This window comes from Halomonas denitrificans (assembly GCF_003056305.1).
GTDB lineage: Bacteria > Pseudomonadota > Gammaproteobacteria > Pseudomonadales > Halomonadaceae > Halomonas > Halomonas denitrificans.
In genome coordinates this window covers 1,234,290-1,347,115 of the sequence record NZ_PYVX01000001.1, presented here as the reverse complement: position 1 = coordinate 1,347,115, position 112,826 = coordinate 1,234,290, and the positions used below count along the sequence as shown (strand labels likewise).

Annotated in this window: 96 protein-coding genes and 3 tRNA genes (2 of these 99 cut by a window edge); 70 read left to right on the top strand and 29 right to left on the bottom strand. The window is 70.0% G+C overall.

Translation table 11 applies throughout. The features are described from left to right. From lpxD to tilS, 8 genes are all read left to right on the top strand, one after another. Nucleotides 1-716 carry the 3' portion of a UDP-3-O-(3-hydroxymyristoyl)glucosamine N-acyltransferase gene (gene lpxD, locus C9F13_RS06050; RefSeq protein WP_108445273.1) on the top strand. 322 nt of this gene lie to the left of the window's left edge, so 716 of the gene's 1,038 nt are visible here — the last part of the coding sequence; its start codon lies off the left edge, out of view; it ends in the stop codon at nt 714-716. 106 nt (nt 717-822) lie between these two features. Further along, nucleotides 823-1,266, top strand: coding sequence for a 3-hydroxyacyl-ACP dehydratase FabZ (gene fabZ / locus C9F13_RS06045; RefSeq protein ID WP_108445272.1), 444 nt, complete (start codon nt 823-825; stop codon nt 1,264-1,266). Beyond that, on the top strand, nt 1,263-2,030 hold the full coding sequence (gene lpxA, locus C9F13_RS06040; protein WP_108445271.1) for an acyl-ACP--UDP-N-acetylglucosamine O-acyltransferase: 768 nt from the start codon (nt 1,263-1,265) through the stop codon (nt 2,028-2,030). The genes fabZ and lpxA overlap by 4 nt, the downstream gene beginning before the upstream one ends. 13 nt (nt 2,031-2,043) lie before the next feature. Next, a complete protein-coding gene (lpxB, locus tag C9F13_RS06035) occupies nt 2,044-3,261 on the top strand; it encodes a lipid-A-disaccharide synthase (protein WP_108445365.1) in 1,218 nt (405 codons plus the stop codon). Next, nucleotides 3,258-3,896, top strand: coding sequence for a ribonuclease HII (gene rnhB / locus C9F13_RS06030; RefSeq protein ID WP_108445270.1), 639 nt, complete (start codon nt 3,258-3,260; stop codon nt 3,894-3,896). Before lpxB ends, rnhB begins: the two co-directional genes overlap by 4 nt. Nucleotides 3,897-4,105: 209 nt before the next feature. Continuing rightward, nucleotides 4,106-7,612 (top strand): DNA polymerase III subunit alpha, encoded by a 3,507-nt coding sequence (gene dnaE / locus C9F13_RS06025; RefSeq protein ID WP_108445269.1) that lies wholly within the window; start codon nt 4,106-4,108, stop codon nt 7,610-7,612. A 303-nt stretch (nt 7,613-7,915) separates the two neighbouring features. Beyond that, on the top strand, nt 7,916-8,869 hold the full coding sequence (gene accA / locus C9F13_RS06020; RefSeq protein ID WP_108445268.1) for an acetyl-CoA carboxylase carboxyl transferase subunit alpha: 954 nt from the start codon (nt 7,916-7,918) through the stop codon (nt 8,867-8,869). A gap of 7 nt (nt 8,870-8,876) precedes the next feature. Next, a complete protein-coding gene (tilS, locus tag C9F13_RS06015; protein WP_108445267.1) occupies nt 8,877-10,172 on the top strand; it encodes a tRNA lysidine(34) synthetase TilS in 1,296 nt (431 codons plus the stop codon). Here tilS and ppx read toward each other — a convergent pair. Continuing rightward, a complete protein-coding gene (ppx, locus tag C9F13_RS06010; RefSeq protein WP_108445266.1) occupies nt 10,161-11,699 on the bottom strand; it encodes an exopolyphosphatase in 1,539 nt (512 codons plus the stop codon). The genes tilS and ppx overlap by 12 nt on opposite strands. Nucleotides 11,700-12,152: 453 nt before the next feature. On the opposite strand from ppx, the gene rho reads away from it, so the two are divergent. The 9 genes from rho (at nt 12,153) to C9F13_RS05970 (ending at nt 21,044) form a co-directional block, all read left to right on the top strand. Next, nucleotides 12,153-13,412: a transcription termination factor Rho gene (rho, locus tag C9F13_RS06005; RefSeq protein ID WP_108445265.1), complete on the top strand. Its 1,260-nt coding sequence runs from the start codon at nt 12,153-12,155 to the stop codon at nt 13,410-13,412. 86 nt (nt 13,413-13,498) lie between these two features. After that, nucleotides 13,499-14,995, top strand: a complete 1,497-nt coding sequence (gene ubiD, locus C9F13_RS06000; RefSeq protein WP_108445264.1) for a 4-hydroxy-3-polyprenylbenzoate decarboxylase — start codon at nt 13,499-13,501, stop codon at nt 14,993-14,995. Beyond that, nucleotides 14,992-15,771 (top strand): NAD(P)H-flavin reductase, encoded by a 780-nt coding sequence (locus C9F13_RS05995; protein WP_108445263.1) that lies wholly within the window; start codon nt 14,992-14,994, stop codon nt 15,769-15,771. The genes ubiD and C9F13_RS05995 overlap by 4 nt, the downstream gene beginning before the upstream one ends. Next, the gene (gene folM / locus C9F13_RS05990) at nt 15,768-16,481 is read left to right on the top strand and encodes a dihydromonapterin reductase (protein WP_108445262.1); all 714 of its coding nucleotides are present in this window, start codon (nt 15,768-15,770) and stop codon (nt 16,479-16,481) included. The genes C9F13_RS05995 and folM overlap by 4 nt, the downstream gene beginning before the upstream one ends. Before the next feature lie 43 nt (nt 16,482-16,524). Beyond that, on the top strand, nt 16,525-16,653 hold the full coding sequence (locus tag C9F13_RS17770) for a hypothetical protein (RefSeq protein WP_263591145.1): 129 nt from the start codon (nt 16,525-16,527) through the stop codon (nt 16,651-16,653). Nucleotides 16,654-16,716: 63 nt separating this feature from the next. Continuing rightward, nucleotides 16,717-16,866, top strand: coding sequence for a hypothetical protein (locus tag C9F13_RS05985; protein WP_157955172.1), 150 nt, complete (start codon nt 16,717-16,719; stop codon nt 16,864-16,866). A 298-nt stretch (nt 16,867-17,164) separates the two neighbouring features. Further along, the gene (locus tag C9F13_RS05980; RefSeq protein WP_108445260.1) at nt 17,165-18,226 is read left to right on the top strand and encodes a 3-deoxy-7-phosphoheptulonate synthase; all 1,062 of its coding nucleotides are present in this window, start codon (nt 17,165-17,167) and stop codon (nt 18,224-18,226) included. Between the two features lie 82 nt (nt 18,227-18,308). Next, nucleotides 18,309-18,821 carry a DUF3087 family protein gene (locus tag C9F13_RS05975; protein ID WP_108445259.1) on the top strand — a complete coding sequence of 171 codons (513 nt, stop codon included), beginning with the start codon at nt 18,309-18,311 and terminating at the stop codon, nt 18,819-18,821. 99 nt (nt 18,822-18,920) lie between these two features. Then, on the top strand, nt 18,921-21,044 hold the full coding sequence (locus tag C9F13_RS05970; protein WP_108445258.1) for a PhoX family protein: 2,124 nt from the start codon (nt 18,921-18,923) through the stop codon (nt 21,042-21,044). A 73-nt stretch (nt 21,045-21,117) separates the two neighbouring features. On the opposite strand, the gene ppk1 is transcribed toward C9F13_RS05970, so the two are convergent. After that, a complete protein-coding gene (gene ppk1 / locus C9F13_RS05965) occupies nt 21,118-23,322 on the bottom strand; it encodes a polyphosphate kinase 1 (RefSeq protein ID WP_108445257.1) in 2,205 nt (734 codons plus the stop codon). Nucleotides 23,323-23,368: 46 nt separating this feature from the next. Continuing rightward, complete coding sequence (gene hemB, locus C9F13_RS05960) at nt 23,369-24,376, bottom strand: porphobilinogen synthase (protein WP_108445256.1); 1,008 nt, start codon at nt 24,374-24,376, stop codon at nt 23,369-23,371. A gap of 216 nt (nt 24,377-24,592) precedes the next feature. Between hemB and elbB the strand changes: the two genes are divergently transcribed. Further along, complete coding sequence (gene elbB, locus C9F13_RS05955; RefSeq protein ID WP_108445255.1) at nt 24,593-25,255, top strand: isoprenoid biosynthesis glyoxalase ElbB; 663 nt, start codon at nt 24,593-24,595, stop codon at nt 25,253-25,255. Between the two features lie 139 nt (nt 25,256-25,394). On the opposite strand, the gene tatC is transcribed toward elbB, so the two are convergent. The 13 genes from tatC to C9F13_RS05890 all read right to left on the bottom strand — a co-directional run bounded on the left by tatC (nt 25,395) and on the right by C9F13_RS05890 (nt 37,832). Continuing rightward, nucleotides 25,395-26,174 carry a twin-arginine translocase subunit TatC gene (gene tatC / locus C9F13_RS05950; protein WP_108445254.1) on the bottom strand — a complete coding sequence of 260 codons (780 nt, stop codon included), beginning with the start codon at nt 26,172-26,174 and terminating at the stop codon, nt 25,395-25,397. Continuing rightward, nucleotides 26,171-26,590 carry a Sec-independent protein translocase protein TatB gene (gene tatB, locus C9F13_RS05945; RefSeq protein ID WP_108445253.1) on the bottom strand — a complete coding sequence of 140 codons (420 nt, stop codon included), beginning with the start codon at nt 26,588-26,590 and terminating at the stop codon, nt 26,171-26,173. The genes tatC and tatB overlap by 4 nt, the downstream gene beginning before the upstream one ends. Nucleotides 26,591-26,596: 6 nt before the next feature. Further along, nucleotides 26,597-26,869 carry a Sec-independent protein translocase subunit TatA gene (gene tatA, locus C9F13_RS05940; RefSeq protein WP_108445252.1) on the bottom strand — a complete coding sequence of 91 codons (273 nt, stop codon included), beginning with the start codon at nt 26,867-26,869 and terminating at the stop codon, nt 26,597-26,599. Between the two features lie 52 nt (nt 26,870-26,921). After that, complete coding sequence (locus C9F13_RS05935) at nt 26,922-27,257, bottom strand: phosphoribosyl-ATP diphosphatase (protein WP_108445251.1); 336 nt, start codon at nt 27,255-27,257, stop codon at nt 26,922-26,924. 24 nt (nt 27,258-27,281) lie between these two features. Beyond that, on the bottom strand, nt 27,282-28,904 hold the full coding sequence (ubiB, locus tag C9F13_RS05930) for a ubiquinone biosynthesis regulatory protein kinase UbiB (RefSeq protein WP_108445250.1): 1,623 nt from the start codon (nt 28,902-28,904) through the stop codon (nt 27,282-27,284). Then, nucleotides 28,901-29,557, bottom strand: a complete 657-nt coding sequence (locus C9F13_RS05925) for a ubiquinone biosynthesis accessory factor UbiJ (protein WP_108445249.1) — start codon at nt 29,555-29,557, stop codon at nt 28,901-28,903. Before C9F13_RS05925 ends, ubiB begins: the two co-directional genes overlap by 4 nt. 7 nt (nt 29,558-29,564) lie before the next feature. Next, nucleotides 29,565-30,320, bottom strand: a complete 756-nt coding sequence (gene ubiE / locus C9F13_RS05920; RefSeq protein ID WP_108445364.1) for a bifunctional demethylmenaquinone methyltransferase/2-methoxy-6-polyprenyl-1,4-benzoquinol methylase UbiE — start codon at nt 30,318-30,320, stop codon at nt 29,565-29,567. Nucleotides 30,321-30,533: 213 nt separating this feature from the next. Next, nucleotides 30,534-30,917, bottom strand: coding sequence for a gamma-butyrobetaine hydroxylase family protein (locus C9F13_RS05915; protein ID WP_108445248.1), 384 nt, complete (start codon nt 30,915-30,917; stop codon nt 30,534-30,536). Nucleotides 30,918-31,089: 172 nt separating this feature from the next. Beyond that, nucleotides 31,090-32,412 (bottom strand): ATP-dependent protease ATPase subunit HslU, encoded by a 1,323-nt coding sequence (hslU, locus tag C9F13_RS05910; protein ID WP_108445247.1) that lies wholly within the window; start codon nt 32,410-32,412, stop codon nt 31,090-31,092. Between the two features lie 2 nt (nt 32,413-32,414). Next, on the bottom strand, nt 32,415-32,933 hold the full coding sequence (hslV, locus tag C9F13_RS05905) for an ATP-dependent protease subunit HslV (protein ID WP_108445246.1): 519 nt from the start codon (nt 32,931-32,933) through the stop codon (nt 32,415-32,417). Between the two features lie 140 nt (nt 32,934-33,073). After that, nucleotides 33,074-33,796 (bottom strand): SPOR domain-containing protein, encoded by a 723-nt coding sequence (locus C9F13_RS05900; protein WP_108445245.1) that lies wholly within the window; start codon nt 33,794-33,796, stop codon nt 33,074-33,076. Nucleotides 33,797-33,799: 3 nt separating this feature from the next. After that, a complete protein-coding gene (argS, locus tag C9F13_RS05895) occupies nt 33,800-35,485 on the bottom strand; it encodes an arginine--tRNA ligase (protein ID WP_108445244.1) in 1,686 nt (561 codons plus the stop codon). A 103-nt stretch (nt 35,486-35,588) separates the two neighbouring features. After that, complete coding sequence (locus C9F13_RS05890) at nt 35,589-37,832, bottom strand: primosomal protein N' (RefSeq protein WP_245888707.1); 2,244 nt, start codon at nt 37,830-37,832, stop codon at nt 35,589-35,591. Between the two features lie 147 nt (nt 37,833-37,979). Here C9F13_RS05890 and rpmE point away from each other — a divergent pair, with 147 nt between their 5' ends. Continuing rightward, the gene (gene rpmE, locus C9F13_RS05885) at nt 37,980-38,192 is read left to right on the top strand and encodes a 50S ribosomal protein L31 (RefSeq protein WP_108445243.1); all 213 of its coding nucleotides are present in this window, start codon (nt 37,980-37,982) and stop codon (nt 38,190-38,192) included. Nucleotides 38,193-38,456: 264 nt separating this feature from the next. After that, nucleotides 38,457-39,728: a malic enzyme-like NAD(P)-binding protein gene (locus C9F13_RS05880; RefSeq protein WP_108445242.1), complete on the top strand. Its 1,272-nt coding sequence runs from the start codon at nt 38,457-38,459 to the stop codon at nt 39,726-39,728. Nucleotides 39,729-39,815: 87 nt separating this feature from the next. On the opposite strand, the gene C9F13_RS05875 is transcribed toward C9F13_RS05880, so the two are convergent. Next, entirely contained in the window at nt 39,816-40,580 is a 765-nt protein-coding gene (locus tag C9F13_RS05875; RefSeq protein WP_108445241.1) for a DUF481 domain-containing protein, read from the bottom strand. A 101-nt stretch (nt 40,581-40,681) separates the two neighbouring features. After that, complete coding sequence (locus C9F13_RS05870) at nt 40,682-43,216, bottom strand: penicillin-binding protein 1A (RefSeq protein WP_108445240.1); 2,535 nt, start codon at nt 43,214-43,216, stop codon at nt 40,682-40,684. Nucleotides 43,217-43,481: 265 nt separating this feature from the next. Here C9F13_RS05870 and pilM point away from each other — a divergent pair, with 265 nt between their 5' ends. The 12 genes from pilM (at nt 43,482) to eno (ending at nt 60,550) form a co-directional block, all read left to right on the top strand. Continuing rightward, nucleotides 43,482-44,543, top strand: coding sequence for a type IV pilus assembly protein PilM (gene pilM, locus C9F13_RS05865; RefSeq protein WP_108445239.1), 1,062 nt, complete (start codon nt 43,482-43,484; stop codon nt 44,541-44,543). Beyond that, nucleotides 44,540-45,121: a PilN domain-containing protein gene (locus C9F13_RS05860; protein WP_108445238.1), complete on the top strand. Its 582-nt coding sequence runs from the start codon at nt 44,540-44,542 to the stop codon at nt 45,119-45,121. The genes pilM and C9F13_RS05860 overlap by 4 nt, the downstream gene beginning before the upstream one ends. Continuing rightward, nucleotides 45,118-45,750, top strand: coding sequence for a type IV pilus inner membrane component PilO (locus C9F13_RS05855; RefSeq protein WP_108445237.1), 633 nt, complete (start codon nt 45,118-45,120; stop codon nt 45,748-45,750). The genes C9F13_RS05860 and C9F13_RS05855 overlap by 4 nt, the downstream gene beginning before the upstream one ends. Further along, nucleotides 45,747-46,280, top strand: a complete 534-nt coding sequence (locus C9F13_RS05850; RefSeq protein ID WP_108445236.1) for a pilus assembly protein PilP — start codon at nt 45,747-45,749, stop codon at nt 46,278-46,280. Before C9F13_RS05855 ends, C9F13_RS05850 begins: the two co-directional genes overlap by 4 nt. Before the next feature lie 61 nt (nt 46,281-46,341). Further along, complete coding sequence (locus tag C9F13_RS05845) at nt 46,342-48,399, top strand: type IV pilus secretin PilQ (protein WP_108445235.1); 2,058 nt, start codon at nt 46,342-46,344, stop codon at nt 48,397-48,399. Beyond that, nucleotides 48,399-48,941 (top strand): shikimate kinase AroK, encoded by a 543-nt coding sequence (aroK, locus tag C9F13_RS05840; protein WP_108445234.1) that lies wholly within the window; start codon nt 48,399-48,401, stop codon nt 48,939-48,941. The genes C9F13_RS05845 and aroK overlap by 1 nt, the downstream gene beginning before the upstream one ends. Nucleotides 48,942-48,946: 5 nt before the next feature. Further along, on the top strand, nt 48,947-50,053 hold the full coding sequence (gene aroB / locus C9F13_RS05835) for a 3-dehydroquinate synthase (protein WP_108445233.1): 1,107 nt from the start codon (nt 48,947-48,949) through the stop codon (nt 50,051-50,053). A 472-nt stretch (nt 50,054-50,525) separates the two neighbouring features. Beyond that, nucleotides 50,526-54,974 (top strand): glutamate synthase large subunit, encoded by a 4,449-nt coding sequence (gene gltB / locus C9F13_RS05830; protein ID WP_108445232.1) that lies wholly within the window; start codon nt 50,526-50,528, stop codon nt 54,972-54,974. A 24-nt stretch (nt 54,975-54,998) separates the two neighbouring features. Then, a complete protein-coding gene (locus C9F13_RS05825) occupies nt 54,999-56,417 on the top strand; it encodes an FAD-dependent oxidoreductase (RefSeq protein WP_108445231.1) in 1,419 nt (472 codons plus the stop codon). Nucleotides 56,418-56,695: 278 nt separating this feature from the next. Further along, nucleotides 56,696-58,351 (top strand): CTP synthase, encoded by a 1,656-nt coding sequence (locus C9F13_RS05820; protein ID WP_108445230.1) that lies wholly within the window; start codon nt 56,696-56,698, stop codon nt 58,349-58,351. Between the two features lie 5 nt (nt 58,352-58,356). After that, entirely contained in the window at nt 58,357-59,223 is an 867-nt protein-coding gene (gene kdsA / locus C9F13_RS05815; protein WP_108445229.1) for a 3-deoxy-8-phosphooctulonate synthase, read from the top strand. A gap of 34 nt (nt 59,224-59,257) precedes the next feature. Continuing rightward, on the top strand, nt 59,258-60,550 hold the full coding sequence (gene eno, locus C9F13_RS05810; RefSeq protein ID WP_108445228.1) for a phosphopyruvate hydratase: 1,293 nt from the start codon (nt 59,258-59,260) through the stop codon (nt 60,548-60,550). A gap of 535 nt (nt 60,551-61,085) precedes the next feature. On the opposite strand, the gene fdxA is transcribed toward eno, so the two are convergent. Beyond that, nucleotides 61,086-61,409, bottom strand: a complete 324-nt coding sequence (fdxA, locus tag C9F13_RS05805; protein ID WP_108445227.1) for a ferredoxin FdxA — start codon at nt 61,407-61,409, stop codon at nt 61,086-61,088. 158 nt (nt 61,410-61,567) lie between these two features. After that, a complete protein-coding gene (gene mutS, locus C9F13_RS05800) occupies nt 61,568-64,156 on the bottom strand; it encodes a DNA mismatch repair protein MutS (protein WP_108445226.1) in 2,589 nt (862 codons plus the stop codon). A 154-nt stretch (nt 64,157-64,310) separates the two neighbouring features. Here mutS and C9F13_RS05795 point away from each other — a divergent pair, with 154 nt between their 5' ends. The 9 genes from C9F13_RS05795 (at nt 64,311) to C9F13_RS05755 (ending at nt 71,473) form a co-directional block, all read left to right on the top strand. Then, on the top strand, nt 64,311-64,823 hold the full coding sequence (locus C9F13_RS05795) for a CinA family protein (RefSeq protein ID WP_108445225.1): 513 nt from the start codon (nt 64,311-64,313) through the stop codon (nt 64,821-64,823). 117 nt (nt 64,824-64,940) lie between these two features. Further along, nucleotides 64,941-66,005 carry a recombinase RecA gene (gene recA / locus C9F13_RS05790; protein WP_108445224.1) on the top strand — a complete coding sequence of 355 codons (1,065 nt, stop codon included), beginning with the start codon at nt 64,941-64,943 and terminating at the stop codon, nt 66,003-66,005. A 3-nt stretch (nt 66,006-66,008) separates the two neighbouring features. Continuing rightward, nucleotides 66,009-66,494: a regulatory protein RecX gene (locus tag C9F13_RS05785; protein WP_108445223.1), complete on the top strand. Its 486-nt coding sequence runs from the start codon at nt 66,009-66,011 to the stop codon at nt 66,492-66,494. A gap of 167 nt (nt 66,495-66,661) precedes the next feature. Next, nucleotides 66,662-69,271 (top strand): alanine--tRNA ligase, encoded by a 2,610-nt coding sequence (gene alaS, locus C9F13_RS05780; protein ID WP_108445222.1) that lies wholly within the window; start codon nt 66,662-66,664, stop codon nt 69,269-69,271. A gap of 105 nt (nt 69,272-69,376) precedes the next feature. Continuing rightward, the gene (locus tag C9F13_RS05775) at nt 69,377-70,627 is read left to right on the top strand and encodes an aspartate kinase (protein ID WP_108445221.1); all 1,251 of its coding nucleotides are present in this window, start codon (nt 69,377-69,379) and stop codon (nt 70,625-70,627) included. Nucleotides 70,628-70,828: 201 nt separating this feature from the next. Next, the gene (gene csrA, locus C9F13_RS05770; protein ID WP_108445220.1) at nt 70,829-71,035 is read left to right on the top strand and encodes a carbon storage regulator CsrA; all 207 of its coding nucleotides are present in this window, start codon (nt 70,829-70,831) and stop codon (nt 71,033-71,035) included. 98 nt (nt 71,036-71,133) lie between these two features. After that, a tRNA-Ser gene (locus C9F13_RS05765) sits at nt 71,134-71,226 on the top strand. Between the two features lie 21 nt (nt 71,227-71,247). Next, nucleotides 71,248-71,324 (top strand) — tRNA-Arg (locus tag C9F13_RS05760). Between the two features lie 72 nt (nt 71,325-71,396). Beyond that, nucleotides 71,397-71,473: transfer RNA gene (locus tag C9F13_RS05755), tRNA-Arg, on the top strand. A gap of 241 nt (nt 71,474-71,714) precedes the next feature. Here C9F13_RS05755 and C9F13_RS05750 read toward each other — a convergent pair. Then, on the bottom strand, nt 71,715-72,623 hold the full coding sequence (locus C9F13_RS05750; protein ID WP_170121126.1) for a LysR substrate-binding domain-containing protein: 909 nt from the start codon (nt 72,621-72,623) through the stop codon (nt 71,715-71,717). Nucleotides 72,624-72,779: 156 nt separating this feature from the next. On the opposite strand from C9F13_RS05750, the gene putP reads away from it, so the two are divergent. Genes putP through C9F13_RS05725 form a run of 5 tightly spaced genes read left to right on the top strand, consistent with a single transcriptional unit; the run spans nt 72,780 to nt 77,634 of the window. Next, on the top strand, nt 72,780-74,285 hold the full coding sequence (gene putP / locus C9F13_RS05745; RefSeq protein ID WP_108445218.1) for a sodium/proline symporter PutP: 1,506 nt from the start codon (nt 72,780-72,782) through the stop codon (nt 74,283-74,285). Nucleotides 74,286-74,295: 10 nt separating this feature from the next. Next, nucleotides 74,296-75,168, top strand: a complete 873-nt coding sequence (locus C9F13_RS05740; RefSeq protein ID WP_108445217.1) for an urea carboxylase-associated family protein — start codon at nt 74,296-74,298, stop codon at nt 75,166-75,168. A 53-nt stretch (nt 75,169-75,221) separates the two neighbouring features. Next, nucleotides 75,222-75,977 (top strand): 5-oxoprolinase subunit PxpA, encoded by a 756-nt coding sequence (locus C9F13_RS05735; RefSeq protein WP_108445216.1) that lies wholly within the window; start codon nt 75,222-75,224, stop codon nt 75,975-75,977. Then, nucleotides 75,977-76,696, top strand: coding sequence for a 5-oxoprolinase subunit B family protein (locus tag C9F13_RS05730; RefSeq protein WP_108445363.1), 720 nt, complete (start codon nt 75,977-75,979; stop codon nt 76,694-76,696). The genes C9F13_RS05735 and C9F13_RS05730 overlap by 1 nt, the downstream gene beginning before the upstream one ends. After that, nucleotides 76,693-77,634, top strand: a complete 942-nt coding sequence (locus tag C9F13_RS05725) for a 5-oxoprolinase subunit C family protein (protein ID WP_108445215.1) — start codon at nt 76,693-76,695, stop codon at nt 77,632-77,634. Before C9F13_RS05730 ends, C9F13_RS05725 begins: the two co-directional genes overlap by 4 nt. Here the strand turns inward: C9F13_RS05725 and C9F13_RS05720 are convergent. Further along, nucleotides 77,631-78,611 carry a tRNA dihydrouridine synthase gene (locus C9F13_RS05720; protein WP_108445214.1) on the bottom strand — a complete coding sequence of 327 codons (981 nt, stop codon included), beginning with the start codon at nt 78,609-78,611 and terminating at the stop codon, nt 77,631-77,633. The two genes, C9F13_RS05725 and C9F13_RS05720, sit on opposite strands and share 4 nt — an antisense overlap. Before the next feature lie 171 nt (nt 78,612-78,782). On the opposite strand from C9F13_RS05720, the gene C9F13_RS05715 reads away from it, so the two are divergent. The 3 genes from C9F13_RS05715 to C9F13_RS05705 are packed head-to-tail and all read left to right on the top strand — an operon-like array spanning nt 78,783 to nt 82,239. Then, on the top strand, nt 78,783-79,031 hold the full coding sequence (locus tag C9F13_RS05715) for an OadG family protein (protein ID WP_108445213.1): 249 nt from the start codon (nt 78,783-78,785) through the stop codon (nt 79,029-79,031). A 51-nt stretch (nt 79,032-79,082) separates the two neighbouring features. Next, a complete protein-coding gene (gene oadA / locus C9F13_RS05710; RefSeq protein WP_108445212.1) occupies nt 79,083-80,903 on the top strand; it encodes a sodium-extruding oxaloacetate decarboxylase subunit alpha in 1,821 nt (606 codons plus the stop codon). Nucleotides 80,904-80,913: 10 nt separating this feature from the next. Beyond that, complete coding sequence (locus C9F13_RS05705; RefSeq protein ID WP_108445211.1) at nt 80,914-82,239, top strand: sodium ion-translocating decarboxylase subunit beta; 1,326 nt, start codon at nt 80,914-80,916, stop codon at nt 82,237-82,239. 82 nt (nt 82,240-82,321) lie between these two features. Here the strand turns inward: C9F13_RS05705 and C9F13_RS05700 are convergent, their stop codons facing one another. Further along, nucleotides 82,322-82,942: an IMPACT family protein gene (locus C9F13_RS05700; protein ID WP_108445210.1), complete on the bottom strand. Its 621-nt coding sequence runs from the start codon at nt 82,940-82,942 to the stop codon at nt 82,322-82,324. Then, a complete protein-coding gene (gene lexA, locus C9F13_RS05695) occupies nt 82,942-83,412 on the bottom strand; it encodes a transcriptional repressor LexA (RefSeq protein WP_108445209.1) in 471 nt (156 codons plus the stop codon). Before lexA ends, C9F13_RS05700 begins: the two co-directional genes overlap by 1 nt. Before the next feature lie 205 nt (nt 83,413-83,617). On the opposite strand from lexA, the gene ccmA reads away from it, so the two are divergent. The 13 genes from ccmA (at nt 83,618) to C9F13_RS05630 (ending at nt 98,496) form a co-directional block, all read left to right on the top strand. Continuing rightward, nucleotides 83,618-84,262, top strand: coding sequence for a cytochrome c biogenesis heme-transporting ATPase CcmA (gene ccmA / locus C9F13_RS05690; protein ID WP_108445208.1), 645 nt, complete (start codon nt 83,618-83,620; stop codon nt 84,260-84,262). Beyond that, complete coding sequence (ccmB, locus tag C9F13_RS05685) at nt 84,249-84,992, top strand: heme exporter protein CcmB (RefSeq protein WP_108445207.1); 744 nt, start codon at nt 84,249-84,251, stop codon at nt 84,990-84,992. The genes ccmA and ccmB overlap by 14 nt, the downstream gene beginning before the upstream one ends. A 14-nt stretch (nt 84,993-85,006) precedes the next feature. Beyond that, complete coding sequence (locus tag C9F13_RS05680) at nt 85,007-85,747, top strand: heme ABC transporter permease (protein WP_108445206.1); 741 nt, start codon at nt 85,007-85,009, stop codon at nt 85,745-85,747. Then, nucleotides 85,747-85,971, top strand: a complete 225-nt coding sequence (gene ccmD, locus C9F13_RS05675) for a heme exporter protein CcmD (RefSeq protein WP_108445205.1) — start codon at nt 85,747-85,749, stop codon at nt 85,969-85,971. The genes C9F13_RS05680 and ccmD overlap by 1 nt, the downstream gene beginning before the upstream one ends. Then, complete coding sequence (gene ccmE, locus C9F13_RS05670) at nt 85,961-86,467, top strand: cytochrome c maturation protein CcmE (RefSeq protein WP_108445362.1); 507 nt, start codon at nt 85,961-85,963, stop codon at nt 86,465-86,467. The genes ccmD and ccmE overlap by 11 nt, the downstream gene beginning before the upstream one ends. Nucleotides 86,468-86,491: 24 nt before the next feature. Next, nucleotides 86,492-88,483, top strand: coding sequence for a heme lyase CcmF/NrfE family subunit (locus C9F13_RS05665; protein ID WP_170121132.1), 1,992 nt, complete (start codon nt 86,492-86,494; stop codon nt 88,481-88,483). Further along, nucleotides 88,480-89,010, top strand: a complete 531-nt coding sequence (locus C9F13_RS05660; RefSeq protein ID WP_108445203.1) for a DsbE family thiol:disulfide interchange protein — start codon at nt 88,480-88,482, stop codon at nt 89,008-89,010. Before C9F13_RS05665 ends, C9F13_RS05660 begins: the two co-directional genes overlap by 4 nt. Continuing rightward, nucleotides 88,998-89,468 carry a cytochrome c-type biogenesis protein gene (locus C9F13_RS05655; protein WP_108445202.1) on the top strand — a complete coding sequence of 157 codons (471 nt, stop codon included), beginning with the start codon at nt 88,998-89,000 and terminating at the stop codon, nt 89,466-89,468. The genes C9F13_RS05660 and C9F13_RS05655 overlap by 13 nt, the downstream gene beginning before the upstream one ends. Next, nucleotides 89,465-90,709: a c-type cytochrome biogenesis protein CcmI gene (gene ccmI, locus C9F13_RS05650; RefSeq protein ID WP_108445201.1), complete on the top strand. Its 1,245-nt coding sequence runs from the start codon at nt 89,465-89,467 to the stop codon at nt 90,707-90,709. Before C9F13_RS05655 ends, ccmI begins: the two co-directional genes overlap by 4 nt. Before the next feature lie 4 nt (nt 90,710-90,713). Beyond that, on the top strand, nt 90,714-94,208 hold the full coding sequence (smc, locus tag C9F13_RS05645; RefSeq protein ID WP_108445200.1) for a chromosome segregation protein SMC: 3,495 nt from the start codon (nt 90,714-90,716) through the stop codon (nt 94,206-94,208). Between the two features lie 226 nt (nt 94,209-94,434). Beyond that, nucleotides 94,435-96,060: a cell division protein ZipA gene (gene zipA, locus C9F13_RS05640; protein ID WP_108445199.1), complete on the top strand. Its 1,626-nt coding sequence runs from the start codon at nt 94,435-94,437 to the stop codon at nt 96,058-96,060. A gap of 121 nt (nt 96,061-96,181) precedes the next feature. Next, entirely contained in the window at nt 96,182-98,227 is a 2,046-nt protein-coding gene (ligA, locus tag C9F13_RS05635; RefSeq protein ID WP_108445198.1) for an NAD-dependent DNA ligase LigA, read from the top strand. Then, nucleotides 98,224-98,496: a YheU family protein gene (locus C9F13_RS05630; RefSeq protein ID WP_108445197.1), complete on the top strand. Its 273-nt coding sequence runs from the start codon at nt 98,224-98,226 to the stop codon at nt 98,494-98,496. The genes ligA and C9F13_RS05630 overlap by 4 nt, the downstream gene beginning before the upstream one ends. 15 nt (nt 98,497-98,511) lie before the next feature. Here C9F13_RS05630 and mnmC read toward each other — a convergent pair whose 3' ends face one another. Together mnmC and C9F13_RS05620 are read right to left on the bottom strand one after the other, a co-directional pair. Next, nucleotides 98,512-100,563 carry a bifunctional tRNA (5-methylaminomethyl-2-thiouridine)(34)-methyltransferase MnmC2/FAD-dependent 5-carboxymethylaminomethyl-2-thiouridine(34) oxidoreductase MnmC1 gene (mnmC, locus tag C9F13_RS05625; protein ID WP_108445196.1) on the bottom strand — a complete coding sequence of 684 codons (2,052 nt, stop codon included), beginning with the start codon at nt 100,561-100,563 and terminating at the stop codon, nt 98,512-98,514. Between the two features lie 189 nt (nt 100,564-100,752). After that, nucleotides 100,753-101,052: a YciI family protein gene (locus C9F13_RS05620; RefSeq protein ID WP_108445195.1), complete on the bottom strand. Its 300-nt coding sequence runs from the start codon at nt 101,050-101,052 to the stop codon at nt 100,753-100,755. A 119-nt stretch (nt 101,053-101,171) separates the two neighbouring features. Between C9F13_RS05620 and C9F13_RS05615 the strand changes: the two genes are divergently transcribed. Together C9F13_RS05615 and C9F13_RS05610 are read left to right on the top strand one after the other, a co-directional pair. Then, nucleotides 101,172-102,086: a PHP domain-containing protein gene (locus tag C9F13_RS05615; RefSeq protein WP_108445194.1), complete on the top strand. Its 915-nt coding sequence runs from the start codon at nt 101,172-101,174 to the stop codon at nt 102,084-102,086. A 67-nt stretch (nt 102,087-102,153) separates the two neighbouring features. Beyond that, entirely contained in the window at nt 102,154-102,777 is a 624-nt protein-coding gene (locus tag C9F13_RS05610; protein ID WP_108445193.1) for an L-threonylcarbamoyladenylate synthase, read from the top strand. 30 nt (nt 102,778-102,807) lie between these two features. On the opposite strand, the gene C9F13_RS05605 is transcribed toward C9F13_RS05610, so the two are convergent. Together C9F13_RS05605 and C9F13_RS05600 are read right to left on the bottom strand one after the other, a co-directional pair. After that, a complete protein-coding gene (locus C9F13_RS05605) occupies nt 102,808-103,719 on the bottom strand; it encodes an ion transporter (RefSeq protein ID WP_108445192.1) in 912 nt (303 codons plus the stop codon). A 58-nt stretch (nt 103,720-103,777) separates the two neighbouring features. After that, on the bottom strand, nt 103,778-104,668 hold the full coding sequence (locus C9F13_RS05600) for a CYTH domain-containing protein (RefSeq protein ID WP_108445191.1): 891 nt from the start codon (nt 104,666-104,668) through the stop codon (nt 103,778-103,780). A 105-nt stretch (nt 104,669-104,773) separates the two neighbouring features. On the opposite strand from C9F13_RS05600, the gene C9F13_RS05595 reads away from it, so the two are divergent. The 6 genes from C9F13_RS05595 to glrR all read left to right on the top strand — a co-directional run bounded on the left by C9F13_RS05595 (nt 104,774) and on the right by glrR (nt 112,540). Further along, nucleotides 104,774-105,454: a TIGR00153 family protein gene (locus tag C9F13_RS05595; protein WP_108445361.1), complete on the top strand. Its 681-nt coding sequence runs from the start codon at nt 104,774-104,776 to the stop codon at nt 105,452-105,454. 73 nt (nt 105,455-105,527) lie between these two features. After that, nucleotides 105,528-106,793 carry an inorganic phosphate transporter gene (locus tag C9F13_RS05590; protein ID WP_108445190.1) on the top strand — a complete coding sequence of 422 codons (1,266 nt, stop codon included), beginning with the start codon at nt 105,528-105,530 and terminating at the stop codon, nt 106,791-106,793. A 116-nt stretch (nt 106,794-106,909) separates the two neighbouring features. Beyond that, nucleotides 106,910-108,223 (top strand): amino-acid N-acetyltransferase, encoded by a 1,314-nt coding sequence (gene argA / locus C9F13_RS05585; RefSeq protein ID WP_108445189.1) that lies wholly within the window; start codon nt 106,910-106,912, stop codon nt 108,221-108,223. Nucleotides 108,224-109,058: 835 nt separating this feature from the next. Further along, nucleotides 109,059-110,564 (top strand): sensor histidine kinase, encoded by a 1,506-nt coding sequence (locus tag C9F13_RS05580; protein ID WP_108445188.1) that lies wholly within the window; start codon nt 109,059-109,061, stop codon nt 110,562-110,564. Continuing rightward, nucleotides 110,561-111,130: a hypothetical protein gene (locus C9F13_RS05575; protein ID WP_108445187.1), complete on the top strand. Its 570-nt coding sequence runs from the start codon at nt 110,561-110,563 to the stop codon at nt 111,128-111,130. Before C9F13_RS05580 ends, C9F13_RS05575 begins: the two co-directional genes overlap by 4 nt. Before the next feature lie 15 nt (nt 111,131-111,145). After that, entirely contained in the window at nt 111,146-112,540 is a 1,395-nt protein-coding gene (gene glrR / locus C9F13_RS05570; protein ID WP_108445186.1) for a two-component system response regulator GlrR, read from the top strand. Between the two features lie 111 nt (nt 112,541-112,651). Here glrR and C9F13_RS05565 read toward each other — a convergent pair whose 3' ends face one another. Continuing rightward, on the bottom strand, nt 112,652-112,826 hold the end of the coding sequence (locus C9F13_RS05565) for a peroxiredoxin (RefSeq protein WP_108445185.1). 479 nt of this gene lie beyond the right edge of the window; the window shows 175 of its 654 coding nt (coding positions 480-654); the start codon falls outside the window, past its right edge; its stop codon occupies nt 112,652-112,654.

Sequence of the window (112,826 nt, the reverse complement as noted above, 5' to 3'; positions counted from 1 at the left end):
CGGCGGTGGTCGCCGATGACGTCCGCCTGGGCGACAACGTCGCCATCGGCCCCCAGGCGGTGATCGAGGCCGGGGTCACGCTCGACGACGACGTCGTCGTCGGCGCCGGCTGCGTGGTGGGGGCGGATGCGCACATCGGCGCCGGCTCGCGCCTGCACGCCAACGTCACGATCTGCCACGGAGTGGTGATCGGCCAGCGGGCGATCCTGCACAGCGGCTGCGTGATCGGCGGCGACGGCTTCGGCTTCGCCCACGACGGCGGGCGCTGGCACAAGATCGCCCAGCTGGGCGGCGTGGTGCTGGGCGACGACGTCGAGATCGGCAGCTGCTCGAGCATCGACCGCGGCGCCCTGGGCGACACCGTGATCGGCGACGACGTGAAGATCGACAGCCAGGTGCAGATCGCCCACAACGTGCAGATCGGCGACCACAGCGCCCTGGCCGGCTGCGTGGGCATCGCCGGTTCCACCCGCGTCGGCAAGCACTGCATGCTGGGCGGCGGCGTGGGGCTCTCCGGCCACCTGACCATCGCCGACGGGGTGCAGGTCACCGGCATGAGCCTCGTCACCAACTCGATCCTCGAACCCGGCATCTACTCGTCCGGCACCGGCGCCATGGACAACGCCCAGTGGCGCCGCAACGCGGTGCGCTTCAAGCAACTCGACGACATCGCTCGCCGCCTGTCGCGGCTCGAGAAGGTCGGCCGTGGCGGTTGAGGCCCGATCATAGGGCGGTATAATCCACCGCCTGTCTTTGCCGGCGCCCGAGCGCCGGCCGTGCCCCTCTCCGGACGGGCATCCTGTCATTTCAGAGGTCGCTACGATGGTAATGGACATCAACGAGATTCGTGAGTATCTGCCCCACCGCTACCCCTTCCTGCTGGTGGACCGGGTCACGGAGCTCACGCTGGGAGAATCCATCGTTGCCTACAAGAATGTCAGCATCAACGAGCCCTTCTTCAACGGCCACTTCCCGCATCACCCGATCATGCCCGGCGTGCTGGTGGTCGAGGCCCTGGCCCAGGCCTGCGGCATCCTCGGCTTCAAGACCGTCAACAAGCTGCCCGCCGACGGCTACGTCTACTACCTCGTCGCCAGCGACAACGTGCGCTTCAAGCGGCCGGTGATGCCTGGCGACCAGCTGGTGCTCGAGGCCCGGGTCGAGCGCACCAAGCGCGGCATCTGGAAGTTCATCTGCCGCGCCACCGTGGGCGGCGAGCTGGCCTGCGAGGCCGACATCACCTGTGCCGAGAGGAAGGTCGCTTGATACACCCCACCGCCCTCATCGATCCCGCGGCGCGCCTGGCCGATGATGTCGAGGTCGGCCCCTTCAGCGTGATCGGGGCCGATGTCGAGATCGGGCCCGGCAGCCGCATCGGCCCCCATGTGGTGATCAAGGGCCCCACCGTGCTGGGCGCGCGCACCCGCATCTTCCAGTTCGCTTCGGTGGGCGAGGACTGCCAGGACAAGAAGTACGCCGGCGAGCCGACCCGCCTGGTGATGGGCGACGACAACGTCATCCGCGAGGGCGTCACCCTGCATCGCGGCACCGTCCAGGACCGCGGTGAGACCGTCATCGGCTCGCGCAACCTCTTCATGGCCTATGTCCACGTCGGCCACGACTGCGTGATCGGCAACGACGGCATCTTCGCCAACCAGGTGACCCTGGCCGGCCATGTGAAGCTCGGCGACTTCGTCATCCTCGGCGGGCTCTCGGCGGTCCACCAGTTCTGCCACTTCGGCGACCACGCCATGGCCGGCGGCGGCTCGATCATCACCAAGGACACCCCGGCCTACGTGATGATCAACGGCAACCCCGCCCAGGCCCACGGCCTCAACCTGGTGGGCCTGCGCCGCCGCGGCTTCTCCAAGGAGGCCATCCGCGGCCTGAGCGAGGCCTATAAGCTGGTCTATCGCCAGGGGCTGACCACCGACCAGGCGCTCGCGCAGATCCGTGCCAGCTATGCGCTGCCCGAGACCGAGACCTTCGCCGCCTCCATCGAGGCCTCGACCCGCGGCATCGTCCGCTGAGGTGGGCGAGGGCATGACGGTCCGCCGCGTCTATCTCGTCGCCGGCGAGCTCTCCGGCGACATCCTCGGCGCCGGCCTGATGCGCGCGCTCAAGGCGCGCCATCCGGGCGTCGAGTTCCGCGGCATCGGTGGCCCGCGCATGATCGCGGAGGGCATCGACAGCCGCTATCCCCTGGAAACGCTCTCGGTGATGGGCCTGGTGGAGGTGCTCAAGCACCTGCCGGGGCTCGTCAAGGTGCGCCGTGCGCTGAAACGCGATGCGCTGGCCTGGCGGCCCGACATCGTGGTCGGCATCGACGCCCCGGACTTCAACCTGGGGCTCGAGCGACAGCTGCGCGAGGCCGGGCTCACCACCGCCCACTACGTCAGCCCCTCCGTCTGGGCCTGGCGCCAGGGACGCGTCAAGGGCATCGCCCGGTCCGTGGATGCCATGCTCACCTTCCTGCCCTTCGAGGCGGCCTTCTACGCCCGTCACCGGGTGCCGGTGGCCTTCGTCGGCCATCCGCTGGCCGACGAGCTGCCGCTGGCCAACGACCGGCAGGGCGCGCGGACGGCCCTGGGGCTGCCGGAGCCGGAGGAGGGCGGGGCGCTGCTGGCGGTGCTGCCCGGCTCCCGGGCCAACGAGATCCGTTTTCTCGGCGACACCTTCCTCGACGCCGTCGAGCGCCTCTGCCGGGAGCGCCCGGCGCTCTCGGTGGTGATCCCGGCCGCCACCCCGGCGCGACGTGGCGAGCTCGAGGCGTTGCTGACTACGCGTCCGGCCCTATCGGGGCGCGTGACCCTGATCGACGGGCAGTCGCGGGAGGCCATGGTGGCCGCGGATGCCGTGCTGCTCGCCTCGGGGACCGCGGCGCTGGAGGCGATGCTCTGCCACCGCGCGATGGTGGTGGCCTACAAGATGGCGCCGGCGACCCACTGGCTGGCCAAGCGACTGGTCCACACCGAGTGGATCTCGCTGCCCAACCTGATCGCCCGGGAGAGCCTGGTACCGGAGCTGATCCAGGACGCGGCGAGCCCCGACGCCATCGCCGAGCGCCTCGGGACGCTGCTCGACGACGAGGCGGGCCGCCAGGCCCTGGAGGCGCGCTTCGCCGAGATGCACGCGGCCCTGCAGCGCGACGCCAGCCGCCGCGCCAGCGAGGCCATCGAGGCGCTGGTGGCGGGGCGGGCCCTGCCGGCCAGCGTGGCCCCCGAGGCGGGCGAGGCCGCCCTCGTCGAGGGTGAGCGATGACCGCCCGCCATGACGGCCCGGTCGTGAAGGGCAAGACGCTGCCGCCGCTCTCGATCGACTACGTCGGCGACCGGCTGGCCGGGGTCGACGAGGTGGGCCGCGGCCCGCTGGTTGGCCCGGTGGTCGCCGCGGCGGTGATCCTCGATCCCGCGCGCCCCATCGAGGGGCTCGCCGACTCCAAGAAGCTGACCGCCAAGCGCCGCGAGGCACTGGCCGCCGAGATTCGCGAGCGGGCGCTGGCCTTCGCCTTGGCCGAGGCCAGCGCCGCCGAGGTCGATGCGCTCAACGTCTATCACGCGACCCACCTCGCCATGCGCCGAGCCATCGACGCCCTGGAGCCGGCGGCCGAATACCTGCTGGTGGACGGCAATCGCCTGCCCGGGCATCATGTCCCCGGCCAGGCGGTGGTCAAGGGCGATGCCCGCCATCCGGCCATCGCCGCCGCCTCGATTCTCGCCAAGGTCGAGCGCGACGCCGGCATGGTGGCCCTCGATGCCCGGCATCCCGACTACGGCTTCGCCCGCCATAAGGGCTACCCGACCCGCGAGCACCTGGCCGCCCTGGAGCGCCTGGGCGCGCTGCCCGAACACCGCCGCTCCTTCGGCCCGGTAAAACGCCAATTGGCGCTGTTTTAGTCCGGCAACACTGCCCGAGACAAGGGGCGCCGGGGACGAGTCGGAGAGGAGGTCTTTTGCCAGGGATGGCAAAAGTAGCGCCCAGGGAGGGGTTCACAGCGCCTCCTCGCAGACTCGTCGACGGATCAGCCCCGAGACAGCGACGGAGTCGCTAGCGCTGTGCCGTCGTTCTTTCGCTGATTCATTCATCACCCAAGCCCGAGCCCGCCATGACCACGCCCTTCGTTCATCTCCGCGTCCACAGCGAATTCTCCTTGGTCGACGGCCTGGTGCGTCTCAAGCCGCTGATCAAGGCCGCCGTGGCCCAGGACCTGCCGGCCGTGACGCTGACCGACGAGGCGAATCTCTTCGCCCTGGTCAAGTTCTACACGGGCGCCCAGGGCGCCGGGCTCAAGCCGATCATCGGCAGCGACCTGTGGCTCGCCAATCCCCACGACGAGGCGCACCCCTATCGCCTGACCCTGCTGGCCATGGACAACACCGGCTATCGCAACCTCACCGAGCTGATCTCCCGGGGCTGGATGCACGGCCAGCGCCACGGCCAGGCGCTGCTCGACAAGGCCTGGGTGCTCGAACAGAGCGAGGGGCTGATCGCGCTCTCCGGCGGCCGGGAGGGGGAGATCGGGCGTCACCTGTTGAGCGACCATTACGCCGAGGCCCGCGAGCTGCTCGACGAGTGGAACGCCGCCTTCCCGGGGTGCTTCTATCTGGAGCTGACCCGCACCGGCCGGCCGCTGGAGGAGGAGTGCGTGCACCTCTCGGTGGAGCTCGCCATCGAGACCGGCACCCCGGTGGTGGCCACCAACGACGTGCGCTTCCTCGAGCGCGAGGACTTCTGGGCCCACGAGACCCGGGTCGCCATCGGAGAGGGCAAGGCGCTGGACGACAAGCGCCGCGAGCGCCGCTACACCGAGGAGCAGTACCTCAAGAGCCCCGAGGAGATGGCCGAGCTGTTCGCCGACATCCCCGAGGCGATCGAGAACAGCGTGATGATCGCGGCACGCTGCAACGTCGACGTGCGCCTGGGCGAGATCTTCCTGCCCGAGTTCGAGATCCCCGACGGGCTGACCCAGGACGAGTTCTTCCGCAAGGTCTCCCACGACGGCCTCACCGAGCGCCTGGACTTCCTCTACCCGGTCGAGCGCTACCCCCGGGACGGCCAGGAGTATGCCGAGATCGACGCCCGCTACCGCGCGCGCCTCGACTTCGAGCTCGACATCATCATCCAGATGGGCTTCCCCGGCTACTTCCTGATCGTGATGGACTTCATCCAGTGGGCCAAGGACAACGACGTCCCGGTGGGGCCGGGGCGTGGCTCCGGTGCCGGCTCGCTGGTGGCCTACGCGCAGAAGATCACCGACCTCGACCCCATCGGCTATGACCTGCTCTTCGAGCGCTTCCTGAACCCCGAGCGGGTCTCGATGCCCGACTTCGACGTCGACTTCTGCATGGAGAAGCGCGACCGGGTCATCGACTACGTCGCCGACCGCTACGGCCGCGACGCCGTATCGCAGATCGTCACCTTCGGCACCATGGCCGCCAAGGCGGTGGTGCGCGACGTGGCCCGCGCCCAGGGCAAGCCCTACTCGCTGGGCGACAAGCTCTCCAAGCTGATCCCCTTCGAGGTCGGCATGACGCTGGCCAAGGCGCTGGAGGCCGAACCGGCGCTCAAGGAGTTCCTCGAGGCCGACGACGAGGCCGCCGAGATCTGGGAGATGGCCCTGAAGCTCGAGGGCATCACCCGCGGCACCGGCAAGCACGCCGGCGGCGTGGTGATCGCGCCGACCAAGCTCACCGACTTCTCGCCGCTGCTCTGCGACGAGGAGGGCAACGGGCTGGTGGTGCAGTTCGACAAGAACGACATCGAGGACGCGGGCCTGGTCAAGTTCGACTTCCTGGGCCTGCGCACCCTGACCATCATCGACTGGGCGCTGGAGATGGTCGACAAGGTGCGCGCCGTCGAGGGGCAGGGGCCGCTTAACATCGACACCATCCCGCTCGACGACGCCCCGACCTTCGAGATGCTCAAGAAGGCCGAGACCACGGCGGTCTTCCAGCTCGAATCCCGCGGCATGAAGGAGCTGATCAAGCGCCTGCTGCCCGACTCCCTGGAGGACATGATCGCCCTGGTGGCGCTCTTCCGTCCCGGTCCGCTGCAGTCGGGCATGGTCGACGACTTCATCAACCGCAAGCACGGCCGGGCGGAGATCTCCTATCCCCACCCGGACTACCAGCACGAGCTCCTGAAACCGGTGCTCGGGCCCACCTACGGCATCATCCTCTACCAGGAGCAGGTGATGCAGATCGCCCAGGTGATGGCCGGCTACAGCTTGGGCCAGGCCGACATGCTGCGCCGCGCCATGGGCAAGAAGAAGCCCGAGGAGATGGCCAAGCAGCGCGCCGGCTTCATGGAGGGCTGCGCGGCCAACGGCATCGACAAGGACCTCGCCGGCAACATCTTCGACCTGGTGGAGAAGTTCGCCGGCTACGGCTTCAACAAGTCGCACTCGGCGGCCTACGCGCTGGTCTCCTACCAGACCGCCTGGCTCAAGGCGCACTACCCGGGGCCCTTCATGGCCGCGGTGATGTCCACCGAGATGGACAACCTCGACAAGGTGGTGCCGCTGATCGAGGAGTGTCGCCACCTCGGGCTCACGGTGACCCCGCCGGACGTCAACGTCGGCGGCTACAAGTTCACCGTCGACGAGCAGGCGAGGGTGGTCTACGGCCTGGGCGCGATCCGCGGCGTCGGCGAGGGGCCCATCGGCGCCATCGTCGAGGCCCGCGAGGCGGACGGCCCCTTCACGGACCTCTTCGACTTCTGCAAGCGGGTCGATCCCAAGCGCATGAACAAGCGCACCCTGGAGGCGCTGATCCGCTCCGGGGCGCTGGACACTCTGGGGCCGAGCCGGGCGGTGCTCACCGCGGCGCTGGAGGACGCCCTCAAGGCCGCGGCCCAGAACCAGACCAACCAGAACCTCGGCATGATGGACATGTTCGGCGAGGCCTTCGCCCTGCCGGACGAGGGCGAGCAGGACGCCTACGCCGACTATCGCCAGGCCCGGGAGTGGACCGACAAGGAGCGCCTGGCCGGCGAGAAGGACACCCTGGGGCTCTACCTCACCGGGCACCCCATCGACGAGTACGAGCAGGAGCTCGCGCGCTTCGTCTCCACTCGCATCAGCGACCTCAAGCCGTCGCGGGAGCCCCAGCGGGTGGCCGGGCTGGTGGTCGGGGTGCGCACCATGAAGTCCAGGCGCGGCGACACCATGGCCTTCCTCACCCTGGACGATCGCACCGGGCGCATCGAGGCGTCGCTGTTCGGCGAGCTCTTCGACCAGCTGCGCGGGCGGCTGGAGGCCGACCAGGTGATGATCGTCGAGGGCGAGGTCTCCAGCGACGACTACTCCGGCGGGCTGCGCCTGCGGGGCAAGGAGGTCACCCCCATGGTCGAGGCGCGCAGCCGCTTCGGCCAGGCGGTGGAGCTCTCCCTGGACGGCGAGCGCCTCAACGGCCGCCTGGTGGACAGCCTGCGCGCGAGCCTCGCGCCCTACTGCGACGAGGCGGGCCTGCCGGTGCGCCTCAAGTATCGCAACGCCGAGGCCTCGGGCTGGCTGGAGCTCGCCGAGGCGTGGCGGGTCACCCCCTCCGACGAGCTGCTCACGGGCCTGCGCGAGGTGCAGGGGCAGAACGGCGTGCGGCTGAAGTACCGCTGAGCAGAGATGAAATCGGGAGCGAGCCGGTCGAGCCCCTCCGGTAAGCGGCATCGTGCGTGAGGCGCCGGGGTAGGTCGTCAAGGAGGTCCTGCGCCAGGGATGGCGCCGGTAGCGTACAGGGAAGTATTCACAGCGCCTCCTTGAAGGCCTGGCCCCGGCGACGTCTCGTGCCACCGAAAAATCGCTGCGCTCGTGTCGCCTTGCGCCTTGCGTTGAGGGTGCGATAATGCTCGCCACGCGCATTTTTTTGACATCGCCCTCCCGCGCGGGACGGGCGATGAAACTCGACAAGGCGTCTGGCCAATGAACCCCAACTATCTCGATTTCGAACAGCCCATTGCCGAGCTCCAGGCCAAGATCGAGGAGCTGCGGCTGGTCGGCAACGACAGCCAGGTCAATCTCAGCGACGAGATCGGCCGCCTCGAGGAGAAGAGTCGCAAGCTCACCGAGTCCATCTTCAAGGACCTCTCCCCCTGGCAGGTCTCCCAGCTCTCGCGTCATCCCCAGCGGCCCTACACCCTGGACTACCTCGAGCACGTCTTCACCGACTTCGACGAGCTCCACGGCGATCGCCACTTCGCCGACGATGCCGCCATCGTCGGCGGGATCGCGCGGCTGGACGACAAGCCGGTGATGGTGATCGGCCACCAGAAGGGCCGCGACGTGAAGGAGAAGGTACGGCGCAACTTCGGCATGCCGCGCCCCGAGGGCTACCGCAAGGCGTGCCGGCTGATGGAGATGGCCGAGCGCTTCAAGATGCCGGTGCTGACCTTCATCGACACCCCCGGCGCCTATCCCGGCATCGACGCCGAGGAGCGCGGCCAGTCCGAGGCGATCGCCTACAACCTCGGCGTGATGTCGCGCCTCAAGACGCCGATCTTGGCCACCGTGGTGGGCGAGGGCGGCTCCGGCGGGGCGCTGGCCATCGGGGTCTGCGACGAGCTCGCCATGCTGCAGTACTCCACCTACTCGGTGATCTCCCCCGAGGGCTGCGCCTCGATCCTCTGGAAGAGCGCCGAGAAGGCCCCCGACGCGGCCCAGGCCATGGGCATCACCGCCGAGCGCCTCAAGGAGCTGGGCCTGGTCGATACCCTGATCGCGGAGCCGCTCGGCGGCGCCCACCGCCACCCGGTGACCACCGCCGAGCGCATCAAGGCCTCGCTGCTGGCGAGCCTCGATCGCCTCGAGGCGATGGACATGGACAGCCTGCTCGAGCGCCGCTACGAGCGCCTGATGAGCTACGGCGCTCCGGTGTAAGCGCCGGATGCGCGATTCAGGCGCGCTGCAGTCCACGATCGACGACGCCCTGGCGGGGACCCCGCCGGGGCGTTGCGTCTGGATCGCCCTGTCGGGCGGCCTGGACTCCTCGCTGCTGCTGACCCTGGCGGCCGACGCCTGCCGGCGCCATCCCCGGCCGCTGCGCGCCCTGCACGTCCATCACGGCCTGCAGGCCGCCGCCGACGGCTTCGAACGCCACTGCCGGCGGCTCGCCTCGCGGCTCGGCGTGCCGCTGTGGGTCGAGCGCGTCGACGTCGACCTGACTGCCGGGCGGGGCATGGAGGGCGCCGCCCGGGAGGCGCGCTACGCCGCCTTCGCCCGGCGCCTGGCGCCGGGCGACACCCTGTGGCTGGCCCAGCACGCCGACGACCAGGCCGAGACCCTGCTGCTGGCCGCCCTGCGCGGCAGCGGCGTGCGCGGCCTGGCCGCCATGCCGGCGGGGCGCGACGGGCAGGGGAGGTGCCTCGCGCGTCCGCTGCTCGGCGCGTCGCGGGCCGCCCTCGAGGCCGAGGCGGCGCGCCGCGGGCTCGTCTGGGTGGAGGATCCCAGCAACGCGGACGAGTCCCTGGATCGCAACTTCCTGCGCCGCCGCGTGCTGCCGCTGCTCGAGACCCGCTGGCCCGTGGCCAGCCGGCGTCTCGCGCGCAGCGCGGCGCTGGCCGGCGAGGCCGACGGCCTGCTCGACGAGCTCGCCGCGCTGGATCTCGAGCGCCTCGGCGGTGATCCCGCCCGCCTGCCGGTGGTCGAGCTCCAGGCGCTCTCCGCGCCCCGCCGCCGGCTGCTGATCCGCCACGCCTGCCAGCGCCTGGGCCTCTCGACCCCGCCCGCCCGGCGCCTCGAGACGCTGCTCGATCAGCTCGAGGCGCGCATGGACGGCGAGGTGCGGGTGGCCTGGCCCGGCGCCGAGGCGCGGGTCTGGCGGGGCCGGCTCCACCTGATGCGTCCCGTCGAGGCGGCGTCGGACGATGGCGGGAGCGGATGGCCGGTGGCGTGGGACGGGCAGGCGCCGCTCGTCACGCCCTGGGGGGCGTGGCGGGTGACGCTGCGTCGGGACGACGGCGCGCCGGTTAGCCTGCGGGTGATGCCGCGCATGGGCGGGGAGCGGCTGCGGCTCGCCGGGCGCGGCCGGCGCGATCTCAAGCGGCTGCTGCAGGAGCTCGGCGTGCCGCCCTGGGAGCGCGGGCGGCTGCTGGTGGTCCATCACGGCGAGGCGGCGGTGGCGGTGCTGGAACCGCAGGGGGCCCGCTGGCGGACCCTGGCCGAGGGGTGGTCAGTCGCGTGACAGCGTCAGCGTGAAGCCGGCGGTCGCCTGGTAGTCGACCTCCTGCTCCAGGTCGTTGAGCAGCAGGGCCGGGTCCTCCTCGCCGGCGAGGCTCAGGTGCAGCGCCTCGCCGTCGGCCGCGAGGCGCGGCACCTCGGGAGGCTGCTCGGGCCGGGAGTGGTTGATCAGCACGGCCAGGCGCAGCAGACGGGCCAGCCGGGCATGGGAACGCTGCTCGCTTCCCGGCAGCGCCTGCCACTCCTTGACCGGGAACTTGCGCCGGTGGGCGCGCACCAGGAAGGCCAGCAGCCGCTGCTCCGGGCGCGAGAAGCCGGCCAGGTCGGAGTGCTCCAGCAGGTAGGCGCCGTGACGGTGGAACTGGCTGTGGGAGATGGCCAGGCCGATCTCGTGGAGCCGACTCCCCCACTCGAGGAAGCGCATCTCGTCGTCGTCCAGCGCCCAGGCCTCGCGCACCTGCTCGCCGAGCGCCAGGGCCGTGGCGGCCACGTGCTCCGCCTGGCGCGAGTCCACCCGGTAGTTGCGGGCCAGGCCGTCCAGGGTCTTGAGCCGCGAATCCTCGGGGCTGCGGCGGCCCACCATGTCGTAGAGCACGCCCTCGCGCAGGGCGCCGTCGGCGTAGCGCATCTGCGCCAGGTCGAAGGCCTCGAAGATGGCGCCGAGGATCGCGATCCCCGCGGGAAAGATCCGCGAGCGGTCGGCCTTGAGCCCGGGCAGGGCGACCCGATCCAGGTGCTTGCACTTGATCAGCTGACGGCGCAGGTCCTGAAGGCCCTGGCGGGTGATCACCCCCTCGGGCCCCTGGCCGGCCGCCGCGATCACCGCGGCGGCGGCCTTGATGGTGCCGCTGGAGCCCACCGGGTCGCTCCAGCCCAGGCGCTGGTAGGGGCGCCGGATGTTGGCCAGCTCCGAGAGGGCGGCGAGCTCGGCGCGGCGCATGCGCTTCTCGCTGAGCTCGCCGGTGTCGAAGAAGCGCTGGGTGAAGGTCACGCAGCCCATCCGCAGACTCTCCAGGGCCAGCGGCTCGAAGTGCTCGCCGATGATGAACTCCGTGGAGCCGCCGCCGATGTCGACGATCAGCCGGCGGCCGTCCTCGGCCACCGCATGGGCCGCGCCCAGGTAGATCAGGCGCGCCTCCTCGCGGCCGGCGATGATCTCGATGCGGGTGCCCAGCAGCGCCTCGGCGCGCTCGATCAGCGCCTGGCTGTTGCGCGCATCGCGCAGGGCGTTGGTGCCGACCACGCGCAGGTCGCGGCGGGCGATGCCCTCGAGGAAGGGGGCGAAGCGGGCCAGGCAGTCCAGCGCCCGGGCCATGGCGTCCTCGCGCAGCACGCCCTCCTCGTCGAGCCCGGCGGCCAGCTGCACCTTCTCGCCGAGCCGAGCGACCACCTGCAGCCGGTCGTCCTGGTAGTTGGCGACCAGCAGGTGAAAGCTGTTCGAGCCGAGGTCGATGGCGGCGAGGCGGCGGGGCTCGGCGGCGATCGCGGGGTCGCTCGCGGCGGCGGAGAACCGGTCCGTTGGCACTGTCATGGCGAGTCCTGATGGGTGATCGGAAAGGAGGTTGCGGGTGGCATCGAGCGTTGTCAATTGTCCCGCGGCGGGCGGCGCGGCAAGGCTTGCGTTTGCTGGCGCCCTTGACTAATATCGAGGCGTTCGCCTGTTCCGAATGCTTCACGACCGTCTCACGGCGTTCCCGTCGCGGTCAGTTTCCAAGTCGTCAGACAGCCCACTGCTTCAGCCTGCGATCCCGGCTTCGCGCCCGGCATCGCTGATCAGGCGAAAACGAACCTGCTTCCTCGCTTCCGATATCGGCCCGGCACCCCCTCCTGATGGCGGCTGCCCGCCCAGGCCATTCGATGCTGCACGACGAGAGGTAGCCTGTCCGGGCTCTGAACGCATCCACAGGGCGTCATCGTCTCGCCTCCTGTCTTTCCTCACGGCGCACTGCCGCCCGGCTTCCACGAGCAAATTCTGAACACACCGATGAATCTTACCGAACTCAAGCAAAAGCCAGTGCCGGAGCTTCTGGAGATGGCCCGCGAGATGGGCATCGACAACCTGGCGCGCTCCCGCAAGCAGGACATCATCTTCGCCATCCTCAAGAAGCATGCCAAGAGCGGTGAGCCGATCTACGGTGATGGCGTGCTGGAGATCCTGCAGGACGGATTCGGCTTCCTGCGCAGCGCCGACAGCTCCTACCTGGCCGGCCCCGACGACATCTACGTCTCGCCGTCGCAGATTCGCCGCTTCAACCTGCGCAAGGGCGACTCCATTTCCGGCAAGATTCGTCCGCCGAAGGAGGGGGAGCGCTATTTCGCGCTGTTGAAGGTCAGCGAGATCAACTTCGACAAGCCGGAGAATGCCAAGCACAAGATCCTCTTCGAGAACCTCACGCCGCTGTTCCCCCAGGAGCGGCTGCGCATGGAGATCGGCAACGGCTCCACCGAGGATCTCACCGCCCGCATCATCGACCTCACCGCGCCCATCGGCAAGGGCCAGCGCGGCCTGCTGGTCTCCCCGCCCAAGGCGGGCAAGACCCTGATGCTGCAGAACATCGCCACCTCCATCACCCGCAACAATCCCGAGTGCCACCTGATCGTGCTGCTGATCGACGAGCGCCCCGAGGAGGTGACGGAGATGTCGCGCACGGTGCGCGGCGAGGTGGTGGCCTCGACCTTCGACGAGCCGCCGGCCCGTCACGTGCAGGTCGCCGAGATGGTCATCGAGAAGGCCAAGCGCCTGGTCGAGCACAAGAAGGACGTGGTGATCCTGCTCGATTCCATCACCCGCCTGGCGCGCGCCTACAACACCGTGGTGCCGAGCTCCGGCAAGGTGCTGACCGGCGGTGTCGACGCCCACGCCCTGGAGAAGCCCAAGCGCTTCTTCGGCGCGGCGCGCAACATCGAGGAGGGCGGCAGCCTGACCATCATCGCCACGGCGCTGGTCGACACCGGCTCCAAGATGGACGAGGTGATCTTCGAGGAGTTCAAGGGCACCGGCAACATGGAGGCCCACCTCGACCGCAAGCTGGCCGAGCGTCGCGTCTACCCGGCGATGAACATCCGCCGCAGCGGCACCCGCCGCGAGGACCTGATCGCCTCCGAGGACGAGATGCAGCGCATGTGGATCCTGCGCAAGCTGCTCAATCCCATGGAGGACACGGCCGCCACCGAGTTCCTGATCGACCGCCTGAAGGACACCAAGACCAACCTGGAGTTCTTCGAGGCCATGAAGCGCCGCTGAGGTCGCCCGGAGCAACGGCTCGGGCGGTATCGGGAAGGGGCAGCATGCTATGCTGCCCCTTCCTCGTTTTGGAGCCGGATATCCTAATGAAGTACCAGGACCTTCGCGAGTTCATCGCGGTGCTCGAGGAGCAGGGCGAGCTCACGCGCGTCACCGCCGAGGTGGACCCCTACCTCGAGATCACTGAGATCTGCGATCGCACCCTGCGGGCCGGCGGGCCGGCCCTGCTGTTCGAGAACGTCAAGGGGCACGACATGCCGCTGCTCGGCAACCTCTTCGGCACGCCGAAGCGGGTGGCCATGGGCATGGGCCAGGACTCGGTCGCCGCGCTGCGCGAGGTGGGCGAGCTGCTCGCCTTCCTCAAGGAGCCGGAGCCGCCCAAGGGCTTCCGCGACGCCTGGAGCAAGCTGCCGATCTTCAAGCAGGTGATGAGCATGGGGCCCAAGACGGTGCGCCGGGCCCCGGTCCAGGCGCTCGTCTACGAGGGCGACGAGGTCGACCTCGACCGCCTGCCGATCCAGCACTGCTGGCCGGGCGACGCCGCGCCGCTGGTCACCTGGCCGCTGGTGATCACCAAGGGGCCTCATAAGGCCCGCCAGAACCTCGGCATCTACCGCCAGCAGAAGCTCGGCAGGAACCGGCTGATCATGCGCTGGCTCTCCCATCGCGGCGGGGCGCTCGACTTCCAGGAGTTCCAGAAGGCGCACCCCGGCGAGCCCTTCCCGGTGGCGGTGGCGCTGGGCGCCGATCCGGCCACCATCCTCGGCGCCGTGACGCCGGTGCCGGACAGCCTCTCCGAGTACGCCTTCGCCGGGCTGCTGCGCGGCTCGCGCACCGAGCTCGTCAAGTGCGGCCACGCCGACCTGCAGGTGCCGGCCTCCGCCGAGATCATCCTCGAGGGCTTCATCTACCCCGACGACATGGCGCACGAGGGGCCCTACGGCGACCATACCGGCTACTACAACGAGGTCGAGCAGTTCCCGGTCTTCACGGTGACGCGCATGACCATGCGCGAGAACGCCATCTATCACTCCACCTACACCGGCCGGCCGCCCGACGAGCCGGCGATCCTGGGGCTGGCGCTCAATGAGGTGTTCGTGCCGATCCTGCGCCGCCAGTTCCCCGAGATCGTCGACTTCTACCTGCCCCCCGAGGGCTGCTCCTACCGCATGGCGGTGGTGACCATGAAGAAGCAGTACCCGGGGCATGCCAAGCGGGTGATGATGGGCGTGTGGAGCTTCCTGCGCCAGTTCATGTACACCAAGTTCGTGGTGGTGCTCGACGACGACGTCGACGCCCGGGACTGGCAGGACGTGATCTGGGCCATCACCACCCGCATGGACCCCGCCCGGGACACGGTGATGGTGGAGAACACCCCCATCGACTACCTGGATTTCGCCTCCCCCGTGGCGGGGCTCGGTTCCAAGATGGGCCTCGACGCGACCAGCAAGTGGCCCGGCGAGACCGACCGCGAGTGGGGCACGCCCATCGTCATGGACGAGGCCGTCAAGGCCCGCGTCAGCGACCGCTGGAACGACCTGGGCATCACGCTTCCCCCTGACAACGACACGAGGCATTCATGACGCTAAGGACCCTGACCTGCCTGGTCACCGAGGTCGAGGACCTCACCCCCGACGTCTTCCGCGTCCGGCTCGAGGGCCGCGCCGAGGCCGTGGCCCACGACCCCGGCCAGTACCTGGAGCTCAAGCTCGCCGAGGACGTCTGGGTGCCGTTCTCCATCGCCAACGCCCACGCCGGCGACGGCACCCTCGAGCTGCACATCCAGCACTGGCCGGAGCGCGACAACTCGGCGCGGCTGCGCGAGCTGATGCAGGTCGCCGAGCGGCTGACCGTGCGCCTGCCCGGCGGCGACTGCGTGCTGGACCCGGACAGCACCCGCCCGCTGCTGCTGGTCGCCGCCGGCACCGGCTTCTCGCAGATGAAGGCGATCGTCGAGGCGGCGCTGCACACGGATCCCGAGCGCGAGATCGACCTCTGGTGGGCGGCCCGCGAGCGCCGCGACCTCTACCTGGAGCGCCTGCCCCGGGAGTGGGCGGAGGGGCACGCCGGGGTGCGCTTCCACGCCGTCACCGAGGTCGCGCCGGAACGGGCCATCGAGGGAACCCGGGTCCAGGCCCACCACGGCCGCATCGACCGGGCACTGGCGACCGGTCTCGAGGACGTCTCCGGCCACGACGTCTACGTCTCCGGCTCCCCGGGCATGGTCTACGCCTGCGTCGACGTGCTGGCCTCGCTAGGGCTCTCGGCCTCGCGGGTCTTCTCGGACGTCTTCGCCTACGCGCCTCGCGATCCCATCGTGCCCACCGCGGGCAGCCTGGTGAGGGAGAGCGGTTCATGAGCGCATCGCCGATCCTGATCACCGGCGGGGCCCAGCGCCTGGGGCGCCACTGCGCCGAGCGCCTGCGCGACGACGGCCACCCGGTGATCATCAGCTATCGGCGCGAGCGCGAGGAGCTCGAGGCGCTGCGCAGCCGAGGCATCGTCACCCTGCCCGCGGACTTCTCGAGCGAGGCGGGCATCATGGACTTCCTCGCGCGGCTCAAGGCCGAGACCGCCTCGCTGCGCGCCATCGTGCACAACGCCAGCGACTGGGCGCCGGACAGCTCTGGCGGCGCCGCCGGCGCCAACTTCGAGCGGCTGTTCCGGGTGCACATGCTGGCGCCCTACCTGATCAACCTGCACGCCCGCGCGCTGCTCGAGGCGTGCAGCGAGCCCCAGCGCGACATCGTCCACATGACTGACTACGTGGTGCAGAAGGGCTCCCGCAAGCACGCCGCCTACGCCGCCACCAAGGCGGGGCTCGATAACCTGACGCTGTCGTTCGCCGCCATGTTCGCGCCGTCGATCCAGGTCAACGCCATCGCCCCGGCGATGATCATGCTCAACGAGGGCGACGACGAGGCCTATGCCGAGAAGGCCCGTGCCAAGTCGGCCATGGAGATGATCCCCGGGCCCGGCGTGATCTACCAGAGCCTGCGCTACCTGCTCGACAACCGCTTCGTGACCGGCATCACCCTGCCAGTCGATGGCGGGCGGCATCTTCGCTAGAATGCCGGGCACCCCTGATGATAACCCCGAAGAGGATCACGACATGGCGGGACACGACGAGAACTTCAAGGATGACAGCGGCCTGCTGGCCGTCTTCCTGGGCCTGGCGGTGCTGGTGGGCATGAGCGCGCTGCCGGCGACCATCGGCTGGGTACAGCTCGCGACCGGCTGATCGCCGCCCCTTGCCGAGGCCGCCCCGATGCGGCACGATGGCAACATCGCTCAGGAGATGACCATGACTTTCGCCTCGCCCACGCCCCTTCGCTCCCTCGTCGACGCCCCGCGTCGCGATGGCGAGTGCCTGGGCGGCGAGGCGGCGCGGCAGGGCTTCCAGGGCTGGTATGGCTACTGGTTTAGCACCGGTGTGCCGGTGGCCATGTCCTGAGCCGCATCAAGGACAGCGCCACGAGGCACGCCCGCCGGGTTGCCTCCTCCCAGAACCCCCGGACGGCAACCCCGCCCGGGGGTTCTGCGTTTCACGGCATTCGAGCATCACCACGACAGACAAGGAGAGAGACCATGACCGCATCCATCGCCATTCGCCAGACCCGGGGCTTCGTGGGCTATTACGGCTATTGGCGATTTAGCGAGCTGCGGTCGGTTCACTCCGCCACATCCGGCCGTAGCGAGATCGGTGGCTCCCGACAGACACGATGTACGATCGCTACCCGGAGTTGATGCCCATGAACGCCCCCGTTTCGCTGACCCCCGCCTCGCGCCAGGCCGTCCCGACATCCGCCGCCGCGCTGCCCACCCCCGGCGAGCTGCGCCAGGCGCTGCCCCTCGCCCCCGCCCTCGCCGAGCAGGTGGCGACCCACCGCCGGGCGATCCGCGCCATCCTCGACGGCCACGACGACCGCCTGCTGGTGGTGGTCGGTCCCTGCTCCATCGACGACCCCGAGGCCGCCCTGGCGTATGCGCGCCGCCTGGCCGAGCTGGCGCCGAAGGTTGCCGACCGCCTGCTGCTCGTGATGCGCGTCTACGTCGAGAAGCCGCGCACCACCGTGGGCTGGAAGGGGCTCGCCTACGACCCGGATCTCGACGGCAGCGGCGACATGGCCCGCGGCCTGCACGACTCCCGCGCGCTGATGCGCGACATCGCCGCGCTCGGCCTGCCGGTGGCCACCGAGCTCCTGCAGCCGATGCTCGCGCCCTACCTGGACGACCTGCTCGCCTGGGTGGCGATCGGGGCCCGCACCACCGAGTCGCAGCTGCACCGCGAGGTGGCCAGCGGCCTGGAGGCGGTGGTCGGCTTCAAGAACGGCACCGGCGGCGAGCTGCAGGTCGCCCTGGACGCCATGCAGTCCGCCGCGCACCCCCATCGCCACTTCGCGATGGCCGAGGATGGACGGCCCATGGTCCGCGAGACCGCCGGCAACCCCCACACCCACCTGGTGCTGCGCGGCGGCCACGGCGAGCCCAACTACTCGGCCGCCCATGTCCTCTCGGCGCGCCGCACCCTCCAGGCCGCCGGCCTCGCGCCGCGGCTCATGGTCGACTGCAGCCACGCCAATGCTCGCAAGGACCACCGCCGCCAGAGCGAGGTGCTGCTCGACGTGCTGGCCCAGCGCGAGGCCGGCGACGCCTCCCTGGTGGGGCTGATGATCGAGAGCCACCTCCACGAGGGCAAGCAGCCCCTCGTGCCGGGACGGCTGCGCTACGGGGTCTCGGTCACCGACGCCTGCATCGGCTGGGAGACCACCGAGCACCTGCTGACGACCGCGGCGCAGCGCCTGCGCGGGTAGGCACAGGACGCGCCCCGTGCCTGTACCCGGGGAGGCGATGTGCGGATAATCGCCGCATCGTCTCCCATCGCACAGGTCCCCCATGACGTTTCGCTTCGAACACTTCGATCCTGCCACCTACCGCCACCTCTCGCGCCTGACGGGCCTGGCCATGGCTGGCCAGCTGATCGTCTTCGGGCTGCTCTTCTCGCAGCTGCTGGTCGCGGCCTTCGGCGGCAGCCTCTTGATCAACGCCCTGGGCGTGCTGCTAGGCCTGGCGGCCACCAGCCTGGTCTTCGCCGTGCTGCGCCAGCGCCCCTGGATGGCCGGCATCCGCTACGTCTGGCGCCTCAAGCACCACCTGGCGCGGGTCAGCGCCTACCTGCCGGCCCTGCGCCGCGGCATGGGCGAGGGCGACGAGGCGGCCCTGGCGGTGCTGGCCTTCTACCACCAGGGCATGGCGCAGCTCTCCGAGCTCGAGGGGCGCACCCTCGACGACGACGCCGAGCTGCTCGCCGAGCGCGAGGTGGTGCGCCACGCCCGGCGCGAGCGGGGGCTGCCCGAGCGCGTCGACGGCCTCGACCTCGAGGACCTCGGCGACTTTCGCAAGGGCTAGGGCGCGGCCGGTTCATCGCCCTGTCACCTGCTCGCTCTAGGCTCGACTCGTCGACCCGAAGGCGCCTGAGGCGCCTCGCCCCCAGACGAGGAGAGCAGCATGAGCAAGGAAATCGAGGATCATCGCGTCCATAACGCCAGCGGCAACGAGCCCTTCACCTCCGTTCTCGAGCGTCATGTCTCGCGGCGCAGCGTGATGCGCGGCGGCCTGGGCCTCGCGGCCGCCTCGATGCTCGGCTTCGGCGGCGCCGCCCAGGCGCTGGCGGCGGGCGGTGCGACGCGCACGCCGCTGAGCCTGGCCTTCGAGGCGGTCCAGGGCGCCAAGCGCGACGCCGTGGTGGTGCCCGAGGGCTATACCGCCCAGGTGCTGGTGCCCTGGGGCACGCCGCTCGACGGCCAGGCGTCCGAGTGGCACGAGGGGCTCGTGATGACCCCCGAGCGCCAGGCCCGAAGCGTCGGCATGCACCACGACGGCATGTATCACTTCCCCCTCGACCGCGACGGCGGCTCCCGGGAGTTCCTGCTCGCGCTCAACAACGAGTACATCGACCAGGCGGCGCTCTGGGCGCCCCAGGGCGGGCCGACCGCCGCCGACCAGGGGCGCCGCCCCGCCGACGAGGTGCGTACCGAGATCCACGCCCATGGCGTCACCCTGGTGCACCTCCAGAAGCAGGCCGACGGCCGCTGGCGCCACGTGCCGGACTCCGCCCACAACCGTCGCTACACCAGCGCCTCGGTGATGGCGCTCGGCGGCCCGGTGGCTGGCAGCGACTACGTGCGCACGCGCTTCTCGCCTGAGGGCCGGCTAACCCGCGGGACCAACAACAACTGCGCCAGCGGCCACACCCCCTGGGGCACCTACCTCACCTGCGAGGAGAACTGGCCCGACTACTTCATCCGCCGCGAGGCCCGGGAACGGGACGACGAGCGCCTGGGGATCGGCCGCGAGCGCGGCCGCTACGGCTGGGAGAGCGCGGCCGGTGACGCCTCCGAGCGCGACGGCGAGTTCGCGCGCTTCGACACTACCCCCAGCGGGGACGACGCCCGCGAGGACTACCGCAACGAGGCGCGCACCTTCGGCTACGTGGTGGAGATCGATCCCTACACCGGCGAGCGCGCCGTGAAGCGTACCGCCCTGGGGCGATTCCGCCATGAGGGCTGCTGGCCGGGCAAGCTCGTCCCGGGCCGCCCGGTGGTCTTCTACTCCGGTCACGACGCCCGCAACGAGTACATCTACAAGTTCGTCTCCGCCGCCGCCTGGGACCCCGCCGACGCCAGCCGCCCGGGCGAGCCCATGGATCGCCTGGCCATCGGCGCCAAGTACCTCGACGAGGGCACCCTCCACGTGGCGCGCTTCGATGCCGACGGCCGCGGCGAGTGGCTTGCGCTGACCCCGGACGCCGTGACCCGCGACAGCCGCCGCCTCCACGAGGCGCTGGGGCTCGCCGCCGACGACCAGGCGGGCATCCTCATCCACACCTGCGACGCCGCCGACCTCATGGGGGCGACGCCCATGGACCGGCCCGAGTGGGGGGCGGTGGACCCGGCCTCCGGCGAGGTCTACATGACCCTGACCAACAACAGCCAGCGCACCGCCGAGGGCACCGACGCCACCTTCACCGGCGACGGCCAGGCGATCGACGAGCCCGGCGTGGGCTTCGCCACGGCCCCGGTCAACGCGCCCAACCCGCGTCCCGACAACGGCGCCGGCCAGATCATCCGCTGGCGCGAGGCGGAGGACGCCAGCCGCTTCGACTGGGAGGTGTTCGTCTTCGGCGCGGCGGCCGACGATGCCGACAACCCCTCCGGGCTGACCGAGGCCAACCAGTTCGCGAGCCCCGACGGCCTGTGGTTCGACGAGCGCGGGGAGGGCGACGGCATCCTCTGGATCCAGACCGACAACGGCTACGAGGGGGTCGCCGAGCACACCAACGACCAGGTGCTGGCGGTGGTGCCCGGCGCCCTGGACGCGACACAGGGCGGCGCCCCGGTGGTCAACGCGGGCAACCAGCAGGCGCTTAAGCGCTTCGCCGTGGGCCCCAACGGCAGCGAGGTGACCGGCATCTTCGCCACCCCGGATCGCACGGCGCTGTTCATCAACATCCAGCACCCGGGCAACTGGCCGGCGACCGAGGACGCGACCCGGGCCGCCGACGGTCGGGTGCGGCCCCGGGCGGCCACCGTGGTGATCCAGAAGCGCGACGGCGGGCCGGTCGGGGTCTGATCCTCGCCGCCCCCGTTCGCGAGAAGGCCCCTGCCATCGGCAGGGGCCTTCCTCGTTCAGGGCGCGCGAGGGGTCAGGCCCGGGCGGCGTAGGCGAAGAGCAGGGTCTCCTGGGCGCTGATCGGCGCGGCACCGCCGGCCTGCTGCTTGACGTAGAGGCCGTCGCTGCCGAGCAGCCAGCTCTGGCAGTTGTCCACCAGGTAGGTCTCGAGGTCCTTGCGGACCCGGGCGGCCAGCTTCTTGTCGAGCAGCGGGAAGCAGGTCTCCACCCGGTGGAACATGTTGCGCGCCATGAAGTCGGCGCTGGAGCCCCAGGTCTCGGACTTGCCGTCGTTGTGGAAGTGGAAGACCCGGGTGTGCTCGAGGAAGCGGCCGATCACCGAGCGCACCCGGATGGTCTCGGAGATGCCCGGCAGCCCCGGGCGCAGACAGCACATGCCGCGGATGATCAGGTCGCACTCGACGCCGGCCCGGGAAGCGCGGTAGAGCGCCTGGATCAGCTTGGGCTCGGTCAGCGAGTTGCACTTGATGATCAGGTGGGCGCGCTTGCCCTTGCGGGCGTGCTCGGTCTCGCGGTCGATCTTCGCCACCATCTGCTCGTGCAGGGTGAAGGGGGCGTGGAGCAGCTTCTCGATGTGCCGCGCCCGGCCCATGCCGGTGAGCTGCTGGAAGACCTTGTGCACGTCGGCACAGAGCACCGGGTCGGCGGTGAGCAGGCTGTAGTCGGTATAGAGCCGGGCGGTCTTGGAGTGGTAGTTGCCGGTGCCGAGGTGGGCGTAGTGGCGAAGCCGGCCCCGCTCGCGGCGCACGATGTGCATCATCTTGGCGTGGGTCTTGTAGGCCATCACCCCGTAGATGACGATGGCGCCGGCCTCCTGCAGGCGCGAGGCGAGCGCCAGGTTGTCGGCCTCGTCGAAGCGCGCCCGCAGCTCGATCACCACCGTGACCTCCTTGCCGTTGCCGGCGGCCTCGACCAGGGCGTTGACGATGGGGGAGTCGGCGCCGGTGCGATAGAGGGTCTGCTTGATGGCCAGCACGTCGGGGTCGCGGGCGGCCTCGCCGAGCATCTGCTCCACCGGGGTGAAGGACTGGAAGGGGTGGTGGAGCAGGATGTCGCCCTCGGCGATCACCCCCAGCAGGCTGTCGGCCTTGAGCAGCGACTTGGGCAGCCCCGGCGTGAAGGGGCGGTAGAGCAGCTCGGGGCGCTCCACCGTCTCGAGCACCGACATCATGCGCGTCAGGTTCACCGGGCCGTCGACCCGGTAGAGGTCGGCCGGTTCGAGCTGGAACTGGCGCAGCAGGAAGTCGGCGAGCTCGTCGGGGCAGTTGTCGGCCACCTCCAGGCGCACCCCGCTGCCGTAGCGGCGCGAGAGCAGTTCGCCGCGCAGCGCCGAGGCGAGGTCCGAGACCTCCTCGGGGTCCACCGAGAGGTCGGCGTTGCGGGTCAGCCGGAACTGGTAGCAGCCGAGCACCGTCATGCCCGGAAAGACCTCCTCGGCGTGGGCGTGGATCATCGACGACAGGAAGACGTACTCGGAGAAGCCCTCCTCGCAGACCTCCTCGGGCAGGGCGATCACCCGCGGCAGCGAGCGCGGCGCCGGCAGGATGGCGAGCCCTCCCTCGCGGCCGAAGGCGTCCTTGCCCTCGAGCTGGACGATGAAATTGAGGCTCTTGTTGACCAGCCGCGGGAAGGGGTGGGAGGGGTCCAGGCCGATGGGGCTGACCACCGGGATGATCTCGGCGGCGAAGTACTCCTGCACCCAGGCGCGCTGGGCCTCGGTCCAGTCGCCGCGGCGGCGGAAGCGCAGCCGCTGGGTCTCCAGGGCCGGAATCAGCACCTCGTTGAGGATCTGGTACTGGCGCGCCACCTGCTCGTGGGCGATGCGGGCGATCTCGGCCAGCACCGAGCGGGGCGAGCGGCCGTCGGCGCCGGTGGACTCGTCGCCCAGCAGCACCTGGTGCTTCAGGCCGGCCACGCGGATCTCGAAGAACTCGTCCATGTTCGACGAGAAGATCAGCAGGAACATCAGCCGGTTGAGCAGCGGGTGGGCCTCGTCGAGGGCCTGTTCGAGCACCCGGACGTTGAACTGCAGGTGCGAGAGCTCGCGGTTGAAGTAGAGGCCGGGGTCGGTGAGGTCGGCCTCCGGGTCCGGCAGCGCCTTGGGCTTGATGCCGGTGCGGGTCTGGTTCAGGCGCGGGGCGGGGGGCTCGGGCAGTTCGCCGCCCGGCACGGTCTGTCCCGCGTCCTGATGGGGGATGGGGTCGCGCGTCTCGTCCATGGGAGCTCCCTGTCGTCATGCGGAAGGGGCGCGACCCTCCCGTCGGCTAGCGGGCGAGCAGTCGCGCCGCCCGCTTGGCAAAGTAGGTGAGCACGCCGTCGGCGCCGGCGCGCTTGAAGCAGAGCAGCGACTCGAGGATGACCGTGTCGGCTTCCAGCCAGCCGTTCTCGAAGGCGGCCATGTGCATGGCGTACTCGCCGCTCACCTGGTAGGCGAAGGTGGGCACCTTCAGCTCGTCCTTCACCCGGCGCACCACGTCCAGGTAGGGCATGCCGGGCTTGATCATCACCATGTCGGCACCCTCGGCCAGGTCCAGGGCCACCTCGTGCAGCGCCTCGTCGCCGTTGCCCGGATCCATCTGGTAGGTGGTCTTGTCCGCCTTGCCCAGGTTGCCGGCGGAGCCCACCGCGTCGCGGAAGGGACCGTAGTAGCGCGAGGCATACTTGGCGCTATAGGCCATGATCCGGGTGTTGACCAGCGCCTCCTGCTCCAGCACCCGGCGGATCGCGCCGATGCGCCCGTCCATCATGTCCGAGGGGGCCACGACGTCGGCGCCGGCCTCGGCGTGGGAGAGGGCCTGCTTGATCAGGGTCTCCACGGTGCGGTCGTTGTGCACATAGCCGGCCTCGTCGAGGATCCCGTCCTGGCCGTGGCTGGTGTAGGGGTCCAGCGCCACGTCGGTGATCACGCCGAGCTCGGGAATCGCCGCCTTGAGGGCCCGCACGCTGCGCTGCACCAGGCCCGCGGCGTTGAAGGATTCCTCGGCCAGCTCGCTCTTGAGCTCGGTGCCGACCACCGGGAAGAGCGCGATGGCCGGGATGCCGAGCTCATGGGCCTCGCGGGCCTCCTCGATCAGCAGGTCGATGGAGAGGCGCTCCACGCCGGGCATCGAGGTCACCGCCTCGCGCTGGCCCTCGCCCTCCAGCACGAAGACCGGCCAGATCAGGTCGGCGGCGGTCAGGGTGTGCTCGCGCATCAGCCGGCGCGAGAAGTCGTCGCGGCGCATGCGGCGCGGGCGGGCGGTCGGGAACTGGCGTGGGGTCGTGAAGCTCAAGGCGTCTCTCCGGAAGTGGGGATCTCGGCCGCCACGGCTCGATGGTGGCGGCGCAAGATGACGAAACGATGACATGGGGTCGACTGCCCTCGAGTATATCAGTGTCGACAGGCGTCGAAAGACGCGCCTTGTCGCACCCCCGCCGACTCTCTAAAGTGGAGAGCTTGCGATTTCAGGGCCTGGCTTTCACAGGCGCCAACCTACAAGGAGAAAGGCATGAGCAAACAGGTGGCGGTGATCCTCTCGGGGTGCGGGGTGCAGGACGGATCCGAGATCTACGAGACCACCCTGACGCTGCTGCGCCTCGATCAGCTGGGCCTGGGCTATCGCTGCTTCGCCCCGGACATCGACCAGCATCATGTCATCGATCATCGTCACGGCACGCCGGTCGAGGGCGAGACCCGCAACGTGCTGACCGAGTCGGCGCGGCTGGCCCGCGGCGAGATCTCGCCCCTCGACGAGCTCGATGCCGAGGCGTTCGACGCGGTGATCCTGCCCGGCGGCTTCGGCGTGGCCAAGAACCTCTCGGACTTCGCCGAGGCCGGCGACGGCCTGCAGGTGATCGAGGCGCTGACCGAGGCGCTGGCCGGCTTCCACGAGGCGCGCAAGCCGATCGGCCTGATGTGTATCAGCCCGGTGCTGGTGCCGCGCCTGCTCGGCCCGGGCATCGCCGTGACCGTGGGCAGCGATCCCGGCGTCGCCGGCGCGATCAGCGCCATGGGCGGCCTGCACCGCAGCTGCGGGGTGGAGGACATCGTGCTCGACTTCGAGAACCGGGTGGTGACCACGCCGGCCTACATGCTGGCGACCCGCATCAGCGAGGCGGCGACCGGCATCTTCAAGCTGGTCGATCGCATCGACGAGCTGATGGACCTCTAGGGCCGACGGCCAGGCGAGGCCACAACGGCCCGCCCCCGAGACGAAAAACGCCCAGCGGCTGTGCCGCTGGGCGTTTTTCGTGGCGAGGCGTGATCCTGGCGGGACGCGCCTTGGCAGCGCGTATCGACGCCCCGGGCCCTTAGCCCTCGTCGTCGTTCGCCGTGTCTTCGGCGTCCTGGTCGCGCTTGCGGCGCACCAGCCGGCCGAACAGCAGGCCCACCTCGTAGAGCAGGTACATCGGCACCGCCAGCAGGCTCTGGGAGACCACGTCCGGCGGGGTCAGCAGCATGCCGATGACGAAGCAGCCCAGCACCACGTAGGGGCGCTTCTTCGACAGGCTCTCCACCGTGGTGGCCCCGGAGAGGATCAGCAGGAAGGTGGCGATGGGGATCTCGAAGGCCACGCCGAAGGCGAAGAACAGCTTGAGGACGAAGTTCAGGTACTGGTTGATGTCGGTCATCACCGCCACGTTCTCCGGCCCGGTCTGGGTGAAGAACTGGAACAGCAGCGGGAAGACCACGTAGTAGGCGAAGGCCGCACCGCCGTAGAAGAGCGCGATGCTGGAGGCGAGGATCGGCAGGGCCAGCGCCTTCTCGTTGTCGTAGAGCCCCGGCGCCACGAAGGCCCAGGCCTGGTGCAGCACGTAGGGCACGGCGGCGAACACCGCCACCACCAGGGTCAGCTTGAAGGGCGCCAGGAAGGGCGAGGCGACCTCGGTGGCGATCATCTGCGAGCCTTCCGGCAGCAGCGCCATCAGCGGCTGGGCGACGAACAGGTAGATGTCGTTGGCGAAGGCATAGAGCCCGAGGAAGATCACCAGGATCGCGATCACCGCTCGCATCAGCCGCGAGCGCAACTCGATGAGGTGCTCGATCAGCGGAGCCTGGTTCTGTTCCTGGGGATCACCGGTCTTGCTCATCGGGAGGCGGAATCCTTGTCGGCGGTGGAGGCATCGGCGCTGCGCGGCTGATCATCGCCCTCGGAGTCCTGGCGGGCCCGGGCCAGGGCGTCGTCGAGGCGCTGCTCGGCCGGCGCGGCCTTGCTGCGCGGGGGCGAGGCGGACGTGCCGCCGTCATCCTCGGCGATGCTCTCCACGCCCCGCTTGACCTGCTGGACGCCCTCGTCGAGCTTCTTCTGCTGCTCGTTGAGCTTCTGGCGCAGCTCCTCGGCCTCGAGCTGGGCGCTGATCTCGCTCTGCATGCCCGAGACCGTGCGCTTGATCTTGCCGATCCACAGCCCCAGGGTGCGGGCGGCCTTGGGCAGGCGCTCGGGACCGAGCACCAGCAGGCCCACCACGCCGATGATCATCAGTTCGAGAAAGCCCATATCGAACATGGCGGCTTACTTGCGCTCTTCCGAGTCCTCGGCCTTCTTCTCGGCCTTGACGTCGTAGGTATTGATCCCCTCGTCGTCATGGCTGACGCGGGCCTGGGGATCGTTCGCCTGCTCGTCCTCGGCTTTCTCGCCCTTCTCCTCGTCGTGCATGGCCTTCTTGAAGCCCTTCACGGCGCCGCCCAGGTCGCCGCCGACGTTGCGCAGCTTCTTGGTGCCGAAGATCAGGATGATGATGCCGAGAACGATCAGCAGCTGCCAGATACTGATACCACCTAACATAGTTGCTTCCTCAGGTTGGGGCTCCGGGGAGGCCCGGAAGGGCCAGTTGACGCTAGGGTTGCCGTGCGGCCTTCTCGTCGTGTCCCGAGACGCCGAAGCGGCGGGCCAGCTCATCCAGGACCGCGCCGTGGTCGAGGCCCAGGTGCGAGAGCATCACCAGGCTATGAAACCACAAGTCGGCCGTTTCGGCGATCAACGCCTGTTGCGCCGCCGCATCGCCGTGCTCGGCGTCCTTGGCCGCCAGCAGCGTCTCCGTGGTCTCCTCGCCGACCTTCTCGAGGATCTTGTTGAGCCCCTTGTGATGCAGGGCAGCCACGTAGGAGCTGTCGGGATCGGCCTGGCGGCGCTGTTCGAGCACGTCGTGCAGTCGGTCCAGTATATCGCTCATGGGACAGGGTTCCATTGCTTGAGGTCAGTTCCAGGCCAGCAGCAGCACGCCGAGGCCGGCGGCGGCGAGCACCGGCCAGGGCTGGCCGGCGGCCCATGCGTGGAGCGGCTGCCAGGCCAGCGCGGCAACCAGCAGCAGCAGGCCCAGGCGCAGCCGCCGGTGGCGATGGCCCTGGCGCACCAGCTGGCGGGAGATGTCGCCCATGGCGGTCGACTGGCGACGGCGCTGGCGATGCTCCTGCTCGGCCCGGGAGAGCGCCTGATGGGCGAGCACCGGCAGCTCCGGCAGCTGGCGGGAGAGCTCGGGCGCCTGGCGCTTGAGAGACTCCAGCAGGCCGCGGGCGCCGGCGCGCTCCTTCATCCAGCGCTCCAGGAAGGGCTTGGCGGTGGCCCAGAGGTCGAGATCGGGGTAGAGCTGGCGCCCCAGTCCCTCGATGTTGAGCAGGGTCTTCTGCAGCAGCACCAGCTGGGGCTGCACCTCCATGTTGAAGCGGCGCGCGGTCTGGAAGAGCCCCAGCAGCACCTGGCCGAAGGAGATGTCCTTGAGCGGCTTCTCGAGGATCGGCTCGCACACCGTGCGCACCGCCGCGGCGAACTCGTTGGCCCGGGTCTCCTCGCCCACCCAGCCGGACTCGATGTGCAGGGCGGCCACCTCGTAGTAGTCCTGGTGGAAGAAGGCCAGCAGGTTGCGCGCCAGGTAGTCCTGGTCCTCGCGGGTGAGGCTGCCGACGATGCCGCAGTCGATGGCGACGTACTGGGGATCCTCGGGATGTTCGTAGGCGACGAAGATGTTGCCCGGGTGCATGTCGGCGTGGAAGAAGTTGTCGCGGAACACCTGGGTGAAGAAGATCTCCACGCCCCGCTCGGCGAGCTTCTTGAGGTTGGTGCCCTGGGCGATCAGCGCCGCGGTGTCGGCCACCGGCACGCCGTAGATCCGCTCCTGGACCATCACCCGGCGGCGGGTCAGCTCCCAGTGGATGGCCGGCACGTAGAGTAGCGGCGAACCCTTGAAGTTGCGCTTGAGCTGGGAGGTGTTGGCGGCCTCCTTGGTCAGGTCGAGCTCGTCGAACAGCGTGGACTCGTAGTCGCGGACCACCTCTACGGGACGCAGCCGGCGCGCCTCGGGGATGCGCGCCAGCACGCTGGCGAAGCGGTACATCAGCGCCATGTCCTGGCGCATCACCCGGTCGATGCCCGGGCGGATGATCTTGACCACCACGGCCTCGCCGTCGTGCAGCCGCGCGGCATGCACCTGGGCGACGGAGGCCGAGGCTAGGGGCTCGGGCTCGAAGCTGGCGAAGGCCTCCTCCAGCGACATCTCGAGCTCCTCCTCGACCAGCGCCATGGCCTGGTGGCCGGGGAAGGGCGGCACCTGGTCCTGGAGGCGCTGCAGCTCGTCGGCGATGTCCTCGGGCAGCAGGTCGCGGCGGGTCGAGAGCATCTGGCCGAACTTGACGAAGATCGGGCCCAGCGACTCCAGGGCGAGGCGCAGGCGCTCGCCCCGGGAGCGCTCGCCGATCGGCACCAGGCGCAGCGGCGAGAGCAGGAACAGGCCGCGCAGCCACCAGGGCAGGCGCGCCAGGGGCAGCAGGGTGTCCAGGCGGTAGCGGGTGATCACCCAGACGATGCGCGCCAGTCGCAGGATCATGAGGGGACCTCCGCCGCGGCCAGGCGACGGCGCAGCCGGGCCAGGCGGGCCTCGAGGCGGTCGGTGGCGATCTCCAGCTCGGTCATGTGGTCGCGCAGCGCCTCGATCTGGTGGCGTCCCGGCAGCAGCCGCGCCTCCTCGAAGACGTACTCGCCGACGTCGGCGCAGAGTTCCTGGCGGGTGCGCAGCCCCCACTGGGAGAGGCTGCGCACGCCCTCGGCCAGGCTATGGGCCGGGATGTCGCCGAGCCAGCGGGCGAGCTCGCCCTCCCAGTCGAGGTCCAGGTCGAAGAGCAGGTCGCGGGTTGCCTCGAGCAGGTGGGTGCGCCCGCGCACGGCGAGCTTGCCCTGGAACATCAGCCGCTCGATGGGGGCGCCGCCGAGCAGCTCGCCGAGGGTCTCGGCGTCGAGCTCGACCACCGCGTCGAAGGCCGCTTCGTCGAAGGCTGTCTCGTCGGTCAGGTCGGGGCGCAGCAGGTCGATGCCCGCCGGGTGGAAGTGCAGGGCCAGCGCCAGCTCGGGGCGCTCCAGGCGCAGCAGCACGCGCTGGCCGGCGAGCCGGGCCAGCCGCGCCGGCGCCGCGGGATCCCGGGCGAGCAGGGCGTTGAGGGTGCGTTCGAGACCGGCCAGCAGCAGAGTGGGTGACAGCGACATCATGCCCTCACAGCTTGATGCCGCGATGCAGGGCGACGATGCCCCCGGTGAGGTTGGTGTACTCCACCCGCTCGAGCCCGGCGGCCTCCATCATGCCCTTGAGGGTCTCCTGGTCGGGGTGCATGCGGATCGACTCGGCCAGGTAGCGGTAGCTCTCGCCGTCGCTGGCCACCAGCTCGCCGATCTTCGGCAGCAGGCGGAAGGAGTACTCGTCGTAGGCCTTGGAGAACAGCGGGTTGCCCGGCTTGGAGAACTCCAGCACCAGCAGGCGCCCGCCCGGCTTGAGCACCCGGGTCATGGAGCGCAGGGCGGCGTCCTTGTCGGTGACGTTGCGCAGGCCGAAGGCGATGGTGATGCAGTCGAAGCTGTTGTCGGGGAAGGGCAGGCACTCGGCGTTGGCCTGCACGTACTCGACGTTGCCACCGACGCCATGGTCGAGCAGCTTGTCGCGGCCGACACGCAGCATGGACTCGTTGATGTCGGCCAGCACCACCCGGCCGCGGGGGCCCACCATGCGCGAGAACTTGGCCGTGAGGTCGCCGGTGCCGCCGGCGATGTCGAGCACGCTGTGGCCGGGACGCACGCCGGAGCGCTCGATGGCCAGGCGCTTCCACAGGCGGTGGATGCCCAGCGACATCAGGTCGTTCATGATGTCGTAGCGAGCCGCCACCGAGTGGAAGACGTGGGCCACGCGGGAGGCTTTCTCCTCGACCGGGACTTCCTGGTAGCCGAAGTGGGTGGTGTGCTTGTCACTGGCGCTCATGCCGTGGGGCTCCCGAATCGCTGCGGTGGGGGCGGGCCTGGCGGCCTCGCCGATGGGCGCCATTGTAGCCCTCCCCGATGACGATTGTCTTGACGGAGGCCGATTGTCTGGGCTCCCGAGATGGAGAGAAGAGGGGCGCCGGGGTGCGACGGATTCGACCACGTCACCGGAGCGCCGGCCCGCCTCCGGCGCCTTGCGAAGCATTCCCCTGTCCTACAGCTGCTTGATCTCGATGCCCAGCGGCTCCCGCGAGGCGCCCGCCTCCTCGAGCCGGCGCAGGTAGTCGGCCCAGTTGGCCTCGCGCCGCCGGATCAGGTCGTATAAGTAGTCCCAGCTGTAGAGGCCGCTGTCGTGGCCGTCGTCGAAGTGCAGCTTCAGCGCGTAGCGCCCGGCCTGGGTGATGTTCTTGAGGCCGACGTCCTTCTTGCCCACCTGCAGGGTGGCGGAGTCCGGACCGTGGCCGCGCACCTCGGCGGAGGGCGAGAAGACGCGCAGGTACTCCACCGAGAGCCGATAGGACTCGCCCTCGGCGTAGGTGAGCTCGAGCTCGCGCTCCTTGCGGTGGTAGTGCACGTTGGTGGGAATCGGGGCTGTCATGGTGAGGCTCCGCAGCAGCGTTGGCGGTGAGCGGCTGTCCCGGGAGCCGCTCGTGTCGGAGGCGCTGTGAACCCTTCCCTGGGCGCTACATTTGCCATCCTTGGCCAATGACCTCCTCTACGAGCGGTTCCCGACGCCGCGCTACCCATTGGCCCTCAGCTCGGGGCCGGGCTTACAGAATATACCGCGACAGGTCCTCGTCCATCGCCAGCTCGCCGAGCTGGGAGTCGACGTAGGTGGCGTCGATCGTCAGCGGGCTGCCGAAGTCGCCGCCCTGGTAGGAGGCCTCCTCGAGCAGGCGCTCCATCACGGTGTGCAGGCGGCGCGCGCCGATGTTCTCGGTGCCCTCGTTGACCTTCCAGGCGATCTCGGCGATGCGCGCGATGCCATCCTCGGTGAAGGCGACCTCGAGCCCCTCGGTGGCGAGCAGCGCCTGGTACTGCTTGGTCAGCGCCGCGGAGGGCTCGGTGAGGATGCGCTGGAAGTCGTCCGGCGTCAGGGCGTTGAGCTCGACGCGGATCGGCAGGCGGCCCTGCAGCTCCGGGATCAGGTCCGACGGGCGCGACAGGTGGAAGGCGCCGGAGGCGATGAACAGGATGTGGTCGGTCTTGACCATGCCGTACTTGGTGGAGACCGTGGAGCCCTCGATCAGCGGCAGCAGGTCGCGCTGCACGCCCTCGCGGGAGACCTCGCCGCCGCTGGACTGGCCGCTGCCCTTGGAGACCTTGTCGATCTCGTCGAGGAAGACGATGCCGTTCTGCTCCACCGCCTCGATGGCGCGGCTCTTGATGTCGTCCTCGTTGACCAGCTTGCCGGCCTCCTCGTCGCGCAGCAGGCCGAGGGCGTCCTTCACCGCGACCCGGCGGGTCTCGCTCTTCTGCTTGCCCATGCCGGCGAACAGGTTCTGCAGCTGGCTGGTCATCTCCTCCATGCCCGGCGGGGTCGTGATGTCCACGCCCGGGCCCTGGGGGGTGACCTCGATGTCGATCTCCTTGTCGTCGAGCTGGCCCTCGCGCAGCTTCTTGCGGAACAGCTGGCGGGTCGAGCTGTCCTGGCGCGGCTCGTTCTCCTGGCCGCGGGGCGGCGGCAGCAGGGCGTCGAGGATGCGCTCCTCGGCGGCGTCCTCGGCGCGGTGGCCAACCTCCTCCTTGGCCTGCTCGCGGACCAGCTTGATGGCGGCCTCGGTCAGGTCGCGGATGATCGACTCCACGTCGCGGCCCACGTAGCCCACCTCGGTGAACTTGGTGGCCTCCACCTTGATGAAGGGCGCGCCGGCCAGCTTGGCCAGGCGGCGGGCGATCTCGGTCTTGCCGACGCCGGTGGGGCCGATCATCAGGATGTTCTTGGGCGTCACCTCGTGGCGCAGCTCGCCGTCGAGCTGCATGCGCCGCCAGCGGTTGCGCAGGGCCACGGCCACGGCACGCTTGGCGTCCTGCTGGCCGACGATGTACTGGTCCAGGGCGTGGACGATCTCGCGGGGGGTCATCCGGGTCATGATCAGAGCTCTTCCAGCGTGACGTTATGGTTGGTGAACACGCAGATGTCGCCGGCGATGGCCAGGGACTTCTCGGTGATGTCGCGGGCGGAGAGGTCGGTGTTCTCCAGCAGGGCGCGGGCGGCGGAAAGTGCGAAATTGCCGCCGGAGCCGATGGCGATGATGCCGCGCTCGGGCTCCACCACGTCGCCGTTGCCGGTGATGATCAGCGAGGCGTCCTTGTTGGCCACGGCGAGCAGCGCCTCCAGGCGGCGCAGGGCGCGGTCGGTGCGCCAGTCCTTGGCCAGCTCCACGGCGGCCTTGACCAGGTTGCCCTGGTACTTCTCGAGCTGGGCCTCGAAGCGCTCGAAGAGGGTGAAGGCGTCGGCGGTGCCGCCGGCGAAGCCGGCCAGCACCTGGCCGTGGTAGAGGCGACGTACCTTGCTGGCGTTGCCCTTCATCACGGTGTTGCCCAGCGAGACCTGGCCGTCACCGGCCAGCGCCACTTGGTCGCCGCGGCGCACGGAAACGATCGTGGTCATGGAGGGGACTCCTTGGGGGAGGGAAAAGCTCCCGATGACTGGCGGCGCCTCGGTCGAAGCGAGGCGCCGGGGTGAACTCAGGGGGAAGTGCGGGCGGGGCGCGCGGAATTCAACCTTGGTCGCGCCCCGCGGCGGGCGCGTCAGTTCTGCAGCTGGATCAGCAGCGGCTCGATGCCCTGGGTGGTCATCAGGTCCTGGGCACGGTTGAGCTCGCGCCGATCGCTGTAGGGCCCGACCTGGACGCGGTGCCAGGTGTCGCCGCCGCCGGTCTTGACCTCGCTGATCTTGGCCAGCAGGCCGAAGTCCTTGAGGCGACCGGCCAGCCGGTCGGCGTCGCTGGCCTCGCGGAAGGAGGCGGCCTGCAGCATGAAGCGGGCATTCGCGTCCGAGGCGGCGGGCCGCGCGGCCTCGTCGGCCTCCATGTTGGCGGCGATCACCCGGGCGATGGGGTCGTCGTCGGTGGCCGGCTCGGCCCGCTCCGGCGCGCTCTCGGCCGGGGCGGGGCGCGGCGGCGGGGTCGCCGTGGAGCTCGGCACCTTGCCGCCCGGGGCGATCACCTCGGACTCCGGCAGCAGGGTGTAGAACTCGAAGGTCGGCATCGGCGGCTCGTCGGGTTTCTCGGGACGCGACTCTTGCGGGGACGCCTCGCGGCCCTCCGGCTGGGAGAGTACCCTCGCCAGCCGCGAGTCGTCGTCCTGCCAGGGGGCGACGCCCTGCTGGTGCTGGGCCAGCAGGAAGCCGGCCACCAGGCCGGCGAGCCCCCACAGCCACCCCGGCAGGCCGCGACGCGGGGACGGGGCGGCACGGCGGCGCGGGGTGCTGGTGGCGCCGCGCTTCTTGGCGGGGGGCTTGCGGGTGGCCATGGCTTACATCTCCTCGGGCGCGCCGACACCCATCAGGTCGAGGCCGTTGCGCAGCACCTGGCGGGTGGCCAGGCCCAGCGCCAGGCGGGCATTGCGCAGGGCGTCGTCGTCGACCATCACCTTCACCGCGTTGTAGCAGGTGTGGAAGTCGGCGGCGAGGTCGAGCAGGTACTGGGCGATCTGCTGCGGCTCGTGGGAGGCGGCGGCGTGGGCGACCACCTCGGGGTAACGGGCCAGGCGGTTGAGCACCGCCTTCTCCTGGTCGCTGTCGAGCAGCGCGAGCTTGTCCATGGCGAGCTCGTGGTCGAAGGCCAGGCCCTCGGCGTCGGCCTTGCGCAGCATGCTGCAGACCCGGGCGTGGGCGTACTGCACGTAGTAGACCGGGTTGTCGTTGGACTGCGAGCGGGCCAGGTCGATGTCGAAGGTCAGCTGCGAGTCGGCGCGCCGGGCGGCGAGGAAGAAGCGCGTGGCGTCGCGACCCACCTCGTCGATCAGGTCGCGCACCGTGACGTAGCTGCCGGCGCGCTTGGAGAGCTTCACCTCGACCCCGGAGCGGGTGACCATCACCATCTGGTGCAGCACGTAGTCGGGCCAGCCCGTCGGGATACCGGCCTCCAGCGCCTGCAGCCCGGCGCGCACCCGGGTCACGGTGGAGTGGTGATCGGCGCCCTGCTCGTTGATCACGGTGGTGAAGCCGCGCTGCCACTTGTCGAGGTGGTAGGCGACGTCGGGCAGGAAGTAGGTGTACTGGCCGTCGGACTTGCGCATCACGCGGTCCTTGTCGTCACCGAACTCGGTGGTGCGCAGCCACAGGGCGCCGTCCTGCTCGTAGGTGTGGCCCTTCTCGATCAGCCGCTCGACCGCGGCCTCGACCTTGCCCTGCTCGTAGAGCGAGGACTCCAGGAAGTAGACGTCGAACTCGACGCCGAAGGCCTTGAGGTCCAGATCCTGCTCGCGGCGCAGGTAGGCCACGGCGAAGTCGCGGATCGCCTCGAGGTCGTCCGGGTCGCCGGCGCCGGTGACGTGGCGGTCGTCGGCATGCACGGTCTCGCCGGCCAGGTAGCCGTTGGCGACGTCGATGATGTAGCCGCCGCGGTAGCCGTCCTCGGGCCAGCCGGCGTCGCCGGGGTCGATGCCCTGCACCCGGGCCTGCACCGAGCGCGCCAGGTTGGCGATCTGGGCGCCGGCGTCGTTGTAGTAGAACTCGCGGGTCACGTCATGGCCGGTGGCCTCGAGCAGCCGGCAGATGCAGTCGCCGATCGCCGCGCCGCGGCCGTGGCCGACGTGCAGCGGCCCGGTCGGGTTGGCGGAGACGAACTCCACCTGCACCTTCTGCCCCTGGCCCGCCAGGTTGCGGCCGAAGGCGTCGCCGGCCTCGAGCACCTGGCGCACCACCTGGGCGGCGGCGTCGGTGGCGGCGAAGAAGTTGACGAAGCCGGGGCCGGCGATCTCGACCTTCTGCACGGCGTCGCTCTCCGGCAGCGCGGCGACCAGGGTCTCGGCCAGCTCGCGGGGCTTCTTGCCGGCCGGCTTGGCGAGCATCAGCGCGAGGTTGGTGGCGTAGTCGCCGTGGGCCTTGTCGCGAGTCGGATCGACCTTGATGGTGGGGGCGATCTCGGCGGGCACGACGCCCTGTTGCCGGAGGTTGTCCAGGGCGCCCTCGAGCAGCGCGATGATGGTCTCTTTCATGGAAGTGTCCGGTGTCCTGTGGCGGGGGCGATGCGGTGCGACCGCCCGGGCGAGTCTGGGGCGCCATTATCGGCAATCGGCGCCGGGCTTTAAAGGTGTGGTGTCAGGCCAGGGTCTGCGGATCGATGTCCAGCGACCAGCGGACCCGTCGCGCCTCGGGGCGGGCCTCCAGCCAGGCGATCAGCCAGGCGCCGGCCTCATGGAGCCGGCTGCGGCGCGCGGCGGAGAGCATCAGCTGCAGGTGGTAGCGGTTCTGACGCCGCTCCATGGGCGCCGGCACCGGCCCCAGGCAGTCGACCTCGAGGCCGCGCTCGGCGAGCCAGCCGCGCAGCGCCTCGGCCGCGAGGGTCCCGAGCTCGACCACCGCCGCCTCGTGGGGCGCCTCCAGGCGCAGCAGGGCCAGGAAGCGGAAGGGCGGCAGCTGGGCGGCGCGGCGCTCCTCGAGCAGCTGGGCGGCCAGGGCATCGTAGCCGGCATCGGCCAGCAGGCGCAGGTGCGGGTCGTCGGTGTGCATCGTCTGCACCAGCACCCGGCCCGGGTGCGCGGCGCGCCCGGCGCGTCCCGCCACCTGCTCGAGCAGCTGGGCGCTGTGCTCCAGGGCCCGGAAGTCGCTGGCGTAGAGGCCGGCGTCGGCGTTGACCACCACCACCAGGGTGACGTGGGGCAGGTGGTGGCCCTTGGCCAGCATCTGGGTGCCCACCAGCAGGCAGGGCTCGCCGCGGCGTACCTCGGTCAGCACCTGCTCAAGGGCGTCGCGGCGCCGGGTACTGTCGCGGTCGATGCGGTGCACCGGCGTCTCGGGGAAGAGCGCCGCCAGGGTCTCCTCGGTACGCTCGGTGCCGCTGCCCAGCGGTCGCAGGTCGATGCTGCCGCAGTCGGGGCAGGCATCGAGCAGGGCGCGGCGGCGGTCGCAGTGGTGGCAGGCCAGCAGGGGCGGCTGGCGGTGCAGGGTCATGCGCGCATCGCAGTGGTCGCACTCGGCCAGCCAACCGCAGGCGTGGCAGGCCAGCGTCGGGGCGAAGCCGCGGCGATTGATGAAGACCAGCACCTGATGGCCGGCGGCCAGGGTCTCGCCAATGGTCTCGATTACCGGAGGGATGAGCCCGGCCCGGCGCTGACGGCCGCGCAGGTCGACGAGCTCCAGGCGCGCCGGGGCATGGCGGCTGGCGCGCCGCGTCAGGCGCAGGTGGCGGTAGTCGCCGGCCTGGGCGCGCTGCAGGGTCTCCAGCGATGGCGTGGCCGTGCCCAGCAGCAGCGGGATGCGATGGCGGTGGGCGCGGGCCACGGCAAGGTCGCGGGCGTGGTAGCGCAGCCCGTCCTGCTGCTTGAAGGAGCCGTCGTGCTCCTCGTCGACGATGATCACGCCGGGCGCGGCCAGCGGCGTGAAGATCGCCGAGCGGGTGCCGATGACGATCGGCGCCCGGCCGCTGGCGGCCGCCTCCCAGGCGTCCAGGCGCTCGTGGTCGGTGAGCCCCGAGTGCAGCGCCACCACCGGCACCCGGAAGCGGCTGCGAAAGCGCGCCAGCGTCTGGGGGGTCAGGCCGATCTCGGGGACCAGCACCAGCGCCTGGCGCTGGCGACCGATGACGGCCTCGATGAGCTGCAGGTAGACCTCGGTCTTGCCGCTGCCGGTGACGCCGTGGAGCAGGCAGGGATGGAAGGCGTCGAGGTGCTCGTGCAGGGCGCCCAGCGCCGTGGCCTGCTCGCGGTTGAGGGGCAGGGCGGGCTCGGCCAGCAGCTGGCCGTCGTCGCTCGGTGCGCCGCCCGAGAGCGGCTCCTCGTGGCGCTCGACCAGGCCCTTGTCGGCCAGGGCGCGCAGCTGGTCGCGGCTGAACGACTGGGCGAGGATCGCCTGGCTGACCAGACCGTGGGGGTGCTGGCGCAGCATGGCGAGCAGCTCGGCCTGGCGGGGCGCCCGGGCGAGGCCCGGCGGATCGGCCTGCGCGCCGGCCTGCGTCACGCCCCAGCGCTCGCGGGTGCGGGCCTCCAGGGCACGCCCCTGGCGCAGCAGCACCGGCATGGCCTGGTGCAGGGTGTCGCCGAGGGCGTGCTGGTAGTAGCGGGCGGTGAAGCGGCAGAGCCACAGCCAGTCGGCCGGCAGCGGTGCCTCGTCGAGGCAGGCGTCCACCGGCTTGAGGCTCGACAGTGGCAGTTCGCTGGCGTCGCGGCACTCCACCACCACGCCGACGACCTGGCGCCGCCCGAACGGGACCCGCACGCGCAGCCCCGGCTGCCAGCCGCCGGGGGGCGCCTCGCGGCCGGGCCGGTAGTCGAACAGGCGGCGCAGCGGCGAGGGCACCGCGACGCCCAGCACGCGGGGCGCGGGCGAATGGGGGAAATCGGGCAATTGGCCTCCGGCATGGGCTCTGCTAGAATACTTCGCCGCTGCGGACACCCTGGGTGCCTGGCGGCAACCGGTTCGCATGTACAGACAACCCGTATGCGGTGCCTGGCAGAAGATCAGGTGGCGGCATACAGCTTCGTGAGGCTCAAGATGAAACAAGGTATCCACCCGGATTACAAGACGGTCAACGTGACCTGCTCCTGCGGCGCCACCTTCGAGGTCGGCTCCACCTCTGGCCACGACTTCTCCCTGGACGTCTGCTCCCAGTGCCACCCGTTCTACACCGGCAAGCAGAAGCAGGCGACCACCGGTGGTCGCGTCGAGCGCTTCAACAAGCGCTTCGGTGCCGCCATCAAGCGCTGAGCCGACCGGCACATCGCTGTCTCGAGAAACCCGCCCACCGAGGCGGGTTTCTTCGTTTCCGGTGCTCGGCCGCGGCGCCCGCCGCTCGTGCCGTCGCGACGATAAGGAAAACGTTATGGCTGATCCGTTCAGCCATAAGTTTCGACAAATGACCGAAAACGTCTTCAAACGGGGCGGGAACGGCGGGGAAGTGGGTCGAGTTGAGCACTCCGCTATTCTTGTATACACTGGCTGGCCCATCATCGGCTACCGGATACTCTCAGCATGACGGACGCGAAGAAGCAGGCGGCGCTGGATTACCACGCGAAACCTTTCCCGGGGAAGCTCTCCGTGGAGCTCACCAAGCCCACCGCCAGCGCTCGGGACCTGTCCCTGGCCTACAGCCCCGGGGTCGCCGAGCCGGTGCGCGAGATCGCCAACGATCCGGAGAACGCCTACCTCTATACCGGCAAGGGCAACCTGGTCGCGGTGATCTCCGACGGCAGTGCCATCCTCGGCCTCGGCAACCTGGGCCCCCTGGCGAGCAAGCCGGTGATGGAAGGCAAGGGCGTGTTGTTCAAGCGCTTCGCCGGCATCAACTCGGTGGACGTCGAGGTCAATGCCGAGAGCCCTCAGGCCTTCATCGACACCGTGGCGCGCATCGCCGACACCTGGGGGGGCATCAACCTCGAGGACATCAAGGCCCCGGAGTGCTTCGAGATCGAGCAGGCGCTGGTCGAGCAGTGCAGCATCCCGGTCTTCCATGACGACCAGCACGGCACCGCCATCGTCACCGCCGCGGGCATGCTCAACGCCCTGGACATCGCCGGCAAGTCGCTGGACAGCGCTCGCATCGTCTGCCTGGGCGCCGGGGCAGCCGCCATCGCCTGCATGAAGCTGCTGGTCTCCTGCGGCGCGCATCCCGAGAACATCGTGATGCTCGACCGCAAGGGCGTGATCCACAGCGGCCGCGAGGACCTCAACCAGTACAAGGCGATGTTCGCCTTGGAGACGGACAAGCGCACCCTGGCCGACGCCATCGACGGCGCCGACGTCTTCGTCGGCCTCTCCGGCCCCGGCCTGATGAGCGCCGACCACATCCGCAGCATGGCGCCCAACCCGGTGGTCTTCGCCTGCACCAACCCGGACCCCGAGATCCATCCCGACCTGGCCCGCGAGGTGCGTCCGGACGTGATCATGGCCACCGGTCGCTCCGACTACCCGAACCAGGTCAACAACGTGCTGGGCTTCCCGTTCATCTTCCGCGGGGCGCTCGACGTGCGCGCCACCCGCATCAACGAGGAGATGAAGGTCGCCGCCGTCCACGCCCTGAAGGACCTGGCCCGCGAGCCGGTGCCCCAGGCGGTGCTGGAGGCCTACGAGATGGAGGAGATGACCTTCGGCCCCAACTACATCATCCCCACCCCGGTGGACATCCGCCTGCTGGAGCGGGTGCCGGCGGCGGTGGCCCAGGCGGCGGTGGACTCCGGGGTGGCGCGCAAGCCCTATCCCTCCCACTATCCGCTGCGCTCGGCGGAGGACGTCTACGGCATCTGAGCCGCCGACGCCCCTCGCGCTGCATGACGACGCCGGCCCTCGGGCCGGCGTCGTCGCGTTCGGGTGATGGGACGCTCCGGCGGCGGCCTACCAGTTGTAGAGCAGCGAGGCCGAGGTGGTGCGGTCGGTGCGCGCCTCGGCGTCCTCGGGCGGGCGCGAGGTGTCCTTGATCTCGTGGGAGAGCTTGAGGGCCAGGTGGGCGTTGAGGCGCGCGGTGAGCGCGGTCAGCGAGCGCGAGGTGACGTTGGCGTCGGTGGCCTCCACCGAGAGCTCCTGCTCGAGGCTGGCGGTCTCCGAGAAGTCCCAGGCGTAGGCCAGGGCGCCGTAGGCCACGCCGAGCGATTCGTCCTCCTTGTCCACGATGCGGTCGTAGCGGTAGCCCGGCCCGGCCTCCAGCGAGAGCCGCTGGTGCTCGTCGTCGATCAGGTCGCGGCCATAGCCGCCGATGGTGGTGAACTGCTGCTCGTAGCCGCTGAAGCGATCGCGGTCCCAGCGGGCGAAGCCGAACAGGTAGTGGGGACCCTCGAGGTCGAAGCGCTTGCGGCCGGCGACCAGGTACTGCTCGGCGCTGGTCTCGTCGTCGCGGGAGACGTTGCGCACCTCGGCGCGCAGGGTGCGGGTCCATTTTCCGTTCAGCCAGGTGAGCCGGCCCTTGGCGATCAAGGTCTGGCTGTCGGTGTTGCCCGACAGGTGCGTGTAGCCCAGTTCGGCGCTGCCGGTGAGCCCCTCGGCGTGCTTCTCGGGCGGCGGGGGCGCGTAGAAGGGACTGGCCTGTCCGCTCCCGGCGATCGCCAGCAGCCCGCCCAGGGCCAGCCAGCGGGGCAGTCGGAGCGAGGGTAGGGGGTACGGCATGGTCGATCTCGTCGGGTTGCCGTGTCGGCGTCCGCCGACGCGGCGCTTTCGGTGCATGGGGCGGGCGGCCTGGCGGCCGCCCGAGGCGGAGGGGCGCCGGCCTAGAAGATGGCCTCGTAGGCGCCGGTGCCCTGGGAGCCGCTCTCGCGCTCGACCTCCTGCTCGACGCGGCGCGGCTGGAAGCCGGGCAGGTGGTCGGCCATGAACAGCTCCTCGATGCCGCCGCCCTGGCCGTCGCGCAGGCGGCGGCCGGTGTCGGGATCGACTCGTTCGGTGACCACGCCGGAGGGGCGCTCGGGCCAGCGTTCGGGCTTGCCCTCCAGGGCCTGGCCCATGAAGTCCATCCAGATCGGCAGGGCGACCTGGGAGCCGTACTCGGCGGTGCTCTCGTTGTTGTCCTTGCCCACCCAGGTGGTGGCCACGAGGTCGCTGTTGAAGCCGGCGAACCAGGCGTCCCGCTGGTCGTTGGTGGTACCGGTCTTGCCGACGATGTCACCGCGCTCGAGGGCCAGGGCCCGGCGGGCGGTGCCGCGCTCGACCACGTCGCGCAGCATGTCGCGCAGGATGTAGACGGCGGCCGGGTCGGCCACCCGAGGCGCCACCTCGTAGGTCTCGCCATCGATCTCGACCATCATCTGGTCGTCGCGGCAGTCGCGGCAGGCGACCCGCGGCGAGGCCTCGTCTACCACGGAGGACGCCTCGTCGTCGCCCCGGGTCACCCGGTCGATGAACCAGGGGGAGACCTGGAAGCCGCCGTTGGCCAGCACCGCGTAGGCGTTGGTCATCTCCAGCGGCGTCAGGCTGGCGCTGCCCAGCGCCAGGGAGAGGCCGCGCGGCAGCTGGTCGGGGTCGAGGCCGAAGCCCTCGAGGAACTCGATGGTGCGCTCCAGGCCCAGCGACTGCAGCACGCGAATGGTGACGAGGTTGCGCGAGCGCGCCAGGGCGACCCTGAGCCGGGTCGGGCCGAGGAAGTCGCCGCTGGAGTTGGAGGGGCGCCACAGCTCGTCGCTGCCGTCCTGCAGCACCACCGGGGCGTCGTTGACCACGCTCGCCGGGTTCATCTCGCCGCTGTCCAGCGCCGCCAGGTAGACGAACGGCTTGAAGATCGAGCCGGCCTGCCGGCGCGCCTGGGTGGCGCGGTTGAACTTGCTGGCGTCGAAGTCGAAGCCGCCCTGCAGGGCCAGGATGGCGCCGTTGTCGGGGTCCATCACCACCAGCGAGCCCTCGGCCGCGGGGCGCTGGGAGAGGCGCCAGCTGCCGTCCTCGTTCTGCAGGATGCGCAACAGCGAGCCGCGGGTCGCGATATCGTCGGCCGAGTTCGGCGGCCTGCCGCGGCTGTAGGGGCTCAGGTAGGGATCCGCCCACTCCAGGCCGCTCCAGGGCAGGGTGATGACCTCGCCGCCGCGGGCCAGGACGCGCATCTCGCGCCCCTCGCTCTCGACCACGATGGCGGGCTTGAGCGGCCCGAAGGCGGGCGTGCGCTCGAGCACCTGCAGCCAGTTGCTGACGTCGCCCTCGATGCCCTCGATCTCGGTCTGGCTGCGCTCGGCGGCGCGCCGCGCGGTCTGCATGATCTCCGGCGACTCGGCGAGCTCCTCCTCCAGCCCCTCGCGGTCGGTGCGCTCCTGGGCCTCGGCCAGGCTGCGCGGGATGTCGGTCTGCTCCGGGCCGCGCCAGCCGTGGCGGGTGTCGTACTCGATCAGGCCCTCGGCCAGGGCGCGCCCGGCCAGCGGTTGCAGCTCGCTGTCCAGGGTGGTGTGGATGCGATAGCCGCCGGTGTAGGCCCGGTCGCCGTAGCGGTCGATGGCGAACTGGCGGGCCATCTCGGCCACGTAGTCGGCTTCCACCTCGACCTGGGCCAGGTGGCGGCGGGCGGTGACCGGCGCCTGCACGGCCTCCTCGTAGGCTGCCTCGTCGATGTAGCCGAGCTCGCGCATGCGGAACAGGATCCAGTTGCGGCGAATCAGCGCGCGCTCGGCGTTGGCCAGCGGGTTGAAGGCCGAGGGGGCCTTGGGCAGGCCGGCGATCATCGCCTTCTCGGCCAGGGTCAGTTCGTCGAGCGGGCGGTCATAGTAGACCTCGGAGGCCGCCGCGATGCCGTAGGCTCGGTTGCCGAGATAGATCTTGTTGACGTAGAGCTCGAGGATCTCCTGCTTGGAGAGGATCTGCTCCATCTGCAGCGCCAGCAGGATCTCGCGGATCTTGCGGGTGAAGGTCTGATCCAGCGTCAGCAGATAGTTGCGCGCCACCTGCATGGTGATCGTCGAGCCCCCGGACTGGATGTCGCCGCCGCTCGCCGCCAGCTCCACCGCGGCCCGCAGCAGGCCCTTGGGATCGACGCCGGCATGGTCGAAGTAGGTCGCGTCCTCGGCGGCCAGCAGGGCGTCGATCAGCTCCTCCGGGATCTCGGCATAGTCAACCGGGGTGCGGCGCTCCTCGCCGAACTCGCCGATCAGCTTGCCGTCGCGGGTGAAGATGCGCAGCGGCGTCTGCAGCTCGAAGTCCTGGAGCTGGCGCACGTCGGGCAGGCCGGGCGCGAAGTAGAGCGCGGCACCCACCACGCCCAAGACGCCGGCGGCCGACAGCGAGACCAGCAGCCAGAGGATGGAAACGACCAGGGTTCTGAGAAACTTCATGAAAATGCGGTATCCATGCTGGGAACGGGGGCGGAGTGGTGGCGATGCAGTGGCCCTCCCTCGGGGCAGCCATTATAGGAAGCCGAGGGGGTGGTCACCAGCGTTGACGCATGGCGACACCGTCGATCGTGTGAGATTCGGAAATATCATGTAATCTGCGTTTACGGACCTGGGTATGACGATCACCATGCGCAAAGACCCGGTTTGAAAAGGGCAATTATAATGAGCGGCGCGCCGCAGGGATCAGGCAGGGGCATGACATACGATGCGACTGAGAGCACCCGGTAAGGGACTGATCGGTGTCGATATCACCTCGGCTACCGTCAAGGTCATCGAACTGAAGCGCGCGGGTGGCCACTATCAGGTGGAAAGCTACGCCGTGCGCCCGCTGCGCGAGGGCGCCGTGGTGGAGCGGCGGATTCGCGACATGCCGGCCGTGGTGGACGCCCTCAGGCGCGCCGTGGACCACGCGCGCCCCAGTACGCGCAATGCAGCGGTGGCCGTGCCGGCCGGCGCGGCCATCACCAAGACGCTGTCGTTTCCTGCCTCGCTCGACGACGGCGAGATCGAGACCCGCATCCAGCTCGAGTCCGACCGCCATATCCCCTTTCCGTTCAATGAGGTCGCCTTCGACTTCCAGCGCCTCGGCCTCAACTCGCGCTACGGTGACCAGCAGGACGTGCTGCTGGTGGCCTGCCGCCAGCAGGACGTCAACCAGCTGACCGAGGCGGTGCTGCAGGCCGGGCTCACCCCGGCCGCCGTCGATGTCGAGACCTTCGCCATGGAGCGCGCCTTCCAGGAGCTGCGCCACCAGCTGCCGTCGGAGGGCGGCGAGCAGGAGTGTGTGGCGCTGGTCGATATCGGCGCCACCATGAACGCCTTCCACGTGCTGCGCGACGGCCGTGTCACCTACAGCCGCGACACCGTGTTCGGCGGCCGCCAGCTGACCGACGAGATCCGCAACCGCTACGGGCTGACCCTCGAGGAGGCGGGGCTGGCCAAGAAGCGGGGCGGCCTGCCCGACGACTACCAGCGCAGCGTGCTGGATCCCTTCCTCGATACCCTGGTGCAGCAGGTGGGGCGCTCGCTGCAGCTCTACTACACCGCCGGGCGCAAGCAGGAGGTGCGGCGCATGATCCTGGCGGGCGGCACCAGCGTGCTGCCGGGCCTGGCCGAGCGGCTGGCCGAGGAAAGCGGCATGGAGGTGGTGATCGCCAATCCCTTCCGCCGCATGAAGGTGAGCGCCCGCATCGACGTCCCGACCCTGGCCGGTGACGCCCCGGCCATGCTCACGGCCTGCGGCCTGGCGATGAGGGTAGGCAAATGACGACCATCGAGATCAACCTGCTCCCCTGGCGGGAGGAGATGCGTGCCCGTCGCGGCAAGCGGTTCGCCACGGCCATCGTGCTGAGCGCGCTGGTCGGCCTGGGCGTCGGCTACGGCATGACCTGGTACCTCGATCAGCGCCTCGAGGATCAGCAGCAGCGCCAGCAGCTGATCAAGGCCAGGACCGCCGAGCTGGATCGCGATATCCGCGCGGTGAGCCAGTACGAGGAGCAGATCGCCTCCCTGAACCGCCAGATCGAGGTCTTCGAGCGGCTTCAGGTCGGGCGTCCGCAGACGGTGCATGTCTTCAATGCCCTGGTCGACAGCCTGGAGGAGGGGGTCTACTACTCCTCGCTCAGCCGCCAGGGAGATCAGCTGCGGCTGACCGGCCTGGCCGAGGACAATAGCCGTGTCTCCGAGCAGCTTCGCCAGCTGGAGGCCTCACCGGTCTTCGACGTGCCGGTGCTCTCCGAGGTGGAGAGCGCCGAGGACGAGATGCGCCGCTTCAATCTCAGCGTCAACCAGCACATGCCCGGCACGGAAGGTGTCGAGGATGCGGCAGGCACGGAGGCGCCATGAACCTATCCACCGAAGTGCGTCGTCTTCGCGACATGGACTGGGGGGAGCTGGACGTCAAGGAGTCCGGCAGCTGGCCCTTCCTGCTGCAGCTGATCTGCTGCGTGCTGGTCGTCGGCCTGACCGTCGCCGGCATGTACTGGTACCTCGCCGCGCCGAAGGTCGAGGCGCTCGAGCAGGCGCAGCGCGAGGAGCAGCGCCTGCTGCGCGATTACCGCAGCAAGTCGGCCCAGGCCGCCAACCTGCCAGCGCTGCGCGAGCAGGTCGAGGAGCTCGATGAGCGCCTGTCGGCGCTGGTGGCGATGCTCCCCGGGGGGGCCGAGATCCCCTCGCTGATCGACGACATCAGCGAGGCGGCACTCGATAACCAGCTCTCCATCGACTTCATCCGCCTGCGCAGCCCGGTGCCCCGGGAGTTCTACGTCGAGCGCCCCTTCGATATCCGGGTGCAGGGCGACTATCACCGCGTCGCCTCCTTCATCTCCAGCGTGGCCGATCTGCCGCGCATCGTGACCCAGCACGATTTCAGCCTGGCGCCCACCGACGGGCGCAACCGGCTGCAGCTGTCGATGCTGGCCCGCACCTACAGCTATCGGCCGCCTCAGGAAGTGGTCGAGGAGGAGGCGCCATGAGTCGCTGGTGGACCCGAGTCGCCTGGCTGGTGTTGCCCCTTGCGCTTGGCGCCTGCCGTGACGCCAACCTGGCGAGTCTCGAGCAGGAGATGGAGGCGATGCGCGCCAATCCGGGGAAGGTGGACCTGGAGCCGGTGCCGCCCCTGCCGACTTACGAATCGGTGGATTACTACTTCGCCGACGAGCGCAGCCCCTTCCAGGCGCGTCTGCCGGAACCCGAGGCGCTGCCTGGCGGCGGAGGCGAGGACAGCGACCTGGCGCCGGACGAGACGCGTCCCCGTGAGCCGCTGGAGGCCTATGACCTGGGTCGGCTCGAGCTGGTGGGCACCCTCAAGGTCGGCGGGCAGCCTTCGGCGCTGATCAAGGCGCCCGACGGCAAGGTCCATCGGCTGCGTACCGGCAACCATATGGGGTCCGACTTCGGTCGTATCATCGGCATCACCGATACCACGGTGCAGCTGGTGGAGATCGTGCCCACGGGGCGGGGTGGCTGGATCGAGCGCAGCACTCAGCTCGCGCTCGACGACTAGACAACAAGGAGGCCATGCCGCCTGGCAGGGGGCGGTGGTGGCCCGTAGGGGGAAGGGAACAATGCAACCGATGATTCGTGGTCTCGCTATCGTGGCGCTGCTGGCGGTCTCCACGGCCGCCTCGGCGGCCTCCACCCTCACTGATCTTGCCTTCCGCCAGGGGGCGGACGGGGCGCTGGAGGTGGAGCTGGACTTCAGCGGGCCGGTGCCCGAGGTGCGTGGCTATCGTCTCGACGAGCCGGCCCGGCTGACCATCGACCTGATGGACACGACCAGCGCCCTGGAGCGGCGCCGCGAGGAGCTCGGCATGGGCGGGGTCGAGCGGGTCACGGCCCTGGAGGCGGGGTCCCGCACGCGGCTGGTCTTCGAGCTGGAAGGCCCCTTGCCCTACAACACCCGCCAGCAGGGCGATCGCCTGCTGCTCGCCATCGGCGGCGCGGCCGCCCAGCCGGTCGCGGCCCCCTCGGCGGACGCCTCGCGGACGGTGGCATCGTCGACCCGGGCATCGACGCCATCGACCCAGGCCTATAGCCAGCCGAGCATTCAGGACATCGACTTCCGTCGCGGCGATGGTGGCGCGGGGCGACTGGTCGTCACCTTCGACCGCTCAGGCGTGGATGCCCGGGTGCGCGAGAGCGGCCAGCGCATCGTCGCCGAGCTGCGCGAGGTCCGGCTGCCAGCCTCCCTGGATCAGGTCTATGACGTCAGCGACTTCGGCACCCCGCTCAAGCGCGTCACTCCCCGCGTCGGGCGCGACGGCGTGACCCTGGACATCCAGGGCGAAGGGCGCTTCGCCATGCTCTCCACCCAGACGGGTCGCCAGCTGGTGATCGAGGCCGAGCCGGTCACCCAGGCCCAGCAGGAGGAGCGCGTCCGTGAGCAGTTCCCCTATACCGGCGAGCGTATCACCCTGAACTTCCAGGACATCGAGGTGCGCTCGGTGCTGGCGATCATCGCCGACTTCACCGGCCTCAACCTGGTGGCCAGCGACAGCGTCACCGGGCGGGTCACTCTCAACCTGCAGGACGTGCCCTGGGACCAGGCCCTGGACCTGGTGCTCAAGAGCCACGGCCTCGCCAGTCGCCAGGAGGGCAACGTCATCGTGGTGGCGCCGGCCGCGGAGCTGGCCAATCTGGAGCGCCAGGAGCTGGAGTCCCGCGAGCAGCTGGAGACCCTGGCGCCGCTGGAGACCGAGTACATCCAGGTGAAGTACGCCAAGGCCTCCGACCTGGCCGCCTTGCTGCAAGACGCGAGCGGCTTCGGGCTGCTGACTGATCGCGGTCGGGTCGCCGTCGACCCTCGGACCAACACCCTGTTGGTGCAGGATACCGCCGAGCAGATCGATACCATCATGGCCACCCTGGATCGCCTGGATATCGCCGTGCGCCAGGTGCAGATCGAGGCGCGCATCGTCATCGCCCGGGACAGCGCTACCCGGGAGCTCGGGATCAACTGGGGGCTCTCTTCCCCCGACCGCATCGGCGATGGCCGCTTCGATGTCGCCGGGGCCGCCGACGGCAGCGTGGACAACGGTGGCCTGACCGTGGACATGGGCGGCAGCGCCGCATCGTCCACCGCCTTCAGCTTTGGCTACCTCTCCGGCGATATCCTCCTGGACCTGGAGCTGCGCGCCCTGGAGAGCGAGGGTAAGAGTCAGACGATCTCCCAGCCGCGGGTGATCACCGCCAACCAGAGCACGGCGATCATCAAGCAGGGTACCCAGATCCCCTATCAGGAGGCTGCTTCCAGCGGGGCCACCAACGTCGAGTTCGAGGAGGCGGTGCTGGCGCTGGAGGTGACGCCGCAGATCACCCCGGACAACCGCATCATCATGGACCTGGTGATCAACAACGATACGGTGGGTGAGCTCTTCAACGGCGTGCCCTCCATCGACACCAACGAGATCCAGACCCAGGTGCTGGTGGACAACGGCGAGACCGTGGTGCTGGGCGGTATCCTCACGACAGAAGAAGTGCGGAGTTTGCTCAAGACGCCTTTCCTGGGTGACCTGCCGGTGCTGGGGAACCTGTTCCGCTATACCGAGAACACCAATGATAAGGTAGAGTTGCTGGTATTCATCACGCCCCGAATACTGGACGACAACCTGGCCATTCGCTGATGCAGGCACTTCCCAACCTGATACTGATCGGCCCCATGGGGGCCGGCAAGAGCACCATCGGCCGCCTTCTGGCGGCCGAACTGTCACGTGAGTTCTACGACACGGATCATGAGATCCAGGCGCGCTGCGGTGCCGACATCCCCTGGATCTTCGACGTCGAGGGCGAGGCGGGCTTTCGCGATCGCGAGACCCAGATGATCCGCGAGCTGACGCACTACGAGAACGTGGTCATCGCGACCGGGGGCGGGGCCGTGCTGCGCGAGGAGAATCGCCGGGTGCTGCGCGAGAGCGGCACCGTGATCTACCTGCTCACCACCGTGGAGCAGCAGCTGCGTCGGACCGCCAAGGATCGCAATCGGCCGCTGCTGCAGCGTCCCGACAAGGAGGCCGTGCTGCGCGACATGTTCGCGCTGCGCGACCCCCTCTATCGCGCCACCGCCGACGTGGTGGTGCGCACCGACCGGCGCGGCCCGCGGGCCGTGGTCAACGAGATCGTGCGGCGCGTGACGCGCCTGGTCGATCCCCTGCAATGCAAGGCCTGAGCCCCATGACCGAGTCCTCCGCTGCCCCGTCCACCCTCGAGGTGGCGCTGGGCGATCGCAGCTACCCCATCCACATCGGCCCCGGCCTGCTGGGCGACCCGCAGTGGCTGACGCCGCACCTGGCCGGTCGCCAGGTCATGGTGGTCACCAACGAGACGGTGGCGCCGCTCTATCTCGAGACCCTGACCCGGGGGCTTCCCGGCGATCTCGAGGTGCGCAGCCTGGTGCTGCCCGATGGTGAGGCCACCAAGACGCTGTCCCACGTGGAGCGGATCTGGGATGCCCTGCTGGCCGCCGGCTTCAATCGCCGCTGCACTCTGATCGCCCTGGGCGGCGGGGTGACCGGTGACATGGTCGGCTTCGCCGCCGCCTGCTACCAGCGCGGCGTGGCCTTCGTGCAGGTGCCGACTACCCTGCTCGCGCAGGTCGACTCCTCGGTCGGCGGCAAGACCGGCGTCAACCACCCCCGCGGCAAGAACATGATCGGCGCCTTCTGGCAGCCCCGGGCGGTGCTGATCGATACCGACACCCTGACGACGCTGCCGCCCCGCGAGCTCTCGGCGGGGCTCGCCGAGGTGATCAAGTACGGGCTGATCCGCGACGCCGACTTCCTGGCCTGGCTCGAGGCCGAGATGTCGGCGCTGCGGGGTCTCGATGCCGCCGCCCTGACCCGCGCCATCGAGCGCAGCTGCGCGCTCAAGGCCGAGATCGTCGCCGAGGACGAGACCGAGCAGGGGGTGAGGGCGCTGCTCAACCTGGGCCACACCTTCGGGCATGCCATCGAGGCCCACCAGGGCTACGGGCACTGGCTTCACGGCGAGGCCGTCGGCGTCGGCATGCTGATGGCCGCCGAGTTGTCGTGTCGCCTGGGCTGGCTCGGTGAGGCCGAGGTGGCCCGCGTGCGGACGCTCATCGAGGCCGCCGGCCTGCCGCTGGCGGCGCCGGCCGAGATGGGGGTGGACGACTTCCTCGCCATCATGCGCCTGGACAAGAAGAACCTCGACAGCCGCCTGCGGCTCATCCTGCTGCGCGCCCTGGGCGATGCCTGCATCCACGACGAGACGCCGCCGCAGACCCTGGCCGTGCTCCTCGAGGCCTTCCCTCGCCGCTGAACCGTCGCCGGTGCCCGAGGTCGACGCCTCGAGACGGCCTCATCTCCCAGCCCGTTCCTTCGACGCCCGCCCTAGTGCGGGCGTCGTCGTGTCCGGGCCGCGCCGAGGTCCCGGGCGGCGCATCTTCTAAGCTATTCGCATGCCTCATGCCGGATCGGCATGGATAATCCAGGGTTGGTTCGACTAAAGTCTAATGATGGTCAGACTCCGTTGACGGAGCGTTGTGCCGCTTTGCAAGCCTTTGAGTTAGCGAGTTTTTTTGCCAGGGGTGCCGTGCAAGTGACGGATTTGCCGGCGGTTTTGAGGGAGTGGTCGGGGGCGGCCGATTGCGCGAGGGGCGCGCCTCTGGCTATGCTGGTCGGCCTTTTGCAGAGCAGTCCTCGCCCCTCGCGGGAGCGACATGAAAAAAGAAAAACCAATAAACATATCATGAGATGACTGACAAAGAAACCATTCAACCCGAGGCACGCCCATGAACAGAGGTCTCCATCAGCCCGGCGAGTTCCGTGACAACTGCGGCTTCGGCCTGATCGCCCACATGGAGGGCCAGGCCAGTCACGACCTGCTCAAGACCGCCATCGAGTCCCTGACCTGCATGACCCACCGTGGCGGCATCGCCGCCGACGGCAAGACCGGTGACGGCTGCGGGCTGCTGCTGCAGATGCCGGATGCCTTCATGCGCGAGGTGGCGAAGGAGTCGCTGGGCGTGACGCTGGGCGAGCGCTATGCGGTCGGCGCGGTCTTCCTGCCTGATGACGATGCCCGCGAGGCCCACGGGCGCGAGACCCTCGTCGCCGAGCTCGAGGCCCGCGGCCTGCGAGTGGCCGGTTGGCGCGAGGTCCCGGTGGACCCCAGCGTCTGTGGTCCCATGGCGCTGGACTGCCTGCCGCGCATCCGCCAGCTGTTCGTCGAGCCCGGCGAGACCACGGGCGACGCCTTCGACGTCGATCTCTTCATGGCGCGCCGCCGCGCCGAGGAGGCGCTGCGCGACGAGCCGGACTTCTACGTCTGCTCGCTCTCCGCCGAGGTCGTCTCCTACAAGGGGCTGGTGATGCCGGTGGACCTGCCCGCCTTCTATCGTGACCTGGGCGATGCGCGCCTCGAGACCGCGATCTGCGTCTTCCACCAGCGCTTCTCCACCAACACCGCGCCGCGCTGGCCGCTGGCCCAGCCGTTCCGCCTGCTGGCCCACAACGGCGAGATCAATACCGTCGAGGCCAACCGCGGCTGGGCAAACTCCCGCAAGGAGAACTTCCTGAGCGAGCGGCTGCCGGAGATCACCGAGCTCGACGAGATCGTCAACACCACCGGCTCCGACTCCTCCAGCATGGACAACATGCTCGAGGTGCTGTTGACCGGCGGCATGGAGCTGCATCGCGCGGTGCGCATGATGGTGCCGCCGGCCTGGCAGAACGTCGAGCTGATGGACGCCGACCTGCGCGCCTTCTACGAGTACAACTCCATGCACATGGAGCCCTGGGACGGCCCGGCCGGCGTGGTGATGACCGATGGCCGCCAGGCGGTCTGCATGCTCGACCGCAACGGCCTGCGCCCGGCGCGCTGGGTGATCACCAAGAACGGCTATATCACCCTGGCCTCCGAGATCGGCACCTACGGCTACCGCCCCGAGGACGTGGTCGCCAAGGGGCGGGTCGGCCCCGGCCAGATCCTCGCCGTGGACACCGAGACCGGCGAGGTGCTGCATACCTCCGACATCGACCAGCGCCTCAAGGCCGCCTATCCCTACAAGCGCTGGCTGAAGCAGGAGGCCCAATATCTTGAGTCGGCGCTGACCGAGCTCGCCAGCTTCCACGCCATGGACGCCGACGCTCTGCTCGCCCAGCAGAAGATGTTCCAGGTCAGCTTCGAGGAGCGCGACCAGGTGCTGCGCCCGCTGGCCGAGAGCGGTCAGGAGGCCGTGGGCTCGATGGGCGACGACACGCCCATGGCGGTGCTCTCCGGCAAGCAGCGCCTGCTCACCGACTACTTCCGCCAGAAGTTCGCCCAGGTCACCAACCCGGCGATCGACCCGCTGCGCGAGGCGATCGTGATGTCGCTGGAGACCTGCATCGGCGCCGAGCGTAACGTCTTCAAGGCGACCCCGGAGCATGCCCACCGCATCATCCTGACCACGCCGGTGCTCTCGCCGCGCAAGTTCGCCGCGCTGATCCACCAGGACGACCCGGCCTTCACCAGCCAGGTCCTGTCGCTGGGCTACGATCCCCAGGAGGTCGGCCTCAAGGGGGCGATCCATGCGCTCTGCCGCCGGGCCGAGCAGGCCGTCCACGACGGCAAGGTGATCCTGGTGCTCTCGGACGCCGAGCTTGGCAAGGGGCTGCTGCCGATCCACGCGGCGCTGGCGGTGGGTGCCGTGCACCATCACCTGGGCCGCCTGGCGCTGCGGCCGCGCTGCAACATCGTGGTCGAGACCGGCTATGCCCGGGACGCCCACCAGATGGCGGTGCTGTTCGGCGTCGGGGCCACCGCGGTCTTCCCGTGGCTGGCCTACCAGGTGATGGCCGACATGCACCACTCGGGGGAGCTGGTCGGCAATCCCGCCGACGCCCGCGAGAACTACCGCAAGGGTCTGCAGAAGGGGCTCTACAAGATCCTCTCCAAGATGGGCATCTCGACCCTGGCCTCCTACCGCGGCTCCCAGCTGTTCGAGGCGGTGGGCCTCGCCTCGGAGGTGGTCGATCTCTGCTTCACCGGCATGGCGTCGCGTATCGAGGGCACCGGCTTCAGTGAGCTGCAGCTGCAGCAGGAGCTGCTGGGCCGCGAGGCCTGGACGCCGCGCAAGGGCATCGCCCAGGGCGGCCTGATGAAGTACGTCCACGGCCACGAGTACCACGCCTACAACCCCGACGTGGTCACGGCACTCCAGGAGGCGGTCCAGGAGGGCGACTACGCCAAGTGGAAGAAGTTTGCGCGGCTGGTCAACGAGCGCGATCCGGCCACCCTGCGTGACCTGCTCGCCCTCAAGCCGGCCGCCGAGCCGCTGCCGCTCGAGGAGGTCGAGGCGGTCGAGGACCTGCTGCCGCGCTTCGACAGCGCCGGCATGAGCCTCGGCGCGCTCTCGCCGGAGGCCCACGAGGCGCTGGCCCAGGCCATGAACGAGGCCGGCGGGCGTTCCAACTCCGGTGAGGGGGGCGAGGACCCGGCGCGCTACGGCACCATCAGAAGCTCCAAGATCAAGCAGATCGCCTCCGGTCGCTTCGGCGTGACGCCGGCCTACCTGGTCAACGCCGAGGTGCTGCAGATCAAGGTGGCCCAGGGCGCCAAGCCCGGCGAGGGCGGCCAGCTGCCCGGCGGCAAGGTCAACGAGCTGATCGCCCGGCTGCGCTACTCGGTGCCCGGCGTGACCCTGATCTCGCCGCCGCCCCACCACGACATCTACTCCATCGAGGACCTGGCGCAGCTGATCTTCGATCTGAAGCAGGTCAACCCGGACGCCCAGGTCTCGGTGAAGCTGGTCTCCGAGCCCGGCATCGGCACCATCGCCACCGGCGTGGCCAAGGCCTATGCCGATCTGATCACCGTCTCCGGCTATGACGGCGGCACCGCGGCGAGCCCGCTGACCTCGATCAAGCACGCCGGCAGCCCCTGGGAGCTGGGCCTGCCCGAGGTGCACCAGGCGCTGCGCATCAACGGCCTGCGCGACAAGATCCGCCTGCAGACCGACGGCGGCCTGAAGACCGGCCTCGACGTGGTGAAGGCGGCGATCCTCGGCGCCGAGAGCTTCGGCTTCGGCACCGCGCCGATGGTGGCGCTGGGCTGCAAGTACCTGCGCATCTGCCACCTCAACAACTGCGCGACCGGCGTCGCCACCCAGATGCAGTACCTGCGCGACGAGCACTTCCGCGGCACCGTCGACATGGTCAAGCACTACTTCCGCTTCATCGCCGAGGAGGTGCGCGAGCTGATGGCCCTGCTCGGGGTGCGAAAGCTGACCGACCTGATCGGCCGCACCGACCTGCTCGAGGTGCTGGAAGGCGTCACCGCCTCCCAGCGCCGGCTCGACCTGTCGGGCCTCTTGGGCAACGACTTCGTGCCCGAGGACGCCCCGCAGTTCTGCCGGGTGAACCGCAACGTGCCCCACGACCCGGGCGCCAAGAACCAGGAGGTGCTGGAGGCCCTCGCGGAGGCCATCGAGGCGAAGTCCGGCGGCGAGTTCGACTTCACCATCACCAACTGCGACCGCTCGGTGGGCGCGCTGATCTCCGGCGCCATCGCCAAGCGCTACGGCGAGGCAGGACTCGAGGAGGCGCCGGTCACGGCCCGCTTCACCGGCGTGGCAGGCCAGAGCTTCGGGGTCTTCAACGCCCGCGGCCTGCACCTCTACCTGGAGGGCGATGCCAACGACTATGTGGGCAAGGGCATGAACGGCGGCCGGGTGGTGATCGTGCCGCCGGCCGGCAGCGCCTTCGAAAGCCACGAGACGGCGATCATCGGCAACACCTGCCTGTACGGCGCCACCGGCGGCAAGCTGTTCGCCGCCGGCACCGCCGGCGAGCGCTTCGCCGTGCGCAACTCCGGCGCCCATGCGGTGATCGAGGGGGCCGGCGATCACTGCGGCGAGTACATGACCGGCGGCATGGTCTGCGTGCTGGGCGAGGTGGGCGTCAACTTCGGTGCGGGCATGACCGGCGGCTTCGCCTACGTGCTCGACGAGGACCGCACCTTCGTCGACAAGTACAACCACGAACTGGTGGAGATCCACAGGGTGAACACCGAGGCCATGGAGGCCTACCGGCGGCACCTGCGGGAGGTCATCGAGGAGTTCGTCGCCGAGACCGACTCCGAGCGCGGAAAGGCGATCCTCGAGGACTTCAGCGACTTCGTCCGCCACTTCTGGCTGGTGAAGCCCAAGGCGGCGAGCCTGAGCAGCCTGCTGGCTGAATCCCGTCGGCGTCCCGAGTAAGCCAGGCAGAGAGGAGCAGAGACCATGGCCAACCGTTTGAGCAACGATTTCCAGTTCATCGACGTGGGTCGCCAGGACCCCGAGAAGAAGGCGGCGCGCACCCGGGCGCGGGAGTTCGCCGAGATCTACGAGCCCTTCAAGCCCCAGGAGGCGGCCGGTCAGGCGCATCGCTGCCTGCACTGCGGCAACCCCTACTGCGAGTGGAAGTGCCCGGTCCACAACTACATTCCCAACTGGCTGCAGCTGGTCAGCGAGGGCAACATCCTCGAGGCGGTGGAGCTGTGCCACAAGACCAACTCGCTGCCCGAGGTGTGCGGCCGGGTCTGCCCCCAGGATCGCCTCTGCGAGGGCGCCTGCACCCTCAACGACGGCTTCGGGGCCGTGACCATCGGCTCGGTGGAGAAGTACATCACCGACACCGCCTTCGCCATGGGCTGGCGCCCGGACCTCTCCAAGGTCACCGCGACCGGTCGCAAGGTGGCGGTGATCGGCGCCGGCCCGGCCGGCCTGGGCTGTGCCGACATCCTGGTGCGCAACGGCGTCAAGCCGGTGGTGTTCGACAAGTACCCGGAGATCGGCGGGCTGCTGACCTTCGGCATCCCCGAGTTCAAGCTCGACAAGACGGTGATGAAGCGTCGCCGCGCGGTGTTCGAGGAGATGGGCATCGAGTTCTGCCTCGGCGTCGAGGTGGGCAAGGACATCGCCTTCGACACCCTGCTCGAGGAGTACGACGCCGTCTTCCTGGGCATGGGCACCTACAAGTACATGGAGGGCGGCTTCCCCGGCGAGGACCTGCCCGGGGTGCACAAGGCGCTCGACTACCTGATCGGCAACGTCAACCACTGCCTGGGCTTCGAGAAGGAGCCCCACGAGTACACCTCGCTGAAGGGCCAGCGCGTGGTGGTGCTGGGCGGCGGCGACACCGCCATGGACTGCAACCGCACGGCGATTCGCCAGGGGGCGTCCGGCGTGACCTGCGCCTATCGCCGCGACGAGGAGAACATGCCGGGCTCCAAGCGCGAGGTGGCCAACGCCCGCGAGGAGGGCGTGGAGTTCCTGTTCAACCGCCAGCCGGTGGCGGTGGTCGGCGAGGGCAAGGTCGAGGGCGTGAAGGTGGTGCGCACCCGCCTCGGCGAGCCCGACGAGAACGGTCGCCAGCGCCCCGAGGTGGTGCCCGGCTCCGAGGAGGTCATCCCCGCCGACGCCGTGGTGGTGGCCTTCGGCTTCCAGCCGAGCCCGTCGCCCTGGTTCGAGACCGTGGGCATCGAGGTCGACGAGCGTGGCCGGGTCAAGGCGCCGGAGCAGGGCGCCCACCCGTTCCAGACCACCAACGAGAAGATCTTCGCCGGCGGTGACATGGTACGCGGCTCCGACCTGGTGGTGACCGCCATCTATGAGGGGCGCCAGGCCGGCGAGGGCATCCTCGACTATCTGGGCGTCTAAGCCACGGGGATAGGTCGCAAGAATTCGGCAGCGCCCTGCGGCGCCGGGGACGGGTCGAAGCGGAGGTCATTTGCCATGGATGGCAAATGTAGCGCCCAGGGAAGGGTTCACGGCGCCTCCGTGATGGTCCGGCACCCGGAACCTGTCGCCGGGAAAGCCGCGAGCCACGCCGCTGCCCCGGGCTGAAATTGAGCCTTTGGTCGCATTCTGCTAGTCTGTCGTCCCATCCTGGCGCGGCTTCCTGCCGTGCCTACCGATCACGTTTCGACAGGTTCTCCATGACACGATATATCTTCGTGACCGGCGGCGTTGTGTCCTCTCTCGGCAAGGGCATCGCGTCGGCCTCGCTGGCGGCGATTCTCGAGGCCCGCGGCCTCAAGGTCACCATGCTCAAGCTCGATCCCTACATCAACGTGGATCCGGGCACCATGAGCCCCTTCCAGCACGGCGAGGTGTTCGTCACCGAGGATGGGGCCGAGACCGACCTGGACCTCGGGCACTACGAGCGCTTCATTCGCACGAAGATGACCCAGGCCAATAACTTCACCACCGGCCGCGTCTACGAGCACGTGCTGCGCAAGGAGCGCCGCGGCGACTACCTGGGCGGCACCGTGCAGGTGATCCCGCACATCACCGACGAGATCAAGCGTCGTGTCTATGAAGGCGGCAAGGGCTTCGACGTGGCGCTGGTCGAGATCGGCGGCACCGTGGGCGACATCGAGTCGCTGCCGTTCCTGGAGTCGATCCGCCAGATCCGAAGCGAGCTGGGTGCGAACCGGGCGATCTTCATGCACCTGACCCTGGTGCCCTACATCAAGACCGCCGGCGAGACCAAGACCAAGCCGACCCAGCACAGCGTCAAGGAGCTGCGCTCGATCGGCATCCAGCCGGACATCCTGATCTGCCGCAGCGAGGTGGAGCTCGAGGAGAGCGAGCGGCGCAAGATCGCGCTCTTCACCAACGTCGAGGAGCGGGCGGTCATCCCGCTGCAGGACGCCGACACCATCTACCGCATCCCGCTGATGCTCCACGAGCACGGCCTCGACGACATCGTCTGCGACAAGCTGCGCCTGGAGGCCGGCGAGGCGGACCTCGGCGAGTGGGTGAAGGTGCTCGACGCCAAGCTCAACCCGCTGAAGTCGGTCAACATCGCCATGGTCGGCAAGTACATGGAGCTGCTCGACGCCTACAAGTCGCTCAACGAGGCGCTGATCCATGCCGGCATCCAGTCGCGCATCAAGGTCAACGTCGACTACATCGACTCCGAGGACATCGAGCACCACGGCACCGAACGCCTGGCCGGCAAGGACGCCATCCTGGTGCCCGGCGGCTTCGGTGAGCGCGGCGTCGAGGGCAAGATCGCGACCGCCCGCTTCGCCCGCGAGAACGACATCCCCTACCTCGGCATCTGCCTCGGCATGCAGGTGGCGGTGATCGAGTTCGCGCGCCACGTGGCCGGCTGGGACGACGCCGACTCCACCGAGTTCACCCACGAGACCCAGCACCCGGTCGTGGGCCTGATCACCGAGTGGCTGAGCCCCGAGGGCAAGGTCGAGCTGCGCGACGAGGCCTCCGACCTGGGCGGCACCATGCGCCTGGGCGGCCAGGTCTGCCAGCTCAAGGCCGGCAGCAAGGCCCGCGAGGCCTACGGCAGCGACGAGATCGTCGAGCGCCACCGTCACCGCTTCGAGGTCAACAACCAGTTCATCGGCGAGCTCGAGCAGGCGGGCCTGGTGGTCTCCGGCAAGAGCGTCGACAACTCCCTGGTGGAGGTGGTCGAGCTGCCGGATCATCCCTGGTACGTCGCCTGCCAGTTCCATCCCGAGTTCACCTCCACGCCCCGTGACGGCCATCCGCTGTTCACCGGCTTCGTCAGCGCGGCGCTGGAGCACAAGACGGCGCGCGCCCGCGCCCAGACCGCCCACCAGGAGTGAGGTCGATGTCGGCATCGAAAGGCCCGACCCCCGAGCGTCACATCGGCATTGCCGGCCTCGAGGCCGGCAATGACCTGCCGCTGATGCTGCTCGGCGGCATGAACGTGCTGGAGTCCCGCGAGCTGGCCCTCGAGGTGGCCGAGACCTACGTCGAGGTGACCGGCAGGCTCGGCATGCCCTACGTCTTCAAGGCGAGCTTCGACAAGGCCAACCGCAGCTCCATCCACTCCTTCCGCGGCCCGGGCCTCGACCGGGGGCTCGAGATCCTCGCCGAGGTGAAGGAGCGCTTCGGGGTGCCGATCATCACCGACGTGCACGAGCCCTGGCAGGCCGCGCCCGCGGCCGAGGTCGCCGACATCATCCAGCTGCCGGCCTTCCTGGCCCGCCAGACCGACCTCGTCGTGGCCATGGCCGAGACCGGGGCGGTGATCAACATCAAGAAGCCGCAGTTCCTGGCCCCCCACGAGATGCGCCACATCCTGCGCAAGTGCGAGGAGGCCGGCAACGACAAGCTGCTGCTCTGCGAGCGCGGCTCCAGCTTCGGCTACAACAACCTGATCGTCGACATGCTGGGCTTCGGCGACATGAAGCAGACGGGCTATCCGGTCTTCTTCGACGTCACCCACGCCCTGCAGCGCCCGGGCGGCCGGGCCGACAGCGCCGACGGCCGACGCGCCCAGGTCGCCGAGCTGGCGCGCGCCGGCGTGGCGGTGGGCCTGGCGGGGCTCTTCCTCGAGGCGCATCCCGACCCGGACAACGCCAAGTGCGACGGCCCCTGCGCGCTGCCGCTGGATCGCCTGGAGCCCTTCCTGACCCAGCTGAAGGCCCTCGATGACCTGGTGAAGGGATTCGCGCCTCTCGAGATTTCCTGATTCTTCCAACGCTGACACGACAAGGACCCACAAGATGACCCATATCGTCGACATCCGCGCCCTCGAGGTGCTGGACTCACGCGGCAATCCGACCGTCCAGGCCGAAGTGCGCCTGGAAAGCGGCGCCATCGGCGTGGCGTGCGCCCCGAGCGGCGCCTCCACCGGCTCCCGCGAGGCCCTGGAGCTGCGTGACGGCGACAAGAGTCGCTATCTGGGCAAGGGCGTGCTGAAGGCCGTGGAGGCCGTCAACACCGCGATTCGCGAGCGCCTGATCGGCATGGATGCCTGCGACCAGCACGGCCTGGATGATGCCATGCGGGTGCTCGACGGCACCGACAACAAGGCCACGCTGGGCGCCAACGCCATCCTGGCCGTCTCCCTGGCCGCCGCCAAGGCCGCCGCGGCGGCCAAGGGCGTGCCGCTCTACGCCCACATCGCCGAGCTCTATGGCCAGCCGGGTCGCTACCAGATGCCGGTGCCGATGATGAACATCCTCAACGGCGGCGAGCATGCCGACAACAATGTCGACATCCAGGAGTTCATGATCCAGCCGGTGGGCGCGCCGAGCTTCCGCGAAGGCCTGCGCATGGGCGCCGAGATCTTCCACGCCCTGAAGAAGGTGCTCTCCGCCCGCGGCCTCTCCACCTCGGTGGGCGACGAGGGCGGCTTCGCGCCGAACCTCGCTTCCAACGCCGAGGCGCTGGCGGTGATCAAGGAAGCCGTCTCCAACGCCGGCTATGCCCTCGACAGCGACGTGACCCTGGCGCTGGACTGCGCCTCCAGCGAGTTCTACCAGGACGGCCAGTACAGCCTCTCCGGCGAGGGCAAGAGCTACGATGCCGCGGGCTTCGCCGACTACCTGGCCGAGCTGTGCGACCAGTACCCCATCGTCTCCATCGAGGACGGCATGGACGAGTCCGACTGGGCGGGCTGGAAGGCGCTGACCGACAAGCTCGGCGACAAGGTCCAGCTGGTGGGTGACGACCTCTTCGTCACCAACACCCGGATCCTCAAGCGCGGCATCGACGAGCAGATCGGCAACTCCATCCTGATCAAGTTCAACCAGATCGGCTCGCTCTCCGAGACCCTGGAGGCCGTGCGCATGGCCCAGGACGCCGGCTTCACCGCGGTGATCTCCCACCGCAGCGGCGAGACCGAGGACACCACCATCGCCGATCTCGCGGTGGGCACCTGCGCCGGCCAGATCAAGACCGGCTCGCTGTGCCGCTCGGATCGCGTCGCCAAGTACAACCGCCTGCTGGTGATCGAGCAGGAGCTGGGCGACGGGGTCGACTACCCCGGGCGCGCCGCGATCAAGGGCCAGTAAGCGCGTGGCGTAGGCGAACGGCGTTGCCCTCGGCGTGATCTCGTGTAGGAGATCGCTTACACGAGGGCGACGACATTCGCTATCCGTGCGTCGGAAAGGGTCGACCCGTCATGGGGTCGACCCTTTTTATTTGTCTGATTTATATGGGGTTTTTGTTTTTCCGGCGTGCGAGCTCAGGAGTCGGGGCGGCGCGCCGGCCGCCCAGGGCGAGGTTGTGTGCCCGGGCCGGCGTGGCACAATGACCTCGGGATTAGGGGAGAGCGGCAACGCTCCCCGGCAGGATGCATTGGGATGCAAGCAGCAGTGATGCGCCCGGCGCGGCAGGACGCCGCCCCCGGGCAGGGAAGGCATCACGGGAGCCGAGCGGAGGGAACCGCTCAAGGACTGGCAGGGAGCGGGCGGCCTTTAGGCCGCCTTTTTTTCGTTCGAGGGCCGGCCCGCTGCCGGGCGCTCGATGCAGGACAACACGACGACGCCGGATGTCGAGAGACATCCGGCGTCGTCGTGTCTGGCGAGGGCGCGCCCGAGACGGGGCTCAGCGCTCGAGCAGCTCCAGCTTGCCCGGCTTGCCGTCCCAGCTCTCCGCGTCTTCCGGCGGATCCTGCTTCTCGCTGATGTTGGGCCATACCTCGGCCAGCTCGGCATTGAGCTCGATGAACGCCTCCTGGCCCTCCGGCAGCTCATCCTCCGAGAAGATCGCCTCGGCGGGGCACTCCGGCTCGCAGAGCGCGCAGTCGATGCACTCGTCGGGATGGATCACCAGGAAGTTGGGGCCCTCGTAGAAGCAGTCCACCGGGCAGACCTCGACACAGTCGGTGTACTTGCACTTGATGCAGTTCTCGGTGACGACGAATGTCATGCCAGTCTCCCATTCTCCGGCCGGGGCATGGCCGATAGTCAGTAATTCGATTTTGGTTATAAGAAAATCATTTCTTATAATTTCAAGTCTTTTGGTCGAGCCATTCTAGTCGCGGCACGGGGCGCCCGCAAGCGCGGCGGGCCGCCATTGTCGGCCATTCACAGCGCCGCTTTCCAGCGGTAGAGCAGCTCCAGGGCCTGGCGCGGCGACAGGGCGTCGGGGTCCAGCTCGCCCAGCTGCTCGACCAGCGGATGGGGCGTGCTGGCGAACAGGTCGGCCTGGTGCGGACCGGCCGCGGCGGGCGCGTCGCCTCCCGCGGCCGGCGGCAGTCGGCTGCCCTGGTCGATCTCCTGCTGTTCGAGGATGGCGAGCTTCTCCCGGGCGCGGGCGATCACTCCCTGGGGCACGCCGGCCAGCTGGGCCACCTGCAGGCCGTAGCTCTGGCTGGCCGGGCCGTCCTCCACCCGGTGCATGAAGACGATGCCGTCGCGGTGCTCGGCGGCCGTCAGGTGCACGTTGGCCACCCCCTCGGCCTGCTCGGGCAGGGCCGTCATCTCGAAGTAGTGGGTGGCGAACAGGGTGAAGGCCCGCGAGCGGGTCAGGTGCTCGGCGCTGGCCCAGGCCAGCGACAGGCCGTCGAAGGTCGAGGTGCCGCGGCCGATCTCGTCCATCAGCACCAGGCTCTGCTCGGTGGCGTTGTGCAGGATGCTGGCGGTCTCGGTCATCTCGACCATGAAGGTGGAGCGCCCGCCGGCCAGGTCGTCCGAGGAGCCGATGCGCGTGAAGATGCGATCCACCGGGCCGATGGCGGCCGACTCCGCCGGCACGAAGCTGCCGGTATGGGCGAGCAGGGTGATCAGCGCCGCCTGGCGCATGTAGGTCGACTTGCCGCCCATGTTGGGGCCGGTGATCACCAGCATGCGCCGGTCGTCGCCCATGACCAGGTCGTTGGGCACGAAGGGCGCCTCGCTGACTCGCTCGACCACCGGGTGGCGCCCGCCGCGGATGTCGATGCCCGGCGCCTCGGGCAGCGACGGGCGCACGAACGCCAGCGCCTGGGCGCGCTCGGCGAAGGCGCACAGCACGTCCAGCCCCGCCAGCGCCCGGGCGCTGGCCTGCAGGGGGGCGAGCTCGGCGTTCAGGGTGTCGAGCAGGCCGTCGTAGAGCAGCTTCTCCCGGGCCAGGGCCCGGGACTTGGCCGACAGCGCCTTGTCCTCGAACTCCTTGAGCTCGGGGATGATGAAGCGCTCGGCGTTCTTGAGGGTCTGGCGGCGCACGTAGTCCACGGGCGCCTCCCGGGCCTGGGCGCGGGGGATCTCGATGTAGTAGCCGTGGACCCGGTTGTAGCCGACCTTGAGGCCGGCGAGGCCGGTGCGCTCGCGCTCCCGGGTCTCCAGCGCCACCAGGTAGTCGCCGGCGTGCTCGGCGAGCCCGCGATGCTCGTCGAGCTCGGCGTCGAAGCCCTCGGCGATCACTCCGCCGTCACGGATCACCACCGGCGGGTTCTCCACCAGGGCGCGGTGCAGGGTGTCGGCGAGCTCCGGGTAGGGGTGGATATGGCGCCTGAGCTCGTCAAGCGTGGTGCCTTCGGCGTAGTGCGCGAGCTCGGCCTCGAGGGCGGGCAGGGCGAGCAGGGCGTCGCGCAGGCGGGCGAGGTCGCGGGGGCGGGCGCTGTACAGCGCCACCCGGGCCAGGATGCGCTCGACGTCGCCGATCGCCTTGAGCGAGTCGCGCAGGGGCTCGAAGCCCGCGTCGTCGAGCAGCAGCGCTACCGCCGCCTGGCGGGCGCCGACCTGGGCGCGGTCGCGCAGCGGGCGGTTGAGCCAGCGCTTGAGCAGCCGCGAGCCCATGGCCGTGGCGGTGGTGTCGAGCACGCTGGCCAGGGTGTTGTCCGCCGTACCGCCGAGGTTGACGTCGATCTCCAGGTTGCGCCGGCTCGCCGCGTCGATCACCACGGCGTCGTCGCGGCTCTCCACGCCGATGGCGGTGACGTGGGGCAGGGCGGTGCGCTGGGTGTCCCGGGCGTAGTCGATCAGCACCCCGGCGGCGGTGATGGCCGCCTCCAGGTGGGCGCAGCCGAAGCCGCGCAGGTCCTGGACCTGGAACTGGTCGCACAGGGTGCGCGTCGCGCTCTCGAGGTCGAACAGCCAGTCGCTCTGGCGGCGCAGGCCGCGCCGCTCCGCCAGGGCGGGCGGCAGCGACAGGCTCTCGGCGACCAGCAGCTCGGCGGGGTCCAGGCGGGTGAGCTCGGCGAGCATCTCGCCCTCGCCCTCGACCTCCAGCACGCTGAAGCGCCCGCTGGAGAGCTCCAGCCAGGCCAGGCCCCAGCGCTCGCCGAGCGGCGCCATGGCCACCAGCAGGTTGTCGCGGCGGGCATCCAGCAGCGCCTCGTCGTAGAGGGTGCCGGGGGTCACGATGCGCACCACGCGCCGCTCCACCGGCCCCTTGCTGGTCGCCGGATCGCCGATCTGCTCGCAGATCGCCACCGACTCGCCGGCGGCCACCAGGCGGGCCAGATAGCCCTCGGCGCTGTGGTAGGGCACGCCGGCCATGGGGATCGGCTGGCCGGCCGACTGGCCGCGCTGGGTCAGGGTGATGTCGAGCAGGGCGGCGGCGCGCTTGGCGTCGTCGAAGAACAGCTCGTAGAAGTCGCCCATGCGGTAGAAGAGCAGCACGTCGGGATGCTCGCGCTTGATCTTCAGGAACTGGCTCATCATCGGGGTATGCTGGGCGCTGGCCTGTGACATGGGCTTCCTTTGACGTCCTGTGGAGTAGGGTGGCGAGGTGCGGGGAGACCGGCGTCGGGCACGCCATGCATGTCTCGGACAAAGCCAGTATTCTACGCCCAAGGGCGGTCGACGTCAGGCCGCCGACGCGCCACCATCGCCAGGGAGGACGGCCATGACCGAAAGCGACGCACCCCTTGCGCCCCAGGACCTGCGACGCCTCGCCGAGCGGCTCGGCGAGGGCTGCCGGGCGCGGGGCATCACCGTCACCGCGGCGGAGTCCTGCACCGGTGGCGGGGTGGCCAGCGCCATCACCGAGGTGGCCGGCAGTTCCGCCTGGTTCGAGACCGGCTACGTGACCTATGCCAACGGTGCCAAGACCCGCCTGCTCGGCGTGCCCGAGGCCCTGCTGGCCGAGCACGGCGCGGTGAGCCGCGAGGTCGTCGAGGCGATGGTCGTCGGCGCCTGCCGCGACAGCGGGGCGGCGCTCGGCGTGGCGATCAGCGGGGTGGCCGGCCCCGGCGGCGGCAGTCCCGACAAGCCCGTCGGCACGGTCTGGCTGGCCTGGGGCGGCGCCGAGGGGGTCGAGTCGGCCTGCCATCGCTTCCCCGGCGATCGCGCCGCGGTGCGCGCGCAGGCCGTGCGCGAGGCGCTGCTCGGCCTGGTGCGGCGCCTCACGCCTCGCTGACGCGCATCGCCGCTCGCGATGCTGGTCGCGGCCGGAAAATTTCTCCATACTACTGTGCAGTCATACAGTGGTTCGCCGCCGTCGTCATCTTTCACGCTATCTCTCAGGAGTTCCTTCATGGCTCAGGACGAAAACCGCAGCAAGGCGCTGAATGCCGCCCTCTCACAGATCGAGCGCCAGTTCGGCAAGGGCACCGTGATGCGCCTGGGCGATGCGCCCCGCGTGGTGATGCCGTCGGTCTCCACCGGCTCGCTGGGCCTGGACATCGCGCTCGGCATCGGCGGGCTGCCGCTGGGCCGGGTGGTCGAGATCTTCGGTCCGGAATCCTCGGGCAAGACCACCCTGACCCTCTCGGTGATCGCCCAGGCCCAGAAGCAGGGCAAGACCTGCGCCTTCATCGACGCCGAGCACGCCCTGGACCCGAGCTACGCCGAGAAGCTCGGCGTCAACCTCGATGACCTGCTGGTCTCCCAGCCGGACACCGGCGAGCAGGCGCTGGAGATCTGCGACATGCTGGTGCGCTCCGGCGGCGTCGACGTGATCATCATCGACTCGGTGGCGGCCCTGACGCCGCGCGCCGAGATCGAGGGCGAGATGGGCGACTCCCACGTCGGCCTGCAGGCGCGCCTGATGTCCCAGGCGCTGCGCAAGATCACCGGTAACATCAAGAACGCCAACTGCATGGTGGTGTTCATCAACCAGATCCGCATGAAGATCGGCGTGATGTTCGGCAGCCCCGAGACCACCACCGGCGGCAACGCCCTGAAGTTCTACTCCAGCGTGCGCCTGGACATCCGCCGTACCGGCTCGGTCAAGCAGGGCGACGAGGTCACCGGTAACGAGACCCGGGTCAAGGTGGTGAAGAACAAGGTGGCGCCGCCGTTCCGCCAGGCCGAGTTCCAGATCCTCTACGGCAAGGGGATCTACCATGCCGGCGAGGTGGTCGATCTCGGCGTGCAGTGCAAGCTGGTCGACAAGGCCGGCGCCTGGTACAGCTACCAGGGCAACAAGATCGGCCAGGGCAAGGCCAACGCCGCTCAGTTCCTCGAGGACAACCCGGCGGTGATGGAAGAGATCGAGAGCCAGATCCGCGCTCAGCTGCTTACCCCGGTGGAGCCGAAGCAGGAAGAGACCGCCGATGACGCGCTGGCCGCCGAGGACGGCGGCGACGACCGGGCCTAAGCCATGCGCGGCGGGCCCGCAGGGGGCGGCGAGACGACGCCCCGCCACGACGCCATCGGGCTGCTGGCTCGGCGCGAGTACTCCCGCCAGGAGCTCGTCGAGCGGCTGGCGGCCAAGGGTCACGAGGCCGAGGCAATCGCCGAGAGCCTCGATGCCCTGGCCGAGCAGGGCCTGCAGTCCGATGAGCGCTTCGCCGAGGGGTTCTTGCGCTCGCGCATCCTGCGCGGCCAGGGGCCGCTGAAGATTCGCCTCGATCTGGAGCGTCGCGGCCTCGATCGGGAGGTGATCCGCCACGCCTTCGACGAGGCCGCCCGGCGCGGCGAGGGCGACTGGTTCGCCCTGGCCTGCGAGGCCCTGGCGCGGCGCTTTCCCGGCCCGGGCGACACCCCCCGCGAGCGCGCCCGGCGCGAGCGCTTCCTGGCCGGCCGCGGCTTCGATTTCGATCAGGTGCGCCACGCCCTGGAGACGGCCTGGTCGACCGACGACTGAGTCCGCATCGGCCCGCTCCCCTTCAGTCGTTTGACAACTGCGCTATAATGGCTCCCTTTGCGAATGCCCCGGGTGGCGCTCCTGTGGCGCAGTGGCGAGCCGATACCGGCGTCGACACGCCGCTTGCCGACCCACCGGGCCACCATGCTCATCGCTACGGATACCCCATGAAAAGCGCAGACATCAGACAGGCTTTCCTGACGTTCTTCGAGGAACAGGGCCATACCATCGTGCCCTCCAGCTCGCTGGTGCCGGGCAACGATCCGACCCTGCTGTTCACCAACGCCGGCATGGTCCCGTTCAAGGACGTCTTCCTGGGCCGCGATCCGCGCCCCTACGTGCGGGCCACCTCCTCCCAGCGCTGCGTGCGCGCCGGCGGCAAGCACAACGACCTGGACAACGTTGGCTACACGGCCCGTCACCACACCTTCTTCGAGATGCTGGGCAACTTCAGCTTCGGCGACTACTTCAAGCGCGACGCCATCCGCTTCGCCTGGACCTTCCTGACCGAGGTGCTGGGGCTGCCCAAGGAGAAGCTGTGGGTGACGGTGCACGTCAGCGATGACGAGGCCGAGCGCATCTGGAAGGAGGAGATGGGCATCGACCCCGAGCGCTTCTCGAAGCTCGACGAGGACAACTTCTGGCAGATGGGCGATACCGGCCCCTGCGGGCCGAGCTCCGAGATCTTCTTCGATCACGGCCCCGGCGTGTGGGGCGGCCCACCCGGCAGCCCGGAAGAGGACGGCGACCGCTACATCGAGATCTGGAACCTGGTGTTCATGCAGTTCGATCGCGACGCGGCCGGCACCCTGAACCCGCTGCCCAAGCCCTCCATCGACACCGGCATGGGCCTGGAGCGCATCGCCGCGGTGATGCAGGGCGTGCACTCCAACTACGAGATCGACCTCTTCCAGCACCTGCTGGAGGCCGCGGCCCGGGCCACCGGGCATAGTGATACCACCGCGCCCTCGCTGCGGGTGATCGCCGACCACATCCGCTCCTGCGCCTTCCTGGTGGCCGACGGCGTGCTGCCCTCCAACGAGGGGCGCGGCTACGTGCTGCGCCGGATCATCCGTCGCGCCATCCGCCACGGCCACAAGCTGGGCGCGCGGGGCAACTTCTTCCACAAGCTGGTGGGCGCGCTGGACGCGGAGATGGGTGAGGCCTACCCGGAGCTGCGCGAGGCGCGCCACCAGATCGAGCGCGTGCTGCTCAAGGAAGAGGAGCAGTTCGCCCGTACCCTCGAGCACGGCATGGGCCTGCTCGAGGAGGCCCTGGCCGGGCTCGAGGGCGATATCCTGCCCGGCGAGACGGTCTTCAAGCTCTACGACACCTACGGCTTCCCCTACGACCTGACCGCCGACGTCTGCCGCGAGCGCGACGTGACCCTCGACGAGGCCGGCTTCCAGGCGGCGCTGGAGGCCCAGCGCGAGCGCGCCCGGGCGGCCAGCCAGTTCGGCGCCGACTACACGGCGGGGATCGAGCTCGAGGGCGAGACCGCCTTCACCGGCTACGAGCAGCTGGAGGATCGCGCCACGGTCACCGCGATCGTCGATCGCGAGGGCAACGCCCTGGCCGAGCTGGCCCCCGAGCAGCGCGGCGTCGTGGTGCTCGACCGCACGCCGTTCTATGGCGAGTCCGGCGGCCAGGTGGGCGATACCGGCTACCTGGAGCTCGACGGCGGACGCTTCCTGGTCACCGACACCCAGAAGCAGGCCGGCCACCACCTGCACCACGGCGTGCTGCTCGAGGGGGCGCTGGCCGTGGGCGCCGAGGTGCATCCGCGGGTCGACGCCAGCCTGCGCGCCGCCACGGTGCGCAACCACTCGGCGACCCACCTGATGCACAAGGCGCTGCGTATGGTGCTCGGCGATCACGTCCAGCAGAAGGGCTCGCTGGTCACTCCCGAGCGCCTGCGCTTCGACTTCAGCCACTTCGAGCCGCTGACCGCCGAGCAGCTGGCCGAGGTCGAGCGCCTGGTCAACGAGCAGATCCTGGCCAACGCCCCGACCCGCACCGAGCAGATGACCCTCGACGAGGCCAAGGAGAAGGGCGCGGCGGCGCTGTTCGAGGCCAAGTACGCCGACAGCGTGCGGGTGCTGACCATCGGCGCCGACGACTTCTCCATCGAGCTGTGCGGCGGCACCCACGTCGCCCGCAGCGGCGACATCGGCTGCTTCCACATCGTCAGCGAGGCGGGGATCGCCAGCGGCGTGCGCCGCATCGAGGCGATCACCGGCGAGGGCGCGCTGGCCTGGTTCCGCGAGCAGGAGGCGCGCCTGAACCGCATCGGCGAGCGCCTCAAGGCCAAGCCGGAGCAGGCCGAGGAGCGCGTCGAGTCGCTCCTCGAGCGCAACCGCACCCTGGAGAAGGAGCTCGAGCGGCTCAAGGCCAAGCTGGCCAGCGCCGCCGGCAACGACATGCTCGGCGAGGCCCATGAGGTCGAGGGCGTCAAGGTGCTGGCCAAGCGCCTCGAGGGCGTGGCCGGCAAGGAGCTGCGCGGCATGCTCGACCAGCTCAAGAACAAGCTCGGCTCCGGCATCGTGGTGCTCGGCGTCGCCGACGAGAGCGCCGGCAAGGTCAGCCTGATCGCCGGCGTGACCGATGACCTCACCGCCCGCGTCAAGGCCGGCGAGCTGGTCAACCACGTGGCTTCCCAGGTCGGCGGCAAGGGCGGCGGTCGTCCCGACATGGCCCAGGCCGGGGGCAGCGATGTGTCGGCTCTGCCGGGGGCGCTGGAGAGCGTGCCCGTCTGGGTCGAGGAGCGACTGAAGTAGGATACGGAAGGGCCGGTAGCAGTGATGCACCGGCCCTCGTCGTATCTGGACACCTTTCACTCATCCGAGCGCGACTCGCACTCGACATACGAGGGAAATTGGCAAATGGCACTATACGTACAAAAATTCGGCGGCACCTCGGTGGGCTCCGTGGAGCGCATCAAGGCCGTGGCCGAGAAGGTCAAGGGCTTTCGCGACCAGGGGCATCAGATCGTGGTCGTGGTCTCCGCCATGAGCGGCGAGACCAACCGCCTGATCGGCATGGCCAACGAGATCAACGACGAGCCCACGCCGCGCGAGATGGACATGCTGGTCTCCACCGGCGAGCAGGTGACCATCTCGCTGCTGGCCATGGCCCTGCACAAGCTGGGCGTGCCGGCGACCTCCTACACCGGCTCCCAGGTGGGCATCCAGACCGACAGCGCCCACACCAAGGCGCGCATCCAGCGCATCGAGACCGATGAGCTGCAGGCCGACCTGGACGATGGCCAGGTGGTGGTAGTCGCCGGCTTCCAGGGGGTCGACGAGGACGGCAACATCACCACCCTCGGGCGCGGCGGCTCCGACACCACCGGCGTGGCCCTGGCCGCGGCACTCAAGGCCGATGAGTGCCAGATCTACACCGACGTCGACGGCGTCTACACCACCGACCCGCGGGTCTGCTCCAAGGCGCAGCGCCTGGAGACCGTCACCGTGGAGGAGATGCTGGAGCTGGCGAGCCTGGGCTCCAAGGTCCTGCAGATCCGCGCCGTCGAGTTCGCCGGCAAGTACAACGTCCCGCTGCGCGTGCTGTCCAGCTTCGAGGGCGGCCCCGGCACCCTGATCATTGCTGACTCTGACAAAGACGAGGATTCCATGGAAGAACCGCTGATCTCCGGCATCGCCTTCACCGCCAACGAGGCCAAGCTGACCCTGCTCAACACCCCGGACGTGCCGGGCGTCGCCTCGCGCATCCTGGGCCCGATCGCCGATGCCAACATCGAGATCGACATGATCGTGCAGAACGTGGCCCCGGCCGGCGACTACACCGACTTCACCTTCACCGTGGCCAAGGGCGACTACCGCCAGACCATGAAGATCCTCCAGGACCAGGTCATCCCCGACCTCGGCGGCGGCGACCTGCGCGGCGACGACAACATCGCCAAGGTCTCGCTGGTCGGCGTGGGCATGCGCTCTCATGCCGGCGTCGCCTCCAAGATGTTCCGCGTGCTGGCCGACGAGAACATCAACATCCGCATGGTCTCCACCTCCGAAATCAAGATCTCCGTGGTGATCGACGAGAAGCACATGGAGCTGGCGGTCAAGGCGCTGCACAAGGCGTTCGGGCTCGACAAGCGCAGCATCGAGCAGGAATAAGCGCTCACTCGAGTCGCCGACACCTTCTACGCTACTAGGGATGGTCGCCGACCCGGGTGTCAACGGGCTCGCTTTCAACGTGGTGCTTGCCTGGCAGGTGCCGGCATCAGTGGCCAGGGACGGCGACTTGTCGCACAATGCAGCCATGTCGTCCCTCCCGGCGAGCATCCCGTAGCCAGAAGTCTGAGAAGGAGATCAGTCATGCTCATCCTGACCCGCCGTGTCGGCGAAACCCTGATGATCGGTGACGATGTCACCGTCACCGTCCTTGGCGTCAAGGGCAACCAGGTCCGTATCGGCGTCAATGCTCCCAAGGATGTCGCCGTGCATCGCGAGGAGATCTACCAGCGTATCCAGCGCGAGAAGTCCGATTCCGACGTCGAGGGTGACGACCCGGTCGGCGCCTGAGGGCCTTGCGCCTGTTACGGCGGGCCGGTCGGGAAAAATTGCCGGGACCGCTGGACAATGGCCTTACAGAACGGTAGGATACGCACCGTGCCGATGAGGGAGAGGTGGCCGAGTGGCTGAAGGCGCTCCCCTGCTAAGGGAGTAAGGGGTTTATAGCCTCTTCGAGGGTTCGAATCCCTCCCTCTCCGCCATTATCGACACGTGAAGATCAAGCGCCCGTAGCTCAGCTGGATAGAGTACCTGACTACGAATCAGGTGGTCGGAGGTTCGAATCCTCCCGGGCGCGCCATCTTCATCCGGATGTGATCGACAGCAGCATGCCGTCGCCCCGTCCCCGCAATGAGACCTCTCGTTGCCTTTCGCGCCCGTAGCTCAGCTGGATAGAGTACCTGACTACGAATCAGGTGGTCGGAGGTTCGAATCCTCCCGGGCGCGCCAGATATCGACCCGTCCTCACCAGAGGGCGGGTCTTCTGTTTTGTTTCGATGTTTTCTCGCTAGCCGGACCGGCCGCGCCCAGGATGGGCCCCGGCTCCGCGATCGTTTGGGGCGCCGTCGCTTTGCGACGTGCGCCTCTTTTTTTGCCCGCTCGTTTTTTCGTTCGTTCTCCTGCCGCCGCGCGCGCGACCGCCTCAGCGCGCGACCGCCTCAGCGCGCGACCGCCTCAGCGCGCGACCGCCTCAGCGCGCGTCCGCCTCCTGGGCGGCGGCGGGCAGGGCGCTCGCCTCCGCCGCCAGCCAGTCGCGGAAGGCCAGCATCGCCGCGGTGGGGTCCGGGCGATAGAAGAGCCAGTAGGCGCGCTCCTCGTTGGCCGGGGCATCGAAGAGTCGGATCAGGGTGCCCTGGGCCAGCTCGTTCTCGATCAGCACCGGTGGGCAGAGGGCGACCCCCTGGCCGGCCACCGCCGCCGCGCTCAGCAGGTTGAAGTCCTGGTAGAGCACGCCGGTGTCGATCATCGGCGGCATCAGCCCCTGGTGGCGAAACCACTGCTGCCAGGGCCGGTAGGACTCGTCGTGGAGCAGCTCCTGGTTCAAGAGATCGCCGGGGGTCGCCAGGGGGGCGGCACGCTCCAGGTAGAGCGGGCTCGCCACCGGCCAGGTGGCCCCGCTGAAGAGGCGCAGCCGCTCGGCCGCCACCGTGGGTGCCGCATCCTGCCAGGTGATCAGCACGTCGGCGTCCCGGGGCAGGTGCTCCTCGAGGGCGCCGGCGTACTGCAGGCTGATCGAGACGCCGGGATGCTGGCGCCGGAAGCGGTTGAGGCGCGGGATCAGCCAGCGCACGGCCACCGAGGGCAGGCAGCCGATGCGCAGCTGGCTGCCGCTCTGCTGGCGGACGAAGGTGTCGACGGCGGCGTCGATCCGCGTGAAGCCCTCCCGCAGCTCCTCGGCCAGCTGGGCGCCCCGCGGGGTCAGGCTGATGCCGCGTCCCTGGCGGGTGATCAGGCGGGCGTCGAGCACCGTTTCCAGGCGGCGCAGCTGGTGGCTGACCGCCGACTGGGTGACGCTCAGGATGGCCGCGGCGGCTGTCAGGCTGCCGCTGTGCGCGACCACCTCGAAGGTCTTGAGGGCGGAGAGGGAAGGGCGGGGCATGGGTGAGCTCATGTCATGTTTGGAAGTATTTTATATCACTTTTTTTGACCGATTTTCATCGATAGCCTGAGCGCCCCATCTCGCCTGGCGCACTCGTCGTCGGCGCGGGGAGATCGACCTCCACAATCGACAACAAGGTTCAAGACGGGGCTGTCCATGAGCACTTCGGTACTGATGTCTTTCGCGATCTACCTGATGCTGATGCTCGGCATCGGTATCTACTTCTATCTCGCCACGCGCGACCTCTCCGACTACATCCTCGGCGGGCGCAACCTGCCCCCGGGCGTCGCCGCCCTGAGCGCCGGCGCCTCCGACCTGAGCGGCTGGGCCCTGATGGGGCTGCCCGGGGCGATCTTCTCCGGCGGGCTCTCCCAGGCCTGGATCGCCGCCTGGACCCTGCTCGGCGTCTACCTCAACTGGTCGCTGATCGCCGAGCGGCTGCGGGTCTTCACCGAGGCGGCCGGCAACGCCCTGACCATCCCCGACTACCTCGAGGCGCGCTTCGTCGATCGCCAGCGGATCCTGCGCACCGTCTCCTCGGTGGTGATGCTGGTGTTCTTCACCTTCTACGTCTCGGCCGGCCTGGTGGGCGGCGCGGTGCTCTTCGAGAGCCTCTTCGAGATCGACTACCGGGTGGCGCTGTGGGTCGGCGCGGCGGTCATCGTCTCCTACACCTTCCTCGGGGGCTTCCTGGCCGCCTCCTGGACCGACCTGATCCAGGGGCTGATGATGGCCGCGGCGCTGTTCGCGGTGGCGATCATGACGCTGATGGCGCTGAGCAACGGCGACGCCTCGCCGGCCGCCGCCTCGGCCGAGGCCGTCGAGCCGCTGGGCGGGCTGATGGAGGGCATGACCCTGGTCGGCATGCTGTCGCTGGCCGGCTGGGCCATCGGCTACGTCGGCCAGCCCCACGTGGTGGTGCGCTTCATGGCGCTCAAGCGCCGCGAGGACGTCAAGGTCTCGCGCCGCATCGCCCTGCTCTGGTCGGCGATCACCATGGGCTCCGCGGTGGCGGTCGGCGCGCTGGGCTACCACTGGTTCGGCGGTAGCCTCGAGAACAGCGAGCGCGTCTTCATCGAGCTCTCCAACGTGATGCTCACCCCCTGGGTGGCGGGCTTCGTGCTGGCCGGCGTGCTGGCGGCCATCATGAGTACTATCGACTCCCAGCTGCTGGTCTGCTCCAGCGCCCTGGCCGAGGATCTGTATCGCGGCTTCGTGCGCCCCAGGGCGAGCCAGCGCGAGCTGGTCTGGATGAGCCGGGCGAGCGTGCTGGTCGTGGCCCTGCTGGCCACCTTCATGGCCCAGGATCGCGACAGCAGCATCCTCGACCTCGTCTCCTACGCCTGGGGCGGCTTCGGCGCGGCCTTCGGCCCGGTCATCCTGCTGTCGCTGTTCTGGCGCGGCATGACCCGCAACGGCGCGATCGCCGGCCTGCTGGTGGGTGCGGTGACCGTGGCCGTCTGGAAGCCGCTCTCCGGCGGCCCGGCGGGCATCTTCGACATGTTCGAGGTGGTGCCGGGCTTCGCGCTGTCGCTGCTGGCGGTGGTGCTGGTCAGCCGCCTCGGCGAGGGGCGCGCCGAGCGCGACTGCTTCGAGACGCTGATGCGCACCTGGCGCCGTCCCCAGGATTCCCACTCTGAACAGACCGCCGCCAAGGCGTAAGGAGTTTCCCATGAGCAGTAAGGTACCCGCGGCCTACCAGGCCACCCAGGGCTCGATCCTCGACGTGGACCAGGCCTTCTACGACCGCCTGACCGAGGCCCACGGCGAACGCCGCCTGGTGGCCGAGCACACCGTGCCGCTGCGCGACGGCCTGGCATGGAAGGTGCCGGCGGGGCACGTCTTCCGGGTCAAGATCCTCGAGGGCTCCCAGGTCGGCGACTTCAACATGTGGAACCTGCATAACCCGCGGGAGCGGATGTGGGCCTCGCGCACCCGCCAGCTGCAGCGCGCCCACGTCAGCACCTACGATCGCCTCTGGTCGACGCTGCCCTACCTGCGGCCGATGGCCACCATCATCGACGACACCCTGGCCGACTACGGGGTCGACGAGGAGGGCGGGCGCGTCCACGACCTGCTGGGCACGCGCTGCGACCCCTACGTCAACCGCCTGCTCACCGGCGAGGACTTCGACTTCCACTGCCACTCCAACCTGGTGCGTGCCGTGGAGCCCTGGGGGCTGACCGAGTTCGACGTCCACGACGTGCTCAACATCTTCCAGTGCACCGGGCTCAACGACGACGACCAGTACTTCATGAAGGCCTGCCCGGCGCGCAAGGGCGACTATCTCGAGTTCTTCGCCGAGATCGACCTGCTCTGCGCCATGTCCTGCTGCCCCGGCGGCGACCTGTCGGTGGACCTTTGGGGCCCCGATGCGCGGGATCCGCTGGAGACCTGCAACCCCCTCGGCGTCGAGATCTACGCCCTGGACGAGGCGCGCCTGGCCGGCTGGCGCTCGCCGGAGCCCGCGCCCTATCGCGGCCGCCATGGGCGCCGCGCGCCGGACACCGACTGGACCGAGATCAAGCGGCAGCGCTGCTGCTGACCCCCGGGCCCCGGCCGCGGGGCCCGATCACACCACGGCGAGGAGGAGGGCACATGCCGCGACTGCTGCTCAATGCCGACATGGGCGAGAGCCTGGGACCCTGGAAGATGGGCTGCGATGCCCGGGTCATGCCGCTGGTCGACCTGGCCAACGTGGCCTGTGGCTTTCACGCCGCCGACCCGGACACCATCCGCGCCACCGTGCGCCTGGCCGCACAGCACGGCGTCACGGTCGGGGCACACCCGGCCTATCCCGACCTGGTCGGCTTCGGGCGTCGCTCCCTGGCCTGCTCGGCCGAGGAGGTCGAGAACCTGGTGCTCTACCAGCTCGGCGCTCTGGCCGCGATGTGCCGGGCCGAGGGCGCGCGCCTGGGCTACGTCAAGCCCCACGGCGCGCTCTACAACGACATGATGCGCGACCCCGCGCGGCTGGCGGCGGTGATGCGGGCGCTGGCGGCCTTCGACGCCGACCTACCGCTGATGGCGATGGCGACCCGCGACCCGGCGGTGGCGCGCGAGCTCGCCGCCGAGCACGGCATCACCCTGTGGCTCGAGGCCTTCGCCGACCGGGCCTACGACGGCGACGGGCACCTGGTGAGCCGCGCCGAGCCTGGGGCGGTGCATCACGACCCCGAGCGCATCCTCGACCAGGCGCGCCGCATCGCCCACGGGATGCCGCTCACGGCGAGCGACGGCAGCGCCCTCGTCCTCGAGGCGCAGACGCTCTGCGTGCACGGCGACAATCCGGAATCGATCGCCGCGGTGGCGGCGATCCGTCGCGAGCTGGACCGGCTCGAGGGGGCGGCATGATGCGCGCCCGCCTGGAGAATGCCGGGGTCGACGCCTGGCTGGTGCGCCTGTTCGACGCCATCGACGAGGGCAACATGCCGGCGATGATGGCGCTCTGCCGCCGCTGCGAGGCGGCCTTCGGCGAGGCGCTGGTCGACCTGGTGCCGTCCTACACCACCCTGCTCGTGCACTACGACCCCCTGCGCCTGACCGCGGCCGAGGCCCGCGCCAAGCTCGCGGGCCTGCTCGACGACCTGGCGGCGGGGGAGGAATCCCGGGGCGCCGAGGTCAAGACGCTGCCGGTCTGGTACGACCCCGCCGTGGGGCCGGAGCTCACGCGGCTGCAGGCGCGCACCGGCCTGTCGCTCAACGAGGTGATCGCGCTCCACACGGGGCAGGAGTATCGCGTCTTCGCGCTGGGCTTCGCCCCGGGCTTCGCCTTCATGGGCAGCGTGGAGGCCCGCCTCGAGACGCCGCGCCTGGCCACCCCGCGCAAGCGGGTGCCGGCCGGCAGCGTGGCCCTGGCCGGGCGGCAGACCGCGGCCTATCCGCGGGTCTCACCGGGGGGTTGGAACCTGCTGGGGCGCACCCCCGCGCGGCTGTTCGACCTCGGCCGCGAGGGATTGAGCCTGCTGTCGGTCGGCGACCGGGTGCGCTTCACCGCCATCACCCGCCGTGAATTCGAACGCCTGGGCGGCGACACCGCGCCCGTGGCCCCGCTGGCGGAGGCCGCGTCATGAGTCAGCACGCGATGGGCTACCTGCGGGTCGAGCGGGCCGGGCCGCTGGCCATGCTCCAGGATGCCGGGCGCTTCGGCACTCGCCGGCTCGGCGTCACCCAGGGCGGACCGGCCGACCTGCACGCCTTCGCCTGGGCCAATCGCCTGCTGGGCAATGCCTGGGACGCGGCGGCGCTGGAGGTGTCCCTGGGCGGGCTTGTCCTCGTCGCCGAGCGGACCACGCGGCTGGCGCTTTGCGGAGCGGACCTGCAGGCGAGCGTCGAGGGAGAGGCGATCGCGCCCTGGCGCGTCGTCACCCTGCGCGAGGGGCAGCGGCTCAGCTTCGCCACGCCGGTAAGCGGCCTGCGCGCCTACCTGGCGGTGCCGGGCGGTTTTGCCGGCGAGCCGGTGCTGGGCAGCCTGGCCTGCGTCGCCCGCGAGGGGCTCGGCGGGCACGCCGGCGACGGACGCGCGCTGGCCGTGGGCGACAAGCTGGATTTCGGGCCTGATACCGGCGCGCCCGAGGCGACGGTGCCCGAGGCGGCGCGGCTCGATTACCGGCGCCCGGCGCGGTTGGCGCTGATTCCCGGCGCCCAGGTGGCGGACTTCACCGGCGAGAGCCTCTATCGCGCCTTCAACGCGGCCTGGCGCGTCGATGCCCGCGCCGATCGCATGGGCGTGCGGCTGCGCGGTCCGGCGCTGAACTGCCGGCTGCCCGGCCTGATCTCCGAGGGCATCGCGCTGGGCGCGGTGCAGGTGCCGCCCGACGGCCAGCCCATCGCGCTGCTCAACGATCGCCAGACGATCGGCGGCTATCCGCGCCTGGGCACCCTCACGCCGCTGGCCTGCGCGCGGCTTGCCCAGTGCGCGCCCGGCCAGGAGGTACAGCTGGTGGCCACCCCCCTGGGGCGGGCCCAGGCGCGCCACCGGCGCTTCCTCGAGGCGATGGGGGCGGGCTAGGCGTCGAGCGTCGCCGCGGCGGTGGTCGGGGCGGCGGTGCCGGGGGTGGGGGCGGCCAGCCCCTCGAGCAAGGCGTCGAGCTGGGTGATGCGCTTGAGCGCCTGGAAGCGTCGGGCGGCCTCGGCGTCGCCCTGGCGCATGTGGTTGAGCCACTGCTTCAGCAGCGAGACGACCACCCGGTCGGGCAGCCCGCGCCGCTGGGTGGCGGCAAACTCGGCGAGGATCGCCGCGCGCGCCTGCCAGGGCGTCGCCGGCAGGCGCTCGCCGGTGGCCTGCCAGTGGCGGATGCGGGCGGCCAGCCGGGGATCGGCCAGGGCGCCGCGGCCGAGCATGACGTCCTGGCAGCCGGAGAGGGTGCGCGCCTTCCAGTAGTCCTCCAGGGTCCAGATGTCGCCGTTGGCGACCACCGGGATGGCGAGGCGCTGGCGGATCCGGCCGATCCACTCCCAGTGGGCGGGCGGACGGTAGCCCTCGTCGCGGGTGCGGCCGTGGACCACCAGTCGCCGGGCGCCGGCGTCCTGGGTCGTCAGGGCGCAGGCCAGCGCCAGGCGCCGGTCGGAGAAGCCCAGGCGGATCTTGGCGGTCACCGGGATGGCGTCGCCCACGGCCGCGTGTACCGCCGCCACGGCGGCATGCACGCGGCGCGGGTCGCGCAGCAGCGACGCGCCGCCGTCGTGGCGATTGACCAGCTTGGCCGGGCAGCCGAAATTGAGATCCACGCCGGTGGCGCCGAGGCGCAGCGCCTGGCGGGCGTTGGCGGCCAGCGCCGCGGGGTCGGAGCCCAGCAGCTGCAGGGCCACCGGCACGCCGCTCGGGGTGGCGGGCGCCGTATCGGCCGTAAGCTCCGGGCAGTGCTTGTAGAAGACGCGGGGCGGCAGCCGGGCGTCGACCACGCGCACGAACTCGGTCACCACCCAGTCGAAGCCGGGGGTGCGCGTCAGCAGGTCGCGGGTCACCGCATCGATGACCCCCTCCATGGGCGCTAGGCCGATTCGGCCTTTATGTAGTAATTTAACAACGCTGACTTCCACCATGACGCCATTGCAATCTGTCGGGGATCTGGCAGGTTATACGAACATAAAAAATGCGCAAGTCGGGTTTTTTTGCCATATCTGGCCCATTTTTGCGCAAGAGTCAGGAGAATTCGCATGCAGGATTCGCAGCTGATCAACGAGGGCCTCGCCCTCATGGGCCTCGGTATGGGGTTCGTCTTTGTTTTTCTTACCGTGCTGGTGGGCGTCACCACGTTGATGTCCAAGACCATCGGCCGCTTCTTCCCCGAGCCGGTCGCCCCCGACGTTCGAGATTCCCGTGCCCCGGCCGCGCGCCAGGACGATGACCTCACCGCGGTCATCAGCGCGGCGGTGCACCGCTATCGCCGGCGCCACAAGCGCTGAGGCGACTGTCCCGCCTTTCCCCCTCCCATTCATAACGACAAGGTCAACGCCATGAATGACAAGACACGTCCGCTCGGTATCACCGATGTCGTCTTGCGCGACGCCCACCAGTCGCTGTTCGCCACCCGCATGCGCCTGGACGACATGCTGCCGATCGCCGAGAAGCTCGATCGTGTCGGCTTCTGGTCGCTGGAGTCCTGGGGCGGCGCCACCTTCGACGCCTGTATCCGCTATCTCGGCGAGGATCCGTGGGAGCGGATACGGGCGTTGAAGGAGGCGATGCCCAACACCCCCCAGCAGATGCTGCTGCGCGGCCAGAACCTGCTCGGCTACCGCCACTATGGCGATGATCTCGTCGACAAGTTCGTCGAACGCGCCAGGACCAACGGCGTCGACGTCTTCCGCGTCTTCGATGCCATGAACGATCCGCGCAACCTCGAGCGGGCCATCAAGGCGGTGCGTGCCAACGAGGGGCACGCCCAGGGCACCCTCTCCTATACGGTGAGCCCGGTGCACACCCTGGACGGCTGGGTCGAGCTTGGCAAGACCATCGCCGACATGGGCGCCGACTCCCTGGCGATCAAGGACATGGCCGGCCTGCTCAAGCCCTACGACGCCTATGAGCTGGTCAGCAGGCTCAAGAAGGTCGTGGACATCCCGATCCACATGCAGTGCCACGCCACCACCGGCCTCTCCACCGCCACGGCCCTCAAGGCCGCCGAGGCGGGCATCGACAACGTCGACACGGCGATCTCGTCCATGTCGATGACCTACGGCCACAGCCCGACCGAGTCGGTCGTCGCCATGCTCCAGGGCACCGAGCGCGACACCGGCCTGGACCTCGAGCTGCTCGAGGAGATCGCCGCCTACTTCCGCGAGGTGCGCAAGAAGTACGCCGCCTTCGAGGGCTCGCTCAAGGGCATCGACTCGCGGATCCTGGTCGCCCAGGTGCCGGGCGGCATGCTCACCAACATGGAAGGCCAGCTCAAGGAGCAGGGCGCTGCCGACCGGCTCGACGAGGTGCTCGCCGAGATCCCGCGGGTCCGCGCCGACCTCGGCTTCATCCCGCTGGTCACCCCGACTTCGCAGATCGTTGGCACCCAGGCGGTGATGAACGTGATGATGGGCGAGCGCTACAAGTCGATCTCCAAGGAGGTCCAGGCGGTCCTCAAGGGCGAGTACGGCTCCGCCCCGGCGCCGTTCAACGAGGAGCTGCAGGCGCGGGTGCTGGACGGCGGCGAGCCGATCACCTGCCGTCCCGCCGACCGCCTCGAGCCCGAGATGGAGACCCTCACCGCCGAGCTCAGGGAGAAGGCCAAGGCCAACGGCATCCGCCTCGCCGAGGGCGAGCGCGAGATCGACGATGTCCTGACCTACGCGCTCTATCCGCAGATCGGCCTGAAGTTCCTGCAGAACCGCGACAACCCCGACGCCTTCGAGCCTGCGCCCCAGGCTGCCGAGGCCCAGGCCGCCAAGCCGCCCGCCGTTGCCCAGAAGGGCGTGGCCGAGGCGTCGGCGCCGGCCGGTCCCGAGACCTACACCGTCACCGTCAACGGCAAGCAGTACGTGGTCGAGGTCGCCGAGGGCGGCGAGATTGGCCAGATCGCCGAGCAGGGCGGCGCCCAGCCGGCGGCGAGCGCCCCGGCCCCGGCGGCACCCTCGGGTGAGGCGATCACCGCGCCGCTCGCCGGCAACATCTTCAAGGTCAACGTGCGCGAGGGGGACAGCGTCGCCGAGGGCGACGTGGTGATCATCCTCGAGGCCATGAAGATGGAGACCGAGGTGCGCGCGGCGAGTGCCGGCACCGTGTCCGCCGTCAAGGTCGGCGAGGGCGACAGCGTCGCCGTCGGCGACGTGCTGATCGAGCTCTGAGGACGGATTCATGTCGGAAAAGATCTTGACCCTCTGGTACGGCTCGGGGCTCTACAATCTGACCCTGGGCCAGGGCGTGATGGTGCTGGTGGGGCTGCTGCTGCTCTACCTCGCCATCCAGAAGAAGTTCGAGCCGCTGCTGCTGGTGCCGATCGGCTTCGGCGGCATCCTGGCCAACATTCCCCAGGCGGGGCTCGCCCTGTCGGCCGCCGAGCAGGCGGCCCACCTGGCGTCGCCGGCGCTGCTCGAGCAGATGGCCCAGACCCTGAAGCTCAGCCTGGACCCGGCCGCCGGGATCGAGGCCTGGCGGCACAGCCTCTCCGAGGTGCTGCACGGCGACATCTCGCCGGCCCTGGTACGGGCCGCCAACGACGTGGCCATGGACGGCGGCTACGCCCACGGCATGCTCTACCAGTTCTACAGCGTGGCCATCGCCTCGGGCATCGCGCCGCTGGTGATCTTCATGGGCGTGGGGGCGATGACCGACTTCGGTCCGCTGCTGGCCAACCCGCGGACCCTGTTCCTGGGGGCGGCGGCGCAGTTCGGCATCTTCGCCACCCTGCTCGGGGCGGTGGGCATGTCGGCCCTGGGCTGGATGGACTTCTCGCTCAACCAGGCCGCCGCCATCGGCATCATCGGCGGCGCCGACGGACCGACCTCGATCTACGTCTCGAGCATCCTGGCGCCGGAGCTGCTGGGCGCCATCGCCGTGGCCTCCTACTCCTACATGGCGCTGGTGCCGCTGATCCAGCCGCCGATCATGAAGGCGCTGACCAGCAAGCGGGAGCGCGAGATCACCATGACGCAGCTGCGTCCGGTCTCCAAGCTGGAGAAGATCGTCTTCCCGATCAGCCTGCTGATCCTGGTGGTGCTCTTCCTGCCCGACGCGGCGCCGCTGTTGGGGATGTTCTGCTTCGGCAACCTGATGCGCGAGAGCGGCGTGGTGGAGCGTCTCTCCGACACCACCCAGAATGCCCTGATCAACATCGTGACCATCTTCCTGGGGCTCTCGGTGGGCTCCAAGCTGATCGCCGAGCGCTTCCTGGCGGTGGAGACGCTGGGCATCCTGGCGCTGGGCATGGTGGCCTTCGCCATCGGCACGGCCTGCGGCGTGCTGATGGCCAAGCTGATGAACACCGTCAGCAAGATGCCGATCAACCCGCTGATTGGCTCCGCCGGCGTCTCGGCGGTGCCCATGGCGGCGCGGGTCTCCAACAAGGTGGGGCTCGAGTCCAACCCCCACAACTTCCTGCTGATGCATGCCATGGGGCCCAACGTGGCCGGGGTGATCGGCTCGGCGGTGGCCGCCGGGGTGATGATCAAGTACCTCGGCTGAGGCCGGCGGTCCTGTCCCCATCGAGAACGGCGCCTGCGGGCGCCGTTTTTGATGGTGGTGGCCGGTGAGCGGGGCAGGGCGCTCAGTCGTCCGGGAGCAGGGCCAGGCGGCCGCGCAGGCGGGTCTCCAGCGCGCTGAGGTCGGCCGGCGCGTCGCTCGGCCAGCCTACGGTGAGCAGCACGCCCTCGGCGCCGTAGTCGGCCTGCTCGACCGGCACCTCGCGCTCGGCCAGCCAGGCGCGGGCCTCGGCCTCGCCGGCGAAGTCGACCCTGAGGTGCAGCGGCGTGCGCTCGACCACGGCGCGGCGGGGCAGCGTCTCCAGCGCCTGGGCGACGGCCCGGGAGTAGGCGCGGGCCAGGCCGCCGGTGCCGAGCTTGGTGCCGCCGAAATAGCGGGTCACCACGCAGCCCACCTGGCCGAGGCCCGCGCCGTCCAGCACCTGGAACATCGGGCGCCCGGCGGTACCGCCGGGTTCGCCGTCGTCGGAGAAGCCGATGGCGGTCTGCTCGCCGGGCGGGCCGGCGATGAAGGCGCTGCAGTGGTGGCTGGCGTTGGGGTGGAGCCGGCGCGCCTCGGCGAGCAGCGCCTCGAAGGCGGCCGCGTCCGGCGCGTGGCAGAGCCAGGCGAGGAAGCGGCTCTTCTCCACCTCGAGCTCGCTCTCGTGCCGCTCGCCGGGCGGCAGGTCGGGCACCGCGTAGCGCATCAGGCGGCCAGTTCCGTCTGGCGCACCACGCCCATCACCAGGCCGATCACCTGGACGTCGTCGTTGCGCAGGTAGATCGGCGCCATGCGCTCGTTGGCCGGCTGCAGGCGCACCCCGGACTTCTCGATGTAGAACTTCTTCAGGGTGACCTCCTGGTCATTGATCATCACCACGGCGGTCTCGCCGTTCTCGGCGCTCTCGCGGCGTTCGATGATGATCACATCCCCGTCGAAGATATTGCAATCGACCATGGAGTCGCCGCGCACCCGCAGGGCGTAGGTGTTGCGGCGCACCATGGTGGTCGGCACGCGGATGCTGCCGGCCTCCGGGCAGGCCTCGATGGGCATGCCCGCCGAGACCTGGCCCAGCATCGGGATCTCGGTCAGGGCGTCGGCGGGGATGGCCTCCCAGGCCTCGGCCAGGGGCAGGTTGGGTCGGCGCTGCAGGTACTGCGGTGTGACGTTGGGCATGCGGTCTCTCCCCGGTCGTCTAAACCTGTCGATACATACAGTGTTTCACGAGCATAGCAGGCGATCGAAAACTGGCAAGGGAAAGCGCGCCACGCTTCGCTTGACCCAGGGCAAGTGCGACCCGCTGCCGCAACCCGGTCGACTGGTAGCCAGGGCCCTTTCCGTGTAGAGTTCCGGGCGCAATTATCCATGCCGGGAGAGTGCCTTGAGCCTGCGTCTGCAAGCCCGAAAGCTGGCCTGTGAGCGGGACGATCGCTGGCTGTTCAAAGACCTGGATCTGGATATCCATGCCGGCGAGATCGTGCGCGTCGAAGGCCCCAACGGCAGTGGCAAGACCACCCTGCTGAAGATTCTCTCCGGGCAGCTGGCCGACTTCGACGGCGAGCTCTACTGGAACGAGCACCCCATGCGCCGGACGCGCCAGGACTTCCTGGCCAACCTGCTCTACCTGGGCCACGCCCCGGGGGTCAAGGCGGCCCTGACGCCGCTGGAGAACCTCGCCTGGTACCAGGCCCTCGCGGGCGAGCCCGACGACGAGGCCGCGCGCTTCGCGGCGCTTGCGGCCGTGGGCCTCGTCGGCTTCGAGGACCTGCCCGCCGGGCAGCTCTCCGCCGGCCAGCAGCGCCGCGTGGCCCTGGCCCGCCTGGAGCTGATCCCGCGGGCGCTGTGGGTGCTCGACGAGCCGTTCACCGCCATCGACCGCGACGGCGTCGCGGCCCTCGAGGCGCGGCTGGTCGCCCATGCCCGCCGCGGCGGCTGCGTGCTGGTCACCACCCACCATGAACTCGCCGACTCGCCCGCCCTGCGGCGCATCCGGCTCGGTCAGGGGGCGCGCGATGCCGAACTCTGATCCCCACCTGGCCCGGGAACGGGACGCCGTTTCGCTGTTCGGGGAACCCGAGGGCGGCGCCGGGGTCGCAATCCGGGCCACGCTGAAACGCGACCTGGTGCTGCTGATGCGCCGGCGCAGCGAGGTGTTGAATCCGCTGGTGTTCTTCGCCCTGGTGATCACCCTGTTCCCGATCGGCATCTCGCCGGACCCGGAACTGCTGGCGACCATCGCCCCGGGCCTCTTGTGGGTGGCGGCGCTGCTGGCGGCGCTGCTCTCCCTGGACAGCCTGTTTCGCAGCGACTACGAGGACGGCTCCCTGGAGCAGCTGCTGCTCTCGCCCCATCCGCTGCCGGCGCTGGCGCTGGCCAAGGTGGCGGTGCACTGGCTGCTGACCGGCCTGCCGCTGGCGCTGATGGCGCCGGTCCTGGGCATCATGCTGGCGCTGCCGGCGGGCAGCTACGCGGTGCTGGCGCTGTCGCTGGCGCTGGGCAGCGCCAGCCTGAGCCTGATCGGCGCCATCGGCGCGGCGCTGACCGTGGGACTCTCCCGGGGCGGCGTGCTGCTCTCGCTGCTGGTGCTGCCGCTCTACATCCCGGTGCTGATCTTCGGCGCCGGCGCGGTGCAGGCGGCCATCTTCGGCGAGGGGGTCGCGGCGCACCTGGCGATTCTCGGGGCGCTCCTGGCAGTGGCGCTGATCCTGGCCCCCTGGGCCATCGCGGCATCACTGCGCATCAGTATCAACGGTTGAGGACGACAATCGGCATGTGGGCCTTCATACACAAGCTCGGATCCCCCAAGTGGTTCTATGGCATCAGCGCGCGGCTCTCGCCCTGGTTCTGGGCGGCGGCGGCGCTGCTGATCGTCATCGGCAGCGTCTGGGGGCTGGCCTTCGCGCCGGCCGACTACCAGCAGGGCAACAGCTTCCGCATCATCTACGTGCACGTGCCGGCGGCCTTCCTGGCGCAGTCGATCTTCGTCAGCATGGCGATCGCCGGCTTCGTCTTCATGGTCTGGAAGATCAAGGTCGCCGACATGGCGGCGGCGATGATGGCGCCGCTCGGCGCGGCCATGACCTTCGTGGCGCTGTTCTCCGGCGCGGTGTGGGGCGTGCCCACCTGGGGCACCTGGTGGATGTGGGACGCGCGCCTCACCTCGATGCTGATCCTGCTGTTCCTCTACTTCGGCGTGATCGCCCTGCGCGGCGCCTTCTCGAGCCGCGACAGCGCCTCCCGGGCCGCCTCGGTGCTGGCCATGGTCGGGGTGATCAACATCCCCATCATCAAGTACTCGGTGGACTGGTGGTACACCCTGCACCAGCCCGCCACCTTCAGCGTCACCTCGCGTCCGGCCATGCCGATGGAGATGTGGGCGCCGCTTTTGATCATGGTGCTGGGCTTCTACAGCTTCTTCATCGCGGTGACCCTGATGCGCACGCGCAGCGAGATCCTGCGTCGCGAAGCGAACAAGCGCTGGGTGCGTGAGCTCGCCGGGGAGGTGTCCTGATGGCCTTCGACTCCCTCTCGGCCTTCCTCGCCATGGGCGGCCACGGCCCCTACGTCTGGGCCTCCTGGGGCCTGACCGGGCTGCTGCTGGTCGGCGTGGTCCTCCACGCCCGCGCCGAGCGCCGGGCGCTGCTGCGCGATCTGCGCCGTCGGGCCCGCCGCGAGCAGCGTCGCGACGCCACGACACCGGATTCACATCAAGAGGGCCGTGCCCGTGAGAGCTAAACGCAAGCAGAAACTGTTCGTGATTCTGGGGCTGGTCTCGCTGGCCGCCATCGCCGTGGGCCTGACGCTCTACGCCCTGCGCAGCAACATCAACCTCTTCTTCAGCCCGGTGCAGATCAGCGCCGGCGACGCCCCGCTGGAGCGCCAAATCCGCGCCGGCGGCATGGTGCGCGAGGGCACGGTGGCGCGCGACCCGGACAGCCTCGAGGTGGTGTTCACCGTGACCGACTACGTCGAGGACGTCGAGGTGCGCTACAGCGGCATCCTGCCCGACCTGTTCCGCGAGGGGCAGGGCGTGGTGGTGGTCGGCGAGCTCCAGCAGGGCGGCTGGCTGCGCGCCGACCAGGTGCTGGCCCGCCACGACGAGAACTACATGCCCCCCGAGGTGGCCCAGGCGCTGGAGGAGGCCGGCTACTCGCCGGAGGACTACCAGGCCAAGGCGGCCGAGGTGGGCAAACGGCTCGAGGCGCAGCAAGACGGCGCCGGCCAGAACTGATCCGGAGTGTCCATGCAGACCCTGATGATCCCCGAAATCGGCCACTTCGCCCTGATCATTGCCCTGCTGATGGCCCTGGTCCAGGGCGTGATGCCGCTGGCCGGCGCGGCGACCCGCCGCCCGCTGTGGATGGCCTACGCGCGGCCCATGGCGACCGGCCAGTTCCTGTTCCTGGCCATTGCCTACGTGTGCCTGACCGCCAGCTACCTGCTGGACGACTTCAGCGTGGCCAACGTGGCCAACAACTCCAACTCGCTGCTGCCCTGGTACTACAAGGCCAGCGCCGTGTGGGGCAACCACGAGGGCTCGGTGCTGCTGTGGAGCCTGATCCTCGGCGCCTGGACCTTCGCGGTGAGCCGCTTCTCCCGCGAGCTGCCCCGGGACATGCTGGCTCGGGTGCTGGGCGTGATGGGGCTGGTCAGCGTCGGCTTCCTGGCCTTCGTGCTGATCACCTCCAACCCCTTCGAGCGGCTGCTGCCCAACGTTCCCCAGGACGGCGCCGACCTCAACCCTCTGCTCCAGGACTTCGGCCTGATCGTCCATCCGCCGATGCTCTACATGGGCTACGTGGGCTTCTCGGTGGTCTTCGCCTTCGCCATCGCGGCGCTGCTGGGCGGTCGCCTGGACGCCGCCTGGACCCGCTGGGCGCGGCCCTGGACCAACGTCGCCTGGGCCTTCCTGACCGTCGGCATCGCGCTGGGCAGCTGGTGGGCCTACTACGAGCTCGGCTGGGGCGGCTGGTGGTTCTGGGACCCGGTCGAGAACGCCTCGCTGCTGCCCTGGCTCGCCGGCACGGCGCTGATCCACTCCCTGGCGGTGACCGAGAAGCGCGGCGCCTTCAAGAGCTGGACGGTGCTGCTGGCGATCTCCACCTTCTCGCTGTCGCTGATGGGGACCTTCCTGGTGCGCTCGGGGGTGCTCACCTCGGTGCACGCCTTCGCCAACGACCCCTCCCGGGGGCTCTTCATCCTGGTGCTGCTGGGCATCACCGTGGGCCTGTCGCTGCTGCTGTTCGCGCTGCGCGCGCCGCGGGTCAGCCACCAGGTCGGCTTCAGCTGGCTCTCCCGTGACGCCCTGCTGCTGATCAACAACATCCTGCTGGTGATCATGACCGTCACGGTGCTGCTGGGCACGGTCTACCCGCTGCTCCTCGACGCCATGAACCTCGGCAAGATCAGCGTCGGCCCGCCCTACTTCAACGCGCTCTTCGTGCCGCTGACCGTGGTGCTGTGCCTGTTCATGGGGCTCGGGCCGCTGGCGCGCTGGAAGCGCACCGACGGGCGCGACCTCTTCAAGCGCAGCTGGCTCTCGGGCCTGCTGGCGCTGGTCATCGGCGCGCTGGCGCCGCTGCTCTACCGCGGCGAGTGGAACCTCCAGGTGAGCCTCGGCGTGCTGATCGCGCTGTGGGTCGTGCTGCCCATGATGCGCGACCTGTGGGCCAAGACGCGAAACTCCGCGGGCCGGCTGGCCGGTGCCCGGCGCCTGTCGCTCGCCTACTGGGGGATGATCCTCGGCCACCTGGGCGTGGCGGTGACCATCATCGGCGTCACCGTGGTCTCCAACTACGCCATCGATCGCAACGTGCGCATGGGCGTTGGCGACAGCGTCGATCTCGCCGGCTACACCTTCACCATGACCGAGCTCGGCAGCCGGCGCGGCCCCAACTTCCTGGCCGACTTCGCCGAGATCGAGGTGCGCCGCGGCGACAGCCAGCGCACCTTCGTGATGACCCCCGAGAAGCGTCTCTACCTCGCCCGGGGCATGCCGATGACCGACGTTGCGCTGCGCCCGGGGCTGTTCCGCGACCTCTACGTCGCCATGGGCGAGGATCTGGAGGACGGCAGCTGGGCCATGCGCCTGCAGTACAAGCCCTTCGTGCGCTGGCTGTGGCTCGGCGGGCTGCTGATGGCGGCCGGCGGCATCCTGGCGGTGGCCGATCGCCGCTACCGGCGTGCCGCGACCGCCCGCGACCCCGAGCAGGGCGCCGCGGCCAAGCCCCGGGAGGCCACGGCATGAAGCGTCGCCTGTTGCTGCTGCTGCCGCTGCTCGGCTTCCTGGTGCTGGGGGGCTTCCTCTACCAGGGCCTGTCGATGAACCCCTTCGAGCGCGATTCGGCGCTGATGGCCCGCGAGTTCCCGGCCTTCGAGCTCTCGACCCTGGAAGATCCCGAGCGGATCGTCGACGCCTCGCTGCTCGAGGGCGAGGTCACCCTGGTCAACGTCTGGGGCGAGTGGTGCCCGACCTGCAAGCAGGAGATGCCGCAGCTCCTGGATCTCGCCGACCGCGGCGTGCGCCTGGTCGGCGTCGACTACAAGGACACCCGGGAGAAGGGCCGCGAGTTCCTGGCCGAGTTCGGCAACCCCTTCGAGGTCAACGTCTTCGACCCCGAGGGAACCCTGGGCTTCGACCTCGGCGTCTACGGCGCCCCGGAGACCTTCCTGGTCGATGCCGACGGCATCATCCGATATCACCACACCGGCTACATCAAGCCGGAAGACGTGCGCGAGACGATCCTGCCGGAGGTGGAAAAATGGCGCGACTGATCCGCGGCCTGCTGGCCGTCCTGCTCCTGCTGCCGCTGCTCGCCCAGGCGGCGGGCATCGAGGTGCGCCAGTTCGACGACCCGGTCACCGAGCAGCGCTACCAGGACCTGACCGCCAGCCTGCGCTGCCCCAAGTGCGAGAACCAGGCGATCGGCGACTCCGACTCGCCGATCGCCGGCGACATGCGCGACCGGGTCTACGCCCAGCTCCAGGAGGGGCGCTCCGACAAGGAGATCCTCGACTTCATGGTGCGCCGCTTCGGCGACTACGTGCTCTACAACCCGCGCCTCGAGGGTCGCACCCTGCTGCTGTGGGGGCTGCCCGCGGCGCTGGTGCTGCTCGGCGCCGTGGTGGTGGTGCTGATGGTGCGCGCGCGGCGCCGCTCCTCGGCGCGTGCCCTGAGCGCCGAGGAGCGTGAACGCCTGGATGCCCTGATCAATCGCGAGAGAGACGAATGACCCTGCTATGGATCGCCCTGGCCGTGCTGCTGCTGCCGGCCCTGTGGCTGCTGGTGGCCCCGCTGCGTCGTGCCGCGACCGTGCACGCGGCCCAGCGTGACGTCGAGGCCAACGACCGCACCACCGAACAGAACCTCGCCATCTACCGTCGCCGCCTGGCGTCGCTTCAGGCCGCCCACGACCGCGGTGAGATCGACGCCGAGCGCCTCGAGGAGGATCGCCTGGAGCTCGAGCGCAGCCTGCTCGAGGACACCGAGCACCTCGAGCGCGCCCCACTCAAGTCGGCCGCCTCCGGGCGGCTGGTGGTGCCGGTGGTGATGATCGCCGTGGTGCTGGCCAGCGTCGCCTGGTACCACCAGGAGGGGGCCGAGGGGGACCTCGCCCTCTACACCGTGCAGCGCCAGGTGATGAGCGACCCCGAGGGCTCGCTGCCGGTGCTCATCGCGCGCCTCGAGGAGCAGGCCGAGCGCCAGCCCGACAACCCCAACGTCTGGCGCACGATCTTCCCGCTCTATCGCGACAGCGGCCGCATCCCGGCGGCCACCCGCGCCCTGGAGCGGCTGGTCGACCTGGAGGGGCGTCAGCCCTGGCTGCTCGCCGAGCTCGCCCAGATACGCTACTTCGCCGCCGGCCGCGAGATGACCGAGGAGGTCCAGGCGCTGGTCGACGAGGTGCTGGCCACGGAGCCCGCCCAGCCCACGGTGCTCGGCCTGCTTGGCATCGAGGCCTTCGAGGCCGGCGACTTTGAAACCGCCATCGACCGCTGGCGCCGCGCCATCGCCGGCATGAGCAATCCCGACTCCGCCGAGGCCCTGCGCGAGGGCATCCGCGTCGCCCAGCAGCGCCTGGGCGTCGCCCCCGACCCGGCCGAGCCGGCCGTCGCCGAGGGGCCCGGCATCGCCGTGCGGGTGCGCCTGGCCGACGAGCTCGCCGGTCGGCTCGACGACGACGCCACCGTCTTCGTGGTGGCCCGCGACCCCGCCGGCGAGCTGCCGCCGCTGGCCGTGGCGCGGGCGACCCTCGGCGAGCTGCCGCTGACCACGGTGCTCGACGATGCCGACGCCATGGCGCCGATGGCCAGGCTCTCCCAGGTCGAGACGGCGCGCCTGACCGTGCGGGTCTCCCGGAGCGGGTCGGCCACGCCGCAGCCGGGCGACCTGGTCGGCACCCTCGGCGGTGTCTCGGTGGGCGAGGTCGACGGCGAGGCCGTCGAGGTGGTGATCGACCGGGTCGTCGAGTGAGTCCATGCGCCTGACATCGATCCGCCTGGCGGGCTTCAAGTCCTTCGTCGATCCGGTCACCGTGCCCTTCGACGGCAACATGACAGCCATCGTCGGCCCCAACGGCTGCGGCAAGTCCAACATCATCGACGCCGTGCGCTGGGTCATGGGCGAGTCCTCGGCCAAGACCCTGCGCGGCGAGTCGATGACCGACGTCATCTTCAACGGCTCCACCGGGCGCAAGCCGGTGGGCATGGCCTCCATCGAGCTGATCTTCGACAACCGCGACGGCGCCATGGGCGGCATCTACGGCCAGTACGCCGAGATCGCGGTCAAGCGCCAGGTCACCCGGGACGCCCAGTCCAGCTACTTCTTCAACGGCCAGAAGTGCCGGCGCCGCGACATCGCCGATCTGTTCCTGGGCACCGGGCTGGGGCCGCGCTCCTACGCCATCATCGGCCAGGGCATGATCTCGCGGCTGATCGAGGCGCGTCCCGAGGAGCTGCGCGCGACCCTCGAGGAGGCCGCCGGCATCTCCAAGTACAAGGAGCGGCGGCGCGAGACCGAGAACCGCATGCGCCGCACCCAGGAGAACCTGGAGCGCCTGGAGGACATCCGCGAGGAGCTCGACAAGCAGCTCGAGCGCTTGAAGCGCCAGGCCGAGGCGGCGCGCCGCTACCAGAACCTCAAGCAGGAGGAGCACCGCCTCAAGGGCGAGCTGGCGCTGCTGCGCGGCCGCGCCCTGCGCGCCAGCCAGACCGAGGAGGAGAATCGCGTCCGCGAGCTCGAGACCGCGGTGGAGCGCGAGGTGCTGGGCATGCGCCAGGCCGAGACGCGCCTCGAGGAGGCCCGCGCCGAGCACGACCGCCTGGCCGAGGAGCTGGACGGTCGCCAGTCGAGCTTCTACGAGACCACCACCGCCATCGCGCGCCTGGAACAGGACCTGGAGCACACCCGCTCCCGGGACCAGCAGCTGGCCCGGGACCTCGAGGCCGCGCGCCGCGAGCTCGCCGAGCTCGCCCGCCTGGGCGACGACGACGGTGAGCGCCTGGCGCGCCTCGAGGAGCGTCTGGAGACCCTCGGGCCCGAGCAGGAGGAGGTCGCCGAGCAGCTCGCCGCGCTGGAGGCCGCCCTGGAGGAGGCCGAGCCGCTCGCCGAGGAGGCCGAGGCCGCCTGGGAGAGCTTCGGCGAGCGCTGGCAGGAGCAGAGCCGCGAGGCCGAGCGCACCCAGGACCGCCTGCGCGACCTGGAGGGCCGGCTCGAGCGACTCGCCGCCGACGAGCGTCGCCGCCGCCAGCAGCACGAGGAGCTCCCCGACATCGCCGGCCTCGGCGAGCAGCGTCGCGAACTGGCCGAGCGCCATGCTGAACTCGAGGCCCAGCTGGCCGAGCTCGAGGCCACCCGCGAGTCGCTGCAGGCCGATCGTGACGGCGCCCGCGGCGAGGTGCGCGAGGCCGAGGAGGCCCGCGAGGCCGACCGTCAGCGGCGCAGCACCCTGCAGGGCGAGCTGGCCTCGCTGGAGGCCCTGATCGAGGCCGCCCTGGCCGATCACGACGAGGCCCTCGATGCCCACCTGAGCGCCCTCGGCCTGGGGGAGCACCCGCGCCTCGGCGAGGCGCTCGAGGTCGAGCCCGGCTGGGAGGAGGCGGTCTCCTGGGTGCTCTCGCCCTGGCTGAGCGCGCGCCTGGCGCCTCGGGACGCGTCCCGGGAGGCCATGGCCGCGCCGCCCCAGGCCGAGCTCGGCCTGCTCGAGGCCGAGGAAGTGAGTGCCCCGGCGGAGAGCCTCGCCGCCCGGGTGCGCGGCGCCGGGGCGGCCGGCCAGTGGCTCGCCGGCATCCGCTGCGTCGAGAGCCGCGAGTCGGCCTGGGCCGCGCGCGAGGCGCTCGCCGCCGGCGAGAGCCTGATCACCCCCGATGGCCTCTGGCTCGGCGCGGGCTGGGTGCGCCACCGCGGCGCCGGCGCCGGGCCCGATGCCCTGCTGGTCAGCCGCCGCCGCGAGGCGGAGGTGCGCGAGAGCCTCGACGAGGTGGCGGCGCGCCTTGACGAGCAGGAGCAGCGTCTCGAGGACGCCGTGGCCCGGGTCGAGCAGGCCGAGGCGGCCCTGGAGCGAACGCGTCAGCAGGAGCGCGAGCTCGAGCAGCAGCGCCAGCAGCTGGCCGTGCAGGAGAGCGGGCTCGCCAGCCGCCTCGAGCACCTGGAGGGGCGCGCCGCCGAGCTCGCCGAGGAGCTCGAGGGGCTGGCCGAATCCCGCGAGGAGGCGATGCTGGCCATCGAGGAGGCCCGCGAGCAGTGGCAGGCGGCCATGGCGCGGCTGGAGGAGGGCGCCGAGACCCGCGAGCGCCTCGAGCGGCAGCGCCGCGAGGCCCGCGAGCGGCTGACCGCGCTGCGCGCCCGCCAGCGCCCGCTGGCCGATCAGGCCCAGCGCCTGGCCCTCGAGCAGGAGCGCCTGGCCACCGAGCGTACCGGCCTGGCCGAGCAGCAGGGCCGCGCCGGCGAGGCCCGTGAGCGCCTCGAGCTGCGCTGCGCCGAACTGGAGGAGGCCCGCGAGGGGCTCCACGAGCCAGACGAGGAGCGGCGCGAGCGCCTCGACGAGCTATTGGCTCGCCGCGAGCGCGAGGAGCGGGTGCTCAACGAGACCCGCGCCCGGGCCGCCGAGCTGGTCGAGCGGCTGCGCGAGGACGAGCAGGCCCGCCAGGGGCACGAGCGCAACCTCGAGGGGATCCGCGAGCGCCTGCAGGAGTCGCGCATGCAGGTCCAGGCCCTCGCGCTCAAGGCCGAGACCCAGGACGAGCAGCTCGCCGAGCTCAACCACGACGCCGCGAGCCTGGCCGAGCACCTCGACCCCAACGCCACCGAGTCCGCCTGGCAGACCCGGCTTGAGGAGGTCGGCGAGCGCATCCGGCGGCTGGGCGCCATCAACCTGGCGGCCATCGAGGAGTACGACCAGCAGGCCGAGCGTCGCGACTACCTGGAGGCCCAGCACGCCGAGCTCAGCGAGGCCCTGGAGACCCTGGATCGGGCGATCCGGCGGATCGACCAGGAAACCCGGACGCGATTCCGCGACACCTTCGAGCGAGTCAACAACGGCCTGCAGGGCCTTTTCCCGCGAGTCTTCGGGGGCGGAACCGCATGGCTGACGCTGACCGGCGAGGATTTGCTGGAGACCGGTGTGGCCATCATGGCGCGCCCGCCCGGTAAGAAGAACAGCACCATTCACCTGCTCTCCGGGGGAGAAAAGGCCCTCACCGCGCTGTCGATGGTCTTCGCCATCTTCCAGCTCAATCCGGCGCCCTTCTGCATGCTCGATGAGGTCGATGCGCCGCTGGATGATGCCAACGTCGGACGCTATGCCAAGCTGGTCAAGGAGATGTCTGATACCGTTCAGTTCATCTATATCACCCACAACAAGATCGCCATGGAGGCATCGGAAAGGTTGATGGGGGTGACCATGCAGGAACCGGGGGTCTCGCGGCTGGTATCGGTGGGCGTGGAGGAGGCCGCGGCCCTGGCCGAGGCCTGATGGGCTTGAACGTCAACGGTAAACGGGTTAACAAGGAAGACAAAGATGACGGTAGTGCATGGACGCATGGGGAACCTGAAGGGCGATTGCGAAGGGTCCGGTCGGGTGAGGGCATGACAATGCCACGCTTGACAAATAAAAGAATTGGCCCTTTTTTTGGCAATCGCGCTATGCTGTTGACGGACAACCATCAGGCATGGCGCCTTAGCAAAAGGCATGACGACCCATGGAATTGAGAGAGTGGCTGATCATACTAGGGCTGGCGTTGGTGACCCTCATCGTCATCGATGGCGTGCGTCGCCTGCAGCGTCAGCGTCGCGTCCCGCGTCTGGACCAGGTCGAGAGCGGCGCGACTGACGAGCACGTCGAGCCCGCGGTGGATCCCGACGCCGAGGCCCGACGGGCCGAAATCAACTGGGAGCTGCCCAACGGAGGGGCGCGGGTCGTCAGGCCGGCCGACGAAGGGGGCGTGCGTCCCAAGCCCAAGCTGCAGCGCCAGGAGCACCCCGGACCGTCGCGGGTGCTGTCGGAGTTCCGGCGCCATGCCGAGGACACCCGACCGACCGAGACGGCCGCCCGGCAGGATTCGGCGCAGCCGGCTCGGCAGGGGGCGGTGCCGGCGGAGAGTGCCCGCGCCACCCCGGCGCGGGACGAGGCGCGCGAGCGCTATGACGATGCCGTGCGTCGCGAGGCGCCGCGCGCCGCCGCCCCGTCCTCCCGCGAGGCGGACGCGGTCGCTCAGGAGCACGAGGAGGTCGCGCACGACCGCGACGTCGCTGAGGATACCCGCACGGTCGAGGCCGGCGAAGCGCGCCGTGAGCCAGCGCTCACTCACCCGGCACCGTCCGACGAGCGGGCGAAGGGCGAGGCCGCCGAGGAGATCGGCGTCCTCGCCGCCGATCCCGAGGATCACGACGGCTATGCCGACGAGGAGCGCTACCGCCTGGTGGACCTCGAGGGCATGGGCGACTCCCTGAAGAGCGGCTCCAAGCGGGTCGGCTCCTCCATGCAGCGCTTCGGCGCCTCCCTGCAGAAGTCGCTCCATGACCGTCGCGAGCACAAGCGCGACGAGAAGCAGCGCCGCGAACAGGCCCGCGCCGAGAAGGCCGCCCGGGAGGCCGCGGAGCGGAAGAAGGCCGAGCATGAACAGGCCGTGCGCGAAGCCGAGCGGCGTCGCCTCGAGGCCGAGACCGTGGCCCGCGCCGACGATGACGATCCGCTCTTCACCCCGTCGCGCCGTCGGCACGAGCAGCCCGAGGCCTCCGACTCGTACGCGGAGATGCCGGCCGACGAGGCCGCCTTGGACGAGCGGCCACCCCGCGACGACGTGGTGCGCGCCCACCCGGTGCTCGAGAAGGCGCTGCGCCACGACGTCAACGCCGAGCACGCCCGCGAGACCCTGAGCCACGCCGAGGAGATTCTGGTGATCAGCGTGATGTCCCGGGACGAGGAGGGCTTCTCGGGTACCGCGCTGCTCGACCTGATGCTGGCCTGCGGGCTGCGCTACGGGCGCGACATGGGGATCTTCCACCGTTTCGAGACCGAGGATCCGGACAGCCGGCTGCAGTTCTCGATGGTCAACGTGGTCAAGCCGGGGACCTTCCCCATCGAGGCCATGGACGACTTCCGCACCCAGGGGATCACCCTGTTGATGCCGCTGCCGGGCGCCAGCGACACCGCGGCGGCCTTCGAGGCGATGGTCGAGACCGCCATGGTCATCGTCCGTCACCTGGGCGGCGTGCTGAAGGACGAGCACCAGAGCGTGATGACCGCTCAGACCGTGGAGTTCGCCCGCCAGCGGGTGCAGGAGTTCGAGCGCCGCAATCGCCTCAACCGCTATCAGGCCAACTAGCGGCACCGCTTCGCGGGCCAGTGAAACAACCCCATGATTTCATGGGGTTGTTTCGTTTAGGGCAGGCGAAAGCGGGTGTGCGAGAATAGCCGTGCTTTCTTGACAGCAGACCAGAGACGCCATGAGCCAGACCGATCCATCGATTCAGGAAGAGGCGACGCGCCTGCGCGGCGAGCTCGACGACGCCAATTACCGCTACTACGTGCTCGACGAGCCACGCATGACCGATGCCGACTACGACCGTCGGCTGCGCCGCCTGCAGGAGATCGAGGCCGAGCATCCCGATCTCGCGACCGCCGACTCCCCCACCCAGCGGGTCGGGGCCGCGCCGGACGCGGGCTTCCCCGAGGTGGCCCATGCCGTGCCGATGCTCTCCCTGGATAACGCCTTCAACGAGGAGGAGATCAAGGCCTTCGTGCGCCGGGTCGCCGACCGCCTCGAGGCGCATGGTGAGCCGCTGGCCTTCTGCTGCGAGCCCAAGCTCGACGGCGCCGCCGTCTCTCTGGTCTATGAGCACGGCGAGCTGACCGCCGGTGTCACCCGAGGCGACGGCCGCACCGGCGAGGGCATCACCTCCAACCTGCGCACCCTGCGCTCGATCCCGCTCAGGCTGCGCGGCGACGCCCCGCCGGCGCTGCTCGAGGTACGCGGCGAGGTGATCATCAGCCACGCGGGCTTCGAGGCCTTGAACGACCGGGCGCGGGAGGAGGAGACCAAGGTGTTCGCCAATCCTCGCAACGCCGCCGCCGGCAGCCTGCGCCAGCTCGACCCCCGTATCACCGCCACCCGGCCGCTGGAGTTCAGCGCCTACCAGGTGGCGCGCCTCGAGCCGGAGCCGGGCGACGCCAGCCACAGCCAGCTGATGGCAAGGCTCGGCGAGTATGGCTTTCGCACCAGCCAGGAGCTCGCCGTGGTGGAGGGGGCCGAGGGCATCATCGACTACTGCCGCGCGCTCGGCGAGAAGCGCGACCGCCTCGGCTACGACATCGACGGTGTGGTGATCAAGGTCGACGACCTGCGCCTGCAGCGCGAGCTCGGCTTCGTTGCCCGCGCCCCGCGCTGGGCGATTGCCTTCAAGTTTCCCGCCCAGGAGGAGACCACCCGGCTCAACGACGTCGAGTTCCAGGTCGGGCGCACCGGGGCGATCACCCCGGTGGCGCGGCTCGAGCCGGTCTCGGTGGCCGGCGTCACCGTCTCCAACGCGACCCTGCACAACGCCGACGAGATCGCCCGGCTCGACGTGAAGATCGGCGATACCGTGGCGATCCGCCGGGCCGGCGACGTCATCCCCCAGGTGGTCCGGGTGCTCACCGAGCGCCGCCCGTTGGATGCCGAGGCGATCGTCTTTCCCACGCGCTGCCCGGCCTGCGGCTCCGAGATCGAGCACCTCGAGGGCGAGGTGGTGGCGCGCTGCTCCGGCGGCCTCTACTGCCCTGCCCAGCGCAAGGAGGCGCTCAAGCACTTCGCCTCGCGTCGCGCGCTGGACATCGACGGCCTGGGCGAGAAGCTGATCGAGGCGCTGGTCGAGCGCGAGTGGGTGAGCACCCCGGCGGACCTCTTCCGGCTGGAGGCCGAGCGCCTCGCCGAACTGCCGCGGATGGGCAAGAAGTCCTCCGAGAACCTGGTGGCGGCCCTCGACAAGGCCCGGCAGACGACGCTTTCGCGCTTCATCTTCGCCCTGGGCATCCGCGAGGTGGGTGAGACCACCGCCGCCAACCTGGCCCGCCACTTCGGCAGCCTGGAGGCGCTGATGGCCGCCGACGTTCCTGCCCTGGAGGCGGTGGACGACGTGGGGCCGATCGTCGCGGCCCACGTGCACACCTTCTTCCAGCAGCCGCACAACCGCGAGACCATCGAGGACCTGCTGGCCTGCGGCCTGACCTGGGAGGAGGAGACCGTCGGCGAGCGCCCCCAGCCCCTGGCCGGCCAGAGCTGGGTGCTCACCGGGACACTCGAGAGCATGACCCGCGACGAGGGCAAGGCGCGGCTCCAGGCGCTGGGGGCCAAGGTGGCCGGCAGCGTCTCGAGGAAGACCGCCTGCGTGGTGGCGGGCGACGCCGCCGGCAGCAAGCGGGAGAAGGCCGAGCAGATGGGGGTGCCGGTCATCGACGAGGCCGGCTTCCTCGAGCGGCTGGCCGAATGGGAACAGCAAGGAGTCGACCAATGATCGGCGATCGCTTCATCGAGGTGCCCTACCGCATGCTGCCGCCGGAGACCCTGGACGGCCTGCTGGAGGCCTTCGTCACCCGCCAGGGCTACGACACCACCGACACCGGCGAGGGCATGCGCGGCTGGGTCGGCCAGCTCAAGGGCCAGCTCGACCGCGGCGAGCTGCTGATCGCCCACGACCTCGAGACCGAGTCCACCGAGGTGATGACCCTGGCCCAGTGGCGCGCCTTCGGCCGCGACCTGGCCGATGACGAGGAGGAGGGGTAGGGCAATGGCCCGCCTCTACGAGCCGTTCCCGACGCCTCTCGTCGGCGGCTTACCCTGGATCAGGTCGCGGATGAGTCGCCGCCCCGGGTGGAGGTGATCGACCAGCGGCGCCTCCAGGGGCAGCGGCTCGTCGCAGATCCGTGAGGCGATCAGCTCGGCGCAGAGCGGGGCGCTGGCAAGCCCCCGGGAGCCGTGGGCCGCGCTGATCCACAGGCCCTCGTGGTGGCGTCCCGGCGTCTCGGGCACTCGGGTGGCGTCCTTGGCGAGCAGCGCGTAGTCCGCCGCCCAGGCCTCGGCCAGCGGCACCGGGCCTGCGTAGGGCGACTTGTCGGGGCTCGCCGCGCGCACCGCCGCCCGGCCCTCCAGCGTCGCCGGCTCGAGCGCCGCGCCCGCCTCGCGCAGGGCGGCCACGAAGGTCGGCAGGGTGGCCTCGAGTTCCGCCAGGTTGGCCGCGTGGTCGGCCTCGTGCACCGCGGTCTCGTCACGGTTCGGGGCGAAGGTGGCACCGAAGGTGAGCGTTCCATCGAGGGGCGGCGGCACATAGCCGCCGGCGCACACCACCCGGTCGAGCGTCGGTGCCCCCTCGGGCAGCGCCAGCCGGCTGACCTGGCCGCGCACCGGCTGCAGCGGCAGCGCCGCCGTCTGGGCGAAGCGGTTGGCGAGCGCCGCGGTGGCGATCACCACCTGGTCGGCCGTCAGCCGCTCGCCCTTGCCTTCGCCCAGCGCCAGCGTCCAGCCGTCGTCTCCCGGCGTCAGCCCGACCACCTCCGCCCGCCGGCACGTGACGCCGGGCGTGGCCGCCAGCCGCCGGCACAGCGCCGCCGGGCGCACCCAGCCCGCCTCGGGGTAGTGAAGTCCGCCGTGCTCGATCGGCGTGCTGGAAAGCCGCGACGCTTCCTCTGCCGAGACGCCGTGGACGACGCGCCCGGGGAGCGGGTGATGGGCCAGGAAGCGCGTTTGGCGGGCCTGCTCCCGGTCACTCATCGCCAGCTGCAGCACCCCGCAGGGCGACCACAGAGTCCGCTCGGGGTCCAGCGCCTCGAGCAGGCGGCGGCTGTGCAGCAGCCCGGCCAGGTAGACCCGGCTCTGGGGATTGGTGTCGGCGGCGAGCTTGACGTAGAGCGCCCCCTGCTCGTTGCCGGAGCCGCCGCTGCCGGGCCCCTCGCGGTCGAGGAGCGTCACCGCCACGCCGCGCCGGGCCAGCGCCGCGGCCACGCTCGCGCCGGCGATGCCCGCCCCGACCACGGCCACGTGGCGGGCCGCTCGCGCCGCGGGGGGCGTGAACCAGGGGGTGGCCGCGCGGCGCCGATCCTCGGGGGGTGCCACGATCTCGCCGGCGAGCATCTCGCGCTTGCGCCCGAATCCCGGCACCTTGCGCCAGGCGAAGCCGGCCGCCGCGAGGCCGCGCTTGACCACCCCGGCGCAGGTGAAGGTGGCCAGCGTCGCGCCGGGGCGCGAGCGGGCCGCCAGGGCGGCGAACAGCTCGGGCCGCCACATCTCGGGGTTCTTCGACGGCGCGAAGCCGTCGAGGAACCAGGCGTCGACCCGGCCGTCGAGCCGCTCGAGGCGCTCGGTGGTGTCGCCGAAGTGCAGGTCGAGGGTGACCCGCTCGTCGAGCCACAGCCGGTGCACGCCGGCCACCGGCTCGGGCCACTGGGCGACCAGGCGGGCGGCCCGCTCGGCGAGGTCCGGCCAGGCGGCGAGCGCCCGGGCGAGATCCTCCCGCGCCAGGGGAAACTTCTCGGTGGAGACCAGGTGCAGTCGCGCCGTCGGCGGGGAGTGGGCGTCGAAGCAGGCCCAGGCGCAGAGCATGTTGAGCCCGGTGCCGAAGCCGGTCTCGCCGATCACGAAGGGGCGCGCCTCCTGCCACTCCGCGAAGCGCGCCGGCAGCCGGTTGGCGTGCAGGAAGACGTGCTCGGTCTCGGCGCGGCCGTCGTGGCGGGAGAAGTAGACGTCATCGAAGGCAGCGGAGTGGGGCGCCTCCTCGCCGCCCTCATCCCGGCGCCAGTCGAGGCGGGCGGTCTGAAGGCCGGCGAGCGGCGGCAGGGCGTCGGGGGCAGCGGTCACGGCGGGGCTCCGGTCGGTCCGGTCTCGGGGTCAGAGGGGGGGGGGGGGGGGGGGGTGATCAAGCTTTGATCGATCGTGTCGCGGCGCCACGGTATCGGGGCTGGCGAAAGGCGTCCGCGGCGTTTCAACAGGCTTGTCCACAGCAGCTGTGGGAAACCGGCTGTGGACAAGAAAACCTGTGGGTGAGGGTCAGGGCAGGACCTTCTTGAACGGCTTCACGATCGCCTTGGCGTAGACGCCGGCGATCATGTAGGGGTCGGCGTCGGCCCAGGCCTGGGCGCTCTCGAGGCTCTCGAACTCGGCGACCACCAGGCTCCCCGTGAAGCCGGCTTCGCCCGGATCGTTGCTGTCGATGGCGGGATGCGGGCCGGCCAGCACCAGGCGGCCCTCGTCGCGCAGCGCCTCGAGGCGGGCCAGGTGATCCGGGCGGGCGGCCAGGCGCCGTTCCAGGCTGTCGTTCACATCTTCACTGATGATGGCGTAGAGCATCGCGGTTCTTCCTCGGTGGTGGGCGGCTCGCGCCGCGGGGCCGATGGCCTCGACATTGACCGTCACCGGCCGCGCGAGCACCATGTCGGGATATTCTGACAAAGTCACCTGCCGGCGTCATGCCCATGACCGCACCTCCCGCCCGATTCGAGGGCGAACCCCATAGCGTCGACCTGCACATGCACTCCACGGCCTCCGACGGCGCCCTGCCGCCGGCCGAGGTGGTGGCGCTGTGCCGGGCCAAGGGCGTGACCCTGATGGCGCTGACCGACCACGACACCATGGCCGGCATCGAGGAGGCCCAGGCCGCCGCCTGCGAGCAGGGCATCGGCCTGATCCCCGGCACCGAGCTCTCGACCCAGTGGCGCGGCATCAACATCCACGTGGTGGGCCTGCTGCCCGAGGGGCCGCGGGGCGACCTGGTCGCGGGGCTGGCCGCCCAGGCCGAGGCCCGCGAGCAGCGCTCCCACCGCATCGCCGAACGGCTCGAGAAGATCGGCCTCGACGATGCCCTGGCCCGGGCCCGGGAACAGGCCGGCTCCGAGCGCCCGCTGGGGCGGCCCGACTTCGCCCGGGCGCTGGTGGCCGCGGGGCTGGTGCCCGACATCGGCACCGCCTTCAAGAAGCACCTCGGCAACGGCAAGGCCGGCGACATCAAGGCCCACTGGCCGTTTCTGGCCACGGCGGTGGCCTGGATCCTCGACGCCGGCGGGGTGGCGGTGCTCGCCCATCCGCTGCGCCACGGCCTGACCCGGCGCAAGCGCGGGCTGCTGCTCGACGACTTCGCCGCCGCCGGCGGCCAGGCCGCGGAGCTGGTCAGCGGCTTCCAGAATCCCGACGTGACCCGCGACCTGGCGCGCCAGCTGCAGGAGCGCGAGCTCTTCGGCTCGGTGGGCAGCGACTTCCACTTCCCTGGTGGGCACCTGGCGCCGGGCAGCATGAGCCCCGTGCCGCGCACCGCCACGCCGCCGGTGTGGACCCACCCGCGCCTGGCCGGCCTCGTCGCCACCGCCGCCGCGTCGCCTGGGGCCTGACGCCGCCCCCGGCGGCGCATGTTATCGTGGCGCTACCCCATTTCCGGCCACCGAACAGGGAGCTCGCATGAGCCAGTTCTTCCAGATCCACCCGGACAATCCCCAGAAGCGCCTGATCGACCAGGCGATCCAGATCATCCGCGGCGGCGGGGTGGTCGCCTATCCGACCGACTCCGGCTACGCCCTGGGCTGCCACCTCGGCGACAAGAAGGCCATCGAGAAGATCAAGTGGCTGCGCTCGCTGGACGACAAGCACAACTTCACTCTGGTCTGCTCGGATCTGTCGGAGATCGGCACCTACGCCAAGGTGGACAATGCGGTCTTCCGGCTGCTGAAGGCGCATACGCCGGGCGCCTACACCTTCATCCTCGACGCCACCACCGAGGTGCCGCGGCTGCTGCTGCACCCCAAGCGCCGTTCCATCGGCGTGCGGGTGCCGGACCACCAGATCACCCGGGCCCTGCTCGACGCCCTGGGCGAGCCGCTGATGAGCGTGACCCTGATCCCGGTGGGGGAGGAGCTGCCGATGACCGACGCCGAGGAGATTCGCGAGCGCTTCGGCGCCCATCTCGACCTGGTCATCGACGGCGGCGCCTGCCACCTGGAGCCGACCAGCGTGATCGACCTGCGCGACCTGCCGCCGACCATCCTGCGCGAGGGGCGCGGCGACGTCCGTCCCTTCCAGGCCTGACGCACGGCGCGGCCTCGCCGCGCCGCCGGCTCAGCGCGGCGGCGTCTTCTCGGCGTCCTCCCCGTCCGTCCCCGCCGGGGCCTGCTCGGCCAGGCGGGGGTCGGGGGTGTTCTCGTCCAGCCAGGTGCCGCAGCGCAGGCAGTACCGCGCGCGCTGCTCGTGGCGGTCGTGGCCGCAGCCCGGGCAGGCCTCGTCGGAGTAGCGGTCGGCGCGGATCGAACGGATCACCTCGGCGGAGAAGACCCCCGTGGGCACCGCGATGATCGAGTAGCCGATCAGCATCACCATCACCGAGATCGCCTGGCCCAGCGGGGTGACCGGCACGATGTCGCCGTAGCCGACCGTGGTCAGGGTGACCACGGCCCAGTAGATCGCCGTGGGGATGCTGGTGAAGCCGGCCTCCTCGGGCTCGATCAGGTAGACGAGCGAGGCGAAGATGGTCACCAGCATGAAGACGGTGAACAGGAACAGGAAGATCTGGTGGCTGCTGCGCTTGAGGGCGTCGATCAGCAGCCGCCCCTCGCCGACGAACTCCATCAGCCGCAGCACCCGGAAGATGCGCAGAGTGCGCAGCAGGCGCACCACCACCAGCGACTGGGCCCCCGGCAGCACCAGCGCCAGCCAGGTGGGCAGGATCGCCACCAGGTCGATGATGCCGTAGAAGCTCTTGAGGTACTGCAGCGGGCGCTCGAGGCAGTAGAGGCGCACCGCGAGCTCGAGGGTGAAGGCGAGGGTGAAGCCCCACTCCAGCCAGAAGAACCAGGCGCCATAGTCGACGCGCAGGCTCTCGATGCTCTCCAGCATCACCACCAGCACGCTGATCAGGATCGCCCCGATCAGGGCGATGTCGAAGGCCTTGGCCGCCAGGGTGTCGGATTCGAAGATGATCTGGAAGACCCGGGTGCGCAGGCCTTCGCCCGCGGGCTTGGGGAGGTAGTTCACGAGCGTCGTCCTTGTGGTGGCAAGCCGGGCCTGTCGGGCTGGGTCAGCTCGGGTCGGCTCAGCTCAGGTCGGCATCGCCCGGCAGCCGGCGGGCCAGGCGCAGCATGCGCCGCCCGAAGGCCGGGGTCAGCCAGGGCTCGGCCGAAAGCGCCTCGGCGAGTGCCCGGGCGTCGCCGTCTCCTCCCGCATCATCGCCCAGTTCCGCCAGCCGTTGGAAGGCCCGGCGCGCCTCGTGGCGCCAGGTCTCGTCGCCGCTGTCCGCCAGGGCATCCAGCGCCAGGGTGGCGCGGTGCAACCAGCCGGCGGGGGAGCTGGCCTCGGGCAGCGCGCGCGTGCCCTCGAGCAGGGCGCCGCCGCGGGCCGCCTTGCTGGTGTCCGAGGGTCGCAGGGCCACGGTGTCGGCGAGGGCTTCGGCCAGCGACCAGAGCGCCTCGGGCTCGCCCGCCTTGAGCTCGAGCTCCAGCTCGCGGATCGCCACCACCCGCTCGCCGGCCCGGATCTCGCCGATGTCCAGGGCGAGCTCGATGGTCGCGCCCGCGTGCTCGAGCCACCAGGTCTCGCGGGCGAAGTCGGTGGCGAAGCGCGGCACCAGGCGCTCGAGCAGGCCCGGCTCGCGCTCGGCCATCGGCGGCAGCGCGGCGAGCCCCTCGAGGTCGAGGCCGGGGCCCGGCACCTCCCACTCCCACTCGCCGCGGGTCGAGAGCCCGCCGCCGCCCTGGCCGCGGGTCTTCAGCGTCTGCAGCAGGCGCCCGTCGGCGCGGCGCAGGCGCAGCGCCATGCGCGCGCCCTCCAGGTCGCCCTCGGGGGTGTCGAAGTAGGTGTTGCCGAGCTGGGTGAGCGTCGGCGTCACCCCGGCCAGGCGCGGGTGTCGTCGCAGGGCCTCGGGCCCTGCGGCGCCCCCGGCGTCCGGGTCGCCCAGGGCGAGCTTGAGTTCGATCTCGTTTGCCATCGGGAGAGCCACCTCGGTTCGATGAATATTGGATGATTTTTTCATGACGCTGAGGGTGTCAGTCACTATACTGACGCCGCCATTTTTCCAGGTTCATAGATGCCCATGGTGACATCCAATCCCTTCTCCGCGATGTTCGGCCGCTCGCCATTCCATCCGCTGCTGGCCCACATCGTCAAGGCCAACGCGTGTGCCGACGAGCTGCTGCCCTTCTTCGAGGCGTCCCTCGAGGGCGACTGGGACACCGCCGAGCAGCATCGCGAGACGATCACGCGCCTCGAGCACGAGGCCGATGAGCTCAAGACCGAGCTGCGTCTCAACCTGCCCAACACGATGTTCCTGCCGGTCTCGCGCTCCGACCTGCTCGACCTGATCAGCGTGCAGGACAAGATCGCCAACAAGGTCCGCGACATCACCGGCATCATGCTCGGGCGTCGCATGCAGGTGCCCGAGGAGCTGGCCCAGCCGATGCGTGACTACATGCGCACCTCGGTGGCCTGCGTGGCCCAGGCGCGCCACGCCCTCGAGGAGCTCAAGGACCTGCTCGAGTCCGGCTTCGGGCGCAACGTCTCCGACGTGATGCAGAAGCTGATCCGCGAGCTGCACGTGCTCGAGCAGCAGGCCGACGGCCAGCAGGTGGCGATCCGCCGCCAGCTCTTCGAGCTCGAGGATCGCCTGCCGCCGGTGGACGTGATGTTCCTCTACAAGATCATCGACTGGGTGGGCGAGCTCTCCGACCGCGCCGAGCGCGTCGGCAGCCGACTGCAGATCATGACGGCCAACTGAACGCAGCGGCCCCGGCGATCCCGGGGCCTCGTTGTTTCGCTCTTCTTCTGACCGCAACAAGGGAACACTCCCTATGTCGATCATTGCTCAGCACGGCGAGGTCTTCATCATCCTCGCCTGTCTCTTCGGCTTCTTCATGGCCTGGGGCGTCGGCGCCAACGACGTGGCCAACGCCATGGGCACCTCGGTGGGCTCCCGGGCCATCACCATCAAGCAGGCGATCATCATCGCCGTGATCTTCGAATTCCTCGGCGCGTGGCTCGCCGGCGGCGAGGTCACCAACACCATCCGCAAGGGGATCATCGATCCCGAGCTGCTGCGCGATGACCCGCAGCTGCTGGTCTACGGCATGCTGGCGGCGCTGCTCGCGGCGGCGACCTGGCTGCTGGTCGCCTCCATGAAGGGCTGGCCGGTCTCCACCACCCACTCCATCGTCGGCGCCATCGTCGGCTTCGCGGTGGCGGGCCTCGGCGCGGCCGCGGTGGACTGGGGCGCGGTGGGCACCATCGCCGCCAGCTGGGTGGTCTCGCCGCTGCTCTCCGGCACCATCGCCTTCACGCTCTTCAAGTCGGTCCAGCACCTGATCTTCGAGGCCCAGGATCCCTTCGCCGCGGCCAAGCGCTACGTGCCGATGTACATCTTCCTGGTCGGCTTCGCGGTGACCATGGTGACCCTCACCAAGGGCCTCAAGCACGTCGGCCTGGACCTGAGCTTCGGCACCAGCCTGCTGCTCGCCATCCTCGCCGGCCTGCTGATCGCGGCGCTCGGCGTGTTCATGGAACGGCGCGTCAAGGCCTCCAGCCGCCAGGCCGACCAGTTCGGCTTCTCCGGCGTGGAGCGGGTCTTCGGCGTGCTGATGATCTTCACCGCCTGCGCCATGGCCTTCGCCCACGGCTCCAACGACGTGGCCAACGCCGTGGGTCCGCTGGCGGCGGTGATCAGCGTGGTGCAGACCGGCGGCAAGGTCGAGGGCGCCGCCCTGGTGCCCTGGTGGGTGCTGGTGCTGGGCGGCGGCGGCATCGTCGTCGGCCTGGTCACCTACGGCCACAAGGTCATCGCCACCGTGGGCACCGGTATCACCGAGCTGACGCCGAGCCGCGGCTTCGCCGCCACCCTGGCGGCCGCCACCACCGTGGTGCTGGCCTCGGGCACCGGCCTGCCGAGCTCCACCACCCACACCCTGGTCGGAGCGGTGCTCGGCGTGGGCCTGGCCCGCGGCATGGCGGCGCTCAACCTGCGGGTCATCGGCACCATCGCCATGTCGTGGCTGATCACGCTGCCGGCGGGTGCGGGTCTCGCTATCCTGTTCTTCTTCACGCTGAAGGGCATGTTCGGCTAGCCCGATCTCGCCCGACCGGCCAGGCGGCGGCATCACCTCGGTGGTGCCGCCGTTTTTATGGCTCTGATATAGTGAGGCTCGACCCTCCCTCGTTCACCTGCTGCCGGAGCGCGGCCTTGGATACTCGTTTCCCCTTTGTCGACTGGTTTCGCAACTCCTCGCCCTACATCAACGCCCATCGGGGACGAACCTTCGTCATCCTGATCGAGGGGGAGGCCATGGCGAGCGGCCGAGGCGAGCAGCTGATCCAGGACCTGGCGCTGCTGCATACCCTGGGCGTGCGCCTGGTGGTGGTGTTCGGCATCCGCCCCCAGGTGCAGCGGGCGCTGGACGAGGCGGGCATCGTGCCGGCCCGCCACCGCGGGCGCTGGGTCGCCGACGAGGCGATCATGGCGTGGGTCGAGCGCGTGGCCGCCGAGCAGCGGCTGTGGCTCGAGGCGCGGCTCTCCCCCGGCCTGCCCAACACGCCGCTGCACGGCATCGAGATGACCGTGGTCTCGGGCAACCTGGTGATGGCCAAGCCGCTGGGGGTGCGCGACGGCGTCGACTTCGATCGCAGCGGCGAGGTGCGCCGGGTGCGCGATCAGGCGATCGAGGGCCTGCTCGAGCGGGGGGCGCTGGTGGTGCTGCCGCCGCTGGGCTTCTCCAGCACCGGCGAGGTCTTCGACCTGGACGCCGCCGAGGTGGCGCACCACGCCGCCACGGCGCTCGGCGCCGACAAGCTGATCCTGCTCGGCGAGGCCTGCGGGCTGGTCGATGCCGGCGGCCGGCTGCAGCGCCAGCTCACCCCGGCCGAGGCCGCGCCGCTGCTCCGCCAGGCCGACCCCGCCAGCGAGCTGGCCCGCCACCTCGGCGCGGCCTGCGCGGCGGCGCGCCACGGGGTCGCCCGCACCCACCTGCTCTCCTGGCACGATCACGATGCCCTGCTCGGCGAGCTGTTCACCCGCGACGGGGTGGGCACCATGATCACCGAGCATCGCTACGAGCAGCTGCGCCCGGCCGAGCTCGGCGACATCGGCGGGCTGCTGGAGCTGCTCGAGCCACTGGAGTCGCGGGGCATGCTGGTGCCGCGCTCCCGCGAGCGGCTGGAGTACGAGATCGACGACTACCTGGTGATCGACCGCGACGGCATGATCATCGGCTGCGCCGCCCTGCACACCTTCGACGAGGCCGAGATGGGCGAGCTGGCCTGCGTGGCCGTGCACGACGACTACCGCGGCGGCGCCCGCGGCGAGCGGCTGCTCGCCGAGATCGAGCGCCGGGCCCACCGGCTCGGGCTCTCGTCGCTGTTCGCCCTGACCACCCACACCACCCACTGGTTCTTCGAGCACGACTTCCGCTTGGCCGGCATCGAGGCGCTGCCCACCCTGCGTCGCGATACCTACAACCACGCCCGCAAGTCCAAGATCCTGATCAAGACCCTCGCCTGACGGGCCGGGCTGTCGCCGGAAGGCGTCGCCCGGCGCCGCGGCGTCTCCGTAGGGGGACGTGTCAAGGCGCTGATAATGAAAGGCTTTTTCGTCAAGGCTCGAAAGGCGTCGCCGTTCGGCGACGAAGCAGGCCGCCCACACCCCCGTTTTCCCCCGCTCGGGCCTCCCTCGCTCGACCATGCCGTTTTTTTGCCTTTTTAACCTGCTGATTCTTAAGGTGTTGCGAGGTCGTTGGCACGCGCCTGGCAATAGGTAGGGTGAGCAAGGGAAGCGGGTCATACGGCTCGATCCGTTTTCCGGTTGCCGAGGGGGCGCCGCGTCATCACTACCCTGTGCGCCCGGTCCCCCGAACGCGACCAGTGTCTGCTCCAAGCGATGTGTGACTTTAGGTTGCGATGAGACGGTACCGCCGAGAGGCAAGGATCGGTATCGAGAGGGCAAGGATGCCCTGGCAAGGATGCCTCTCCCCCGCGGGTCTCGACCCGGTCAGGGGGGATCGAATCGCGCGGCATCGCCCTCGTGGCGCTGCCGCCAGTAACGAAGCGGGGTGGCCGGTCGGCCACCCGCATGAGAGCGACCGGCCCCTGGTGGCAGAGGGCGTTCCCATGGCTTCGGGGGCCTCTGGCCCATGGTGAGGTCAGCGGTGGTCGGACCAGGCCGTCGATCGGTGACACCGCCAGACCCTTCAGTTCCCTGCGTATTGGGCCGGCCATGCCGGCCCTTTTTTTTCGCCTGCGGGTGAGGCCGAACGATCGCGAGGTGGCCGGCCGATCTCTGGTATCCTAAGGGATGGACGATGGTGGTTCCCTTTACTCTCCTGCAAAGAACGCTCTTCATGACCACAGCCGTTACGCGCCGCTGGCGTCCGCGCTCGCTGTTGCAGCTGGTGTTGCTGGCCTTTCTGGTGGTGATGCTGCCGCTGGCGGTGCTGATGATCCAAGCCGGTCAGGCGCTCTCCGAGCTCTCTCGGCTGGCCGACGAGAGTGCCCGCCAGGCGGTGGAGGAGACCCGGCGTGCCCGCTCGCTGGGCGCCCTGGCGCTGGAGATGGAGCGCGGCGCCCGGCAGTACGCGGTGGTCGAGCAGGAGGGGCTGCTGGACATCTTCGACGAGCGCCTCGCCGAGTTCCGGCAGCTGCTGGCCCAGCAGCGCCAGCTGCTGCCCGATGATCCCCACGTGGCGGCCCTGGAGCAGGCGCTGGACGACCTCGCCGAGCTGCCCGATCTGCCGCTGGAAGAGTTCAAGGCGCGGCTCTCCGACTTCCTGCCCTTCGCCCAGCATACCGAGGAGATGCGACAGGCCACCAACCGCCGCATCGACGAGCGCATCGACGCCATCAGCGCCCGTGCCGAGGCCGTGCAGATCCGCCTCTGGTGGCAGACCGCGGCGCTGGTCTCGGCGAGCCTGGTGCTGATGCTGCTGTTCACCCGGCTGATCATCCAGCCGATCCGCCAGCTCGAGCGGCGCATCCTCGGCATCGGCAGCCTGGGCGGCGACACCGAGCGCCAGCCCCGTCCCCTCAAGGGGCCGGCGGAGCTGGTCACCCTGGGCGAGCGCCTGGACTGGCTGGCCTCCCGGCTCGACGACCTCGAAGCCCAGAAGCAGCAGTTCCTGCGCCACATGTCCCACGAACTCAAGACGCCGCTGGCCAGCGTGCGCGAGGGCTCGTCGCTGCTCTCCGACGGCGTGGCCGGCGAGGTCACGCCTCGCCAGCGCGAGATCCTCGACCTGATCGACACCAGCGGGCGCGAGCTGCAGCAGCTGATCGAGCAGCTGCTCGACTACAACCTGCTCAAGCACAGCCGTCAGCTCGACATTGCCCGGCTGGACGTCGCCACCGTGGTCAAGGAGGTGCTGGCCAAGCATCGCCTGGCGCTCGACAACAAGGAGATGCGGGTCAGCTGCTTCCACGGCCCGCTGACCTGGGCGCTCGACGGCACCGCCACCGCCCGGGTGCTCGACAACCTGATCTCCAACGCCGTGGCCTACGGCGAGGATGGCGGCGAGCTCGAGATCCGCGCCCGCGCGCTTCAGGATCGCCTGGTGATCGAGGTCGCCAACAGCGGCGAACCGATCGCCGAGGAGGACCGCGATCGACTCTTCGACGCCTTCTATCAGGGCCGGACGCGCCGCAAGGGCCCGCTCAAGGGCTCCGGCATCGGCCTCTCGGTGGCCGCCGACTGCGCCCGCCTCCAGCAGGGCCAGCTGGCGCTGGTGGACGATCCGCGGCTGGCGGTCTGCTTCCGGCTCACCCTGCCCTGGCCGACCCCGTCGCCCGAGTCGGGCGACCCGAACTCGCAACCCGCCCTGGCGGGTGACGCTGCTACCAAGGACCTGTCATGACCGTACGCCCCTGGCTGCTGTGTCTGACCACGCTGTGGCTGACCGGATGTCAGTATCTGCCCGCGCCGCTCGCGCCCCATTCGGGCGTGGCGATGCCGAATGCCCCTAACGGCACGCTAGCCTGCACCGATGCGCTGCCGGATTTCGAGGACGACGACTGCCTGCTGCCCGAGTGGGTGGCCTTCGGCCTGACCTCCCAGCGGGGCGACCGGGCGTGGCGGGAGGCCACCCTGCTGCGCCTGGAAGGCGAGGGCAAGGTGCGCCGCCTGTCGCGCGCCGTGCTGCTCGCCTGGGGGAGCGAGCAGCAGTGGAACCGCGCCTCGGAGCTCTTCAAGGCCGACCTGGCGAGCGCCCCGAGCGAGCTGCAGCCGCTGCTGCGCTACTGGCTCAACGAGCTGGAGGGGCGCCGCAGCCTGGCCGGCCAGCTGGCCGAGCGGCGTCGCGCCGCGGATGCCGCCGTGGAGGAGAAGGAGGCGCTCAGCCAGGAACTCGAGGCGATGGCCGAGAAGCTCGAGCAGCTCACCGCCATCGAACAGAACATCAACCTGCGACAGCAGAGTGAATAACCCCGGAGAGATGACATGAAGCAGACCGGACGCCTGCCCCACGCCGGCGATCATGGCGCGCACATCCTGCTGGTGGACGACGATGTCAGCCTGCTGAAACTGCTGGGCATGCGGCTCGAGAGCCGCGGCTATCGCGTCACCACCGCCGAGAGCGGACGCGAGGCCCTCAAGCGGCTGGAGGTCGCGCGTCCGGACCTGGTGCTCTCCGACCTGCGCATGGACGAGATGGACGGGCTGGCGCTCTTCCAGGAGATCCAGCGCCGCCTGCCGGGGCTGCCGGTGATCCTGCTCACCGCCCACGGCTCGATCCCCGACGCGGTGAGCGCCACCCGCCAGGGCGTGTTCGGCTTTTTGACCAAGCCGGTCGATCGCGACGAGCTGTTCTCGGCCATCGACGACGCCCTGGCCCAGACCTCGACCGCCGCCACCGAGGGCGACGACGCCTGGCGCTCGGCCATCATCACCCGCAGCCCCGAGATGGAACGCATCCTCGAGCAGGCGCGCATGGTCGCCGCCTCGGACGTCAGCGTGCTGGTCACCGGCCCCTCGGGGTCGGGCAAGGAGCTGCTCGCCGGCGCCATCCACAAGGCGAGCTCACGGGCCGACAAGCCCTTCGTGGCGATCAACTGCGGGGCGCTGCCCGAGCAGCTCCTGGAGAGCGAGCTGTTCGGCCACGCCAAGGGGGCCTTCACCGGGGCCGTGAGCGAGCACCGCGGCCTCTTCCAGGCGGCCGACGGCGGCACCCTGTTCCTCGACGAGATCGGCGACATGCCGATGACCCTGCAGGTCAAGCTGCTGCGCGCCCTCCAGGAGCGCCAGATCCGTCCGCTCGGCTCGACCACCTCGGTGCCCATCGACGTGCGGATCATCTCGGCGACCCACCGCGACCTGGATCGCGCCATGCACGACGGCGATTTCCGCGAGGACCTCTACTACCGCCTCAACGTGGTCAACCTGCGCCTGCCGCCCCTCAAGGAGCGCGCCGAGGACGTGCCGCTGCTGGCCAAGCACCTGGTCGCCCAGGCCGCCGCGCGGCACAAGCCCTTCGTCAAGGGCTTCTCGCCGGAGGCGCTCAACCTGCTGGCCACCTCGGCCTGGCCCGGCAACGTGCGCCAGCTGGTCAACGTGGTGGAGCAGTGCGTGGCCCTGACCACCTCGCCGATGATCCCGGAGGGGTTGGTGGCCCAGGCGCTGGTCGCCGAGGAGAACGCCATGCCCACCTTCAACGACGCCCGGGCCGGCTTCGAGCGCAGCTACCTGGTCAAGGTGCTCAAGATCACCGAGGGCAACGTCACCCAGGCGGCGCGCATCGCCGGGCGCAACCGCACCGACTTCTACAAGCTGCTGGCCCGCCACGAGCTCGAGCCCAGCGCCTTCAAGCCCGCCGCGCGCCAGCCCGAGCACCACTAGGCCCGCCGGGCGCTCGGCTCGCCGTTCGCCCCGCTGGCCTCGTCACTCCCCCGCAACGCAAGACCCCCTGCCTCGGCAGGGGGTCGTCGTCGTGCGCGGCCTGAGCGTGCCTTACTTGGGCAGCTTGGTGCGGCGCAGGTAGGGGAAGACGGTCTCGTACTCGCCGAACTTCGCCTTGGCGTCCTCGTCGGAGACCGTCGGCGGGATGATCACGTCCTCGCCGACGTTCCAGTCGGCCGGCGTGGCCACGCCCTTGCCGTTGGCGGTCTGCAGGGCGTCCAGGGCG

What these genes read in the sequence shown, in the direction of transcription:
- rnhB (WP_108445270.1), top strand. Translation starts at nt 3,258, where the DNA reads ATGACCGCCCGCCATGACGGCCCGGTCGTGAAGGGCAAGACGCTGCCG.
- ccmD (WP_108445205.1), top strand. Translation starts at nt 85,747, where the DNA reads ATGGCCTTCGACTCCCTCTCGGCCTTCCTCGCCATGGGCGGCCACGGC.
- C9F13_RS05660 (WP_108445203.1), top strand. Translation starts at nt 88,480, where the DNA reads ATGAAGCGTCGCCTGTTGCTGCTGCTGCCGCTGCTCGGCTTCCTGGTG.
- C9F13_RS05870 (WP_108445240.1), bottom strand. Translation starts at nt 43,216, where the DNA reads ATGAAGTTTCTCAGAACCCTGGTCGTTTCCATCCTCTGGCTGCTGGTC.
- C9F13_RS05795 (WP_108445225.1), top strand. Translation starts at nt 64,311, where the DNA reads ATGACCGAAAGCGACGCACCCCTTGCGCCCCAGGACCTGCGACGCCTC.
- folM (WP_108445262.1), top strand. Translation starts at nt 15,768, where the DNA reads ATGAGCGCATCGCCGATCCTGATCACCGGCGGGGCCCAGCGCCTGGGG.
- C9F13_RS05590 (WP_108445190.1), top strand. Translation starts at nt 105,528, where the DNA reads ATGTCGATCATTGCTCAGCACGGCGAGGTCTTCATCATCCTCGCCTGT.
- C9F13_RS05915 (WP_108445248.1), bottom strand. Translation starts at nt 30,917, where the DNA reads ATGACAGCCCCGATTCCCACCAACGTGCACTACCACCGCAAGGAGCGC.
- C9F13_RS05845 (WP_108445235.1), top strand. Translation starts at nt 46,342, where the DNA reads ATGCAACCGATGATTCGTGGTCTCGCTATCGTGGCGCTGCTGGCGGTC.
- csrA (WP_108445220.1), top strand. Translation starts at nt 70,829, where the DNA reads ATGCTCATCCTGACCCGCCGTGTCGGCGAAACCCTGATGATCGGTGAC.
- C9F13_RS05775 (WP_108445221.1), top strand. Translation starts at nt 69,377, where the DNA reads ATGGCACTATACGTACAAAAATTCGGCGGCACCTCGGTGGGCTCCGTG.
- C9F13_RS05730 (WP_108445363.1), top strand. Translation starts at nt 75,977, where the DNA reads ATGCGCGCCCGCCTGGAGAATGCCGGGGTCGACGCCTGGCTGGTGCGC.
- C9F13_RS05615 (WP_108445194.1), top strand. Translation starts at nt 101,172, where the DNA reads ATGCCCATGACCGCACCTCCCGCCCGATTCGAGGGCGAACCCCATAGC.
- aroB (WP_108445233.1), top strand. Translation starts at nt 48,947, where the DNA reads ATGACCGAGTCCTCCGCTGCCCCGTCCACCCTCGAGGTGGCGCTGGGC.
- lexA (WP_108445209.1), bottom strand. Translation starts at nt 83,412, where the DNA reads ATGCCCAACGTCACACCGCAGTACCTGCAGCGCCGACCCAACCTGCCC.
- C9F13_RS05655 (WP_108445202.1), top strand. Translation starts at nt 88,998, where the DNA reads ATGGCGCGACTGATCCGCGGCCTGCTGGCCGTCCTGCTCCTGCTGCCG.
- C9F13_RS05995 (WP_108445263.1), top strand. Translation starts at nt 14,992, where the DNA reads ATGACGCTAAGGACCCTGACCTGCCTGGTCACCGAGGTCGAGGACCTC.
- argS (WP_108445244.1), bottom strand. Translation starts at nt 35,485, where the DNA reads ATGAAAGAGACCATCATCGCGCTGCTCGAGGGCGCCCTGGACAACCTC.
- gltB (WP_108445232.1), top strand. Translation starts at nt 50,526, where the DNA reads ATGAACAGAGGTCTCCATCAGCCCGGCGAGTTCCGTGACAACTGCGGC.
- C9F13_RS05935 (WP_108445251.1), bottom strand. Translation starts at nt 27,257, where the DNA reads ATGAGCGATATACTGGACCGACTGCACGACGTGCTCGAACAGCGCCGC.
- ppx (WP_108445266.1), bottom strand. Translation starts at nt 11,699, where the DNA reads ATGACAGTGCCAACGGACCGGTTCTCCGCCGCCGCGAGCGACCCCGCG.
- C9F13_RS05700 (WP_108445210.1), bottom strand. Translation starts at nt 82,942, where the DNA reads ATGCGCTACGCGGTGCCCGACCTGCCGCCCGGCGAGCGGCACGAGAGC.
- accA (WP_108445268.1), top strand. Translation starts at nt 7,916, where the DNA reads ATGAACCCCAACTATCTCGATTTCGAACAGCCCATTGCCGAGCTCCAG.
- alaS (WP_108445222.1), top strand. Translation starts at nt 66,662, where the DNA reads ATGAAAAGCGCAGACATCAGACAGGCTTTCCTGACGTTCTTCGAGGAA.
- C9F13_RS05665 (WP_170121132.1), top strand. Translation starts at nt 86,492, where the DNA reads ATGATCCCCGAAATCGGCCACTTCGCCCTGATCATTGCCCTGCTGATG.
- elbB (WP_108445255.1), top strand. Translation starts at nt 24,593, where the DNA reads ATGAGCAAACAGGTGGCGGTGATCCTCTCGGGGTGCGGGGTGCAGGAC.
- C9F13_RS05970 (WP_108445258.1), top strand. Translation starts at nt 18,921, where the DNA reads ATGAGCAAGGAAATCGAGGATCATCGCGTCCATAACGCCAGCGGCAAC.
- C9F13_RS05820 (WP_108445230.1), top strand. Translation starts at nt 56,696, where the DNA reads ATGACACGATATATCTTCGTGACCGGCGGCGTTGTGTCCTCTCTCGGC.
- C9F13_RS05735 (WP_108445216.1), top strand. Translation starts at nt 75,222, where the DNA reads ATGCCGCGACTGCTGCTCAATGCCGACATGGGCGAGAGCCTGGGACCC.
- tatA (WP_108445252.1), bottom strand. Translation starts at nt 26,869, where the DNA reads ATGTTAGGTGGTATCAGTATCTGGCAGCTGCTGATCGTTCTCGGCATC.
- C9F13_RS05785 (WP_108445223.1), top strand. Translation starts at nt 66,009, where the DNA reads ATGCGCGGCGGGCCCGCAGGGGGCGGCGAGACGACGCCCCGCCACGAC.
- C9F13_RS05985 (WP_157955172.1), top strand. Translation starts at nt 16,717, where the DNA reads ATGACTTTCGCCTCGCCCACGCCCCTTCGCTCCCTCGTCGACGCCCCG.
- lpxB (WP_108445365.1), top strand. Translation starts at nt 2,044, where the DNA reads ATGACGGTCCGCCGCGTCTATCTCGTCGCCGGCGAGCTCTCCGGCGAC.
- zipA (WP_108445199.1), top strand. Translation starts at nt 94,435, where the DNA reads ATGGAATTGAGAGAGTGGCTGATCATACTAGGGCTGGCGTTGGTGACC.
- C9F13_RS05575 (WP_108445187.1), top strand. Translation starts at nt 110,561, where the DNA reads ATGACCGTACGCCCCTGGCTGCTGTGTCTGACCACGCTGTGGCTGACC.
- C9F13_RS05705 (WP_108445211.1), top strand. Translation starts at nt 80,914, where the DNA reads ATGTCGGAAAAGATCTTGACCCTCTGGTACGGCTCGGGGCTCTACAAT.
- glrR (WP_108445186.1), top strand. Translation starts at nt 111,146, where the DNA reads ATGAAGCAGACCGGACGCCTGCCCCACGCCGGCGATCATGGCGCGCAC.
- C9F13_RS05825 (WP_108445231.1), top strand. Translation starts at nt 54,999, where the DNA reads ATGGCCAACCGTTTGAGCAACGATTTCCAGTTCATCGACGTGGGTCGC.
- C9F13_RS05900 (WP_108445245.1), bottom strand. Translation starts at nt 33,796, where the DNA reads ATGGCCACCCGCAAGCCCCCCGCCAAGAAGCGCGGCGCCACCAGCACC.
- C9F13_RS17770 (WP_263591145.1), top strand. Translation starts at nt 16,525, where the DNA reads ATGGCGGGACACGACGAGAACTTCAAGGATGACAGCGGCCTGCTGGCC.
- tilS (WP_108445267.1), top strand. Translation starts at nt 8,877, where the DNA reads ATGCGCGATTCAGGCGCGCTGCAGTCCACGATCGACGACGCCCTGGCG.
- C9F13_RS05600 (WP_108445191.1), bottom strand. Translation starts at nt 104,668, where the DNA reads ATGGCAAACGAGATCGAACTCAAGCTCGCCCTGGGCGACCCGGACGCC.
- C9F13_RS05715 (WP_108445213.1), top strand. Translation starts at nt 78,783, where the DNA reads ATGCAGGATTCGCAGCTGATCAACGAGGGCCTCGCCCTCATGGGCCTC.
- C9F13_RS05610 (WP_108445193.1), top strand. Translation starts at nt 102,154, where the DNA reads ATGAGCCAGTTCTTCCAGATCCACCCGGACAATCCCCAGAAGCGCCTG.
- C9F13_RS05740 (WP_108445217.1), top strand. Translation starts at nt 74,296, where the DNA reads ATGAGCAGTAAGGTACCCGCGGCCTACCAGGCCACCCAGGGCTCGATC.
- ccmB (WP_108445207.1), top strand. Translation starts at nt 84,249, where the DNA reads ATGCCGAACTCTGATCCCCACCTGGCCCGGGAACGGGACGCCGTTTCG.
- C9F13_RS05580 (WP_108445188.1), top strand. Translation starts at nt 109,059, where the DNA reads ATGACCACAGCCGTTACGCGCCGCTGGCGTCCGCGCTCGCTGTTGCAG.
- ligA (WP_108445198.1), top strand. Translation starts at nt 96,182, where the DNA reads ATGAGCCAGACCGATCCATCGATTCAGGAAGAGGCGACGCGCCTGCGC.
- C9F13_RS05860 (WP_108445238.1), top strand. Translation starts at nt 44,540, where the DNA reads ATGACGACCATCGAGATCAACCTGCTCCCCTGGCGGGAGGAGATGCGT.
- C9F13_RS05975 (WP_108445259.1), top strand. Translation starts at nt 18,309, where the DNA reads ATGACGTTTCGCTTCGAACACTTCGATCCTGCCACCTACCGCCACCTC.
- C9F13_RS05855 (WP_108445237.1), top strand. Translation starts at nt 45,118, where the DNA reads ATGAACCTATCCACCGAAGTGCGTCGTCTTCGCGACATGGACTGGGGG.
- fdxA (WP_108445227.1), bottom strand. Translation starts at nt 61,409, where the DNA reads ATGACATTCGTCGTCACCGAGAACTGCATCAAGTGCAAGTACACCGAC.
- putP (WP_108445218.1), top strand. Translation starts at nt 72,780, where the DNA reads ATGAGCACTTCGGTACTGATGTCTTTCGCGATCTACCTGATGCTGATG.
- C9F13_RS05725 (WP_108445215.1), top strand. Translation starts at nt 76,693, where the DNA reads ATGAGTCAGCACGCGATGGGCTACCTGCGGGTCGAGCGGGCCGGGCCG.
- rpmE (WP_108445243.1), top strand. Translation starts at nt 37,980, where the DNA reads ATGAAACAAGGTATCCACCCGGATTACAAGACGGTCAACGTGACCTGC.
- aroK (WP_108445234.1), top strand. Translation starts at nt 48,399, where the DNA reads ATGCAGGCACTTCCCAACCTGATACTGATCGGCCCCATGGGGGCCGGC.
- C9F13_RS05720 (WP_108445214.1), bottom strand. Translation starts at nt 78,611, where the DNA reads ATGGAGGGGGTCATCGATGCGGTGACCCGCGACCTGCTGACGCGCACC.
- C9F13_RS05875 (WP_108445241.1), bottom strand. Translation starts at nt 40,580, where the DNA reads ATGCCGTACCCCCTACCCTCGCTCCGACTGCCCCGCTGGCTGGCCCTG.
- C9F13_RS05750 (WP_170121126.1), bottom strand. Translation starts at nt 72,623, where the DNA reads ATGCCCCGCCCTTCCCTCTCCGCCCTCAAGACCTTCGAGGTGGTCGCG.
- C9F13_RS05620 (WP_108445195.1), bottom strand. Translation starts at nt 101,052, where the DNA reads ATGCTCTACGCCATCATCAGTGAAGATGTGAACGACAGCCTGGAACGG.
- kdsA (WP_108445229.1), top strand. Translation starts at nt 58,357, where the DNA reads ATGTCGGCATCGAAAGGCCCGACCCCCGAGCGTCACATCGGCATTGCC.
- hslU (WP_108445247.1), bottom strand. Translation starts at nt 32,412, where the DNA reads ATGACCCGGATGACCCCCCGCGAGATCGTCCACGCCCTGGACCAGTAC.
- dnaE (WP_108445269.1), top strand. Translation starts at nt 4,106, where the DNA reads ATGACCACGCCCTTCGTTCATCTCCGCGTCCACAGCGAATTCTCCTTG.
- ccmI (WP_108445201.1), top strand. Translation starts at nt 89,465, where the DNA reads ATGACCCTGCTATGGATCGCCCTGGCCGTGCTGCTGCTGCCGGCCCTG.
- ppk1 (WP_108445257.1), bottom strand. Translation starts at nt 23,322, where the DNA reads ATGGACGAGACGCGCGACCCCATCCCCCATCAGGACGCGGGACAGACC.
- recA (WP_108445224.1), top strand. Translation starts at nt 64,941, where the DNA reads ATGGCTCAGGACGAAAACCGCAGCAAGGCGCTGAATGCCGCCCTCTCA.
- eno (WP_108445228.1), top strand. Translation starts at nt 59,258, where the DNA reads ATGACCCATATCGTCGACATCCGCGCCCTCGAGGTGCTGGACTCACGC.
- pilM (WP_108445239.1), top strand. Translation starts at nt 43,482, where the DNA reads ATGCGACTGAGAGCACCCGGTAAGGGACTGATCGGTGTCGATATCACC.
- ubiB (WP_108445250.1), bottom strand. Translation starts at nt 28,904, where the DNA reads ATGATCCTGCGACTGGCGCGCATCGTCTGGGTGATCACCCGCTACCGC.
- C9F13_RS05595 (WP_108445361.1), top strand. Translation starts at nt 104,774, where the DNA reads ATGGTGACATCCAATCCCTTCTCCGCGATGTTCGGCCGCTCGCCATTC.
- C9F13_RS05680 (WP_108445206.1), top strand. Translation starts at nt 85,007, where the DNA reads ATGTGGGCCTTCATACACAAGCTCGGATCCCCCAAGTGGTTCTATGGC.
- rho (WP_108445265.1), top strand. Translation starts at nt 12,153, where the DNA reads ATGAATCTTACCGAACTCAAGCAAAAGCCAGTGCCGGAGCTTCTGGAG.
- oadA (WP_108445212.1), top strand. Translation starts at nt 79,083, where the DNA reads ATGAATGACAAGACACGTCCGCTCGGTATCACCGATGTCGTCTTGCGC.
- C9F13_RS05630 (WP_108445197.1), top strand. Translation starts at nt 98,224, where the DNA reads ATGATCGGCGATCGCTTCATCGAGGTGCCCTACCGCATGCTGCCGCCG.
- smc (WP_108445200.1), top strand. Translation starts at nt 90,714, where the DNA reads ATGCGCCTGACATCGATCCGCCTGGCGGGCTTCAAGTCCTTCGTCGAT.
- ubiD (WP_108445264.1), top strand. Translation starts at nt 13,499, where the DNA reads ATGAAGTACCAGGACCTTCGCGAGTTCATCGCGGTGCTCGAGGAGCAG.
- fabZ (WP_108445272.1), top strand. Translation starts at nt 823, where the DNA reads ATGGTAATGGACATCAACGAGATTCGTGAGTATCTGCCCCACCGCTAC.
- C9F13_RS05850 (WP_108445236.1), top strand. Translation starts at nt 45,747, where the DNA reads ATGAGTCGCTGGTGGACCCGAGTCGCCTGGCTGGTGTTGCCCCTTGCG.
- mutS (WP_108445226.1), bottom strand. Translation starts at nt 64,156, where the DNA reads ATGTCACAGGCCAGCGCCCAGCATACCCCGATGATGAGCCAGTTCCTG.
- tatB (WP_108445253.1), bottom strand. Translation starts at nt 26,590, where the DNA reads ATGTTCGATATGGGCTTTCTCGAACTGATGATCATCGGCGTGGTGGGC.
- hslV (WP_108445246.1), bottom strand. Translation starts at nt 32,933, where the DNA reads ATGACCACGATCGTTTCCGTGCGCCGCGGCGACCAAGTGGCGCTGGCC.
- C9F13_RS05880 (WP_108445242.1), top strand. Translation starts at nt 38,457, where the DNA reads ATGACGGACGCGAAGAAGCAGGCGGCGCTGGATTACCACGCGAAACCT.
- ubiE (WP_108445364.1), bottom strand. Translation starts at nt 30,320, where the DNA reads ATGAGCGCCAGTGACAAGCACACCACCCACTTCGGCTACCAGGAAGTC.
- C9F13_RS05925 (WP_108445249.1), bottom strand. Translation starts at nt 29,557, where the DNA reads ATGTCGCTGTCACCCACTCTGCTGCTGGCCGGTCTCGAACGCACCCTC.
- tatC (WP_108445254.1), bottom strand. Translation starts at nt 26,174, where the DNA reads ATGAGCAAGACCGGTGATCCCCAGGAACAGAACCAGGCTCCGCTGATC.
- C9F13_RS05980 (WP_108445260.1), top strand. Translation starts at nt 17,165, where the DNA reads ATGAACGCCCCCGTTTCGCTGACCCCCGCCTCGCGCCAGGCCGTCCCG.